Annotated in this window: 105 protein-coding genes and 2 pseudogenes (1 of these 107 running past the window's edge); 50 read left to right on the top strand and 57 right to left on the bottom strand. The window is 67.2% G+C overall.

Annotation, left to right across the window (positions count from 1 at the left end):
- Window positions 1–31: 31 nt before the first annotated feature.
- Window positions 32–916, top strand: coding sequence for an MBL fold metallo-hydrolase (locus V7S63_RS08640; protein ID WP_336529928.1), 885 nt, complete (start codon window positions 32–34; stop codon window positions 914–916).
- A 2-nt stretch (window positions 917–918) separates the two neighbouring features.
- Here the strand turns inward: V7S63_RS08640 and V7S63_RS08635 are convergent, their stop codons facing one another.
- On the bottom strand, window positions 919–2835 hold the full coding sequence (locus tag V7S63_RS08635) for a propionyl-CoA synthetase (RefSeq protein WP_336529927.1): 1917 nt from the start codon (window positions 2833–2835) through the stop codon (window positions 919–921).
- 205 nt (window positions 2836–3040) lie between these two features.
- Between V7S63_RS08635 and V7S63_RS08630 the strand changes: the two genes are divergently transcribed.
- The 3 genes from V7S63_RS08630 (at window position 3041) to V7S63_RS08620 (ending at window position 6537) form a co-directional block, all read left to right on the top strand.
- Window positions 3041–3799, top strand: a complete 759-nt coding sequence (locus tag V7S63_RS08630) for a sulfite exporter TauE/SafE family protein (RefSeq protein ID WP_091838836.1) — start codon at window positions 3041–3043, stop codon at window positions 3797–3799.
- A 62-nt stretch (window positions 3800–3861) separates the two neighbouring features.
- Window positions 3862–5490 (top strand): acyl-CoA synthetase, encoded by a 1629-nt coding sequence (locus V7S63_RS08625; RefSeq protein WP_336529926.1) that lies wholly within the window; start codon window positions 3862–3864, stop codon window positions 5488–5490.
- 63 nt (window positions 5491–5553) lie between these two features.
- The gene (locus V7S63_RS08620; protein ID WP_336529925.1) at window positions 5554–6537 is read left to right on the top strand and encodes a Dyp-type peroxidase; all 984 of its coding nucleotides are present in this window, start codon (window positions 5554–5556) and stop codon (window positions 6535–6537) included.
- A gap of 61 nt (window positions 6538–6598) precedes the next feature.
- On the opposite strand, the gene V7S63_RS08615 is transcribed toward V7S63_RS08620, so the two are convergent.
- The 6 genes from V7S63_RS08615 to V7S63_RS08590 form a co-directional block, all read right to left on the bottom strand.
- A complete protein-coding gene (locus tag V7S63_RS08615) occupies window positions 6599–7501 on the bottom strand; it encodes a GGDEF domain-containing protein (protein ID WP_336529924.1) in 903 nt (300 codons plus the stop codon).
- 102 nt (window positions 7502–7603) lie between these two features.
- Entirely contained in the window at window positions 7604–8701 is a 1098-nt protein-coding gene (gene argE / locus V7S63_RS08610) for an acetylornithine deacetylase (protein WP_336529923.1), read from the bottom strand.
- A gap of 6 nt (window positions 8702–8707) precedes the next feature.
- A complete protein-coding gene (locus V7S63_RS08605) occupies window positions 8708–9646 on the bottom strand; it encodes a DMT family transporter (RefSeq protein ID WP_336529922.1) in 939 nt (312 codons plus the stop codon).
- An 8-nt stretch (window positions 9647–9654) separates the two neighbouring features.
- Window positions 9655–10374 carry an alanyl-tRNA editing protein gene (locus V7S63_RS08600; RefSeq protein ID WP_336529921.1) on the bottom strand — a complete coding sequence of 240 codons (720 nt, stop codon included), beginning with the start codon at window positions 10372–10374 and terminating at the stop codon, window positions 9655–9657.
- A 66-nt stretch (window positions 10375–10440) separates the two neighbouring features.
- Complete coding sequence (locus tag V7S63_RS08595) at window positions 10441–11286, bottom strand: helix-turn-helix domain-containing protein (RefSeq protein WP_336529920.1); 846 nt, start codon at window positions 11284–11286, stop codon at window positions 10441–10443.
- Window positions 11287–11469: 183 nt separating this feature from the next.
- Entirely contained in the window at window positions 11470–11658 is a 189-nt protein-coding gene (locus V7S63_RS08590; RefSeq protein ID WP_091838802.1) for a YdcH family protein, read from the bottom strand.
- Window positions 11659–11886: 228 nt separating this feature from the next.
- On the opposite strand from V7S63_RS08590, the gene V7S63_RS08585 reads away from it, so the two are divergent.
- From V7S63_RS08585 to V7S63_RS08565, 5 genes are all read left to right on the top strand, one after another.
- Window positions 11887–12105, top strand: a complete 219-nt coding sequence (locus V7S63_RS08585; RefSeq protein WP_091838796.1) for a YdcH family protein — start codon at window positions 11887–11889, stop codon at window positions 12103–12105.
- 101 nt (window positions 12106–12206) lie between these two features.
- Window positions 12207–12704, top strand: a complete 498-nt coding sequence (gene purE, locus V7S63_RS08580; RefSeq protein ID WP_336529919.1) for a 5-(carboxyamino)imidazole ribonucleotide mutase — start codon at window positions 12207–12209, stop codon at window positions 12702–12704.
- Complete coding sequence (locus tag V7S63_RS08575) at window positions 12701–13801, top strand: 5-(carboxyamino)imidazole ribonucleotide synthase (RefSeq protein ID WP_336529918.1); 1101 nt, start codon at window positions 12701–12703, stop codon at window positions 13799–13801. The genes purE and V7S63_RS08575 overlap by 4 nt, the downstream gene beginning before the upstream one ends.
- Before the next feature lie 168 nt (window positions 13802–13969).
- On the top strand, window positions 13970–14227 hold the full coding sequence (rpsU, locus tag V7S63_RS08570) for a 30S ribosomal protein S21 (RefSeq protein WP_091838783.1): 258 nt from the start codon (window positions 13970–13972) through the stop codon (window positions 14225–14227).
- Between the two features lie 311 nt (window positions 14228–14538).
- The gene (locus V7S63_RS08565) at window positions 14539–15384 is read left to right on the top strand and encodes a tetratricopeptide repeat protein (RefSeq protein WP_244543937.1); all 846 of its coding nucleotides are present in this window, start codon (window positions 14539–14541) and stop codon (window positions 15382–15384) included.
- A gap of 11 nt (window positions 15385–15395) precedes the next feature.
- On the opposite strand, the gene V7S63_RS08560 is transcribed toward V7S63_RS08565, so the two are convergent.
- The 4 genes from V7S63_RS08560 to V7S63_RS08545 form a co-directional block, all read right to left on the bottom strand.
- Entirely contained in the window at window positions 15396–16250 is an 855-nt protein-coding gene (locus V7S63_RS08560; RefSeq protein WP_336529917.1) for an alpha/beta hydrolase, read from the bottom strand.
- A 135-nt stretch (window positions 16251–16385) separates the two neighbouring features.
- Window positions 16386–16670, bottom strand: coding sequence for an aa3-type cytochrome c oxidase subunit IV (locus V7S63_RS08555; protein ID WP_091838771.1), 285 nt, complete (start codon window positions 16668–16670; stop codon window positions 16386–16388).
- A 177-nt stretch (window positions 16671–16847) separates the two neighbouring features.
- The gene (locus V7S63_RS08550) at window positions 16848–17456 is read right to left on the bottom strand and encodes a hypothetical protein (protein WP_336529916.1); all 609 of its coding nucleotides are present in this window, start codon (window positions 17454–17456) and stop codon (window positions 16848–16850) included.
- Between the two features lie 56 nt (window positions 17457–17512).
- Complete coding sequence (locus V7S63_RS08545) at window positions 17513–18877, bottom strand: ABC1 kinase family protein (protein WP_336529915.1); 1365 nt, start codon at window positions 18875–18877, stop codon at window positions 17513–17515.
- Between the two features lie 484 nt (window positions 18878–19361).
- Between V7S63_RS08545 and V7S63_RS08540 the strand changes: the two genes are divergently transcribed.
- Window positions 19362–20585, top strand: a complete 1224-nt coding sequence (locus V7S63_RS08540; protein WP_336529914.1) for an acyltransferase family protein — start codon at window positions 19362–19364, stop codon at window positions 20583–20585.
- A 54-nt stretch (window positions 20586–20639) separates the two neighbouring features.
- Here V7S63_RS08540 and V7S63_RS08535 read toward each other — a convergent pair whose 3' ends face one another.
- The 11 genes from V7S63_RS08535 to argH form a co-directional block, all read right to left on the bottom strand.
- Window positions 20640–21527 (bottom strand): beta-keto acid cleavage family enzyme, encoded by an 888-nt coding sequence (locus V7S63_RS08535; protein ID WP_336529913.1) that lies wholly within the window; start codon window positions 21525–21527, stop codon window positions 20640–20642.
- On the bottom strand, window positions 21524–21919 hold the full coding sequence (locus V7S63_RS08530; protein ID WP_336529912.1) for a type II toxin-antitoxin system death-on-curing family toxin: 396 nt from the start codon (window positions 21917–21919) through the stop codon (window positions 21524–21526). Before V7S63_RS08530 ends, V7S63_RS08535 begins: the two co-directional genes overlap by 4 nt.
- The gene (locus tag V7S63_RS08525) at window positions 21916–22176 is read right to left on the bottom strand and encodes an AbrB/MazE/SpoVT family DNA-binding domain-containing protein (RefSeq protein ID WP_442896439.1); all 261 of its coding nucleotides are present in this window, start codon (window positions 22174–22176) and stop codon (window positions 21916–21918) included. The genes V7S63_RS08530 and V7S63_RS08525 overlap by 4 nt, the downstream gene beginning before the upstream one ends.
- A gap of 78 nt (window positions 22177–22254) precedes the next feature.
- Window positions 22255–22872 carry a hypothetical protein gene (locus V7S63_RS08520; protein ID WP_336529911.1) on the bottom strand — a complete coding sequence of 206 codons (618 nt, stop codon included), beginning with the start codon at window positions 22870–22872 and terminating at the stop codon, window positions 22255–22257.
- Complete coding sequence (locus V7S63_RS08515; protein WP_336529910.1) at window positions 22869–23873, bottom strand: zinc-dependent alcohol dehydrogenase; 1005 nt, start codon at window positions 23871–23873, stop codon at window positions 22869–22871. The genes V7S63_RS08520 and V7S63_RS08515 overlap by 4 nt, the downstream gene beginning before the upstream one ends.
- Window positions 23874–23886: 13 nt before the next feature.
- A complete protein-coding gene (locus V7S63_RS08510; RefSeq protein ID WP_091838745.1) occupies window positions 23887–24864 on the bottom strand; it encodes a Bug family tripartite tricarboxylate transporter substrate binding protein in 978 nt (325 codons plus the stop codon).
- 86 nt (window positions 24865–24950) lie between these two features.
- A complete protein-coding gene (locus V7S63_RS08505) occupies window positions 24951–25841 on the bottom strand; it encodes a LysR family transcriptional regulator (RefSeq protein ID WP_336529909.1) in 891 nt (296 codons plus the stop codon).
- An 81-nt stretch (window positions 25842–25922) separates the two neighbouring features.
- A complete protein-coding gene (locus V7S63_RS08500) occupies window positions 25923–26753 on the bottom strand; it encodes an ABC transporter substrate-binding protein (protein WP_100959464.1) in 831 nt (276 codons plus the stop codon).
- Between the two features lie 44 nt (window positions 26754–26797).
- Window positions 26798–27562: an amino acid ABC transporter ATP-binding protein gene (locus V7S63_RS08495; protein ID WP_091839411.1), complete on the bottom strand. Its 765-nt coding sequence runs from the start codon at window positions 27560–27562 to the stop codon at window positions 26798–26800.
- A 5-nt stretch (window positions 27563–27567) separates the two neighbouring features.
- On the bottom strand, window positions 27568–28461 hold the full coding sequence (locus V7S63_RS08490; RefSeq protein ID WP_091838735.1) for an amino acid ABC transporter permease: 894 nt from the start codon (window positions 28459–28461) through the stop codon (window positions 27568–27570).
- Complete coding sequence (gene argH / locus V7S63_RS08485; protein WP_336529908.1) at window positions 28458–29873, bottom strand: argininosuccinate lyase; 1416 nt, start codon at window positions 29871–29873, stop codon at window positions 28458–28460. The genes V7S63_RS08490 and argH overlap by 4 nt, the downstream gene beginning before the upstream one ends.
- A 97-nt stretch (window positions 29874–29970) precedes the next feature.
- Between argH and V7S63_RS08480 the strand changes: the two genes are divergently transcribed.
- The 5 genes and pseudogenes from V7S63_RS08480 to V7S63_RS28740 form a co-directional block, all read left to right on the top strand.
- Window positions 29971–30876 carry a LysR family transcriptional regulator gene (locus tag V7S63_RS08480; RefSeq protein ID WP_336529907.1) on the top strand — a complete coding sequence of 302 codons (906 nt, stop codon included), beginning with the start codon at window positions 29971–29973 and terminating at the stop codon, window positions 30874–30876.
- Between the two features lie 55 nt (window positions 30877–30931).
- Window positions 30932–31825, top strand: coding sequence for a dTDP-4-dehydrorhamnose reductase (gene rfbD, locus V7S63_RS08475; RefSeq protein ID WP_336529906.1), 894 nt, complete (start codon window positions 30932–30934; stop codon window positions 31823–31825).
- Between the two features lie 10 nt (window positions 31826–31835).
- Window positions 31836–32714 carry a glucose-1-phosphate thymidylyltransferase RfbA gene (gene rfbA, locus V7S63_RS08470; protein WP_336529905.1) on the top strand — a complete coding sequence of 293 codons (879 nt, stop codon included), beginning with the start codon at window positions 31836–31838 and terminating at the stop codon, window positions 32712–32714.
- 120 nt (window positions 32715–32834) lie between these two features.
- The gene (locus V7S63_RS08465; RefSeq protein ID WP_336529904.1) at window positions 32835–34247 is read left to right on the top strand and encodes an FAD-binding oxidoreductase; all 1413 of its coding nucleotides are present in this window, start codon (window positions 32835–32837) and stop codon (window positions 34245–34247) included.
- 157 nt (window positions 34248–34404) lie between these two features.
- Window positions 34405–34500, top strand: a pseudogene (locus V7S63_RS28740) (helix-turn-helix domain-containing protein); the annotation flags it as partial.
- A gap of 26 nt (window positions 34501–34526) precedes the next feature.
- On the opposite strand, the gene V7S63_RS08460 reads toward V7S63_RS28740, so the two are convergent.
- Complete coding sequence (locus tag V7S63_RS08460) at window positions 34527–35210, bottom strand: beta-keto acid cleavage family enzyme (protein ID WP_336529903.1); 684 nt, start codon at window positions 35208–35210, stop codon at window positions 34527–34529.
- Window positions 35211–35242: 32 nt separating this feature from the next.
- Here V7S63_RS08460 and V7S63_RS08455 point away from each other — a divergent pair.
- A pseudogene (locus V7S63_RS08455) lies at window positions 35243–35674 on the top strand (dioxygenase family protein); the annotation flags it as partial.
- A gap of 10 nt (window positions 35675–35684) precedes the next feature.
- On the opposite strand, the gene V7S63_RS08450 reads toward V7S63_RS08455, so the two are convergent.
- Window positions 35685–36599, bottom strand: coding sequence for a DMT family transporter (locus V7S63_RS08450; protein WP_336529902.1), 915 nt, complete (start codon window positions 36597–36599; stop codon window positions 35685–35687).
- Between the two features lie 43 nt (window positions 36600–36642).
- Here V7S63_RS08450 and gcvA point away from each other — a divergent pair, with 43 nt between their 5' ends.
- Complete coding sequence (gene gcvA, locus V7S63_RS08445; protein WP_336529901.1) at window positions 36643–37656, top strand: transcriptional regulator GcvA; 1014 nt, start codon at window positions 36643–36645, stop codon at window positions 37654–37656.
- Between the two features lie 31 nt (window positions 37657–37687).
- On the opposite strand, the gene V7S63_RS08440 is transcribed toward gcvA, so the two are convergent.
- The gene (locus V7S63_RS08440) at window positions 37688–39013 is read right to left on the bottom strand and encodes an MFS transporter (protein WP_091838694.1); all 1326 of its coding nucleotides are present in this window, start codon (window positions 39011–39013) and stop codon (window positions 37688–37690) included.
- A gap of 184 nt (window positions 39014–39197) precedes the next feature.
- Here V7S63_RS08440 and cyoA point away from each other — a divergent pair, with 184 nt between their 5' ends.
- The 5 genes from cyoA to V7S63_RS08415 are packed head-to-tail and all read left to right on the top strand — an operon-like array spanning window position 39198 to window position 44076.
- Window positions 39198–40280, top strand: coding sequence for a ubiquinol oxidase subunit II (gene cyoA, locus V7S63_RS08435; protein ID WP_100959473.1), 1083 nt, complete (start codon window positions 39198–39200; stop codon window positions 40278–40280).
- Between the two features lie 14 nt (window positions 40281–40294).
- Entirely contained in the window at window positions 40295–42295 is a 2001-nt protein-coding gene (cyoB, locus tag V7S63_RS08430; protein ID WP_100959474.1) for a cytochrome o ubiquinol oxidase subunit I, read from the top strand.
- Between the two features lie 7 nt (window positions 42296–42302).
- Window positions 42303–42935, top strand: coding sequence for a cytochrome o ubiquinol oxidase subunit III (cyoC, locus tag V7S63_RS08425; RefSeq protein ID WP_442896448.1), 633 nt, complete (start codon window positions 42303–42305; stop codon window positions 42933–42935).
- The gene (cyoD, locus tag V7S63_RS08420) at window positions 42932–43321 is read left to right on the top strand and encodes a cytochrome o ubiquinol oxidase subunit IV (protein WP_100959475.1); all 390 of its coding nucleotides are present in this window, start codon (window positions 42932–42934) and stop codon (window positions 43319–43321) included. Before cyoC ends, cyoD begins: the two co-directional genes overlap by 4 nt.
- Window positions 43322–43332: 11 nt before the next feature.
- Window positions 43333–44076: an SURF1 family protein gene (locus V7S63_RS08415; RefSeq protein WP_336529899.1), complete on the top strand. Its 744-nt coding sequence runs from the start codon at window positions 43333–43335 to the stop codon at window positions 44074–44076.
- A gap of 32 nt (window positions 44077–44108) precedes the next feature.
- Here V7S63_RS08415 and V7S63_RS08410 read toward each other — a convergent pair whose 3' ends face one another.
- The 9 genes from V7S63_RS08410 to V7S63_RS08370 all read right to left on the bottom strand — a co-directional run bounded on the left by V7S63_RS08410 (window position 44109) and on the right by V7S63_RS08370 (window position 52603).
- Entirely contained in the window at window positions 44109–44414 is a 306-nt protein-coding gene (locus tag V7S63_RS08410) for a hypothetical protein (protein ID WP_336529898.1), read from the bottom strand.
- A 50-nt stretch (window positions 44415–44464) separates the two neighbouring features.
- Window positions 44465–45145 (bottom strand): orotate phosphoribosyltransferase, encoded by a 681-nt coding sequence (locus V7S63_RS08405; RefSeq protein ID WP_336529897.1) that lies wholly within the window; start codon window positions 45143–45145, stop codon window positions 44465–44467.
- Window positions 45142–46437, bottom strand: coding sequence for a Zn-dependent hydrolase (locus V7S63_RS08400; RefSeq protein ID WP_336529896.1), 1296 nt, complete (start codon window positions 46435–46437; stop codon window positions 45142–45144). Before V7S63_RS08400 ends, V7S63_RS08405 begins: the two co-directional genes overlap by 4 nt.
- Window positions 46434–47396, bottom strand: a complete 963-nt coding sequence (locus tag V7S63_RS08395; RefSeq protein ID WP_336529895.1) for a dihydroorotate dehydrogenase — start codon at window positions 47394–47396, stop codon at window positions 46434–46436. The genes V7S63_RS08400 and V7S63_RS08395 overlap by 4 nt, the downstream gene beginning before the upstream one ends.
- Window positions 47393–48265 carry a dihydroorotate dehydrogenase electron transfer subunit gene (locus V7S63_RS08390; protein ID WP_336529894.1) on the bottom strand — a complete coding sequence of 291 codons (873 nt, stop codon included), beginning with the start codon at window positions 48263–48265 and terminating at the stop codon, window positions 47393–47395. Before V7S63_RS08390 ends, V7S63_RS08395 begins: the two co-directional genes overlap by 4 nt.
- Before the next feature lie 16 nt (window positions 48266–48281).
- Complete coding sequence (locus V7S63_RS08385) at window positions 48282–49529, bottom strand: MFS transporter (RefSeq protein WP_336529893.1); 1248 nt, start codon at window positions 49527–49529, stop codon at window positions 48282–48284.
- 291 nt (window positions 49530–49820) lie between these two features.
- Window positions 49821–50744: a helix-turn-helix domain-containing protein gene (locus tag V7S63_RS08380; RefSeq protein ID WP_336529892.1), complete on the bottom strand. Its 924-nt coding sequence runs from the start codon at window positions 50742–50744 to the stop codon at window positions 49821–49823.
- 151 nt (window positions 50745–50895) lie between these two features.
- Complete coding sequence (locus V7S63_RS08375; RefSeq protein WP_336529891.1) at window positions 50896–51855, bottom strand: Bug family tripartite tricarboxylate transporter substrate binding protein; 960 nt, start codon at window positions 51853–51855, stop codon at window positions 50896–50898.
- 271 nt (window positions 51856–52126) lie between these two features.
- The gene (locus V7S63_RS08370; RefSeq protein WP_442896438.1) at window positions 52127–52603 is read right to left on the bottom strand and encodes a MarR family winged helix-turn-helix transcriptional regulator; all 477 of its coding nucleotides are present in this window, start codon (window positions 52601–52603) and stop codon (window positions 52127–52129) included.
- Between the two features lie 448 nt (window positions 52604–53051).
- On the opposite strand from V7S63_RS08370, the gene V7S63_RS08365 reads away from it, so the two are divergent.
- Together V7S63_RS08365 and V7S63_RS08360 are read left to right on the top strand one after the other, a co-directional pair.
- Window positions 53052–53834: a class II aldolase/adducin family protein gene (locus tag V7S63_RS08365; protein WP_336529889.1), complete on the top strand. Its 783-nt coding sequence runs from the start codon at window positions 53052–53054 to the stop codon at window positions 53832–53834.
- A 55-nt stretch (window positions 53835–53889) separates the two neighbouring features.
- Complete coding sequence (locus V7S63_RS08360; RefSeq protein WP_336529888.1) at window positions 53890–55821, top strand: FAD-binding monooxygenase; 1932 nt, start codon at window positions 53890–53892, stop codon at window positions 55819–55821.
- Between the two features lie 13 nt (window positions 55822–55834).
- Here the strand turns inward: V7S63_RS08360 and V7S63_RS08355 are convergent, their stop codons facing one another.
- The 8 genes from V7S63_RS08355 to V7S63_RS08320 are packed head-to-tail and all read right to left on the bottom strand — an operon-like array spanning window position 55835 to window position 65342.
- Complete coding sequence (locus tag V7S63_RS08355; protein WP_336529887.1) at window positions 55835–57178, bottom strand: acyltransferase family protein; 1344 nt, start codon at window positions 57176–57178, stop codon at window positions 55835–55837.
- Window positions 57175–58410 (bottom strand): glycoside hydrolase family 5 protein, encoded by a 1236-nt coding sequence (locus V7S63_RS08350; RefSeq protein ID WP_336529886.1) that lies wholly within the window; start codon window positions 58408–58410, stop codon window positions 57175–57177. The genes V7S63_RS08355 and V7S63_RS08350 overlap by 4 nt, the downstream gene beginning before the upstream one ends.
- Window positions 58407–59312: a methyltransferase domain-containing protein gene (locus V7S63_RS08345; protein WP_336529885.1), complete on the bottom strand. Its 906-nt coding sequence runs from the start codon at window positions 59310–59312 to the stop codon at window positions 58407–58409. Before V7S63_RS08345 ends, V7S63_RS08350 begins: the two co-directional genes overlap by 4 nt.
- A complete protein-coding gene (locus V7S63_RS08340) occupies window positions 59312–60526 on the bottom strand; it encodes a glycosyltransferase family 4 protein (protein WP_336529884.1) in 1215 nt (404 codons plus the stop codon). Before V7S63_RS08340 ends, V7S63_RS08345 begins: the two co-directional genes overlap by 1 nt.
- Window positions 60526–61752 carry a glycosyltransferase family 4 protein gene (locus tag V7S63_RS08335; protein ID WP_336529883.1) on the bottom strand — a complete coding sequence of 409 codons (1227 nt, stop codon included), beginning with the start codon at window positions 61750–61752 and terminating at the stop codon, window positions 60526–60528. Before V7S63_RS08335 ends, V7S63_RS08340 begins: the two co-directional genes overlap by 1 nt.
- Window positions 61749–62564, bottom strand: a complete 816-nt coding sequence (locus V7S63_RS08330; RefSeq protein ID WP_336529882.1) for a polysaccharide deacetylase family protein — start codon at window positions 62562–62564, stop codon at window positions 61749–61751. Before V7S63_RS08330 ends, V7S63_RS08335 begins: the two co-directional genes overlap by 4 nt.
- Window positions 62557–63882 carry an O-antigen ligase family protein gene (locus V7S63_RS08325; protein ID WP_336529881.1) on the bottom strand — a complete coding sequence of 442 codons (1326 nt, stop codon included), beginning with the start codon at window positions 63880–63882 and terminating at the stop codon, window positions 62557–62559. The genes V7S63_RS08330 and V7S63_RS08325 overlap by 8 nt, the downstream gene beginning before the upstream one ends.
- Window positions 63879–65342, bottom strand: a complete 1464-nt coding sequence (locus V7S63_RS08320; protein ID WP_336529880.1) for a GumC family protein — start codon at window positions 65340–65342, stop codon at window positions 63879–63881. Before V7S63_RS08320 ends, V7S63_RS08325 begins: the two co-directional genes overlap by 4 nt.
- A gap of 322 nt (window positions 65343–65664) precedes the next feature.
- On the opposite strand from V7S63_RS08320, the gene V7S63_RS08315 reads away from it, so the two are divergent.
- Window positions 65665–66981, top strand: a complete 1317-nt coding sequence (locus tag V7S63_RS08315) for a lipopolysaccharide biosynthesis protein (protein ID WP_336529879.1) — start codon at window positions 65665–65667, stop codon at window positions 66979–66981.
- Here V7S63_RS08315 and V7S63_RS08310 read toward each other — a convergent pair.
- Window positions 66976–67974 (bottom strand): glycosyltransferase family 2 protein, encoded by a 999-nt coding sequence (locus V7S63_RS08310; protein ID WP_336529878.1) that lies wholly within the window; start codon window positions 67972–67974, stop codon window positions 66976–66978. The two genes, V7S63_RS08315 and V7S63_RS08310, sit on opposite strands and share 6 nt — an antisense overlap.
- Window positions 67975–67984: 10 nt before the next feature.
- Window positions 67985–69124: a GNAT family N-acetyltransferase gene (locus V7S63_RS08305; RefSeq protein WP_336529877.1), complete on the bottom strand. Its 1140-nt coding sequence runs from the start codon at window positions 69122–69124 to the stop codon at window positions 67985–67987.
- 218 nt (window positions 69125–69342) lie between these two features.
- Here V7S63_RS08305 and V7S63_RS08300 point away from each other — a divergent pair, with 218 nt between their 5' ends.
- From V7S63_RS08300 to V7S63_RS08285, 4 genes are all read left to right on the top strand, one after another.
- Window positions 69343–70113, top strand: coding sequence for a DeoR/GlpR family DNA-binding transcription regulator (locus tag V7S63_RS08300; RefSeq protein WP_100959496.1), 771 nt, complete (start codon window positions 69343–69345; stop codon window positions 70111–70113).
- A 74-nt stretch (window positions 70114–70187) separates the two neighbouring features.
- Complete coding sequence (locus V7S63_RS08295) at window positions 70188–72617, top strand: GcvT family protein (RefSeq protein WP_336529876.1); 2430 nt, start codon at window positions 70188–70190, stop codon at window positions 72615–72617.
- Window positions 72618–72620: 3 nt separating this feature from the next.
- Entirely contained in the window at window positions 72621–73526 is a 906-nt protein-coding gene (purU, locus tag V7S63_RS08290) for a formyltetrahydrofolate deformylase (protein WP_336529875.1), read from the top strand.
- A gap of 10 nt (window positions 73527–73536) precedes the next feature.
- Window positions 73537–74430 carry a bifunctional 5,10-methylenetetrahydrofolate dehydrogenase/5,10-methenyltetrahydrofolate cyclohydrolase gene (locus tag V7S63_RS08285; protein ID WP_336529874.1) on the top strand — a complete coding sequence of 298 codons (894 nt, stop codon included), beginning with the start codon at window positions 73537–73539 and terminating at the stop codon, window positions 74428–74430.
- Between the two features lie 32 nt (window positions 74431–74462).
- Here V7S63_RS08285 and V7S63_RS08280 read toward each other — a convergent pair whose 3' ends face one another.
- Together V7S63_RS08280 and pbfA are read right to left on the bottom strand one after the other, a co-directional pair.
- Window positions 74463–75476: a 2-hydroxyacid dehydrogenase gene (locus V7S63_RS08280; RefSeq protein ID WP_336529873.1), complete on the bottom strand. Its 1014-nt coding sequence runs from the start codon at window positions 75474–75476 to the stop codon at window positions 74463–74465.
- Between the two features lie 7 nt (window positions 75477–75483).
- Window positions 75484–76845, bottom strand: coding sequence for a (R)-1-hydroxy-2-aminoethylphosphonate ammonia-lyase (gene pbfA / locus V7S63_RS08275; RefSeq protein ID WP_336529872.1), 1362 nt, complete (start codon window positions 76843–76845; stop codon window positions 75484–75486).
- A gap of 142 nt (window positions 76846–76987) precedes the next feature.
- Between pbfA and V7S63_RS08270 the strand changes: the two genes are divergently transcribed.
- A complete protein-coding gene (locus V7S63_RS08270; protein ID WP_336529871.1) occupies window positions 76988–77887 on the top strand; it encodes a LysR substrate-binding domain-containing protein in 900 nt (299 codons plus the stop codon).
- A gap of 10 nt (window positions 77888–77897) precedes the next feature.
- Here the strand turns inward: V7S63_RS08270 and V7S63_RS08265 are convergent, their stop codons facing one another.
- From V7S63_RS08265 to V7S63_RS08235, 7 genes are all read right to left on the bottom strand, one after another.
- Window positions 77898–79562, bottom strand: coding sequence for a Na/Pi cotransporter family protein (locus V7S63_RS08265; RefSeq protein ID WP_336529870.1), 1665 nt, complete (start codon window positions 79560–79562; stop codon window positions 77898–77900).
- A gap of 19 nt (window positions 79563–79581) precedes the next feature.
- The gene (locus V7S63_RS08260) at window positions 79582–81270 is read right to left on the bottom strand and encodes a putative 2-aminoethylphosphonate ABC transporter permease subunit (RefSeq protein WP_336529869.1); all 1689 of its coding nucleotides are present in this window, start codon (window positions 81268–81270) and stop codon (window positions 79582–79584) included.
- A gap of 23 nt (window positions 81271–81293) precedes the next feature.
- Window positions 81294–82436 (bottom strand): putative 2-aminoethylphosphonate ABC transporter ATP-binding protein, encoded by a 1143-nt coding sequence (locus V7S63_RS08255; RefSeq protein ID WP_336529868.1) that lies wholly within the window; start codon window positions 82434–82436, stop codon window positions 81294–81296.
- A gap of 62 nt (window positions 82437–82498) precedes the next feature.
- The gene (locus V7S63_RS08250) at window positions 82499–83518 is read right to left on the bottom strand and encodes a putative 2-aminoethylphosphonate ABC transporter substrate-binding protein (protein WP_336529867.1); all 1020 of its coding nucleotides are present in this window, start codon (window positions 83516–83518) and stop codon (window positions 82499–82501) included.
- Between the two features lie 104 nt (window positions 83519–83622).
- Window positions 83623–85074, bottom strand: coding sequence for a phosphonoacetaldehyde dehydrogenase (phnY, locus tag V7S63_RS08245; protein ID WP_336529866.1), 1452 nt, complete (start codon window positions 85072–85074; stop codon window positions 83623–83625).
- 2 nt (window positions 85075–85076) lie between these two features.
- Window positions 85077–86330, bottom strand: coding sequence for a phosphonoacetate hydrolase (gene phnA / locus V7S63_RS08240; RefSeq protein ID WP_336529865.1), 1254 nt, complete (start codon window positions 86328–86330; stop codon window positions 85077–85079).
- 10 nt (window positions 86331–86340) lie between these two features.
- A complete protein-coding gene (locus V7S63_RS08235; RefSeq protein ID WP_336529864.1) occupies window positions 86341–87486 on the bottom strand; it encodes a 2-aminoethylphosphonate--pyruvate transaminase in 1146 nt (381 codons plus the stop codon).
- A 104-nt stretch (window positions 87487–87590) separates the two neighbouring features.
- Here V7S63_RS08235 and V7S63_RS08230 point away from each other — a divergent pair, with 104 nt between their 5' ends.
- Window positions 87591–88457 carry a LysR substrate-binding domain-containing protein gene (locus V7S63_RS08230; RefSeq protein ID WP_091838566.1) on the top strand — a complete coding sequence of 289 codons (867 nt, stop codon included), beginning with the start codon at window positions 87591–87593 and terminating at the stop codon, window positions 88455–88457.
- 187 nt (window positions 88458–88644) lie between these two features.
- Here the strand turns inward: V7S63_RS08230 and V7S63_RS08225 are convergent, their stop codons facing one another.
- Together V7S63_RS08225 and V7S63_RS08220 are read right to left on the bottom strand one after the other, a co-directional pair.
- Window positions 88645–90018 carry an FAD/NAD(P)-binding protein gene (locus V7S63_RS08225; protein WP_336529863.1) on the bottom strand — a complete coding sequence of 458 codons (1374 nt, stop codon included), beginning with the start codon at window positions 90016–90018 and terminating at the stop codon, window positions 88645–88647.
- 328 nt (window positions 90019–90346) lie between these two features.
- Window positions 90347–91741 carry an MFS transporter gene (locus V7S63_RS08220; protein ID WP_100959509.1) on the bottom strand — a complete coding sequence of 465 codons (1395 nt, stop codon included), beginning with the start codon at window positions 91739–91741 and terminating at the stop codon, window positions 90347–90349.
- A gap of 646 nt (window positions 91742–92387) precedes the next feature.
- Here V7S63_RS08220 and V7S63_RS08215 point away from each other — a divergent pair.
- The gene (locus V7S63_RS08215) at window positions 92388–94265 is read left to right on the top strand and encodes a bifunctional sugar phosphate isomerase/epimerase/4-hydroxyphenylpyruvate dioxygenase family protein (RefSeq protein ID WP_336529862.1); all 1878 of its coding nucleotides are present in this window, start codon (window positions 92388–92390) and stop codon (window positions 94263–94265) included.
- Here V7S63_RS08215 and V7S63_RS08210 read toward each other — a convergent pair.
- Window positions 94262–95170, bottom strand: a complete 909-nt coding sequence (locus V7S63_RS08210) for a LysR substrate-binding domain-containing protein (RefSeq protein ID WP_336529861.1) — start codon at window positions 95168–95170, stop codon at window positions 94262–94264. The genes V7S63_RS08215 and V7S63_RS08210 overlap by 4 nt on opposite strands.
- A 77-nt stretch (window positions 95171–95247) precedes the next feature.
- On the opposite strand from V7S63_RS08210, the gene pcaD reads away from it, so the two are divergent.
- Genes pcaD through V7S63_RS08175 form a run of 7 tightly spaced genes read left to right on the top strand, consistent with a single transcriptional unit; the run spans window position 95248 to window position 100102 of the window.
- Window positions 95248–96033, top strand: a complete 786-nt coding sequence (gene pcaD, locus V7S63_RS08205) for a 3-oxoadipate enol-lactonase (protein WP_336529860.1) — start codon at window positions 95248–95250, stop codon at window positions 96031–96033.
- 16 nt (window positions 96034–96049) lie between these two features.
- On the top strand, window positions 96050–96412 hold the full coding sequence (gene pcaC, locus V7S63_RS08200) for a 4-carboxymuconolactone decarboxylase (protein ID WP_336529859.1): 363 nt from the start codon (window positions 96050–96052) through the stop codon (window positions 96410–96412).
- 28 nt (window positions 96413–96440) lie between these two features.
- Entirely contained in the window at window positions 96441–97163 is a 723-nt protein-coding gene (gene pcaH, locus V7S63_RS08195) for a protocatechuate 3,4-dioxygenase subunit beta (RefSeq protein WP_100959515.1), read from the top strand.
- A gap of 2 nt (window positions 97164–97165) precedes the next feature.
- Window positions 97166–97777, top strand: a complete 612-nt coding sequence (pcaG, locus tag V7S63_RS08190; RefSeq protein ID WP_336529858.1) for a protocatechuate 3,4-dioxygenase subunit alpha — start codon at window positions 97166–97168, stop codon at window positions 97775–97777.
- Window positions 97778–97780: 3 nt separating this feature from the next.
- A complete protein-coding gene (locus tag V7S63_RS08185) occupies window positions 97781–98629 on the top strand; it encodes a 3-oxoadipate:acetyl-CoA acetyltransferase (protein WP_336529857.1) in 849 nt (282 codons plus the stop codon).
- A gap of 43 nt (window positions 98630–98672) precedes the next feature.
- A complete protein-coding gene (locus V7S63_RS08180) occupies window positions 98673–99503 on the top strand; it encodes a shikimate dehydrogenase family protein (RefSeq protein WP_336529856.1) in 831 nt (276 codons plus the stop codon).
- A gap of 59 nt (window positions 99504–99562) precedes the next feature.
- Entirely contained in the window at window positions 99563–100102 is a 540-nt protein-coding gene (locus tag V7S63_RS08175; protein ID WP_336529855.1) for a hypothetical protein, read from the top strand.
- A gap of 12 nt (window positions 100103–100114) precedes the next feature.
- On the opposite strand, the gene V7S63_RS08170 is transcribed toward V7S63_RS08175, so the two are convergent.
- A complete protein-coding gene (locus V7S63_RS08170; RefSeq protein WP_336529854.1) occupies window positions 100115–100753 on the bottom strand; it encodes an alpha/beta hydrolase family protein in 639 nt (212 codons plus the stop codon).
- Between the two features lie 230 nt (window positions 100754–100983).
- On the opposite strand from V7S63_RS08170, the gene V7S63_RS08165 reads away from it, so the two are divergent.
- From V7S63_RS08165 to V7S63_RS08115, 11 genes are all read left to right on the top strand, one after another.
- Window positions 100984–102234 carry an ABC transporter substrate-binding protein gene (locus tag V7S63_RS08165; protein WP_100959520.1) on the top strand — a complete coding sequence of 417 codons (1251 nt, stop codon included), beginning with the start codon at window positions 100984–100986 and terminating at the stop codon, window positions 102232–102234.
- Between the two features lie 167 nt (window positions 102235–102401).
- A complete protein-coding gene (locus V7S63_RS08160; protein ID WP_336529853.1) occupies window positions 102402–103256 on the top strand; it encodes a helix-turn-helix transcriptional regulator in 855 nt (284 codons plus the stop codon).
- A complete protein-coding gene (locus V7S63_RS08155; protein WP_336529852.1) occupies window positions 103249–104262 on the top strand; it encodes a branched-chain amino acid ABC transporter permease in 1014 nt (337 codons plus the stop codon). Before V7S63_RS08160 ends, V7S63_RS08155 begins: the two co-directional genes overlap by 8 nt.
- Before the next feature lie 2 nt (window positions 104263–104264).
- A complete protein-coding gene (locus V7S63_RS08150) occupies window positions 104265–105353 on the top strand; it encodes a branched-chain amino acid ABC transporter permease (protein ID WP_091838510.1) in 1089 nt (362 codons plus the stop codon).
- Window positions 105350–106138 carry an ABC transporter ATP-binding protein gene (locus V7S63_RS08145; protein WP_336529851.1) on the top strand — a complete coding sequence of 263 codons (789 nt, stop codon included), beginning with the start codon at window positions 105350–105352 and terminating at the stop codon, window positions 106136–106138. The genes V7S63_RS08150 and V7S63_RS08145 overlap by 4 nt, the downstream gene beginning before the upstream one ends.
- Window positions 106131–108374, top strand: coding sequence for an ABC transporter permease (locus tag V7S63_RS08140; RefSeq protein WP_336529850.1), 2244 nt, complete (start codon window positions 106131–106133; stop codon window positions 108372–108374). The genes V7S63_RS08145 and V7S63_RS08140 overlap by 8 nt, the downstream gene beginning before the upstream one ends.
- Window positions 108371–109252 carry a phosphoenolpyruvate hydrolase family protein gene (locus V7S63_RS08135; protein WP_336529849.1) on the top strand — a complete coding sequence of 294 codons (882 nt, stop codon included), beginning with the start codon at window positions 108371–108373 and terminating at the stop codon, window positions 109250–109252. Before V7S63_RS08140 ends, V7S63_RS08135 begins: the two co-directional genes overlap by 4 nt.
- A 172-nt stretch (window positions 109253–109424) precedes the next feature.
- A complete protein-coding gene (locus tag V7S63_RS08130; protein WP_336529848.1) occupies window positions 109425–112322 on the top strand; it encodes a flotillin family protein in 2898 nt (965 codons plus the stop codon).
- A gap of 11 nt (window positions 112323–112333) precedes the next feature.
- On the top strand, window positions 112334–112771 hold the full coding sequence (locus tag V7S63_RS08125) for an SRPBCC family protein (RefSeq protein ID WP_091838493.1): 438 nt from the start codon (window positions 112334–112336) through the stop codon (window positions 112769–112771).
- Window positions 112772–112773: 2 nt separating this feature from the next.
- The gene (locus V7S63_RS08120) at window positions 112774–113226 is read left to right on the top strand and encodes an SRPBCC family protein (RefSeq protein ID WP_091838489.1); all 453 of its coding nucleotides are present in this window, start codon (window positions 112774–112776) and stop codon (window positions 113224–113226) included.
- Between the two features lies 1 nt (window position 113227).
- Window positions 113228–113365, top strand: the start of a protein-coding gene (locus V7S63_RS08115; RefSeq protein WP_336529847.1) for an FAD binding domain-containing protein. It continues 684 nt past the right edge of the window; the window shows 138 of its 822 coding nt (coding positions 1–138); the start codon lies at window positions 113228–113230; its stop codon lies beyond the right edge, outside the window.

Here is a 113365-nt window from a genome sequence, read left to right as displayed (position 1 = left end):
CCAGCCGGATTAGGGTCGGAGGCGAGCGACGATGACGACGGACCTCGCCTTCACCTTTCTCGGCAGCGGCGCACCACCCGTCAGCCTGCGCCGCGCCGGCCCTGCCCATCTGGTCGAGGCGGGCGGCAGCAAGCTTCTGATCGATTGCGGCTCAGGCGTCAGCCAGCGCCTCGTCGCCGCCGGTCATGCCGGGGCACAGATCGACGCGCTGATCGTCACCCATGAGCATTCCGACCATCTGGTCGATTTCTACCAGCTGATCGTCTCGTCCTGGCATCAGGGCCGCAACCGGCCCTGGCGCGTGCTCGCGCCCGAGCCGGCGCTCGCCAATATGCGCGGCCAGTACGAGGCCTTCGCCCGCGAGCGCGCCTTGCGCATCGCCTTCGAGAAGCGCCCGGACGCGACCGGCCTGGAGGTCGTGTTCGAGGAGTTGCAGCAAGGCCCGGTCGCCGGGCTCGGCACCCTTGCGGTCGAAGCCTTCCTCGTCGACCACAAGCCGGTCGAGCCGGCCTTCGGGCTCAGCCTCTCGGCCAATGGCAGCCGCATCGTCTTCTCCGGCGACACCCGCCTGACGCCATCGCTCGAACAGGCCGCTGATGGCTGCGATCTCCTCGTCTGCGAGGTCTTCATCGACAGCCAGATGCCGGTGACCGCCGGTGTGCGTTCGGCCGAAACGGTTGCGTCGGTGCAGAGCTATCACATGACCCCGGCGGTCGTGGCCGGCCTCGCCCGGCGCGCCGGCGTAAAGGCGCTGGCGCTGACCCATCTCGTCCCGCCAGGGGCCGACACCGCGGCGCTCTTCGCCGAGGTCCGGGCCGGCGGCTATGCCGGACCGCTGATCGTCGGCGAGGATCTGATGCGGCTGGAATTGCCGGCGCGGCTGCTGCGCTGGAACGACGCCGCGATCGGGTTCTGAGCTTAGCCCAGCCCCCTGCCCTTCAGCGCGGTCCCGATCTCGCCCAGCACAGCCGGATCCTCGATCGTCGCCGGCATCGCATACTCCTCGCCATCGGCGATCTTCTTCATCGTCGCGCGCAGGATCTTGCCCGAGCGCGTCTTCGGCAGACGCGCCACGGTGATCGCCAGCTTGAAGGCGGCGACGGGACCGATCTTGTCACGCACCAGCCCGACCAGCTCCTTCTCGACCTCGGCCGGCGACTGCGTCACCCCGGCCTTCATCACGACGAAGCCGCAGGGCTGCTCGCCCTTGAGCGCGTCCTTGATCCCGACCACGGCGCATTCGGCCACGGCCGGATGCGAGGCCAATACCTCCTCCATGCCGCCGGTCGAGAGCCTGTGGCCGGCGACGTTGATGATGTCGTCGGTGCGGCCCATGATGAAGACATAGCCGTCCTCGTCGATGAAGCCGGCATCCGACGTATTGTAGAAGCCGGGATAGGTCTCGAGATAGGCGCTGCGGAAGCGCTCGTCGTCCTGCCACAGCGTCGGCAATGCGCCGGGCGGCAGCGGCAGCTTCGCCACGATCGCACCCATCGTTCCCGCCGGCACCGGCCGGCCGCCCTCGTCAAGGCACTGGATGTCGTAGCCCGGCAACGGCACGCTCGGCGAGCCGTGCTTGATCGGCAGCAATCCCAGTCCCACCGGGTTGCCGACCATGCAGGCGCCGGTCTCGGTCTGCCACCAATGGTCGACCACGGGCACCCCGAGCACGTCCTCCGCCCATTTCAGCGTATCGGGATCGGCCCGCTCGCCGGCGAGGAAGAGGGTGCGGAACTGCGAAAAGTCGTAATTCTTGAGATAGGTCGCCTGCGGGTCCTCCTTGCGGATCGCCCTGAAGGCGGTCGGGGCGGTGAACATCGCCACCGCCTTATGCTCGGCGATCACCCGCCAGAACGCGCCGGGATCGGGCGTGCCGACCGGCTTGCCCTCGTAAAGGACCGAGGTCGCGCCCTGGATCAGCGGTCCGTAGACGATATAGCTGTGGCCGACGACCCAGCCGACATCGGAGGCGGTGAACATCACCTCGCCGGGCCTGACGTCGTAGAGCTGGGTCATGGTCGCGACCAGCATGACCATGTGCCCGCCATTGTCGCGCACCACGCCCTTGGGCCTGCCGGTGGTGCCGGAGGTGTAGAGCACATAGAGCGGGTCGGTCGCGGCGACTTCGACGCAGTCGGCCTTGCGGCCGTTTGCCCGCGCAGCGGCGACGAGCGTGCGCCAGTTCTTGTCGCGGCTGACATGCATGGAGGCGTCGACCTGCGGCCGCTGCAAGACGATGCAGGCATTTGGCTTATGCGTCGCGAGATCGATCGCCGCATCGAGCAGCGGCTTGTATTCGACCACGCGCGTCGGCTCGATGCCGCAGGTCGCGGTCATGATTAGCTTCGGCGTCGCGTCGTCGATGCGGGTCGCCAGCTCCTTGGCGGCGAAGCCGCCGAACACCACCGAATGCACCGCGCCGATCCGGGCGCAGGCCAGCATGGCGAAGGCCGCCTCCGGGATCATCGGCATGTAGAGGATGACGCGGTCGCCCTTGCCGACGCCCAAGTCCTGCAGCACGGCGGCAAGCGTTGAAACCTCGTCGAGCATCTGGGCGTAGGTGAAACGCTGCTTGGTGCCAGTGACCGGGCTGTCGTAGATCAGCGCCGTCTGCTCGGCCCGGCCGTCGCGGACATGCCTGTCGAGCGCGTTGAAGCAGGTGTTGCAGCTCGCATCGGGGAACCAGCGGCCATAGATGCCGGCGCTCGCATCGAAGATCTGCTGCGGCGGCTTGATCCATTCGATGCCCTTGGCGATCTGCGCCCAATAGCCCTCAGGGTCCCGCTGCCAGGCGGCGTAGGTCTCAGCATAGCGGCTTGCATGGCTGGCAGTCATGAAAAGCGTTCCTCTTTGCCGGGTATTGAGCCTAGAGCTGAGCTCCGGGCTGGCCGTCTGCGGGCCGGATTTGGCGCGGGATCGTGACCATGTCCGCCGCTTGCGTGCAAGCACCGCGATCTCAGACTTTCAGCGCAACCGCATGGGCTGCGTTGCACATCCCGCGCATCCCCGCCTTTGCCGAGGCCATGGCCTTCGACCCGACATGACCTTCGACCTCACCTTCTTCGCCGTCATGGTGCCGGCCGTCATCCTGATGGGGCTGTCCAAGGGCGGCTTTGCGGGCCTCAGCCTGCTCTCGCTGCCGCTGATGGCGCTGATCGTCTCGCCTGTGCAGGCGGCGGCGATCATGCTGCCGATCCTGATCATCCAGGACGTCGTCACCGTCTGGTCCTATCGCCGGGACTTCGATCGCCGCAACCTCGCGACGCTGATCCCCGGCATGCTGCTCGGCGTGCTCGCCGGCTATCTCCTGGCGGCCAAGGTCTCCGACGCCGTCGTCGGCCTCGCTGTCGGGGTGATCTCGATCGGCTTTGCGCTGCGCCGTCTCCTCGCCGGCAAGACCGCGGCCCTCCCGGTGACGAGGGCGAACTATGCGGCCGGCACGCTCTGGGGCGCGATCTGCGGCTTCACCAGCATGATCGCCCATGCCGGCGGGCCGCCCTTCCAGATTTATGTGATGCCGCAGCGCCTGCCGCCGGCGGTTTTCGTCGGCACCGGCGCGCTGTTCTTCGCGCTGATGAACTGGATCAAGGTGCTGCCCTATTTCGTCCTCGGCCAGTTCAGCCACCAGAACCTGATGGCTTCGGCAGCGCTCGCGCCTGTCGCGATCCTCTCGACCATCGCCGGCGTCTGGCTGGTCCGGCGCGTCCCGGCCGAGCGCTTCTACACCATCATCTACTGGCTGCTGATCGCCGTCGGCGTGAAACTGGTCTTCGACGGCCTGCGTCCGCTCTTCGGCTGATTGCCGGAGGCGAAGCGCGCTTCTAGGCTGTCCGGCAACAACCGCCGGGAACGCCGAACGCCATGCCGCTCTCACCTTACGACACCGATCTCGATCGCAACCCGGCGAACTTCCAGCCGCTCTCGCCGCTGCCCTTCCTCGAGCGCGCCGCCAGCGTCTTCCCTGACCATGTCGCCGTCATCCACGGGCCGCTGAGGCGGACTTATGCCGAGCTCTATGCCCGCACCCGCCGGCTCGCCTCGGCGCTGAAGCAGCACGGCATCGGCAAGAACGACACGGTCGCGGCGATGCTGCCCAATACTCCGGCCATGCTCGAATGCCATTACGGCGTGCCGATGTGCGGCGCCGTCCTCAACACGCTCAACACCCGCCTCGACGCCGCGATCATCGCCTTCTCGCTCGACCATGGCGAGGCCAAGGTGCTGATCGCCGACCGCGAGTTCTCTGGGACGGTCAAGGAGGCGCTCTCCCTCTGCAAGGCGAAGCCGCTGGTCATCGACTATGACGACCCGGTCTATGCCGGCCCGGGCGAGCGCCTCGGCAGCGTCGAATACGAGGATTTCCTCGCGCAGGGCGATCCCGATTTCGACTGGGTCATGCCGTCGGACGAGTGGGATGCGATCGCGCTGAACTACACCTCCGGCACCACCGGCGATCCCAAGGGCGTGGTCTACCACCATCGCGGCGCCAACCTGCTCGCGACCTCGAACGTGCTCACCGGCGGCATGGGTCGGCACCCGGTCTATCTCTGGACCCTGCCGATGTTCCACTGCAACGGCTGGTGCTTCCCCTGGACGATCTCGCTGCTCGCCGGCACCCATGTCTGCCTGCGCCAGGTCCGGGCCAAGGCGATGTACGATGCGTTGGCCGACCATGGCGTCACCCATATGTGCGGCGCGCCGATCGTGATGTCGACGCTGCTCAACGCGCCCGATGCCGAGCGCCGCAGCTTTCCCCAGAAGGTCAACTTCTTCACAGCCGCCGCGCCGCCGCCCGAGGCCGTGCTCGCCGGCATGGCGCAGGCCGGCTTCAACGTCGTCCATCTCTATGGACTGACGGAAGTCTACGGTCCCGCCGTGGTCAACGAATGGAACGGCGCCTGGGACGCGCTGCCGGGCGGCGAGCAGGCGGCGCTGAAGGCGCGCCAGGGCGTGCGCTATCCGGCGCTGGAAGGGCTCGACGTGCTCGATCCCGAGACGATGCAACGCGTGCCGCATGACGGCGAGACGCTGGGCGAGGTCATGTTCCGCGGCAATGTCGTGATGAAGGGCTATCTCAAGAACCCTAAATCAACCAAGGCCGCCTTCAAGGGCGGCTGGTTCCATTCCGGGGATCTCGGCGTGATGCATCCCGACGGCTACATCCAGCTCAAGGACCGCTCCAAGGACATCATCATCTCCGGCGGCGAGAACATCTCCTCCATCGAGGTCGAGGATGCGCTCTACAAGCACCCCGCCGTGCAAGCCGCCGCCGTCGTCGCCCGTCCCGACGAGAAATGGGGCGAAACCCCCTGCGCCTTCGTCGAGCTGAAGCCGGGGCAGGCAGCCACGCAGGACGAGATCATCGCCTGGTGCAAGACCCTGCTCGCCTCGTTCAAATGCCCGCGGACCGTGGTCTTCGTGGAAGTCCCGAAGACCTCGACCGGCAAGATCCAGAAATTCAAGCTGCGCGAGATGGCGCGGGCTCTGTGAACGGGCGGTAACACAGCCGTCGGATGTCCGCAGTTCTTTCTGAAGCGATTTGGAGCAGCCGCGATGACGGGCAGGAGCTGGGACAGGGTGCCGATCGAGGCGCAGAGCATCGACGCGCCCCTGTCGCGCGCCGCCGTCTTTCTCGTGGTCACCGTCGCAGGCGAGCAAGCCGCGCTGACAAAGGCATGCGCGGCGCTCGACGGCCTGGACGATCTCGTCAAGACCGTCGGATTTCGCGACCTTGGTGCTCGCCTGTCCTGTATCGTCGGCATCGGCCACGGCCTTTGGAACCGTCTCGACCCTGGCAGGTTGCCGCGGGAGCTCAAGCCCTTCACACCGATCGCGGGCGCGGTCCACGACGCCCCTTCGACGCCGGGCGACCTGCTCTTCCATATCCGCTCGGAACGCCCCGACCTCTGCTTCGAGTTCGAGCGCCTGCTGCTCGACAGCCTCGGCGACTGCGTCACGGTCGTCGACGAGGTCTCGGGCTTTCGCTATTTCGATGCGCGCGATCTTCTGGGCTTCGTCGACGGCACCGCCAATCCCACCGGTCTCGACCTGCCGGCATCGGCGCTGGTCGGCGACGAGGATGCCGATTTTGCCGGCGGCAGCTACGTCGTCATCCAGAAATACCTGCACGATCTCAAGGCTTGGGCGCAGGTTCCGACGCCGCTCCAGGAAGCGATCATCGGGCGCACCAAGATCGACAATGTCGAGATCGACGACGACGACGCGCCGCGCAAATCGCACAAGTCGCTGGCCACGATCGTCGACGCCGACGGCAACGAGCACGACATCCTGCGCGACAACATGCCGTTCGGCCGGCCTGGCCAGCGCGAGTTCGGCACCTATTTCATCGGCTACTCGCGCTATCTCTGGGTGATCGAGACGATGCTGCAGCGCATGTATGTCGGCGCCCCGCCGGGCGCCTATGACCGGCTGCTGGATTTCTCGACGCCGCACACCGGCACGACCTTCTTCGCTCCGACGCGCCCGACGCTGGAAGCGCTGGTGCAGGCCACACAGGCGAAGCTTGACGCATCCTGACCGAGCTCGATGATACGGCGTCGTGTTCGCCCGAGACCCGCTTCGCTGGAAAATGCTCCGATCAAGCTGACATCTGTCGGCCGCGCCCACCCATCTTGGCTTCGTAAAGCGCAGCGTCGGCCCTGCGGTAGACTTCCGCCGGCGTATCGCCGGGCCTGATCTGCGTAAGGCCCGCAGAGAACGAATAGTGGAAATTGGGCTGCGACGGCAGGCAGCCAGGCCGTCCGACCTGCTTGAACAGGCGCTCGATCAGGAGTTCGGCAGCTGCGGGCCCGAGTTGCGGCAGCACCAGCATGAACTCTTCCCCACCAACGCGCCCGAAGCTGTCGGCGGGGCGCAGATTCCTCTGCACGCTGGTGGCGAAGTCGATCAGGACCGCGTCACCGAACTGGTGTCCGAAACTGTCGTTGATCTGCTTGAATCGATCAATGTCGAGCAGCACCGCGCAAGCCTCGCCAGCCCAATTCTTGTTCGCCTTTGCGACCGTCTCCTGCAGCACGCTCATGCATTGACGCCGGTTCGAGATGCCGGTCAGCTCGTCCGTCTGCGAAGCCTTGCGCGCACTGTCCCGGTCCTGCCGCAAGCTGCGCTCGCCGGTTCGCAGCTCGGTGATGTCCGAAGCGATGCAGAGCATCCAGCCGGCGGGCGACACCGTCTCGGTCATCCACAGCCAGCGCCCATCGGTGATATCGGTCTCGAAGGCGCGGTACGGGATTTTCCCTCGGCGAGAGCGGGCCGAGGTCAGCCAGTGCTCGAAATCGTCGGTCGTGAAGGCGACGCCGCGGCGCTGCTCGAAATTGCGCCGGACGATCTGCGCCCAGCTGAGGGTCTCGTCCTCGGCTAGGCCATAGGCATCGCGAAAAGCCGCATTCGATCGCCGCAGGATGTCCTGCGGATCGAACAGCGCGACGAGCGTGCCGCTGGTCTCGAAGAGACTGTCGATGATGTCGTCGAACACCGCCATACGCACCGCGTTTCGGCCTCGAACGTTACGCTGGAGTCTTTAGCGGCAGGTAAAATCGGGTCGTCGAAAACGGCATGAACCTTCTGCCGACCGTTGTTCACCTCAAGGTGCGGCAGCCCAGGCGCCGACACGCGCGAGGAAGCGATCCGCGGCATCCAGCTCGGCGATCGCGATCCACTCGTTCGGCTGGTGTGCCTGCGCGATCGAGCCGGGACCGCAGACCAGGGCCGGGATGCCCGCCTGCTGGAAGAAGCCGGCTTCGGTCCCGAACGGCATCGCAAGCGGCGGCCACAGCCCGCCGAGCTCGCGCGCCACCGCTACAGCCGGACTGGCCACTGCGCAATCGAGCGGCAGCACCCGCGCCAGCGGCATCGTCTCGACACTGACACCCGGAGGCAGTCCCGCCACGAAACCCTCCATCTCGGCGAGGACGAAGCCCACGGCAGTTTCGTCGGGCGGCCGGAACTCCCAGACGACCTCGCAGCGTTCGGGAACGATGTTGATGGCGCTGCCGCCGGTAATCCTGCCGACATTGACGGTGGTCCGCGCCTGAGCATCTTGCTTCCCGAAGCCGGCGAGCGCTGCGACGAATGCCGCCGCCGGCTCGATCGCGCTAACGCCGCGGCGCGGATCGCTCGAATGGGCGGCGCGGCCATGGAAGACGCTGCGATAGCCGTAGAAGCCGCGATGGCTGAGCCCGATGCGCATCTGCGTCGGCTCGCCGATGATGGCGAGTGCCGGGCGCGGGCAATGCGCCAGCATGTCGGCGATCAGCGAGGGCACGCCAAGGCAGCCGACCTCCTCGTCATAGGACAGAGCCAGATGGATCGGCCGCCGCAGCTCCCTGACCCGCCAGCCCGGGACGGCTGCGAGACAGGCCGCGACGAAGCCTTTCATGTCGACGGCGCCGCAGCCGTGCAGTCGCCCGTCCCGGCTCGCGAGCGAGAACGGGTCGCTCACCCAGTCCTGATCGTCGACCGGAACGACATCGGTATGCCCGGAGAGGACGATGCCGCCCGATATTTCGGGACCGATCGTCGCCAGGATGTTGGCCTTCTCGCCCGACGCGTCGCTGGTCAGGCGTATCCGCGCGCCCGCACCTTCCAGATAATCCGCGACCCAATTGACCAGATCGAGATTCGAGCGCCGCGAGGTGGTGTCGAAGGCGACGAGCCTGCGCAGGATCTCGGCGGTATCCATGTCGGCCTAAGCGCCCCGCTGCCGTGCCGGCTGCAGCCGCGAGCCTGTCCATTTCCCTGTCGCGAGGAAGAAGCCGGCAAGGATCAGCGCCATGCCGGCGAGATGGAAGCCACGCACCGGCTCGCTCAGGACCGCGACCGCGAGCAGGGCCGTGAACAGCGCGACCAGATGGAACGAGACGCCGGTGACGCTCGGGCCCAGCGTCGCGACGCAGTGCCCCCAGAGGATGAAGGCGATCAGCGAGGCGAACACGCCGATATAGAGAACCGCCGCAACCGAGCCCGCATCGGTCGGGATGTGCGCGCCTTGCGCCAATTCGAACGCCCAGAACGGCGCGAGCACCAGCAGGCCCGCCGCCATCGTCGCGGCCAGGAAGACGAGCGGGCTCAAGCTTGCCGGCTTGCGCCGCAGCAGGACGGAATAGATCGCGTAGTTGGCGACGGCGATGAGCACCAGGAGCTCGCCGCCATCGGCCCGCAATCTCCCGAGCTGTTGCAGGTCGCCGCGCGCGACGATCCAGACGACGCCGGCGAAGGACAGCGCGATGCCGGCGAGGGTCCGGCCGGAGACACGCTCGACACCGAGCGCGAAAGCCGCGAGCGGCACCATCAGCGGCAGGGTCGAGTTCAGGAAAGCGACGCTGGCGGCCGGCGTCGTCCGCAAGGCGAGATAGCCGAGCGCATTGTAACCGGCGATGCCGAAGGCGCCGCAGGCGGCGATCAGGGCAAGGTGCCGCCGCAGCAACGCCCGCTCCCGCCAGGCTTGCCGGCCGATGAACGGAGCAAGGCAGGCCAGCGCCACGAGCCAGCGCCCGACGGCGAGCGAAACCGGCGGAAAGCTCGGCCCCAATGCGCGCCCGAGCACGAGATTGCCGGCCCAGAACAATGGCGGCAGCCAGAGCAGCAGGAGCGGACGCCCCCAGAGCCCTTTCAGCAGCGTCGACATGGCCGGCCTCACACGCCGTCGAGGCCGATGCGCAGGCGCCGATTGTGCCGGCCCTTGTTGTCGATCTTCAGGATGCGCAGCGGGCGCGACGCTCCCGTAGACGCCAGATGCGTACCGCCGCAGGCCTGGCGATCGAGCCCGGCGATCTCGACGACCCTGATCCGGCCATCGGCCGTCGGCGGCGGCGTGACCGAGCGCGAACGGATCAGGCCGGGCTCGTCGAAGGCCTCGCCCTCGCCGACATGGGTCTCACGGACCGGCAGGTCCTGCCTGATCACATCGTTGATGGCGCCTTCCAGACCGCGCAGGCGCTCATTGTCGGCCTCCGGCAGGTCGAAATCGATCCGCGCCGTGCCGTCCTCATTCATCTGGACGCCGGTGACGAGCGCGCCGTCGAAGCCCTGATAGACCAGCGCATTGACGATGTGCAGATCGGTATGGAGCTCGCGCATGAGCTGCCGGAACGGGCGGTCGACCTCGGCGACCACCGCCCCCGAGAGCAAGATCGGCTCGGCCAGAAGATGCCAGATGCCATCGCCTGCGTCCTCGAAGCCGGCGATCGCGACATCGCCGCCTGACCATTGCAATGTGCCCTTGTCGGGAAGCTGTCCGCCGCCGCCGGGATAGAACGGCGATCGATCGAGCCGGATACGGCCCGGCTCGGCGGCCGTCACGACGGTTTCGAGGGCGAACACCTCCGGCTCGTCCAGGCAGAAATAGCGCGTCACACGAAGACTCCTTTTCGAAGAAGTCTGGGGACGCGGCTTGGAACCGTATTGGCGGAAATTGAAAGATCAGCGGGCGCGGCCGGCAGCGCCCGCCCGCTGATACTGCAAGGGCGTGATGCCGAAGGAGCGCTTGAAGTGCCGCGTCAGGGCGCTCTGGTCATAGAAGCCGCTGGCCAGTGCCGCGTCGGCAATCGGCACGCCGGCCTTCAGCTCTCGGATCGCCGCCTTCAGCCGGAGCTGTGTCAGATAGGCATGGGGCGTCAGGCCGGCCGTGCGTTTGAACAGGCTGATGAGTTGGAACGGGGTCATATCGACCCAAAGCCCCATCTCGGTCAGGCTCAGCCCGCTTTCCGCATGCTGCGAGGCCATCCGCCTGGCCACGAGCGAAAGCGCGGCCTCGTCGCGCGGCACAGTCGGGATCGCGTGGGCGCCGTCGCCATGACGCGCGAAGAGCTGGCCGAAGCTGGCGACGAGGAGTTCGCGCTCTTCGAGCGGATCATGGCCGTCATCCAGGCTGCGATGCAGCCGGCCGAAAGCCGCGATCAGATCGGCGTCACCAATGACATTGCGCATGAAATAGGCCGGGCGATCGATGCCGAGATCGGCCGTGACCTGATCGATGGCGGGTTGCGTCAGATAGAACGAGCGATAGCGCCAGCTTCTGCTCCAGCCCATGCGGCCGGAATGGGGCTCGGCGGGGTTAAAGACGAGCAGCACGCTCTCGCGAGCCTCGTCGCTGCGGCCGCGGCTCTTGAACTCGGAGCCGCCGCTCTCCGTCACTGCGACGACGAAGGCCTCGTGCTGGTGCGGCGCGTAGTCATGCGTGGTGAAATCGGCGTGGAGGCAGCTGAGTCCGTCGACGCCGGTCGCGTTCCAGTAGCGTGCGGTATTGTGCCTATCGACACGGGCCAACGGCGCATTCCTCTCATCTCGGCGCAGTCTCGCACGATCCCTCGATCGCGTCCAAGCCCGGCGTCCGTCAGGGCCGGCCGCAGGTCGCAGCGCTTGTGGTCACAAAAAACCGGCCCCTTTCGGGACCGGTGAAGCGCGTCTTGCGCGAATTCGTCACGGACCGCCGCGGTCCGCTCTGGCATGTCAGTGTAGTGTCGGTGCCGGCATGGTCAGCCGCACGCGCTCGATCTCATCCTTCAGCAGCAGCTTCTTCCGCTTGAGCTCTGCCACGCCGAGATCGCTGGACGAGGGGCTGGCGACCGCCTGGGCGATGGCTTCCTCGAGCTGGCGATGCTTGCGTTCGAGCTCGGCGAGATGTGTCTGCAGCGACATCTGGATCCTCCTGATGAGCGTTCTAGCAAGAGAAGTCTGACACAGAGCCGGCTTCGCGTCTGCGGGGCAGACGTGCACTGCACCATGAGTTTCTGTGATCCCTTCCGGGACCTTTCCCGAGGCGCATGAATGCGAGCGAGCCGGCCCGCATCACGCCAGCGACACCTTGCCGGGCCGCCCGCGCCTGCGCATAGTCGGACGCGATCGCGGCGATGATGAGACGGCTTCATGGGATTCGAATTGAGCGCGGAGGAGATCGAGGTTCTGCAGGCGGAACTCGCGCGGTTGCGTGAGGAACATCGCGATCTCGACAGCGCCATCGATGCGCTCGAACGCCTCGGCCCGATCAACCAGATCCAGATCCAGCGCCTGAAGAAGCGCAAGCTCTATCTGCGCGACCGCATCTCCCATCTCGAAGATCAGCTGACGCCCGACATCATCGCTTAGCCACGGAAAATCCGCAGGAATCCCGATTCGCCGCTTGCCTATGACGCAGCGGCCAGTCTAGATCGCGCGCTTCCTCCCTCCTGCCGGGAAGCGCCGATTTCATGGCCGAGCCGACCCCACCCGTCGCCATCATCATGGGCAGCCAGTCCGACTGGGCGACGATGCGCCATGCCGCAGACACGCTTGCCGAACTCGGCATCGCCTTCGATGCGCGCATCATGTCGGCCCATCGCACGCCGGACCGGATGTATGCCTTCGCCAAGGGCGCCAGGGCAGAAGGCTTCAAGGTCATCATCGCCGGTGCCGGCGGCGCCGCGCATCTGCCGGGCATGACCGCTTCGCTGACGCCTCTGCCCGTGTTCGGCGTGCCCGTCGAATCCAAGGTGCTCTCCGGCCAGGACAGCCTGCTCTCGATCGTGCAGATGCCAGGCGGCATCCCGGTCGGCACGCTCGCCATCGGCAAGGCCGGTGCGATCAACGCCGCCTTGCTCGCTGCTGCCGTCCTCGCCCTCTCCGATGAGGCTCTCGCCGAGCGCCTCGACGCCTGGCGCGCCAAGCTCAGCGCCGCCGTCGCCGAGCGCCCGAAGGACGACGCATGAGCCCGCCCGATCCGCGCGGTCTCGGCCCCGGCGCCGTCCTCGGCATCCTGGGCGGCGGCCAGCTCGCCCGCATGCTGGCGCTGGCCGCCGCCGATCTCGGCGTGCGCGTGCATATCTTCGCGCCCGACGCCGACAGCCCCGCCTATGAGGTCGCCGCGCGCCACACCATCGGCGCCTATGAGGACGAGGCGGCGCTCGCCAGCTTCGCAGATGCCGTCGACGTCGTAACGTACGAGTTCGAGAACGTCCCGGCCGCGACCGCCGCCTTCCTCGCCGCCCGCACCCCGCTGCATCCCGGCGCCCGCGCGCTCGCGGTGACGCAGGATCGCCTCACCGAGAAGCGCTTCGTCGCCGATCTCGGCCTAGCGGTCGCCCCGTTCGAGTCCGTCGACTCGCTCGCCTATCTCGAAAAGGCCGTCGCAAAGCTCGGCCGCCCGGCCGTCCTGAAGACGCGGCGCTTCGGCTATGACGGCAAGGGCCAGGTCAAGATTGCGGACGGCGTCGATCTCGCGCAGGCCTGGGACGAGATCGGCCACTTCCCGGCGATCCTCGAAGGCTTCGTGAAGTTTTCCCGCGAAGTCTCGGTCGTCGCCGCCCGCGCCGCCGACGGCTCCTTCGCCGCCTTCGACGTCTGCGAGAACGAGCATCGCGACCATATCCTGGCGCTGACGCAGGTGCCCGCCCGCATCGGCGCAGCCGCGGCGGACGCCGCGATCGAGGCTGCCCGTCGCATCGGCGAGGCGCTCGGCTATGTCGGTGTCTTCGCCGTCGAGTTCTTCCTGGTCGAGGGCGAAGGCGGCGAGCAGGTCGTCGTCAACGAGATTGCCCCGCGCGTCCATAATTCCGGACACTGGACCAGCGAGGGGGCGCAGACCTCGCAGTTCCACCAGCATGTCCGCGCCGTCTGCGGCTTCCCGCTGGGCGCGACGGCGCGACGCGGGCGCGTCACCATGCAGAACCTGATCGGCGACCAGGCCAACGACTGGCGTGCCATCCTGGCCGAGCCCGGCACGCATCTGCATCTCTACGGCAAGCGCGAGGCGCGGCCGGGCCGCAAGATGGGCCACGTCACCCGCGTCCTCCCCGACAGGGACTGAACGCCGGACCGCTCCGGCCTCCGAAACTCGCGTGTTTTCACGCGTTTTGCGGCGTTGCAGCGTGGACAGCCCCAGGGAATTCTGGTATCCGCACGACCCTCGCGGCGATCTTCCGGACGGGAGGTCGCCGCCCCGATTCCGGACCACCGACAACGACGGACCAAAGACGTGCAGGTTCTTGTTCGCGACAACAATGTCGACCAGGCGCTGCGGGCGCTGAAGAAGAAGATGCAGCGCGAGGGCATCTTCCGCGAGATGAAGCTCCGCGGCCATTACGAGAAGCCGTCCGAGAAGAAGGCGCGCGAGAAGGCCGAGGCCGTCCGCCGCGCCCGCAAGCTGATCCGCAAGAAGCTGCAGCGCGAAGGCCTGCTGCCGGCCCCGGTCAAGCCGAAGCGCCCTGAGCGCCCCGCCCGGCCGGCAATCTGACCACGCGAGAGGCTAGGCCGCTAGCTAGTGCCACTGATATCTACGGGCGCCTGGAGCTTCTCCAGGCGTTGTCGTTTTTGAGAGCAGGATGCGAAGAAGCGGGACCCGATATTTCGCATTAATCCCGCTCTAACTCTTTGATACGAGACGGATTCGGACCTCGATGAAAACGCCTTGCGTTTACATCGAACTCATCCGGCGCTAACTCGTTAACCAAACTTTGTCAGGGCTTGGGCGTTGTGGAGGATGGCGGCGCACCGGGGCGGTGGCGCCGCATGGCAGGCGAGAGTTGTAAGGCGATGGATAAGAGCATGCTCACAGGCAGGAACTGGCTGATCGCGACGGGCCTGGCGCTCGCGCTCGCAGGCTGCGACACGGTGAGCATGAGCTCCGGCGCCGGCGTCGCCGAGCTCCAGACCGAAAACACCGAGGCAGCCAGCGTCAACATCGGCTCGCTCAGCGAGGTGATCAACCGAAACCCGAACGATCCGCAGGCCTACAATACGCGCGGCGCGGCTTACGCCCGCATCGGCCGCTATTCCGACGCCATCTCCGATTTCACCAAGGCGGTGCAGATCGACGCCAATTTCGCGCCGGCCTATACCAATCGCGGCCTGGCGCTGCGCCAGAGCGGGCGTAACGACGCCGCGCTCCAGGATTTCAACCGCGCCACCACCGCCAATCCGAACTACGCCCCGGCCTTTGTCGCACGCGCCAACCTGCTGCGCCTGCAGGGCAACAGCCAGCAGGCGCTGGCAGACCTCAACACCGCGATCCGCCTCAACCCGGAATCGCCCGAAGCCTTCCATGCGCGCGGGCTGGTCTACCAGAAGGAAGGCCAGCATCAGCAGGCCGTCACCGATTTCGACTCGGTGATCGACCGCAATCCCTATACCGCCCCGCCCTATATCGCCCGGGGCGAGAGCCTGAACGCGCTCGGCAAATACGATTCCGCGCTGGAGGACTTCACCGCCGCGCTCAATGTCGACAACCGCAATGCCGCCGCCTGGGCCGGCCGCGGCTTCGCCTTTGAGAAGCAGGGCAAGAAGACCGAAGCGAGCGAGGCCTATCAGCGCGCCCTCGGGCTCGACGGCAACAACCAGATCGCCCGCGCCGGCTCCGCCCGCCTCGGCGGCGGCGGCATGTTCCGCCTCTAAGACAGTCGAGCCTACTGCGCCGCAGCGGTCACCGTCTCGCTGCCCGCCAGCCGGCTGGTGCCGAGATCGGCGAGGAAGCGCCTGATCTCCTGCACCGAGCCATGGGTCGGCAGGTTCCCGTGATTGCCTTCCGGAAAGCGGATGAAGCGTTTAGGCAGATTGGCGAGCGCAAACAGCGCCTCGCCCTGGCTGAACGGGATGACACCGTCACGTTGTCCGTGCAGAACGAGCACAGGAGCTTTGACCTTGCCGATGGCCTCGTCCGAGCGGAACTGGTCATGCATGAACAGCCCGACCGGAACATAAGGGTAGAGTTGCTGCGCCACTGCAGCGGTCGAGAGATAGGGTGCTTCGAGGATCACCGCCTTGAGCGGAACCTCGGCCGCCAGCTTCACCACCACGCCGGTGCCAAGCGACTCGCCGTAGCCGACCAATCGCTCCGCGCCGAAGCGCGTCACGGCCGAGGCATAGGCGGCGCGCGCATCCTGCGCCAAGCCGTCCTCGGTGGGTGAGCCGGTCGAGCCGCCATAGCCGCGATAATTGACCGCGAACAGGCCGGTGCCGTCCTGCGTCAGGGCGCGAAAACGCGCCTGCCGGCTCGGCCGGCCGAAGTTGCCGGCATTGCCGTGAAAGAACAGCAGCACCGGCTTGCCCTCGCGCGGCGGCACCACCCAGGCGACAAGCTTCTCGCCGTCGGCTGCCGTCAGCACCGTCTCCTCGACGCCCGGCAGGTCGGCGCTGGCGATCTCCACCCGGGCCGGATTGCGCGGATACATCATCTCGCGCTGCTTGACGTAGAGCAGCGCCAGCACGGCGCAATAGGCGCAGACCGCGCCGATGGCGAGAAGCTTCAGGATCCTGCGCATCGCCCGCTGGCCTCGGTCATCGCCCAAACGAAAGGGCCGGCATCGAGCCGGCCCTTTACGACGTTCCGATGACGGATGCGCCGGCTCAACTGCGCCGGCGCCTTGACGATTCCGTCAGTGCCAGGCCTCAGCCGCTCAGTAGAGCAGCAGCGCCAGCAGCATGAGGACGAAGGGAACCAGCGTGGCGCGCCAGCCGATCGACGGGGCGGCGATGCCGATGCCGGTGCCGACCAGGGTCAGCAGCGTGCCGATGATGGCCGTGCCCCAGGCGTGCTTGGTGCCGCCGACCGCGAGCGCCGCGACGATGGCGAGGCAGGCGACCGTACCGACCTCGGCGAAATGCACGAAGCCCACATAGGTGCGCTCATGCTCCGGATAGTCCATCTGCGGAATGTCGGAGGCGTGTCCGTGGTCGGCCATGAAGGAAATCCCGATTTCAAACCTTGTCCTGACGCCCTGTAGCGCACCTGAAAAGGGTCGGCAACGGGAGTGCCGGAACGCCGACAGCCATTTTCCGGACGCCGCAGTACAAAGCCACCTGAAAACGCGCAGCGTTGCTGGTTGCAGCGGTTCGGAGCGCCAACAAGGTGGCGCGACTTATGGCAGCAGTTCCGGCGGAACACGGCGCGGATCATAGCCGCGTGGCCGATTCTTCTCCGTCCAGCCATAGAGACCTGCAACAAGAATGCCGCCGGCCAGTGCTGCAGCCAGCATGCCGAGTTCGCCTGAGAGCAGGAGCAGCACCAGCGGCAGCGCCACGAAAAGCAGCCCGGCGATGATCAGCAGCACCTGCATGACCCTCAAGCGCCCCTCGCTAACCCCCGCCGAGAAACGCACCGTGCCGGCGGGCCTCTGTGCCAGCGAGGCATGCAGATCGCGGATGAACGCGGCGTAGACCGGGCTGCGCTGCTCATCGGGAAAGCCGAAGGCGCTGCTGGCGACCACTTGCAGCGGAGCCGATCCTTCGAAGCGGATTTCGCAGGAGCCGAAATCGCCATGCCGGGTGATGTGGGCGACCGTGAGATGCACGCCGCTGATATCGGAAAGCGGCCGCGTCTCCTCGCCGCCGCCATTCGCCCAGAACAAGCGTTCGTCGGTCAGCGCGACGCCTTCATCCGCCAGCTTGAGCGCGAGCCCGCGCGCACCGGGCCGCACGAACAGGCCATAGTCGCGCCGCCGTGCCTCGTCCTTGATCGCATCCGGCATCATGCCCTCCGGCGAGGGATTGTGCCGGACTGGGGTAGAATTGCCGATTCCGGCGATCAGGAGCTGGCGAGCCCGGCCGCAGCCAGCGCCGCGCCCTGCTCGCTCGCCACCCGCTCCACGCTGAAAGCCTCGATCTCCTCCTCGAACAGCCGGTGGAAGTTGAGCTCGGCATCGAGATGCAGGAAGACACCGCCAAGGCCGATCGCAGCGCGGTCCATGAAGACGAATTCGCGCGGCACCGTCACCGGCCCCCGCGCCTTCAGTGCCGAATGGACCTGGAACGCCTGCTTGCGGCCGTATTCAGCCGGGCTGACGCCCTCGGCGATGCGGCGCGTGCGATCCTCCAGCAGCGGGCCGTAGATGAACTTCGCCCAGATGTTGAGGGTGTCGATCAGCTCCTTGTTGAGCCCCTTGAAGCCCCAGACCTCATAGGCATGGACGACGCGGGCCTCTTCTCCTGTGAGCAGGCCGCGATAGAGGTCGACCACGCCGCCAACGAAGCTCGGCGGGAAAATGCGGATGCAGCCATAGTCGAGCAGATTGATGCCTGCCGGCGTGTCGTCCTCGGAGAACACTGTGTAATTCCCGAGATGCGGGTCCCCATGGATCACGCCGTGATGGCTGAACGGGCGCCACCAGGCCCGGAACATCGCGGTCGAGATCCGGTCGCGGACCTGCTGGCTCGCCTGCTTGTGGTTGAGGATCTTGTCGCCATCGAGCCAGCCCATGGTCAGGAGCCGGCGCGTCGACAATTCTGGCACGACATCCGGCACGCGCACCTCCGGCGTCGCCGCGAGCATGCGCTGATAGAGCGCGACATGCTTGGCCTCGCGGCGATAGTCGAGCTCCTCGCGGACGCGGGCGCTGATCTCCTTTGCGATCTCGCTGGTGTCGATGACGGCGCCCATGCGCCTGTGCAGCCCGAACAGGATTTCGAGCTGCGAGATATCGGCTTCGACGGCCGATTCCATGTCGGGATATTGCAGCTTGCAGGCGAGCGGGCTGCCTTCGAGCGACACCGCCCGGTGCACCTGCCCGAGCGAGGCCGCCGCAGCCGGCTTGAGATCGAACTCGGCGAAGCGCTCGCGCCAGCTCGCGCCGAGCTCGGCCTGCATGCGGCGCTTGACGAAGGCGGCACCCATCGGCGGCGCCTCCGATTGAAGCTTCTGCAATTCGGCGGCGTATTCCGGCGGCACCACGTCGGGGATGGTGGCGACGAGCTGCGCCACCTTCATCAGCGGACCCTTCAGCCCGCCCAGCGCCTTGGCCAGCGCCTCGGCATTGGTGGCATTGCGGCCCTCCAGCCCGAACAGCTTGGTGCCGGCGATCCGCGCCGCCACCCCGCCGACATTGGCGCCGACACGGGCATAGCGCGCCGCGCGGGCAGAGAATCGATTCGCTTCGCTGTCGCGTTCGGACATTAGGCACTCACTGACGTCGTGACAGGCAGCATGTAGGGGCTGCGGCGGCCGGTGCCAATGCGGCCATGACTGCAGCGACGCGCCGCCAGCCGCTTTCCGGGCCGCAATCGTGCGGAATCGTCGCCTTTTTCGAACGCCCTCTCTCTAAGGGCCCCGGCGTTCCAAAGTGGTACAATTATTGCTGTGATCGCCATGGCCAGAGAGGCCTGGCAGAATTCAGGCGCTCCCACCGCGGACACGTGAATGGGGCGGCGATCGATCGGAGAGGCTGGCGACAGGCGATACCGCTCGCGGGATCGTCATAGGCGGCGCATGCCAGGGTGTTCAGGCTGTCGCGAAAGCATCGGACCGGAAAGTGGCCTCCACCTTCCCGACAGTCCCGATGCCTCGACGAGGGAACGGGTCACGACCTCGCGTTCGATGGGACGCTTGGCGATCCGGTGTGTGCCGATGCGTTCCTTGCTCCGCTTTCGCTCGAGGATGAATGCGCTCGAACCGGATCGCCGGCTATTATGCGGTCGATGCCGTGCCAGGCTTCCTGGGACGGGCGTCGGACCTCACCCGCACGCATCTGCCGGAACTCACCGGACTGCGCGGCGTCGCGATCCTGATCGTCGTCATCGGCCATTTGCTGCAGCGCGTCGAACGCTTCTACGGTCGCGAAGCACTCAACGTGATCGAGACATCGCTACTCGGCATTCTGGCAACGCCGTTTTCCGGCTGCAGGTTGCTGTTCTGCATAACTGGCTTCACATTGATCTTATATATCGAGAAAGAGGCAAAAAATCATTCGAAAATCGATGACTTTAATCTTCTGAAAAATAGGCTTACGCGGCTATGGCCGCCCTATTTTATCGTTCTATTCGCAACTTTTACAGTGATTTCAATCACGGGATACAGACCTGCTGGTTCATATCAATTTTATGGAGCGCCGGAATCATTATTTCTGAGCTTCGTGACGAGCGCCTTGTACGTTCATGACCTGGCTTTTGATTCGTTTCCGCGTCTTTTCCCACCCGGATGGTTTTTGGAGGTCCACTTCCAATTCCTGATCATCGGGCCGGTCCTGTGGCGATGGTATCGCAGAGCCTCCGGGCGAAACGGCAGGGTGGTGACGAGCCTGCTGTTCCTGACGACGACGGTGCTCGTCGCCATCCTCGCGGAGACATATGGCTCGCGAGGCATCCGGTACTCGCTCCTCGCTTTTCTGCCCTATTTCGCCGTCGGCGCGCTGATGGCGGAATTCACGGCGAGCAGTCGCGGCCGGGCAGTGGATCTCGCCCCGGCGATGAAATGGCCCGTCGGATCGCTGGGGCTCCTGGCGCTCATCCTCCTCGGCACCCCGTGCGGCCCGATATGGTGGCAACTCCCTGCGCAACTCGCCGCTATCGCCGCGATAATGCTCGCCTGCCTGACCGGGCAGTCCGGTTTCCGACGCGCCATGAGCAACCGGGCACTGGCAAGAATCGGCACCGCGTCCTTCTCGATCTATCTGGTTCACCTGCAGGTTCTGCAGATCACCATGCCGATCGTCATCGACCACTACAGACACCTGCCGTTCCTGGCGCTGGTTCTGCTTTGCGCGATCGTCGGTCTGGCGCTCGTGCTGACACTGTCGTTGGGCTTCTATTGGCTCGTCGAACGGCCCTGCGTGGCATTGTCGCTGGGCTCGAAGCGCTGGCCCGGCAGGACGACACGCTTCTCATAGCTTGCGCACCCGCGGGCGCTTTGCGCGGGCAGGTTCGCCAGCATCATCGGCGCGCTATGCGACGCGCCTCGTGTGCAGATCCGTCCGAACCTCCGCCACGCTCGCCGGGCGCCCTCCCGCCGCCTCGATCTTGCGGACCATGTCGGCGATCAGCTCTGCATTGCTGCGCGTCTCGCCGAAGGGCGCATCCTCCAGCCCGGCGCGGACATGGACGCCGCGTGCGACTGCGGGCGCGACGATCTCGCTGAGGTCGACGCCGAGCCCGGCGATCATCACCGGGGCCTGCGGCGCACACTCCGCCAGCAGGGCAAGATGGGCGTCCAGCGCATAAGGCTTCGGCGGGAAGCCCCAGGCGAAGGCGTCCGAGAACATCAGCCGGTAGATCGGCGTCGGCATGCCGGGGTAGGCCTTGGCCAGCGCCGCGCCCAGGCGGGTGAAGCCGGGCTCGTAGATCGCATAGCTCGGATGGATCCTGTGCGCCTGCGCGACCGCCATCCCCTCGCGGATATGCTCGCCGGGGTTCTGGTAGATGAAGCCGGCCTCGCCGCCCGGGATGCCGGCGAAGGTCGTCCAGTTGCACGAGCCTGGATCGAGCACGCCCCATTCGACCAGGCCGCGCTTGGCCAGTTCCTCCAGATGCGTGTAGCGGCCCGAGCCGATCATGTCGCCGGCGTAACCGGAGCCGAGGATCGGGATCGTCGGGTAGACGATCGCATCGACCTTGGCCCTGATCCCTTCGATCGCCTGCGCATAGAGCTCCCAGTCGTCGCGCTGGCGGCCGGTCTCGAGATCGTAGACATGCAGGTGGACGATCGCGGCGCCGGCCTCGACCGCGGTGATCCCGTCGGCGACGATGTCGGGGATCGCGATCGGAATGCCGGGCTGGCGCTCCTTGCCCCACGGCCCGTTGATCGCGGCCTCGATCCAGATCGGGGTTTTCATGGGGGTGCGTCCTTCGGCCAGTTATCGCGGATCCAACGCGTCAGCCCCTCCTCCTCGACCTCGCCGGCGGCGAGTGCGAGGATGATGGCGGCGGCATCGGCCTCGCTCGGCGCGAACTCGATCCCGTTCAGCCGAAGGAAGATAATCAGCGCCAGCAGCGAGACACGCTTGTTGCCGTCGATCAAGGGATGGTTCTTGGCGATGCCGAATGCATAGGCTGCGGCCAGCGCCGCCATGTCGGTCTCGCCATAGGCAAAGCGGTTGATAGGCCGCGCCAGAGCGGATTCCAGCAAGCCCCGATCACGAACGCCGTCGGGGCCGCCGAAGAGTGCCAACTGCTCGGAGTGGATATCGGCTACGACGTCAGCTGTGAGCCAGAACGGCTCGGTCATTTCGCTAGCTCGCGCAGCGCATTGGCGTATTGCTTCATCGCCTTGCGGGCGATCGCCATGGTGCGCTCGTGCAGATCGTCACGGGGAGTTAGCTTGAAGGCGCCCTCCGGCTGCTCGACCACCGTCAGCTTGTCGCCTTCGGCCAGCTTCAATCGCGCCAGCAGCTCCTTGGGCAGGATGATGCCGACAGAATTTCCGATCTTGCGGACCTGCAGGACCATGGCCTGCTCGCCCGCGGGCTTTTCGGGCTTGTTCATGGCGTGCTCCTTGAGCGGCGTTATACAAACTGTATAACGCAAACGCCGCCGTCGCGCAGCTTGAACTAGCCGGCTGCATCAGGGAAAGCTTTCGATCCGCTCGTAGAGCAGACCCGAGCGGGAGGCCGACAGAGACTCCGACCGGATTGCATCCCGCATCCGCTCAGCCATGGTCTGCGCCATCTCGGATGTATCGGCAAAGACGAGCGCGACAGCCTCCTCCGACATCGCGGCCTGCCCCATGATCGGATGCCCGCCGGCATCGGGCGCGGTTCTGCCGAGCCTGATCGTTGGGGGCTTCTCCGCCTCCAGCCATGCAGCCACGCGCCCAGCGCTGGCATCAGCCATCCGCAGCATGACGAGACTGCCGCCATGCGGACAATCGGCGCCGACCATGGCATGGCAGGCGAGCCGCAACGGGTAGCGCAAGAAAGGGCGCATCGCCAGCGTGACCGCGTCCGGGTGCTCGGCGAGCCGACGATACTCCGGCGAATTCAGTACCGCGATGTCGGCGAGATCATAGACGGTGAGATAGTCGGGCGATCCGCCGCCAACAGCCTGATAGCGCGTGGCGCGCAGGATGCCCGGGACCGTGAAGCGCTGCGGAACATGATGGCCGCCATGCCAGCGTTCATAGGCCTCGCGCTGGGCCGGGTCGACATCATTGGCGAAGACGAGGAAGGCGCTGCTTTTCATGGCTGCAGCATCACCTTGATCGCGGTGCGGTTGCGCATCAATGCAAAGCCGTCCAGTGCGTCCTCCAGCGGCAAGCGGTGACTGATCAGCCTGCGAAAGCGCTCGGGTTCATCCGCTATCGCCGCGACCACCTCGCTCCAGCGCGCCACCGGCGCACGATAGGAGCCGATGACGCCCTGCTCCAGCCGCACCATCGCAGTCAGGTCGAAGCTGGCCGGCCGGGCATGGATGCCGCAGATCACAAGCACGCCGCCGGTCGCGAGGAGGCGCTGCGCCGCACTCGCGACCTCCGGCACGCCGGTCGCCTCGAAGATCACGTCATAGCCGAAGGGAGCCAGCGGCTCATCATCGGCGAGCGCATCCCTGGTATCGCCGAAACCAAGCGCGCGGGCGCAAGCCAGCCTCGCCGCGTCGTCGCGTCCGGCTATCGTCAAAGCCGCGGCTCCCGCCCGCTCGGCGAAGAGTGCGACGCCGAGCCCGATCGGTCCGGGGCCGAGCACGAGCACGCGCTTGCCCTCGACTGTACCAGCACGCGACACGGCCTGGGCCGCAACCGTCATCGGTTCTGTCAGAGCCGCGAGTTCTGCGTCCAGCCCTTCGGGCACGGCCACGCAGTTGCGCGATGGCACGCTCGCCAGGCTGGCGAAACCGCCATTGCGCCGGATGCCGATACCGCTCCGCGCCGTGCAGCCATCCTCGCCGCGCTGCCGACAGCCTTCGCAGTGTCCGCAGGTCACCGAGGGCCTGACCACCACGCGCTGGCCAATCCATTCTGACGGGCCGCGCTCGACCGTGCCGGCGAATTCATGACCGAGCGTGACGGGCATGGCGCTCGTCATCGCCTCATAACCCGCTGTCCAATCGGCGATGTGCAGATCGGTGCCGCAGATACCGGCAGCCTCGATGCGGATCAGCATCTCGTCGTCGCCCAAGAGAGCGGGCGCCTCGACTTCATGACAGATCAGCCCCGGTTCAGGCGCGGCCTTGCGGATGGCGAGCATTGCAGCAACCCGTCTAGTCGACCTTGACCCCGGCTTCCTTGACGACCTTGCTCCAGATTTCGCTCTCGCGCTTGAGGAAGCCGTCGAAGTCGAAGCCAACGGCCGCGGGGATCGAGCCGCTGGCCTCGAGCTTGCGCCTGAGCTCGGCGTCGCCCAGCGCCGTCGCCAATGCGGCGCGCAGCTTTTCGATCACCGCCGGCGGCGTTCCCTTCGGCGCCATCAGGCCGACCCAGGCGGAGACGTCGAAATCGGCATAGCCCTGCTCGGCGACGGTCGGCACCTTCGGCAGCAGGCCGGCGCGCTCGCTGGTGGTGACGGCGAGCGCCTTCAGCGAACCGCCCTCGACCTGCCCTGCGACCGCAGCCAGCGTCGCGAAGGTGACGTCGAGCGAGCCGCCCGCGACATCGGCGAGCGAAGGGCCTTCGCCACGATAGGGCACATGCTGCATCTTGCTGCCGGTGCGCATGGCGAAGAGCTCGCCGGCGAGGTGGGCGACGGTGCCGGTGCCGCCCGAAGCGAACAGGATGGGCTCGGGCCGCTGCTTCGCCAGCGCCTCCAGATCCTTCATCGTGTTCACGGGCGAGTTCGGCCGGGTCACCACGACGAAAGGCAGCTTGGCCATCAGCCCGACTGGAACGAGATCGTTGCGCCAGTCGAACGGCATGCTCGCCCGCAGCGCCGGGTTGATCACCATTGTCGTCGGGGCTGCGAGCAGCATGTAGCCATCGGGGTCGGCCTTGGTCACGGCCTGCGTGCCGGTCATCGTCGCGCCGCCGCCGCGATTGTCGATGATGACGCGCTGGCCGAGGATGCTGCTGAGAGACTCGGCGATCAGCCGCGCCGTGACGTCGACGCCGCCACCGGCCGCGAAGGTGACGATCAGGCTCACGGGCTTGCCCGGATAGGATTGAGCCAGTGCCGGGCAGGCCAGCGTCGCCGCCATGCCGGACAGGACAAAGCGACGGCTCACGGCCGGTTGACGCGTCTGCATGCTGCAATCCTCCCTGATTTTTCTGCGCGCACTCAAACGGAGCCGGCTCGCCGATTCAAGCGACGTTGCATGCAGCAGCTATAGCTTTAAGGCATAGATCTTACGCACAGCTCATCCTTCAGACACTGCTCGAACCGTTCGGTCACCTCGCCACGCGCGGCGAGCGGCCGGTGCAGATAGGCTTCGTAACGCCGGGTCGTCGGCACAGGCAGACATCGCAAGCGAGACATGTCGGCGGCGCGCGCCGAGAACTCGTCGACGATGCAGACGCCGACCCCAGCCTCGACCAACGCGACCGCCGTCTCGGCGAAGCGCACAAGATGCGTTCGGGCCGGCCGCAAGCCGTGATCGGACAGGATGCCAGCTGCCATGTCGCCATGGACGGAGCGCAGCTGGAAAACGATCCAGGCGCGATCGACCAGGCCTGCGAGACTTGTTTCGGCAGAGGGTATGTCCATGCCGGCCGGCACCAGCAGCATCGGCCGGCCATTGCCGACCGGCGTGCTGACCACCTCATGGTGCAGCACCGGAAACAGCGTCACCGCAGCATCGGCAGCACCGTCGAGCAGATAGGGCAGCACCTGGCTGACGGTCAGGATGTCGAGCTGCAGGGAGACGGCGGGCATGCGCTCGACCAGCCGCGCCAGCGCCGCAGGAACGAGGCCGCGGCCGATGCTGGGCGAAGCACCGCAGCGGAACACTGAGTGCTCCGGCAGCGCCGCCTGCGCCGCCCGCTCCACCGCCGAGCGCATCTGCTCGTAGGCGCGGTCGATCTCGGCGAGGAAACGTGCCGCTTCCTGGGTCGGCGTCAAACGGCCGCGGACCCGGTTGAACAGCCTGGCGCCGAGCTGATCCTCCATGCGCAGGATCATCCGCGTCACCGTCGGCTGCGCGATGCGCAATTCGCGCGCGGCGCCGGCGAGGCTGCCGGCCGCCATCACCGCCTTGAACACCTCGATCTGGCGGAAGGTCAGCACGCTTTCCTCGCGGGGCATGCCGGCGAGAAAACCGCCGGTCTCGACGGCAGCGAAGCCGCCGAGACCGGCAGGGTCAAGCGATCACTCGCCCTTGTTGACCGAGATCGGCTTCAGCGCGTTGCTCGGCTGAACATACTTGGCGATCAGCGCGTCATAGGTGCCGTTCGCCTGCAGCCGCTCGAGCGCACCCTTGACCGCGTCGCGCAGCTGGCCGCCCTCGGCCGTCTTCGGGAACGGGATGCCGGTCAACGAACGGGTGAAGGGCTCGCCGAGCGGGATATAGGTGTTGGGCTCTAGCTTCTGGAAATGCGTCATCGTCTCGCTGCCCTGGACGCCGCCCTGCAGGCGCTGCGTCTTGAGCTGGGTGCGAGCGTCGACCGACCCCTCGGTGCCGACCACGGTGATCGCCGGCTTGCCCTTGGCGACGCAGTTGGCATCGCTCCACTCGCCGATCTGCTTGGGCCAATTGGTCGAGCGGCTGGCACCGACGCTCTTGCCGCAGAGGTCCTCGACGCTCTTCACCGAATCCTTGAAGGCAGTAACGGTGTAGAACTGCGCGCCCGAGACCATATAGTCGACGAAGTCGACCGTCTCGCGCCGCGCCGGCAGGTCGCTCATCCCGGCCATCACCATGTCGACGCGGCCGGTCGTCAGCGAGGGCAGCATCTGGGCGAAGGCAGTGTCCTGCCATTCGGCCTTGACGCCGAGCTCCTTGGCGATGGCTTCGCCGAGCTCATAGTCGAAGCCGGCCATCTGGTTGGTCGCCGGGTCCTTGTAGACGATCGGCGCATAGTTCGGCTGGGTCGCGATGACGATCTTGCCGGCGGTCTTGATCCGGTCCGGCAGGGCCTGGGCCTGAGCGGCGAGCGCGGTGCCGGCGAGCAGCGCGGCGGCGAGCGAAAGGCGAAGCATGGTGGTCTCCCTCTTGTCTTTGCTTGGATTCACTGGGTTTTGGCTCACTTGAGGACGGCGGCGATGAAGTCGCGGGTGCGGGGCTGCTGAGGCGAAACCAGCACCTGCCGCGGCGGCCCCTGCTCGACGATCTCGCCCTTGTCCATGAAGACGACGTCGCTCGCGACCTCGCGGGCGAATCCGAGTTCGTGGGTCACGACGATCATGGTCATGCCGGAGGCGGCGAGGTCGCGCATCACGTTCAGCACTTCGCCGACGAGCTCCGGGTCGAGCGCCGAAGTCGGCTCGTCGAACAGCATCACCTGCGGCTTCATCGCCAGCGCGCGGGCGATGGCGATGCGCTGCTGCTGGCCGCCCGAAAGCTCGATCGGATAGGAATCGCGCTTCTCGGAAAGGCCGACGCGCTCGAGCAGCGCCATGCCCTCGGCGACGATCTCGCGCCGCGGCCGCTTCAGCACCGTGAGCGGCCCCTCGATGATGTTCTGCAGCACCGTCATGTGGTTGAACAGGTTGAAGCGCTGGAAGACCATGCCGGTCTTGAGGCGCTGGCGCGCGATCTCGGCATCGCTGAGTTCGTGCAGTTCGTTGCCAACGCGGCGATAGCCGATCAGCTCGCCGGCGACGGTGATCGCGCCGGCGTCGATCTTCTCGAGCTGGTTGATGCAGCGCAGCAGCGTCGACTTGCCCGAGCCGGACGGGCCGATGATGCATTGCACGGCGCCCGGCAAGACCGAGAGCGAGACATTGTTCAGCGCCTTCAGCGGGCCGAACTGCTTGGTGACGCTGGCGGCGACGACGATCGGAGACAGGGCGTTCACGCGGCGGCCTCCTCGGCGACCTGCGGCTTTGCGCGGCGCTCGCCCCGGCCCTTGGAGAAGGCGCGTTCGAGGAAGAACTGACCGATCTGCAGGAGCGTAACGACGAGCAGGTACCAGCCGGCCGCGACGATCAGGAGTTCGATGACGCGAGCATTGGCATAGTAGACGTTCTGCGCATTGCGCAGGATCTCGGAGAACTGGATCACGCTGGCGACCGAGGTCAGCTTGACCATGCTGATCACCTCGTTGCCGACCGGCGGGATGATCACCCGCATCGCCTGCGGCAGCACGATCCGGCGCAAGGTCGTCAGCCGGGTCATGCCGATCGCCTTGGCGGCTTCGGTCTGGCCGAGATCGACCGAGAGGATGCCGGAGCGGACCACTTCGGCGGTATAGGCGCCCTGGTTCATGCCGAGGCCGAGCAGCGTCGCCATGAACGGCCCGATGATGTCGATGGTGCGCCACTCGACGACGCCGGGAATGCCGATCGTCGGGAAAACCAGGGCCAGGTTGAACCAGAGCAGCAATTGCAGCAGCAGCGGCGTGCCGCGGAAGAACCAGATATAGAACAGCGCGACGCCGCGCAGCACCGGGTTCGGCGACATGTACATGATCGCGAAGACCACGCCGAGCACGATGCCGAGCCCCATGGCGCAGACGGTCATGATCAGCGTGTTGACGAGACCGGCGAGGATGGCCGGCGCGGTGAAGAACTGCGCCACCACCGGCCAGGCGATCTGCCCCTGCGCGAAAGCTTTCACGATCCAGGCGAGCACGAACAGGATCGCCGCCGCGGCGACCCAGCGCCCGTAGAAGCGCTTGGGCACGATGGTCAGGCCGGCGAGCTCGGCGAGGCCGCGATCCGGCATGGTCTGGGTTGCACTGCTCATGCCGCGCGCTCCCTCGTCCACTGCGAGAAGCCGGTGAGCCAGCCGCGGAAGCGGCCGATCTGCTCGGCGACCCGCGCCGGCGCTGTCCCGCCATGGCCGCTGCGCGCCGCCACCGCCGCATCGAGCGTCAGCACCGCGAGAACGCTCTCGTCGAGGCGTGGGTCGATCGCACGCAGTTCCACCGGCTCCAGCCCTTCGAGCTCGCGGCCCATCTCCTCGCAATAGCGCACCAGCGCGCCGCTGATCTCATGCGCCTCGGCGAAGGGCACGCCCTTGCGGGCGAGATGATCGGCGACTTCGGTTGCGAGCGCAAAACCGGCACCGGCCTGCGCCCGCATTGCGTCGGTGCGTGCCTCCATCGTCTCGATCAGCCCGGCGAACGCCGGCAGCACCTCGCCGAGCACGTCGACCGCATCGAAGGCGGCACGCTTGTCCTCGGCGAGGTCGCGGTTATAGGCGAGCGGCAGGCCCTTCAGCGCGCCCAGCATGGCGACGAGATCGCCGGTGAGGCGCGCCGCCCGGCCGCGCGAGATCTCGGCGATATCCGGGTTCTTCTTCTGCGGCATGATCGAGGATCCGGTCGCGAAGGCGTCGTCGAGCACGACCCAGCCGAACTGGCGCGAGGTCCAGAGCGTGACCTCTTCCGCCAGCCGCGACAGGTTGGTCGCCAGCATCGCCGCGACGAACAGGAATTCCGCGACATGGTCGCGCGCGCCGACGGCATCGACCGAATTCTCACAGGGGCCGTCATAGCCGAGCGCCCTGGCGCTGAGTTCGGGCGTCAGGGCGATCGCCGATCCCGCCAGCGCGGCGGCACCCAGCGGCGAGAGCGAGGAGCGCTTCTCCCAGTCCTGCAGGCGGGAGGCGTCGCGCGACAGAGCCTGGCCATGCGCCATCAGCCAGTGGCCGAAAGTCACGGGCTGGGCGCTCTGCAGATGGGTGAAGCCGGGGCAGACCGAGGCCGCATGCCGCTCGGCCTGGCCGGCGATGGCATCGAGCAGTTCGGCCAGCATTGCGCCGATCGAGCGCGCCTCGGCGCGCAGATAGAGCTTCAGGTTGTTGGCGGCCTGGTCGTTGCGCGAGCGCCCGGCCCTGAGCTTGGCCCCGGTCGCGCCGATGCGGGCGATCAGCACGCGCTCGATGAAGGTATGGACGTCCTCGTCGCTCTCGTCCGGCGCGAGCGCCCCGGCGGCGAGATCGGCGGCAATCGCCTCGAGCGCTGCCACGATGGTCCTGGCCTCGTCCTGGCTGAGCAGTCCGGCACGTTCGAGTTCGGCCGCATGGGCCTTGCCGCCGGCGATGTCCTGCGGGGCGAGACGGGCATGGGCACCGGCCGCGCTCGACAGCTTCATCATGCGCGGATCCGGCGACTTTCGGAAACGGCCGCCCCACAGGCGCGTGGTCTGGTTCATGATGTTCGTCTCCCCTTGACTGAAACACTGCCCTCTTGACCGCGCAACCGGCAAACGAAACGATCTCCTCCAGGGTAGTCGCTGAAGGAATATCTATTTGGCCGGTCGCAACCTCCCGCCGTCGACCACGGCGCTCCGGGTCTTTCTCGCTGTCGCCCGCCTCGGCTCGACGGCGAAGGCGGCCGGCGAGGTGCATCTGACCCAGAGCGCCGTTTCCAAGCAGATCCAGGCACTGGAAGACCATCTCGGTACGGAGCTGTTCGAGCGCAGTCACGCCGGGCTGAAGCCGACCGAGGCCGGCACGATCTATCGCCCTTATGCCGAGGCTGCGATCGAGCAGATGGAGCGCGGCGCCCGCCGCCTCGCCGAGCGTGCCGCGATCGGCCGGCCGATCCGGCTGCACATGATCGCCATCGCCGGCGAGCGCTGGCTGATGGAGCGCTTCCCCGAATTCGCCCAGGCCCATCCCGAGATCGACGTCCAGTTCACCAATTTTGTCAGCGAGAACGAGATCGAGGAGGCCGACCTCGAGATCGTCCACGGCTTCGGCCCCTGGCCGGATCGCGAGTCGCATTATCTCTTCGGCCGGCGGGTCGCACTGGTTGCAGCCCCTGCGGCGCTCGAACGCCTGGGCGGCTTTGCCCGCGCAGCCGACATCCAGAAGATGACGCTGCTGCAGCATTTCCAGATGCCGACCTTCTGGGCCGAGTTCACCGAGGCGCACGGCCTGCGCGGCGCGGTGCCGGCCCACACCGTGCGCTACGGCTATTATTCCGTGATCATCCGCGCCGCCGTCGCCGGGCTCGGCGTCGCGCTCGCGCCACGCTGCTATGTCGCCGAGGAACTGGCGTCCGGCGCGCTGGTCAATCCGCTCGGCCTCGATTTCGACAGCGCGACCGGCTGCTGGCTGACCGTCAATTCGCAGAGCGAGCGCAGCCCGGCCCTCGACACGCTGGTCGCCTGGCTCTGCGAGGAGGCTCGCCGCTTCGAGGCCGCGGGTTGAGCGCACAAGGCGCATGCTCTAGACCGACCGCCATGCTTCCGATGGCGAAGGCCCGATGCGCATAGCCGTGACCGGACGAACCGGGCAGGTCGTCCAATCCCTTCTCGCTCGCGCGCAGGCGGCAGGTGTGACCGTGATCCCGGTCGGCCGGCCCGAGCTCGACCTAGCGCAGCCGGACGGCGTTCGGCAGGCGCTCACCAACGCGCAGCCCGACTGCATCGTCAACGCCGCCGCCTATACCGCCGTCGACAGGGCCGAAACCGAACCGGAGCTCGCCCTGCGGATCAACGGCGCTGGCGCCGGTGCCGTGGCCGTGGCGGCTGTGGCCCTTGGCGTGCCGCTGATCCAGATCTCGACCGACTACGTCTTCGACGGCATGGCGCCGCATCCCTGGCGCGAAAGCGACGCCACCGCTCCGCTCTCGGCCTATGGCCGCTCCAAGCTCGCCGGCGAGGAAGCGGTCATGGCGTCCGGTGCGGACTGGACGATCCTGCGCACGGCATGGGTCTACAGCCCCTACGGCGCCAACTTCGTGAAGACGATGCTGCGCCTCGCAGAAACCAGAGACGAGATTGGCGTGGTCTCCGACCAGCTGGGCTCGCCGACCAGCGCACTCGATCTTGCCGAGACGATCATCGCGATGGCTAAGACGCTGGTCGCCCGCCCCAAAGATGCGACGCTCCGCGGCGTCTTCCATGCCGCCGGCACAGGCGAGGCAAGCTGGGCCGATCTGGCAGAGACTGTGTTCGCAGCCTCTGCGGCACTTGGCGGCCCGAGCGCCAGAGTCAGGCGCATCGCCACGATCGACTACCCTACCCCCGCGCGCCGGCCGAGCAATTCCAGGCTCGATTGCAGCCTGCTCGCGGCACGCCATGGCCTGTGCCTGCCGCCCTGGCAGGGTTCCGTGCAAAGCTGCGTCGCCACATTGCTCGCGCCATCGCGAAGCTGAAGGAGCCATCATGAAGGGGATCGTCCTCGCCGGCGGCAGCGGCACGCGGCTTCACCCGATGACCATGGTGACGTCGAAGCAGCTTCTGCCCGTCTACGACAAGCCGATGATCTACTATCCGCTCTCGACGCTGATGCTCGCCGGCATCCGCGAGATCCTGATCATCTCGACGCCGGAGGACGCGCCTCGCTTCGAGGCGCTGTTCGGCAGCGGCGAACGCTGGGGCCTCAAGCTCTCCTATGCGATCCAACCGAAGCCGGAAGGCCTGGCGCAGGCCTATCATATCGGTGCCGATTTCGTCGCCGGCGGCCGCTCCGCCCTGATCCTCGGCGACAATCTCTATTATGGCGACGGCCTCACCGGCGTGCTGCACCGCGCCGCCGCCCGTGACCAGGGCGCCACCGTCTTCGCCTACCGCGTCAGCGATCCCGAACGCTATGGCGTCGTCTCGTTCGACACCTCCGGCAAGGCCCTCTCGATCGAGGAGAAGCCCAAGCTGCCGCGCTCGCATTGGGCGGTGACCGGGCTCTATTTCTATGACGAGCAGGTGGTCGAGATCGCCCGCAAGCTGAAGCCCTCGGCCCGCGGCGAGCTCGAGATCACCGACATCAACCGTGCCTATCTCGAACGCGGCGCCCTCAACGTCGAGCGGCTCGGCCGCGGCTATGCCTGGCTCGATACCGGCACGCCCGAATCCCTGATCGAAGCCTCGGAATTCGTGCGCACGCTGGAGCGCCGCCAGGGCTTCCGCATCGCCTGCCCGGAGGAGATCGCCTTCGAAAACGGCTGGATCGATCGCGAGCAATTGCGCGCGCTCGGTGAGGCGCTGTCGAAGAGCAGCTACGGCCAGTACCTGCTTGCCGTCGCCAGGCGCGACCATTCGGCCTGACCCCGCACTTCCCATGCCGGTGCAGAGCGCTCATGCTGCATCGGCGCTGGCCGAAAACGCTGGGCTGGCCGAGATTGCACCAGAGCCGCGCCGATGACGTGCACGAGGATCGAAGACCCGATGAACGCCCCCGCCACCACGCCCGGCATCTCTCGGCACCCCGCCCTCGACGGCCTGACAGCGTCCCTGCGCGAGCTCCTCGGCCCGCGCTGCTCGACCTCGGACAGCGAGCGCGAGCATCACGGCCATGGCGAATCCTATCACCCGACCAAGGCACCCGACGTCGTCTGCTATCCGCTGACCACCGACGAGGTGAGCAGCATCGTCAAGCTCTGCCATCAGGCGAAGGTGCCGGTCATTCCGTTCGGCGCCGGCACCTCGCTCGAAGGCCATGTCGTCGCGGTGCATGGCGGCGTCTGCATCGACCTCTCGCGCATGAACGCGATCACCGCGGTCAATGCCGAGGATCTCGACTGCACGGTCGAGGCCGGCGTCACCCGCAAGCAACTCAACGAGCACCTGCGCGACACCGGCCTGTTCTTCCCGGTCGATCCCGGCGCCGACGCCACGCTCGGCGGCATGGCCGCGACGCGCGCCTCCGGCACCAATGCCGTGCGCTACGGCACGATGAAGGATAATGTCCTGGCGCTCACCGTCGTACTCGCCGACGGCACCATCCTGAAGACCGGCGGGCGCGCCCGCAAATCCTCGGCCGGCTACGACCTCACCCGCCTCTTCGTCGGTTCGGAGGGCACGCTCGGCGTCATCACCGAGATCACCTTGCGGCTCTACGGCATCCCCGAGGCGAGCTCGGTCGCGGTCTGCTCCTTCCCGGACATCGCCAGCGCCGTCAATTGCGCCATCGAGACGATCCAGTGCGGCATCCAGGTCGCCCGCGTCGAACTGCTCGACGAGACCTGCATGCGCGCCATCAACCGCCATAACAATCTGAGCTATCCCGAGACGGTCGCGCTCTTCCTCGAATTCCACGGCACGGAAGCAGCCGTCGTCTCGCAGGCCGAAATGGTGCAGATGATCGCCGAAGGCCATGGCGGCGAGGGCTGGCGCTTCGCGACCAGCGCCGAGGAGCGCAACAAGCTCTGGCAGGCAAGGCACAACATGCATTACGCGCTGCTCGCCTTGCGTCCCGGCGCCAGCAGCTGGGGCACCGACACCTGCGTGCCGATCTCCCAGCTCGCCGCCTGCATCACCGAAATCAAGGAGCATGCCAAGGACGCGCCTTTCCCGGTGACGGCGCTCGGCCATGTCGGCGACGGCAATTTCCACATGGGCTTCCTGATCAGGATGGATTCGCCCGAGGAGATCCGCGAGGCCGAGCGGCTGAACGGGCTCCTGGTCAACCGCGCCATCGAGCTCGGCGGGACCTGCACCGGCGAGCACGGTGTCGGCTACGGCAAGGCCAAGTTCCTGCGCAAGGAGCATGGCGATGCCGCCGTCGAGGTGATGCGCACTCTGAAGGCAAGCCTCGATCCCGACAACATCATGAACCCCGGCAAGGTGCTACCGGCCTGATGGCGGCAGCATACGCCCTTGCATGCCTCGCCCGCACATGACCGCAGCGCCCAACTGTTTGACATGCAAATGGAACGGTGACCCCTGAGGCGGATAGGCAACGCATGGACGACGCGGCGGTGCGGAAACGCAGCACAAGAACCACGCGGTCTATTTCGTGCCCGGTCTGCATCGCGGCCTGCGTGTCCTCGAAATCGTCGCGGCTGCGCGCCGGCCGCTGAGCATCACCGAGATCGCCTCGGAGCTCGGCCTGACGCGCTCCTCGGTCTTCCGCCTGATCTATACGCTCCGGCACATGGGCTTCCTCGAGGAGGAGCAGTCGAAGCAGTTCGCGCTCGGCCCGCGCGTTCTCAATATCGGCTTCGCCTTCCTGGCCTCGAAGGACATCATCGAGATCGCCCGCCCCGAACTGGAGGCGCTGCGCGATGAGACCCTGGTCTCGGCGCATCTGGCGATCCGCGACGAGCGCGACGTGCTCGATCTCAGCTGCGTGCAGACCCGCTCGGGCTTCCTCAGCAACATGAATGTCGGCTCGCGCGTGCCGATGATCGTGCCGGCCTTCTCGACCAGCTCGGCATTGTCCCGCGCCAGCACGCCCTTGCGGATATATACATTGTCCTCGAGCCCGACGCGGATATGGCCGCCGAGCAGGAAGGCCTGCGCCAGCAGCGGGAACTCGTGCCGGCCGATGCCGAAGGCCGCCCAGATACAGTCCGGCGGCAATTGCGAGGCGAAATAGACCAGCGTCTGCGGGTTCGGGATCGCGCCGTAGCGCACCCCGAGCACGATTTGGATCAATAGCGGATTGCGCAGCACGCCATCCGCCTGCAACGCCTTGGCGAGCTGGAGGTCGCCACCATCGAACAGCTCCAGCTCGGGCAGGACTCCGGCCGCATAGATACGCCGCGCCATCTCGGTGACGTTGCGCGGCGTGTTGATCACCACGGCGGTCCCTGAGAACATGGTGTTGAGGTCGAGCGTGCCTCGACGAGTTCAGCCGCCCTGTCCGCAATACCTTGGTCGAGATCTGGAACGCCAATAAATGGGGGCGCTACACCCGTGTGAAGGACCCGGTGCGCGAGCGGCTCGACCCTAACTTTCTCGGTTTCGGCCGGACCATGACCGACGAAACTGGCCGCTATCGCTTCCGCACCATCATGCCGGGCTCCTATCTGGCACGACCGGACATCGACCGCTGGCGCCCGGCCCATGTCCATGTCTCGATCCGCGGCGGCTCGGCGCGCCTCATCGCCCAGATGTATTTCCAAGGCGATCCGCATCTTGCCCGCGACCCGATGTTCATCCTGCTCGGCGAGGCGCAAGGGCGCCATTTCGGCAACCGCGTCGGACAGGGTGCGGAGGGCGAGACGCTCTATTCCTGGGACATCATGATCGGCGGGCGCAACACCGCCTATTTCGAGAGCTGACGCGGCCGAGCTAAGCCGCCGCCTTGCGCCGCTCGGTCACGGTGAGCGCAAGCCCCCCGAGCACCAGCAGCACGCCGAGCACGAAGAACAGTCCGAGCTCGTCGCCGAACATGACGGCCGCCGTGGCAACGCCGACGACCGGTTGCAGGTACTGGATGCCGGCGGCAATGCGCGCCGGCACCGTGCGCAGCAGATGCAGCCATAGGAACAGGCCGGCAACCGTCACGACGATGCCGAGATAGACCGCCGTCGCGAGGCCCGTGCTCGTCAGCTGGAACGGCACATGCCACATCTCCCAAGCAGCCCAAGGCAGCAGCGCCAAGAAGCCGAAGACGGTGCTCCAGGCGGCGACGGTGGCGGTGCCGTACTGCTCGGTCAGCTCGACGCTCCAGACATAGTAGAAGGCGATCGTCAGCGCCGAAAGCAGCACCAGCGCCGCGCCGGTGAGCGTGGTCTGCGATGTCGCGACAGCCGCGTCGCCGCGCCCGGACGCGACCAAGGCGATCCCGGCGAAGGCCGCCAGCAGCCCCAGCGCCTGCAGGCCGGACACCGATTGCCGCAGGCGCGCTGCGGCAAAGACGACGACGAAGATCGGGATGGTCGCGGAGATGATCGTCGCGACCGAGGCCGAGGTGCCGACGACGCCGAAGGTCTGCGCCACCTGTCCGATGCCGATGCCGAGCACGCCGAGAGCGGCGACGCGAGGCAACGCCCGGCGCGGCAGGCGCTGCTTGCCAATGACGAGCAGGAACAGCAGCGGCAGGGCGATCCCGAAGCGCAAAGCGGTCAGTGTCAGCGGCGGCAGCGTGAGCAGGCCGAGCTTGGTGATCGGGATCGAGACGCCCCACATCAGCGCAAGCAGCAGCATCGCCGCGAAGCTGCCGACGGAGGGGCTGTAGCGGGTGGCCAGCGCCGTTTGGCTCATGGGGCGGTCTTCATGCGTCCGGGCCACGCTGCGGAAGCGTCGCGTGAGCGCAGGCTCTAGGTCTTCCGACCTCGCGCGACAAATCATTTGTCGTCACGTCATGAGTGAGCAACACTCACGCATGGTATCGTTGTTCGCCCGCCTTCCGCCGCTGCAGACGCTCCGCGCTTTCGAAGCGGCCGGGCGGCTGTCGAGCATGACCCTGGCGGCGCAGGAGCTGAACCTCACCCACGGAGCGGTGAGCCGTCACGTCAAGACGCTCGAAGCGCATCTGGGCGTTCCCCTGTTCGAGCGCCTGACCCGGCGGATCGTGCTGACCGAGGCGGGTGCCACGTTTCTCGCCATCGTCGCCCGCAGCCTCGCGGAGCTGACGCGGGAGGCCGAACGCCTGCGCAGCCTGAACACGGGGACGCACCTGACTCTGAGCACGAGCGTGTCGCTAGCCAGCAAATGGCTGGCGCCGCGCCTGCACCGGCTGATGGTCCGCCTCCCGGATTATGACGTCCATCTCGACGTGACCGACATCAATGTCGATCTCTCCGACGGGCGCATCGACGCCGCCGTGCGCTACGGCGCCGGGCAGTATCCGAACGCGGTGGCGGAACGCATCCTCGACGAGATGGTCACGCCGGTGTGCAGTCCTGCTTACGCGAGCAAGATCGGCGCCGGAGCCTCGCCGGCAGAGCTGGCGCGAGGCACCTTGCTGCATGAGGATCGCATGCTGGCGAACTGGGAGCAGTGGTTTGCGCTGGCAGGCCTGGCACAGCTCCGCAGCCGCGGTCCGGCCTACAGCCATGGCAGCCTCGCGATCGAAGCCGCACTACGCGGCGAAGGCGTGGCGCTCGGGCGCAGCATGCTCGTCGCGGAAGACCTTGCGGCCGGGCGCCTCGTCGCGCCCTTCCCCAAGCTGACGCTCAAAGCCGAACGTGGCTACGATCTGGTCTATCGTCCGGGCAATCAGGATCACCCGAAGGTCCGCGCGGTGCGCGACTGGCTCGCCGACGAAATCCGGCTTTTCCTGAGCAATGTCGGCCGACAAGCCGGCGCCCTCGACTGAACGAGGGCAACTGCTCCTCGTGGCGCGCCACTCACCCGTAGCGCGCTTCCATCCGCCGATCGATCGCCAGCGCCGCCAGCGTGCAGAGCGCGCCGGACAACAGATAGACACCGACCCAGGCGAGGCCGAAGGCGCTCGAGACCGTGAGTGCGACCAGCGGCGCGAAGCCCGCGCCGAGCAGCCAGGCGAGATCGGAGGTCAGGGCCGCGCCGGTGTAGCGGTATTGCTGGCCGAAACTCGAGGCGACCGCGCCTGCCGTCTGGCCGTAGGAGAGGCCGAGCAGCCCGAAGCCGATGATCACGTAGATCGTCTGCCCGGCCTGGCTGTCGCCGAAGAGCAGGGGCGCTATGATGCTGGACAGGCTGAACAGCCCGATCATCGCGCCGGACAGCAGCAGCGTTTTGCGGCGGCCGATCTGGTCGGCGACCAGGCCGGAGGTGACGATCGCCCCGGCGCCGACGACGCCGCCGGCGGCCTGCACCAGCAGGAACTCCGAGACCGAGCGGCTGGTAAAGAGGTTGATCCAGCTCACCGGGAAGATCGTGACGAGATGGAAGAGCGCAAAGCTCGCCAGCGGCACGAAAGCGCCGAGGATGAGCGTGCGGCCATGGACGCGGATCAGCTCCGAAACCGGCATCGGCATGAGCTCGCGCGTTGTCATCAGCTCCGCGAACTCATGGGTCGCCACCATGCGCAGGCGGGCGAACAGGGCGACGACGTTGATCGTCAGGGCGACGAAGAAGGGGTAGCGCCAGCCCCAGCCGAGGAAATCCTCCTTCGAGAGCGCGCCCTCGAAATAGGCGAAGAGCCCGGCGGCGAGGATGAAGCCGAAGGGCGCCCCGAGCTGCGGCAGCATGGTGTACCAGCCACGCCGGTTGGCCGGCGCGTTCAGCGCCAGCAGCGAGGACAGGCCATCCCAGGCGCCGCCGAGCGCGATGCCCTGCAGCAGGCGGAAGGCGGCGAGGATGACGCAGGACCAGATGCCGATCGTCTGATAGCCCGGCAGGAAGGCGATGGCGGCGGTCGAGCCGCCGAGCAGGAAGAGCGCCGCGGTGAGCTTGGTCGTGCGGCCGTAATTGCGGTCGATCGCGAAGAACAGCACCGAGCCGAGCGGGCGCGTCACGAAGGCGAGCGCGAAGATGCCGAACGCGTAGAGCGTGCCGGTGAGTCGGTCGACGAACGGGAAGACGAGCTCGGGGAAGACCAGCACGCAGCCGAGGCCGAAGACGAAGAAGTCGAAATATTCCGAGGTTCGCCCGATGATGACGCCGAGCGCGATATCGGCCGGGCTGACGTGGTCCTTCCCGTGATCTTCCGCCGGAAGGGCCGATGGCTGGATCGTCGCGTCAGCGCTCATGACCGCGAATTCCTAAGCTGGCGGCCGCCCGGAGAGACCGGACTTGCCCGCACCTCTGACAAATGGATACGGTGGATAGAAGCAACACGTCAAACTGCCGCAATGGGACAGATTGTCTTATGTGCGGCGCGAAAGAATGGACCTAGAGAACGTCAGTTCCCGGAACGGGGAGGCTTCGACTCTCTTGCGGATCTTTCGAATCTTAGCGGTTCTGCCGCTTTTCGCGCTGCTCGGCGGCTGCCAATGGGTGCTGCTGGCCCCGTCAGGCGATATTGCACTGCAGCAGAGAAACTTGCTGCTGGCCTCCACCGCGCTGATGCTGCTCGTCATCGTCCCGGTGATGGCGCTGACGATCTTCTTTGCCTGGCGCTACCGCGCCTCGGCCAAGGCAAGCTACGATCCCGACTGGAACCATTCGCTGCCGCTCGAGGTGGTGATCTGGTCGGTGCCTCTGCTGATCATCATCGTCATCGGCGCAATGACCTGGATGGGCACGCATCTGCTCGATCCCTACCGGCCGCTCAATCGCATCGCCGCCGGCAAGCCGATCGCCGAGGCGCGCGCAGGCAGCGCCGCGGTCAGGAAGCAGCCGCTGGTGATCCAGGTCGTCGCGCTCGACTGGAAATGGCTGTTCATCTACCCGGCGCAGGGCATCGCCTCGCTCAACGAGGTGGTAGCGCCGGTCGACCAGCCGATCGAGTTCCGCATCACCTCCTCCGCGGTGATGAACTCGCTGTTCATCCCCGCGCTCGCCGGCCAGATCTACGCCATGCCCGGCATGCAGACCAAGCTCAACGCCGTGATCAACCATCCCGGCGAGTTCGAGGGCTTCTCGGCCAATTACAGCGGCGCCGGCTTCTCCGACATGCGCTTCCGCTTCCGCGGCGTCGACGATGCGGCTTTCGGCGAGTGGGTGCAGGGCGCGATCCGGGGCGGCAGTACGCTCGGGCGCGAGGAATATCTCGTGCTGGAACGGCCGAGCGAGCGTGAGCCCGTCCGCTATTTCCGCGACATCCCGTCCGATCTCTTCACGGCCATCCTCAACATGTGCGTCGATCGCGCCAAGATGTGCACGCGCGACATGATGGCGATGGACGCCAAGGGCGGCGGCGGCAAGGAGGGCATCCATACCGTCGCGGCGCTCGAATACGACAAGAGCGTGCGCCGCGGCGGCCAGCCGCTGCCGCCGCGCCCGTTCGTGATGGCGATCTGCACGCCGACCGATGTCTACGGCGCCGCGGGCGTGACCGCCCGCGCCGTCAACTGAGCCGCGAGGCGAGCATGACCTCCTATCCCGACTGGTGGAAGTTCCTCTTCGGACGCTTCACCCTCGAGGCGATCCCCTATCACGAGCCGATCCTGATCGGGACCTTCGCCGTCGTCCTGCTCGGCGGGCTCGTGCTGCTGGCGCTGATTACGCGCTACAAGCTCTGGGGCTATCTCTGGCACGACTGGTTCACCAGCGTGGACCACAAGAAGATCGGGATCATGTACATGATCCTCGGCGTCGTCATGCTGCTGCGGGGCTTTGCCGACGCGCTGATGATGCGCGGCCAGCAGGCGATCGCCTTCGCCGGCAACGAGGGCTACCTGCCGCCGCACCATTACGACCAGATCTTCACCGCCCATGGCGTGATCATGATCTTCTTCGTGGCGATGCCGTTCGTGACCGGCCTGATGAACTACGTCGTGCCGCTGCAGATCGGCGCGCGTGACGTCGCCTTTCCCTTCCTCAACAATTTCAGCTTCTGGATGACGGTCGGCGGCGCCGTACTGATCATGGCCTCGCTCTTCATCGGCGAGTTCGCCAAGGTCGGCTGGCTCGCCTATCCGCCGCTGTCGGGGGCAGCCTACTCGCCCGGGGTAGGCATGGACTATTATCTCTGGGGCCTGCAGATCGCAGGCATCGGTACGACCTTGTCCGGCGTCAACCTGATCGCGACCATCGTCAAGATGCGCGCGCCCGGCATGGACATGATGAAGATGCCGGTCTTCACCTGGACGTCGCTGTGCACCAACGTGCTGATCGTCGCGACTTTCCCGATCCTGGCGGCGACCCTCGCCCTGCTGACGCTCGACCGCTATGTCGGCACCAACTTCTTCACGAACGATCTCGGCGGCAACCCGATGATGTACGTGAACCTGATCTGGATCTGGGGCCACCCGGAGGTCTACATCCTGATCCTGCCGATCTTCGGCGTCTATTCCGAGGTGGCCTCGACCTTCTGCGGCAAGCGCCTCTTCGGCTACGCCTCGATGGTCTATGCGACGGTGGTGATCACCATCCTGTCCTACCTGGTCTGGCTGCATCACTTCTTCACGATGGGCTCGGGCGCCAGCGTGAACTCCTTCTTCGGCATCACCACGATGATCATCTCGATCCCGACGGGCGCGAAGATCTTCAACTGGCTCTTCACGATGTATCGTGGCCGCATCCGCTTCGAGCTGCCGATGATGTGGCTGCTCGCCTTCATGATCACCTTCGTCATCGGCGGCATGACCGGCGTCATGCTCGCGGTGCCGCCGGCCGATTTCGTGCTGCACAACAGCCTCTTCCTGATCGCCCATTTCCACAACGTCATCATCGGCGGCGTGGTCTTCGGCGTCTTCGCCGGCATCGCCTACTGGTTCCCCAAGGCCTTCGGCTTCAAGCTCGACCGGTTCTGGGGTGTCCTCTCCTTCTGGTTCTGGGTGATCGGCTTCTACGTCGCCTTCATGCCGCTCTACATCCTCGGCCTGATGGGCGTGACGCGCCGTCTCAGCCGCTTCGAGGACCCCTCGCTGCAGATCTGGTTCGTGATCGCGGCGCTCGGCGCGGTGCTGATCGCTCTCGGCATCGCCTGCTTCCTGATCCAGATCGGCGTCAGCATCCTGCGCCGCGAGCAGCTGCGCGATACGACCGGCGATCCCTGGGACGGGCGCACGCTGGAATGGTCGACCTCCTCGCCGCCGCCGGCCTACAATTTCGCCTTCACGCCGATCGTGTACGACCTCGACGCTTGGGCCGACATGAAGAAGCGCGGCTATACCCGCCCGCTCGCCGGCTTCCGGCCGATCCACATGCCCAGGAACACCGGCGCCGGCGTGATCATCGCCGGGCTGGCGACGATCTGCGGCTTCGCCCTGATCTGGTACATCTGGTGGCTGGCGGCGCTCTCCTTCGTCGCCGTGCTCGCCGCCGTGATCATCCATACCTTCAACTACGACCGCGACTTCCACATTCCCGCCGACGAGGTGGTGCAGGCGGAAGATGCGCGGACCCAGCTTCTGGCCCGGGCCTGAGGGGCGGATGATGGCTAAGGCGACAGCGCAGGCCGCAGGCACCGCCCCGGCATTCTACGTCACCGAGGAAGAGCACGCGCATCCGGGCGGCTCGACCATGCTGGGCTTCTGGCTCTACCTGATGAGCGACTGCCTGATCTTCGCGGTCCTCTTCGCGACCTATGGCGTGCTCGGGCGCAATTACGCGGCGGGACCATCCGGCGCCGACCTGTTCGACCTGAAGCTGGTCGCGGTCAACACCGCCATGCTGCTGTTCTCCTCGATCACCTATGGCTTTGCCATGCTGGCGATGGACAAGGGCCGGCAAGCGGCGGTGCAGGGCTGGCTCGCGGTCACCGCCGTCTTCGGCCTCGCCTTCCTTGGCATCGAGCTCTACGAGTTCGCCCACCTGATCCACGAAGGCGCGACGCCGATGCGCAGCGCCTTCCTCTCCTCCTTCTTCACGCTGGTCGGCACGCACGGCCTGCATGTCACCTTCGGCCTGATCTGGCTGGCCGTGCTGATGACGCAGGTCTCCAAGCACGGGCTGATCGAGGCCAATCGGCGCCGGCTGATGTGCCTTTCCATGTTCTGGCACTTCCTCGACGTCGTCTGGATCGGCGTCTTCACCTTCGTCTACCTGATGGGCGTGCTGAAATGAGCCAGAACCAGGCAGAGGCGCAGGGCGGCCATCACGACGCCCATCATGACGGGCACGATGCCCATGGCGCGGCGCATGGCAGCATGCGCGGCTACGTGACCGGCTTCCTGCTCTCGGTCGTCCTGACCGCGATCCCGTTCTGGCTCGTCATGAACGACGTGCTCGGCAACTCGACCCTGACGGCGATCGTGATCATGCTCTTCGCCGCCGCGCAGATTGTCGTGCACATGGTCTACTTCCTGCACATGAACGGCCGCTCGGAGGGCGGGTGGACCATGCTGGCGTTGATCTTCACGATCATCGTCGTCGCGATCGCGCTGGCCGGCTCGCTCTGGGTGATGTTCCACCTCAACGCCAACATGATGCCGGACATGCACCGGATGTGAGGCTAAGGCATATGTCTGCCGGCGCTGAGCGACGGCGCGGCGGCGCCTTTCGGGCGATCTTCATCGCCGGGCTCTGCCTGATCGCCCTCGTCTGCGCCGGGCTCGGCGCCTGGCAGATCCAGCGGCGGAGCTGGAAGCTCGACCTTATCGCCCGCGTCGAGGAACGCCTGCGGGCGGCGCCGGTAGCAGCACCCGGCCCGGCGGACTGGCCCGCGATCTCAGCCCAGGCGGACGAATATCGCCGCGTCGCCCTGCAGGGCCGCTATCTCGACGCAGCCGAAACGCTGACCATGGCGGTGACCGAGCGCGGCCCCGGCTTCTGGGTGCTGGCGCCGTTCCGGGCCGATGCAGGCTTCACCGTCCTCGTCAATCGCGGCTTTGTGCCGGAGGACAGGCGTGCCCCCGAGGCACGGCGCAAGACGCCCGGAGGCGAGACCAGACTGACCGGGCTTCTCAGGCTGAGCGAGCCCGGCGGCGGCTTCCTGCGCAGCAACGATCCCACGGCCGGCCGCTGGTATTCGCGGGACGCAGCGGCGATCGCGTCGGCGCGGCAGCTCGGCCCGGTCGCTCCCTACTTCGTCGATGCCGACGCCAGCGCCGAGCCCGGCCCGCTGCCGCAGGGCGGCATGACCCAGGTCAGCTTCCGCAACAGCCATCTCGTCTATGCGCTGACCTGGTTCTGCCTCGCCTTGATGAGCGCCGGAGCCGTGACCTATCTGGTCAGGGCCGGATCGGAAGACGTCCAGGTGGACTGACAGGCAGAGCGACGAGGGGTCGCGCCCCGCGATCAGGCGAGCTCGCCGGTCCCGATCTCGTTGAGCAATGCGAGCTGGCTCGCCGGGTCGCCAGCGCTTCCGCCGACGGCCCTGCCGAGAAAGTCGGTGAGCCGGTCCAGCGCCTGGGCCGCGATCCCGGCAGACAGCGGCTGACGATCATAGGCCTCGACGAAGCGATCGGCGAGATCGGCGAGCAGGCGCAGCAGCGCAGCCTGCTCGGGCGCGTTCGCGCGCAGGGCCAGTGCCCGGTCCTGGAACTCGATATAGGTGCGAAGGCTGCCCTTCTGCTGCTGCAGCCAGTTCAGAAGCTCGTTCATGTCATCTCCGCCAGATCGCGGCCTCGTGGTGGGGTGGAGCGGATTGCGGCTCAGCTGCGCGGCGCGAGGCGGGCGCGGCCGCCATGGCGGGTCGACCAGGCGACGGGGTCGGCGAGGAACCGCTCGATCTCGGCACGATCCTCCGGCGAAAGGCCGTTATCGGCCCAGGCCCGAAGGACATCGCCCCAGTTCGCCAGGGCATGCAGCGTCAGGCCGGCCTCTCTCAACCGCTCGCCGGCGCCGGGGAAGGCGTCGTGGTAGAAAATCGTCAGGACGTGCTCGACCTCAGCCCCCGCAGCGCGCAGGCCGCGCACGAAATTGAGCTTGCTGCCGCCATCGGTCGTCAGGTCGTCCATCAGAAGGACGCGCAGGCCCTCGACCGGCCCGCCCTCGACCTGGGCGTTGCGGCCGATGCCGAGCGGGCGCTTGCGGACATAACGCAGCCTCAAGGCCAGCCGGTCGGCAAGCCAGGCCGCGAACGGAATGCCGGCTGTCTCGGCGCCGGCGATCACGTCGAAGCTGCCCGGCGGAAAAGTCGCGGCCGCATAGCGGGCAGCGAGCTCGCTGACCGCCCGGCGTAAGCCAGGATCGCCGAGCAGCAGGCGGACATCGACATAGACCGGGCTCGCCCAGCCGGCGGCCAGGATGAAGGGCTGCTGGCGGCTGACATGGATGGCGCCGGCCCTGAACAGGAGCTCGGCGACCTCGCGGCCGATCTCGTTCGCGCTCATCGCACCGCCTCCCTGATGGCGTCCCGCATCACCGCGATCCCGGCGAGGAAATCGTCGATCGCCATCGCCTCATCCGGATTATGCGAACCGTTCTGGTTGCGCACGAAGATCATCGCGCTGGGGATACCGGCATTGGCGAAGACCGCAGCATCATGGCCCGCGCCGCTGGGGATATCCTCGTCGGGCAGGCCGAGATCGCGGGCGGCCGCCTTGAGCCTTGTGATCCAGCCCCCATCCATCACGGCAGGGGCGGATTCGAGCCGGCGGTCGACGCGGAACTCGACCCCCCTTTCCTCGCCGATCAGGGCGCACTCCGAGAGGAAGAGGTCGTAGAAGGCCTCAAGCGTCTCGCGGTTCTGGCTGCGCACCTCGAAGGAGAAGCGCACCGTGCCGGGAATGCGCGCGATGGCGTGCTCCTGCGGATCGGTGCCGAGCACGCCGGCGGTCACGACCACGTCGCGGCCGCGTTCCAGCAAGGTGCGCCAGTGCCGGTCGAGATGGGTTATCAGTTCGGCGGTGGCGAAGACCGCGTCGCGCCGGAGCCAGCGCGGCACCGCGCCGGAATGGCCGGCCTCGCCCAGGCATTCGACCTCGCGATGGCGGATGTTGCCGCGGATGCCGGTGACGATTCCAACAGGCAGATCCCGTGCGACCAGCACCGGCCCCTGCTCGATATGCAGTTCGATCCAGGCCGCGACGGTGGCAGGATCGAGCAGCGGCTCGCCCTTTTCGACGCGGGCGATGTCGACGCCGACGGAGGCCATGCACTCCGCAAGAGTGCGCCCGCTCGCATGGTCGCGCACGGCAAGATCGGCGGCGGAGAGTGCCCCAAACAGGGCACTGGAGCCCATATAGGCCCGGCCGAAGCGGGAGCTTTCCTCTCCGCGCAGGCCGTAGACCTTGATCGTCCGGCGCGGGACGAACCCCTCCTCCTTGAAGCGGGCGATGATGGCGAGCCCGGCGATGACGCCGGCCGCACCGTCGAAATTGCCGCCCTGCGGCACGGAATCGAGATGCGAGCCGCAGGCGAGGAAGGGCAGCTCCGGCTCGCGGCCCGGCAGCGTGACGACGAGATTGGCGCCGGCATCGCGTTCTGTCGCGAAGCCGAGCTCGCACGCCTTCGCCTCGACGAGGTCGAGTGCCAGCGACTCGCGCTCGCTATAGGCCTCGCGCGTGATGCCGACCCCGTCGCCCGTCGCTTCGCGCAAGGCATCGAACAGCGCTTCAGCAAGGGCCTGGTCGCCCGCGTCGCCGCTGAAGACGTTGCGCATCTCGCCCGCTTGCGCGCTCACGAGACCGGGTCCAGCCAGGCGAGATCGGGCTCGTCGGCCTCCTCGATCACGACGCCGCGGATCAGGTCGGCGACGCGCGGGATCTCGCGGCGCAGGCAAAAAGCCGCGAGCCCGTCGATGATCGTCGTCATCGCCGCCGGCTGCAGGAAGGTCGCGGTGCCGACCTGCACGGCGCTGGCCCCGGCGAGCATGTATTCGGCCGCGTCCTCGGCGGTGGCGATGCCGCCGCAGCCGATCACCGGGATTGTCACCGCCTTGGCGCATTGGAAGACCTGGCGCAGCACGATCGGCTTGATCGCCGGCCCCGACAGACCTCCCATGATGTTGCCGAGGCAGGGCTTGAAGCTCTTCAGGTCGATCGCCATCGACAGGATGGTGTTGGCAACCACGACCGCATCGGCGCCCGCCGCCTCGGCGGCGCGCGCAACCTCCGGCACGTCGCCGGTATTGGGCGTCAGCTTGACCCAGAGCGGCAGCTTTGTCGCCCTACGGAGTTCGCGCGTGACCTTCTCAGTCGATTCCGCCCGCATCGCAAAGGCCTTGCCGTCCTCCTCGATGTTCGGACAGGAGATGTTGGCCTCGATCGCGGCGATGCCGGGGATCGAGAGCTCGGCGGCGAGGCTGGCGAAGCCTTCCGCCGTCGGGGCCGAGATCGAGACGACCAGCGGCGTGTCATAGGCCGCGTAATGCGGCATGGTCGTCTCGATGAAATAGGGTACGCCCTTCGAGGGGATGCCGATGGCGTTGATCAGCCCGCCCGGTCGCTCGACCACGCGCGGCAGCGGATTGCCGGCGCGCAGTTCGCGCGTGATCGTCTTGGTGACGAAGGCGCCGAGCCGGTTGAAGTCCATCACCTTCTCCAGCCCCTCGGCGAAGGTGCCCGAGGCCGGCATCACCGGATTGCGCAGGGTCAGCCCACCGATCCTGACGGAGAGGTCGATCGTTCCGGCCGCGCTCATGGCAGCGCCTCCATCAGGTCGAAGACCGGGCCGTCCCAGCAGACGCGCCGGTTGACGATCTCGCCGTTGACGTTGAAGTCGCGCACGCAGCAGTAGCAAAGCCCGATTCCGCATGCCATCTGCTGCTCCATCGCGACCTGGCCGGGCAGCCCGAACTCGCGCGCCAGGCGCTGCTGCACCCGCATCAGCCGGCTCGAACCGCAGGTGAAGAAGGCGTCGCAGCGACCCTCGGCAATCTGACGGCGCAGAATGCGCTCGACATTGGCGGGCCCGCTGGTCTGCTCGGCGTCGGTGACGGCGATGACGTCGGCGCCATGGCGCTGGAAGAGCTCGACCGAGACGAGCAGCTCCGGGCGCCTCGCGCTGAAGACCGCCGTCACCTGCGTGCCGTTTGCCCTCGCCGCCTTGGCGAGCGGGGCTAGCGTCGCCAGGCCCGCGCCGCGCCCGACGGCGACGATGTGGCGCCAGCTCGGATCAAGCGTGAAGCCGACGCCGAGAGGTCCCATGATGTCGAGCCGGTCGCCCGGCTTCAGCGTGTCGAGCCCGCGCGTGCCGGCGCCGGTCACCTTGTAGAGGAACTCGACCTGCCGCTTGTCGGGATCGGCGCCGTAGAGACTCATCGGCCGGCGCAGGAAGGGCTGCTCGCCGGCCGGCTGTGGGCAGAGCAGTTGGAAGAACTGTCCCGGCTGGGCCGCCGCGGCCTCCTCGCTGCAGTTCACCACGAGATGTCGATATTCGGCGTTCACAGCCTCGTTGCGGACGACCTCGGCGAGCTCCGCGACGATGGTCGCCTTCCACGGCGCCGGAGAGCTCCCGCCGCCGATGGCGGCGACGGGTGTCGCCAGCGACTGATCGCGTTGGATCGACATTACGAAATCCCTGCGCTCAGGCGAGTTCGGCGCCACGCCGCTCCGGAATCAGGAACCACATGGCGAGGATGTCGAGCACGTAGAGCGTCGCCAGCAAGGCGATCGCCATCTCGAAGCTGTAGGCCGCCGCGATCGTCCCGACCACGAGCGGACCGAAGCCGCCGACGCCGCGCCCGATATTGAACAGCACGTTCTGGGCCGTCGCGCGGGCGGCGGTAGGGAACAGCTCGCTGATCAGCGCGCCATAGCCGCCGAGCATGCCGTTGACGAAGAAGCCCATCACCGCACCGGCGACAAGGAGCTGGAACGGGTCGGTCAGCCGCGAATAGACGATGACCATCACGGCGGCGCCGAGCATGTAGCCGAAGAAGGCCGGGCGGCGCCCGATCCGGTCGGCGATATGGCCGAAGGCGTAGATGCCGACCGCCATGCCGGCGATGGTCACCGAGGTCCAGACGGCCGACTGCGTCAGGGCGAAGCCGAAGCGGGTCGCCAGGTAGTTCGGCAACCAGATCATCACGCCGTAATAGCCGAAGTTCTGGACCGAGCAGAGCACGACCATGCCTAGGCTCAGCTTCGTCGTGTCCCAGTCCTTGACCAGAAGGCGCAGCGCCGACTCCTTGGGGCGGTCCTTGCTGCGGGCGACGAAGACCTCCGGCTCATGCAGCGAATGGCGGATGAAATAGGCGGCGACCGCCGGCAGGATGCCGATGGCGAACATGCCGCGCCAGCCGATCGTCGGCAGCAGGATCGGGGTCGCGATCGCCGCGGCGAGCACGCCGACCTGCCAGCCGAGGCCGACATAGGAGGAGGCGCGCGCCCGCTTCGAGGCCGGCCAGGCTTCGGCGACCAGGGCCATGCCGATGCCGAATTCGCCACCAAGGCCAAGGCCGGCAATGGTGCGGTAGATCAGCAGGTCCCAATAGCCCTGTGCCAGCGCGCACATGCCGGTGAAGACGGCGAAGAGGACAATCGTCCAGGTCAGGACTCGGACGCGGCCGATGCGGTCCGACAGCATGCCGAAGCCGATGCCGCCCAACACCGCGCCGATCAGCGTGGCGGTAACGAGCGAGGCGGCCTGGCCCTGGGTCAGCTGCAGGTCGGCGGAGATCGTCCGCAGCATGAAGCCGAGGATCAGCAGGTCGAAGCCGTCCATGGCATAGCCGATCGCGGCGCCCCAAAGCGCCTTGCGGGCCTTGCCGTCGACTTCGGTCGGAGAGGATAGGGCGATGGAGCCGCTCATGGCGGCCTGGTTGTCACTCACGGTGAAGTTCCCCGGTCTGTTCTTCTTTGCGATGCGCACCAAAACGCCAAAGCACCAGCGCGCGCTCCCGCGCGCGGCTGCCGGCCGGTCTCAAGACGGTTGGAGTTTGGGCCCTCGCCCGCTTTCCCGGGGCGCTTGGCTGCGCCGCTTGGCAGTCGAGACATCAAGGTCGACCGCGGGAAATCCGCCATGGCACCGGAAGGCCGGCGCCATCGTGTCATTCCCCTATGTCACGCGAAAATCTCAATTGCAAGAACAATCTCAATTTTGCGACAGATCGCTCTATCGGCCTCAGATCAGCTCCGATGACGCTTCCTTTGGCGGCACCTGCGCGATCGCCGAGCGATCGAGCGTCGCCCGCAGCACCGCCCCGGCCTCGCTGCCCTTGAGGGCCCGGCGCCAGAGCCCGTCGGCGATGTCCTCGTAGAGGCGTACCGGCTCCTCATCCGCCGTCAGCATGGCGATGCCGGACCGCAGATTCGGCAACTCGCCGCCGAGGCGGAACGGGCTCAGCCCCAGCAGCGTCTTTTCCGCCGTCCGGAAAAGCTGGAAGGTGATGTTCGGCACCGTCTCCTCGATCAGGCCGATCTGCACGCCCATCGGCTCGCTCTCGATCAGCCCGATCAGATGCTCGACCTCAACGCGCGCCGCGAGGCGTCGCCGGGCCTGCTCGGCAACGGGCAGGTTGAAGCGTCCGACGACACCGAGCTTTAGCCAGCGCTCGATCTCGAGGACGTTGACGAAATTGACGACGCTCAGCCGGCGGCGCTTGCGGGCATTCTTGCGCTCGTCGAGGATCGCGATGATCGCGTCGATCTCGGCCACAGCCTGATCGCGGACGACATGGGGCGGCAGCGCCTCCACCAGGGTCTGCCGCAAATGTGCAGAATAGCCATCCGAGGTCAGCAGATAGGACAGCGGCGGGAAATGCGCGACGACCTGGTCCGCCTGCTCCTCGATCTGCCGCATGCGCTCGAAATAGCTAAGCGGGCTTGAATAGTACTCGACCCCTGCCCCGAGCAGCGAGGCGACGGTCGTCTCCAGCAGCGTCGCCAACCGCTCCAGGGTCTCGATCTTGACCACGCCGCCGGCCTCGATCCGGTAGACCGCCGCCCGCGAGATCCCGAGACGTTCGGCAACGTCCTCGGCCAGCAGCCCGCGCCCCAGGCGGTAGGCTTTCAGCCGCTCACCGATGTCCTCGAACCGGATTGCCATCGAGCCGCCTCACCTGCCGCATCATCTGAATCTCAGATTTTAGACAACGTAATCGATCCAGGAGGCGATGCGAAGCGTGATCGGCTGTTTTCAATGCCCTGTATCGCGCCCAGGCGAGCGGGGGCGCGCCAGAGCTGCGGGGCTCGCTCGATCAGCTCGGCTTGATGCCGGCTTCCTCGACCACGCGGTTGGCGCGCTGGATCTCGGCCTCGATGAACTTGGCGAAGCTCGCCGGGTCCTCGGTCACGGCCTCCGCGCCGAGCGCCGTCAGCTTCTCGACGATCTCGCGATCCTTCGAGGCGGCCTGCACTGTGGCGTTGACGCGCTGCACCGTCTCGGCCGGCAGGCCCTTCGGCCCCCAGAGACCGTACCAGAGCGTGAAGTTGAGATCGGCAAGCCCCTGCTCGCCGGCGGTCGGCACGTTCGGCAGCAGCTTGCTGCGCTGCGCCCCCATGATCGCGAAGGCCCGCACTTTTCCGTCGGTGATGAAGGACAGGGCCGAGCCGAGCGGGGCGACCATCAGCGGCACCTGGCCGGCGACGACATCGGTGATGGCCGGGGCCGTGCCGCGATAGTTGACCAGCTCGGCGCTCGTGCCGGTACGGAGTTTGAAGCTCTCGGTGGCGAGGTGGCCCATGCTGCCCAGCCCCGAATTGGCGAAGGTATACTCGGTCGGCTTCGCCTTCATCTGCGCGATCAGCGCCGGCAAGGTCTCTGGCGTCTTCGTCGAGCCGATCAGCACCATAGGCGACATCGCGAAGCGCGAGATCGGCGTGAAATCGGCAAGCGGGTCATAGGACACGCTGCGCATCACATGCCTGGCCATGATGTGGATGTCGGCATTGGTCAGATAGGTCGTACCATCGGGCGCAGCGCGCGCGACCTCGGCCGCGCCCAGCGTGTTGCTGGCGCCGGCCTTGTTCTCGACCACCCAGGACTCGTCGAGTGCCGGCGCAACGCGCTGGGCGTAGAGCCGGCCGATCACGTCGATCGCGCCGCCCGCCGCAGCGGGCACGATCAGCCTGACGATCTTGCGTTGGGCGAAGGCGGCACGGGGCGCGAGCGCGGCGCCAGCGAGCCCCGTCAGGGCGGCACGTCGTGTGATGATCACTTGGTTTCCTCCGGATTGGGCCGCGTTGCTCGCGGTTCTCGGGTTCGGTTCGAAAAGCAGTCTGTGGTCCTCAATCTCGACTTGCAGCAGCACCCGGCACGGCAAGGCTGTGCCGGCAGGTGCTCTTGCCGCTCGCTTCGCGAAACAAGGACGCATACTTATTATCAGTATGCATCGTATCTTGATGCTGTCAAACAGCGAGCCGCCTGACCCCGGCGAAGCGGAGTCGCGCGGTCGCTTCGGCCCAATCGCAATGTTGGAAGCCGCGCCCTCAGGCGGCGTCGGATGAGCGAACCGCGTCCAGGCGCAGTGGCACGCGGGAGGCTTCGTTATTGAGTTCGACGAGTTGCCCGAGCATGCGCATGAAGATCTCGCGATCCTCCGGCGCTAGCGGGGCGAGGATGCGCTCCTGCGCCCGCTGCGCCAGCGGCCCGGCTTCCTGGAGGATGCGCTCGCCCTTCGGTGACAGGTGCAGAACCTTGATCCGCTTGTCGTCCTTGCTGCCCGAACGCTGGATCAGCTCCTTGGCCTCCATGCGTTCCAGCACATTGCCGAGCGTCGAGCGGTCGAAGGCGACGAGCGCCGACAGGCGGGTAGCGTCGATGCCGGGATTGTCGCGCACCGTGACCAGCGCCGCGAACTGGACAGGAGTCAGGTCGACCGGCGCGCATTCCTCCAGAAAGAGCGAGACGGCGATCTGCTGCGCGCGCCGGATGAGATGGCCGGGCATATGATAGATATCGTCCATCGCCATCGTCGCTTTGCCTTGGTGGGGCAACGGTTGGATTCCGCCGCTCGAATATTCGTGCCGCCGGCTCTTCGTCAGGCGAAGCCTGCTCGGCTCGATCGCTGCCTCTCCGCTATAGATCGTATGCTTTCAATCCGTAAGCGGTCAAAGCGCCCAGCCTCAGCTTGTCCGAACCGAACACTACGCACTCACCCTTCGGCCCCGGTTGACACCGGAAAATCTGCGCGTATCCTGTTAATCAGTATACGGACGATTTTCAGAGATCGCCGGATGGGAGGTTGGTTCCAGTGCCTTCAAAGGCGCTGGCAAGCTGGCGCCGCTGGTGCAGCGGCTGGTAGCCCCTGCATTCCTTCAGCCTCTCTGACCGTCACCCCGACCAGGCGGCCACCGCCTGATTGGCGGGCCCGGCTGGTCGTTTCGATCAAGTCGATTTCGGAGAAAGCCAGCAATGTGCACGTCTGACCATGGCAACCAGCCCATCGCCGTCGACCTGGCCGACACGGCCACCGCCTCGGTCGCGCCCTCGCCTGAGATTGTCGAGGAGCTCGTTTCGGCCAACCATATCCTGTTCGACCAAGGCGTCGTCGACGCGTTCGGCCATATCAGCGTGCGCCACGACAAGCGCCCCGACCGCTTCCTGCTGGCGCGCAACATGGCGCCGAGCCGGGTCGCCACCGAGGACATCGTCGAGTTCACGCTCGACGGTGAGGCGGTGAATGCCAATGGCCGCAAGGTCTATCTCGAGCGCTTCATCCACGCCGAGATCTTCCGCAGGCGCCCGGATGTCATGGCGGTGATCCACAGTCACTCGCATTCGATCGTGCCGCTCAGCGTCGTCAAGGGAACCCGGCTCCGGGCGATGTTCCACATGGCCGGCTTCGTCGGCCAAGGCGCGCCGGTCTTCGAGATTCGCGAGGCCGGGGGCGATGCCACCGACCTGCTGATCAGCAACAACCAGCTCGGCCGGGCGCTGGCGGAGCATTTCGACGGGCACGACATCGTCCTGATGCGCGGCCATGGCTCGACCGTGGTCGGCGGCTCGATCAAGCAGGCGGTCTACCGCGCCGTCTATGCCGAGCTCAATGCGCGCTACCAGCTCCAGGCGATGCAGCTCGGCGAAGTCACCTATCTCACCGAGGGCGAGAGCCGCGCCTGCGTCGCCAGCATCGAGGCGCAGGTCCACCGCCCCTGGGAGATGTGGCTCGAACAGGCCCGCGCCCGCCGGCGCTGAGACGCCGGTCGCGTTCGGTCCTCCCAATCGTCCTGCATCACCGAAGGTCGCCGCCATGCAGTTCCATCTCAACGGCTTCCGGACCGGCGATCCTTCCGTCTCCGAGCCTGCCACCAATCTTGCGTCCTCTGCCCGGGACGCCCTGCCGCAGGAGGTCGATGTCCTGATCGTCGGCTGCGGCCCGGCCGGCTTGACCCTGGCAGCCCAGCTCTCGGCCTTTCCCGAGATCACCACCCGGATCATCGAGCAGAAGCCGGGTCCCCTGGAGCTGGGCCAGGCGGATGGCATCGCCTGCCGCACCATCGAGATGTTCGATGCCTTCGGCTTCGCCGAGCAGGTTCTGAAGGAGAGCTATTGGGTCAACGAGACCGTGTTCTGGAAGCCGGACGCAGGCAGGCCGGGCGCGATCACCCGCAGCGGCCGGATCCAGGACGTCGAGGACGGGCTCTCCGAATTCCCGCATGTCATCCTCAATCAGGCGCGGATCCACGACTTCTTCCTCGACGCGATGAGGCGCTCGCCAAGCCGGCTGGAACCCGATTATTCGCGCCGCCTGATCGACCTCGAGATCGACCACGCCGCGTCGCATCCGGTGACAGTGCGGCTGGAGCGCGTCGATCCCGCGCATGAGGGTGAGATCGAGACCGTCCGGGCGCGCTATGTCGTCGGCTGCGACGGCGCGCGCAGCGCCGTACGCAAATCGATCGGCCGCACCCTCGAAGGCGATTCCGCCAACCAGGCCTGGGGCGTCATGGACGTCCTCGCCGTCACCGATTTCCCGGATGTGCGGCTGAAGGCGCTGATCCAGTCGGCCGGCGAAGGCACGATCATCATCATTCCCCGCGAGGGCGGCTATCTGATCCGGATCTATGTCGAGCTCGACAAGCTCGCCGCAAACGAGCGGGTCGCGAGCCGCAACATCGGCGTCGAGCACCTGATCTCCGCAGCGCAGCGCATCCTGCGTCCCTACAGCTTCGAGGTGAAGGAGGTCGCCTGGTGGTCGGTCTACGAGATCGGCCAGCGCCTCTGCGACAAGTTCGACGACGTGCCGGCAGGCGAGCTGGACCAACGCCTGCCAGCCGTCTTCATCGCCGGCGATGCCTGCCATACCCACAGCCCCAAGGCCGGCCAAGGCATGAACGTCTCGATGCAGGACGCCTTCAACCTCGGCTGGAAGCTGGCCGCGGTGCTGCGCGGGCAATGCCCGCCGGAATTGCTGCACAGCTACTCGGCCGAGCGCCAGGCCATCGCCAAGGAGCTGATCGACTTCGACCGCGAATGGGCGAAGATGCTGAGCGCCCCCCTCAAGACTTCGGAGACCGGCGACGGCGTCGACCCCAAGGAGGTCGAGGCCTATTTCGTCAGGCACGGCCGCTACACCGCGGGAACCGCGACCCGCTACGCGCCCTCCGTCCTGACGCGCCAGTCCACTCATGCGCATCTGGCGACGGGGTTGCCTATCGGAGCGCGCTTCCAGTCCGCGCCGGTGATTCGGCTCGGCGACGCCAAGCCGGTCGAGCTCGGCCATGTCGCGCAGGCCGATGGCCGCTGGCGCCTCTACGCCTTCGCCGACAGGGCTGATCCTTCCGCGCCGACGTCACGCCTGCGCACGCTGTGCGAGGCCCTGGCAACCTCGCCGGCATTGCCCCTGCGTCGCTACACCCAACCAGGGCAGGATATCGACGCGATCATCGACCTGCGCGCGATCCTGCAGCAGCCTCATCGCGAGGTCGCCGTCGAGGCGCTGCCGAGCCTGCTCTTGCCGCGCAAGGGCCGCCTCGGCCTGATCGACTACGAAAAGGTGTTCTGCCCCGACTTCAAAAGCGGCTGGGACATCTTCGACCTGCGCGGGATCGACCGCGAGCGCGGCTGCTTGGTGATCGTACGGCCGGATCAGTATGTCTCGAACATCCTGCCGCTGGACGATCACGCCGCCCTGGCTGCGTTCTTCGCTGCTTTCATGCTGCCGCAGACCTCGGCCGGTTGACCGCTCCGCGCGCTCACAACGACTCCGCGATCTTCCAACCGACATAGCCGAGCAGTGCAAACCAGCTCAGCGTGACGGCGGCGATCGCCGAGCCGAGCACTGCACGGACCAGCCCGTCGCCGACCCGATGTTCGGGAGCGACCGCGACGGCGATCTCGGACAGCGATGGGACGGCGCGGTAGTCTGACCCTGGCAACACCGATGCTCCGCCCCCCGCGGGCGAAACGGCGAGCCGGCAGCTCCGGCTTGCTCGTTCATGGCCGGCAGCCGCAGCCTGCGAGGATGAGACGCTCCGTGGCGACGCGATCCGGCGCCCGAGCGCGATCATCGGACGCTCGACCGTCCGATAGACCAGCCAGGAGATTGCCAGGGTCAGGCCCGCGCAAACCAGGATCGTGGCGATGTCACCGAGTTCGCCGGTCAGGGGCCGGACACGATAGACGAGCGCGTTCACCGCCCCATGGAACAGATACATCGAATAGCTGGTCAGCCCGATCCGCGCGAGCAGCACGCAACGCAGCCACTCCAGCCTGATCGTGGCGAGGAAGACAACCAGGGCGAGCAAGTAGGCGGCCAGGACCGGCCTCAGCCCCTCCATCACGAAATTGTCGCCGCGCGTCAGCGAGAACGGCGCGATCGAGAGTACCCCGGCGAGTTGCGCGAGCACGAGAACCAGCGCTGCGAGCCCCGCTCCCCGCCTTCTCTCCACCAGCCACAGCCGCAGCAGCAGGCCGAGCAGCAGGAAGGACAGATGCAGACCGAGATACTGGACCGGCAGGTTGGCGAAGCCGTGCACGCGCAATTGCACCGGCAGGACCGTCGCGGCGATCAGGGCAAGACTAAGGGCGAGCAGGATGCCGACCTGGCGCAGCGCTCCTGCCGCGAACAGCAGCGCGACGAGGCAGTAGAACAAGAGCTCGACGAACAGCGTCCAGTGGATCGGCGAAAGCCAGGGCTGGCGAAAGAGCGGCGGCGCCATGGTCAGGTTCGCCAGCACCGGCGCGGTCCCCGGCATTTCGCCGGAGAGCCAGCCCGTCGCCACGAGCACCGCCACCGCCAGCCAGAACGCCGGATAGAGCCGGAACAGCCGCGAGATCGCGAAATGCCGGAGCGGGCGCTCGCCGTCGATGCTGAACGGCACGACGAAACCGCTGACGAGGAAGAACAGCGCCACGCCGAAGCGGCCGAGGCTGAGAGTGTCGACAAGCGAACGAGCGAGCGTGCTCATCGGGCCCGCCGCGGACGGGACCTGCCTGATGAGGTCGCCGAACATGTGCTCGACCATCACGGCGAGCGCCGCAATCGCGCGCAAGGCGTCGAGATTGGCATAGCGCTGCCGCGGCATGGCGGCGCTCATGGGGATCGGAGCCCCAGTGCGCGGCGCGTCGCCACATCGAAGCCCGGCCCCGTCTCATCCTCCGCGAGCGCGAAACCGCCCGCCCCCGCATAGGTCCAGCAGGCCCAGGCGAAGCCATGCGCCTCGGCCAGCTCGCGCATGTCGCGCAGCCAGCGCTCGCGCGCCACCGCCCCGTCGGGCCCATCCATATAGGGCGTCCGGTGCACCCCGAACTCGCCGAGCAGGATGGCATGGGCCGGCAGGCGCTGGGCGCTGCGCCAAGCGCTCACCTGCCTGAAGGTTCGCTCGAGAGCCAGGCGATCGAAGCCGGCGTAACGCGCGAGCGTGCGCTTCGCCTGCTCTGCCTGCGCCAAGGCCGAGCCGTCGAGGGCAAGCTCTTTCATGCGCCGCCGGCTCGCAGTGATCATCGCCGCTGCCGAGGGCGACGCCGGATAGGCGATCGCATCCAGCGCATAGGCCGGATTGCCGCGCACGCCCTGATGGGTGAACTGCCATGGCGAATAGTCGTGATAGGTGTAGATCAGCCGGGTATCCTCGGCGAACGGACGCATATCGAGCGCAGTCAGCGCTTCCGCCGCGTTCATCGAGCCGCCGCCCAGCACAAGCGGCAATTTCGCCGAGCCGCTGCGGGCGGCCCGGTAGGCGGCTTCCAGCATCGGTTGCCAGGCCGCCTGCGGCAGTTCGGGCTCATTCATCAGTTCAAGCGCGAGCCGGGCCGCCCTGCCCTGCGCAAGCCGTTCCAGCTGTCCGGCCAGGCGCTGCAGCACGACGAGAACGGCCTGGAAGGTCGCCGTCTGGACGCCTGCGGTCAGCGCGGCAGGCCGATAGGCCGGGTTCATCGCGCTCGGATGCAGGTCGACGATCACGCCGAGGTCGGCATCGATGAGGTCGCGGACCGTGCCGAGCAGGAGCTCGTCGAGCTTGTCGCGTGCCACTCCCGTAAACGCCAGGAAAGGTCCGACGTCGACCGCCAGCCGCACGAAATCGAATCCCGCGGCCCGGATCGCCTGCCGCTGGGCTTGGTCGAAGCGGAAGCGCGGGCCCGAGAACGGCGCCACGCCATAGGAGCCGTCGGCCTCGACCTGCGCCCAGCCCAGCGCATGCGAGACGCCGATGCCGCGACGGAACAGCGGGATGTCGCTGCCGGTGCCGGCCGCCCCTGGCCGTGTCCCAATGGAGGCGAGTGCCGCGATACCGGCGAGCCCGCCGAGCACGGAGCGGCGGCTGGTCATGACGCCGTCCCCCGATCGCCACCCGGGCCGGGATAAAGCGCCGTCAGGGCGCCATCGAGGATGCTCATGTCGTCCCGGCTGGCGAAGGGCGCGGCGAGGCCCAGCAGCGATAACTCACGCAGCGCGGGATCGATGACGCGAGACGGCGCGAAGCGGACATCGCTCCAGCCCTGCGCCGCGAAACAGCCGACATAGTCGGCTGGACGAAGGCGGTTCGGCTGGCCGGGAAACCGGAAGAGCCGGTAGAGCCGCTCGGGATAGCGATAGATGTTGTTCGGGTCGTGCTCGCGGATCCAGCGCGAATGCGTCTGCAGATCGATGATGTGGACGGTTCTGCAGCCGGGCCGGGCGACCTGCGTCAGGCTGACGATCGCCTCCGCAGGATCGTCGTAGTGCTCGAATGCGGCGCAGCTGACGATCAGGTCGAAGCTCCGGCCCTCGGCCAGGCGCCGGATGTCGAAATCCCGCCCGACGGCATAGCCGAACTCGCGCGGCCCGGAGGTGCCGACGAGAACCCGGGCCCGCTCCCGGTCGGCCTCGCGGCCTTCGGGAAAGCGGTCGAGCAGCCTGCCATAGAAGGCCGGGTCCTCGCCCCCGGCGAGATCAAAGACGTCGATCGCGTGATAGGAGCGCGCGCCCAGCGCAAGGAAGAGCACGCCATTGCCGCGTGAGGAGCCGGGGCTCAGCTCCAGCACGTCGCGCCCGCGCAGGTCGAATCCGGGAGGCAGGAAGCGGCGCAGCGAGGCGAAGATGTCGAGGAGATAGGCGATCTTGCCCTGCTCATCCGCTTTCGCCACGCCGTTGGGTGTGCTGTAGCCGCCAAGCCTGCTCTTGCCCCAGGCCAGGCCGAGGAAGCCGAGGCCCAGGATCATCATTTCGAGGTTGCGCAGGGATGGCGGCATCATCGGCCTCCGAACTCGACACGTGAACGGAAGCCGGCTCTGCCATGGCGCGCCTTGCCCGCCCGCCAGCCGAGAAGCGCACTCTCGTAGACCTCGGTGGTGCGGTCGACGATCGCGCCCCAACCGAAGGAATCGAGCACCCGGGCGGCGCGCTGCGCGCCCTCGGCCGGGTTGGGCGCAGCGAGCTTTACCCGCATCGCTCGCGCGAGCGCATCGACATCGCCGAGAGGAAAATAGCTGTCCTGCCCGAGGGCGAGTGCGAGATTGGCATCGATGTCGCTGGCGAGGCAGGGCGCGCCGTAACTCAGGGCCTCCAGCAGCACCATCGGCATGCCCTCATGGCTCGAGGGGAGGACGAACAGCCCAGCATGCCGGTAGAGCTGGGACAGCGCCTCGCCACGCTGGAACCCGGCCATCACCACGCCAGGCGTCGCCGCGGCCGCCGCCTCGACGGCGTGCTGATAGCGCCCGGCATGGTCGGCCGTGCCGGCGATGACGAGCTTGAGACTGGGATCGCCGAGGCGCTCGAAAGCCTGGATCAGGTCGAGATGCCGCTTCTCCTCGACGATCCTGCCGACGCTCAGGACATAGCGGCGCGGCGCGACGGCGAGCCGCTCGAGACAGGACATGTCCTGCTGCGGGAACGGATTCTCGACGCCGTTCGGGATGAAGGTCGCGCCGACGCCGAACCTATGGCGGACGCTGTCGACGATCCCCTTCGACACGCCAATATTGGCGTGGGAGAACAGCATGCCCATCGCTTCGCCCGCCCGCAGGACGGCTTTGGCCAGGCGCCCCCATTTCTGGCGCTCATAGTCGAAGCCGTGATGGGTCACCACGACATGGAGGCCGAGCAGGCGCGCAAGCGGGGTCAGCAAAGCCGGCCCGATCGCATGGATGTGGACGAGGTCCGGATTGCGCCCGGCCGCGACGATCAGGCCGAGCGCCGTATGCGCCAGCGCCTCGAAACTGCGCGAGCGTGGCGCCCAGACCGGTGTGACGGTGACGCCCTTCCAGCCATAGGGCCGCCGCGAGCGCAGATAGGGCGCGCGGCCGAGCACCTCGACCCGCCAGCCGCGCTCCGCCAGCCGCGCCGAGATCGCGGCGACATGGGTTTCGACCCCGCCCTGAATCTCGGGGACGCCGCGCAGGCCGACGAAGATCACGCTGCGTTCGGGCGGCCTTGCGCCAAGGGGCGGTATCAGCGTGTACATCAGCGCAGCGCCTCGTAGAGAGCCATGGTGCGGTCGCGGTAGCGGTCAGGCGAGAACTCCCGGGCGACCCAGTCGCGGCCGGTCGCGCCCATCGCGGCACGAGCGGAGGATGGAAGGCTCGCCAGCCCGGCGAGCGCCTCGGCCAGCATCGCGGCGTTGCCGGGCTCCACGAGGGAGCCGGTCTCACCATCCGCGATCAGCTCGGGAATGCCACCGATCCGCGTGCCGATAACCGGACGGCCGAGCGCATAGGCTTCGAGGACGCTGATCGGCGCGTTCTCGTACCACTCGGACGGAAGCACCAGCGCCCGCGCCTCGCCGATCACCCGCTTCAGCTCCGGCCTGTCGAGATGGCCGGTGAAGGCGACATCGGCGCCGAGCTCCCCCGCGAGTTTGCGCAAGGTCTGCTCTTCGGGGCCACTACCAGCCAGCACCAGTCGCTGATGCGAAAGCGCTGCGGCGCGCAGCAGCGTCGCCAGCCCCTTTTCCGGAGCGAGCCGGCCGGCATAGACGACGTAGTCTCCTTCATGCGTGGCCGGGGAATAAGCCTTCGCGTCGATGCTGTTGGGAATGTAGGCGACGCGGCCCGCGTCCCAGCCCCATTCAGCGAGCTTGTCGCGATAGAAGCGGCTCGGCGCGATCAGGCGGTCGATCGTGTTGCGGTAGAGGCCGAAGCTGCGATGGACCAGCGTCTCGAGCAGGACGAGCCCGCTCACCACGATAGACTCCTTGACGCAGCGACGGAGCAGGACGTTGTGGATGCGCCCGCCCAGGCAGCGTTCGCAGACGCGGCCCTGGCTCAGCATCTTGTAGGCCGGGCAGGCGAGCTTCAGGTCATGTGCCGTCATCACCAGCGGCACGCCCTGCGCCTTGAGGGCGCCGAAGATCGACGGTGAGATGTGGTGGTAGACATTGTGGGCATGCGCGATTGTCGGCGGCGCCCGCCCGATCAGGGCCCGGATTTTCCGGCGCGCTTCCAGCGAATAGATCACCTTGGTCGCCTGCCTGACCTTGGTGAGCGGGCCGCCCGCCCCGCCATATTCGATCTCGGAGACGAAGTACTCCGACCAGGCACTCGGCAGATTGGCCGGGTGCTGCATCGCGAACGGCACGACCTCCCAGCCTGCCGCTTCGAACAGGTCGATATGGTCGAGGAAGACGCTTTCGGCGCCGCCGCGGCGATAGAAGTAGTTGTTGATGGCCAGGAGCCGCCGGGCGCGCGTCATGGCATCTGCTCCCGCAAGCCCATGTGGTCGAGCGCTGCATCGACCGTCAGCACCCGGCAGCCGCGCGCCAGCGCATAGCCGACCAGCAGCCGGAAGCCGGGAGCCGTGCAGCCATAGGGTGTGGGCCGCGGCGCGATGTCGTGCGTGAAAAAGATCAGCCAGCCGGGTTTGGCGACCACGGCGTCGATCCAGCGCGCCAGCCCGAGCACATGCCGCTGCGGCTGCCGGATCTCGACGGCGCGCAGGAAGCTCGGGTCCGTCGGGCCGCGATTGATCCCCTCCCCTCCGGACCGGCAGGTGCGGAAGGTATCGGCGAGGATCGCCCGCGCTCCAAACGAGCCGCTGTTGTAGGGATAGGCGAAGTTGCGCCGGCCGGACCTGGGGTCGATCGCGTCGAGATAACGCGCATTGCGCGCGAGGTCCTCGACCAGGGCCTCGCCGTCGACATGGCGCAGGTCGCGATGCGCATGGGTATGGCAGCCGATCTCGTGGCCGCGGGCGGCGAGTTCCCGGCAGCCCGCCTGGTCGATCAGGGTGCGGCCCGGCTCGATGCGCCCGGCGAGGCCGCCCGAGATGTAGAAGGTGCCGCGCACGCCGTCCGCTTCGAGGATTGCAGCGCCCTCATCGAGGGCGGAGGCGGGCACGTCGTCGAAAGTGAAGGAGACGATCGGCTCCCGGGTCGGGACCTGCATGACCTGCCAGGGCGCGGCCTGCAGCAGCCGGTTCTCGAGGCGGCCGGCAAAGCGGTCGATCAGGGCCGGCAGACGGGCAATGCGCTCCGGCTGGAATGGCAGCGTGAAGGCGCTACGCATGGATTGGCTCCACGCGGTGGCGATGCTGGGCCGGCTCGCGGATCTCGTGCGCATTGGCCTGCAGATGCAGGCCGAAGATCGCGACGACCAGCATGAACCAGATCAGGCTTCCCGACTGGAAGAACAGGCTTTCGACGCAGGCGACCAGGATCCCGTAGAGCCAGATCCGCACGAAGAGGCGCGTCAAAGCGGGGTCGTTCGCTGTCGCCTCGGCCCGGGCGATGTCGCGCAGCGGCAGCCAGACCAGCAGCACCAGCGTCAGCGCGAGGCCGGGCAGCCCCGTGGTGATCGCCATGTCGAGATAGGCGTTGTGGCCGTTGAAGGCGGCGAAGGCCCAGCTCGCCGCGGCGCCGCCCTTGTGGACCATCGCATCGGTCTGCCAGAACAGCTGGAAGCCATAGCCGGTCAGCGGATTATCCACCGCGGCGCCGGCGCCGATCTTCCAGATGTCGGTGCGGTTGGTGAAGCTCGGATCGATGCCGAGCCGCGCGACGAGCTCGCGCATGGTTGGGGACACCGAGCAGCCGATCGTCAGGATGTTGACCGCAGCGATGCCCAGCACGACCATCGGGATGCGGACGGCGCGCCAGCGCTCGAAGACCCAGGCGATGGCGAGGATGCCGGGCAGCGCCATGGCTGCGGATTTTCCGCCGGTACGGGTCAGGAAGACGAGCGCCAGCAGCACCACCAGCCCGCCGAGGGCCCGCCGGCCGGTGCTGAACAGATAGAGCCCGGCGAAGCTGATGATCACCATGGCCGCGGCCGCCACGTTCTTGTGGGCGAAATGGCCGCGCCAGAATCCGGCATTCATCGACTCGCGGACCTCGCTGGCCTGGTGGATCGCCAGCTGCGGCATCAGAGCGACGCCGGCATAGGCGAGCCCGAGCGCGCCGAGGCAGCAGAACGCGAGAATGCCGGCGAACTGCCGTTCGGAGCGGGGCAGGAGCAGCAGGATGCTGCCGTTCACGATCGTCAGCATCGCCAGGAAGACGCGCTTGAGCGCGAGATCCGGCTGGGCCGAGAACGCAGACACCACCGCGAACCAGACCAGCAGCACGATCAGGAGACCGCGCGGCCGCGCCACCAGACGGCGCGAGGGCGAGGCGAAGACGGTCAGCCACAGCGCCATGGTCAGGCAAAGATAGATGAGCTGGTTGATCGTATTCGACTTCGCGGTCGCGGCGGCGTTCGCGTCGGCTGCCGACAGATCGATGAACGGCGTCAGCGTGACCAGATAGAACAGCAGCGTCGCCGTGAAGAGCAGCGGCCCCAGAGTGCCGACGCTCGACGTCGCGCGCCTCTCGATGGCCTGTGTCATGGCGCTGCACTCCTGCCGGACCGGACTTCACCGAGATAGCCGCGCCCCAGGAGCACCCCCGCCGAGAGCAGCAGGCCGAGCAGCAGGCCGGCCGCCGCCGCGACGATCGGACGGGGCGGCCAGGTCGCGCGCGACGGGGCGGCCGCGGCGGTGATCACGCGGACATCCGTGGCGTCGATCTGCTGGCGCTGGGCCGCCTCGCCCGCCCGGGTCAGAAAGGTCTGGTAGAGCGCGGTCCTGGCGGCAGCCTCGCGCTCCAGCTCGCGGAGCTTCACCTGGGCCTGATCGTCGACCGAGACGCTCCCGCGCAGCAGGCGCGTCTCGCCGGTCAGCGCATCGAGCGCCTTCCTCGCCTGGTCGACCTCGATGCGCGCCGTGCGCCGCAGCCGCTCGGTCTCCGACCTGATCGCCTTGGCCAGCGCATCGGCCTCGGTCAGCACACTCATCAACGAGGGATGGCGCGGACCCAGTGTCTTGGAGAGCACCGCCACCTGCCGGCGCAGGGCCGCCTCGTCGGCGAGCAGCCCGGCGAGGGTCTGCGACTGGACGCCGCCGCCCTGCACGCCGTGCTGCGAGAGCGCGCGCGAGACCTCGGCATAGCGCGCCTCCGCCTCGGCGAGCCGCGCTTTGGCGTCGGTCAGCTTGCCGCTCATCCGCTCCAGCGCCTCCGCGCTGAGCGGCTGCTTGGAGGCGTTCTGTTGCAGGCCATGGTCGCGGCGGAAGGCTTCGACCCGGTCCTCCGCCTCGGCCGCTGCGGTCTTGATCTCGCCGAGCCGGGCGGTCAGCCCCTGCGCCGCACGCCCGACCCGCTCCGCATCGGCACGCACGACCTCGTCGCGAAAGGTCTCGGCGATGGCGTTTGCGAGCCGGGCCGCCAGCACCGCATCGCTCGCCCAAACCGACAGGGAGACGACATAGGAGCGTTCCTGCCGAGCGACGGTGATGCGCCGCGCCAGCATGGCGGCGAGATCGGACCCATCGGCGCGCTGGCGGTCGGATACGCCTAGAAGACCGAACAGCAGCGGCTTGCCGGCAAATTCGGGGTCGGTCCTCAGCTGGAGCTGGTCGACGACGCGGCGCAGGACGTTGCCCGAGGCGATCATCCGCATCTTGCTCTCGACATCCAGGATCTGGCTGTCGCTCTGCGCATTCGCCGCATAGAGGTCGTTCGGGGCGATCAGCAGGTTGGACGGCGCGATCGTCAGCTCCGTCGTCGCGGTGAAGCGTGGCGTCAGCAGGCGCGTGGCGCCGAGGCCCGCGACGGCGCCGATGAGCGCGGCGACCAGCAACCAGGGCCAGCCGCGCAGCAGCCAGCCCAACACCTGGAGGGCCGACATCGTGAGGACGGGCGAAGAGACCGGTTCGGTGGCCGGGCGATAAGGGACGTCGTCTCCGTGGCGCATCCTGTTGCTGTCGGTCGTGAGGTACATGGCGACCTGCGTCAGCGAGAGGGCGCGCATGCCTTGGACGTCGCGGAGCTATGCATCAGCTCCGCCGGCCCGGTCCTGAGAAAGACGTGCCGCTGCAGCGCGACGTGACCAGAGCGCAGCAAGACAGGCATTGCCCACGCAGACCCTGCCTGGCCAGCAATGGCGAAGACCGGAACAGGGCCAATGGCCGCGATCGTGATCATGGAACTCCCCATCTTCGCGATGTCTTCACGCATGCACTTATAGGTTGCAGTAATTCGAAATCGATGATCAAAATACAACCTTAGATAGATATCTTAATTAAACGTTTACCTTAACGGGCAGGCCGCCAAGCTGGCTTCAGAGGGATGCATTGGGGAAAGGCAGGAAGGACATCGGCCGGATCATCCGCTCCCACCGCCCCACCCTCGTCGGCTACGTCCTGTCGGGTGGATCGCTGGCATCGGCCGCTCTCTCGCAGCTCGTGACCTTCGCCATTCTGGCGCGCGCCCTCGGCCCGGCCGAGTTCGGTCTGTTCGTGCAGATTTCGGCCGTGACCGCGATTGCGGTTCAGATCTGCGGCCTGGGCGCGTCCGATTGCCTGCTGCGCCGGGTCTCGCGCGACCCCGCGAGCTATCCGGGTCTGCTCGGCCACAATCTTCTGTTGATCGGCTTGAGCGGAGCTGCCCTCGTCGCCGGCGGTGTCGCGGGGATGTCGTCCTGGGCCCGCCTGGGCTCAGGCCCTTCGGTCGACATGCCGACCCTGGCGCTGCTGTTCCTCGGCAATGTCGTTCTCGTGCGGCTGATCCTGCTGGTGGAGACCGTCTTCCTCGGCCTCGGACAGATTCAGGCCGCCAACCGCGCGGTCATCGGCTTCGCTGCCGCGCGCATGGTCACGGCCGCCCTCGCCTGCCTGCTGTTCAAGGTGTCGAGCCTGTCGGACTGGGCGCTCTGGCAGTGCGGCGGAAACCTGCTCTACGCTTTAGTTGGGGCCATCTGGCTCTCGCCCCTCGGCCGGCCACGGCTCGCGATCCTGCGCGAGGAACTGCGCGCCGGCCTGCTGTTCGCATCGCAATTCGCCGCGCGGGCCATTCGCTCCAATGTCGACCTGCTGATCATCGGCCTGTTCACCCCGATCGAGACGGTCGGCAGCTATGGCGTCGCGAGACGGATCATGGATGCAAGCTACCTCGCGATCGACGCGCTCAACCGGCTGCTCTATCCGCGCCTGGCGCGCGAAAGCCGCGACGGTCTGCATCTCGCCTTGCCCACGGCCAGGCGGGCCCTGCTTGCGGCGCTCGCCCTCGGCGTTACGACAGCGCTCACGCTGTTCGTGCTGGCACCCTGGCTTCCTGCCCTATTCGGCCGCGACTATCGTGATCTCCCGTTTTTCCTCCGCTGCCTCTGCGGCACCATCATCCTCGTCGGCGCATGGGCTGCCGCTGTCGACCTGCTGGGCGCCTCAGGGCGTCAGGATGCGCGGGCCTGGATCCTGAACAGCGCAAATCTTGCGGGCAGTGTCGTCATCGCGGTTGCGACCTGGCTGGCGGCGCCGATCGGCACCTTCGTCGCGCTCTATGTCATCGAGGTCGCCATCGTCATCGCCGCCTGGCTGGTCCTGCTCCGCCTCGCTCGGAAGAACCGCCTGCAAGCGGCGGGACCCGTTGAGGCAAGCCCCCTGCCCTCATGACCCCTCGTTGACGACCCGGCTCTCGATCCAGGCCCCCGGCGCCTTGCGCGCCTGGATGAACCCGAGCGGCAAGGCGGCGGCATGGAACAGCCAGGCGACGACCGCATAGAGGCCGAGCGACAAGCTCTTCTGTCGCAGGCTCATGACACCGACGATGCCGACGATCAGGGCGAGGTCGATGGCGAGCGCGATGACCGGGCTCGGCAGCACGAAGGGTAATGCGACCATCGCAGCCAGCCAGAGATAGACCACGCCCCAAAGCTTCAGCTCCGGAAGCTCTTCGACGAGACGCGGCCATTGCGGCTTGCCGAGCGCGGCACGCAGCACTTCGCCGATCCCACGCAGATAGCCCGATTTCCAGCGCCGCAGCAGCAGCGCATAGGCGTTGATCGCATGGCCGAAATGGCGGACGAAGCGGCGGTCGAGACGATGCAGCGTCCAGCCCTGCGCCCGCAGGCGCAGGCCGAGGTCGAACTCCTCGTAGCCGTGCAGGTTGCGATCCGAGAGATAGCCGGCCTGCTCGACCGCCTCCCGGCGATAGAGGCCGCCGCCATTCATCCGGTCGATCGTGCCGATCCGGTTCTCCGGCGAGACCCGGCGCCCGCGCCTGAGATATTCGAGGCTGGTGTCGTTCATCTCCTCGACATGGCCGCTCACGCCGGCGGCACGCGGATGGGTCGAGAGATAGGCGAGCGCTTCGGGCAGGAAGCCGGGATCGAGCAGCATGTCGCCGTCCATCAGGCAGATGAACGGCTCGCGGCTATACTGGAAGCCGAGCTGGGGGCCGATGCCGCAGCTCGGGCGAATGGTCGGCTCGAGCTGGACGACCTGGATGGGATAGCTGGTGGCAACGGCCAGCGTGCGGTCCCGCGAACCGCCATCGGCGACGATGACTTCGCCGCCGATCCCATCGAGTGCCGCCAGAACGCTCTCGATCGCGGCGCCGATCCTTGCTTCCTCGTTGAGCGTCTTGAGGATGACCGAGACCGCCATCGCACCAGCCTCAGTGGAAATCGCCGAGGAGCCGGCTCCAGTCCTCGCCGGCGAGGCCGCCGACATAGACATCGCCGCGCGCGATTGCGTCGTTGATCTCCGGAACGCGTGTCAGCGCGACCACGAAGGCCCGGTGGCGGAAGACGAGCCAGCGTTGCAAGGAGAGCCCGGCCATTAGAGCGGGCTGAGCGCGCCCCCGCGCCTCGACATGGCCGGTCTGGTCGAGATGGCGGAACATCGCGTCGAGGACGGCGGGCTCGCGGCCCGGCAGCGACAGCACGTTGAGGACATGCGCACAGCGCCCGGGCGCCGCGTAGTAGACGAAGCTGCCGATCACCGCTCCGGCGCGATCGACGACGCCGCGGATCGTGAAGATGCCTAGCCTTGTATTCTGCGCCGCCAGCGCGATCAGCCAGGAGAGCTCCTCCTCGCTCCAGAGCGGGCGCACCGCGTAATGGGCGACGAGCCGGGGCGCCTGCACGAGGAAATCCGGAACGGACATCTCGACGACCTCGGCGGCGCCCGCTTCCGCGGCGTCCTGCGCCGGCAATCTGCGCCGCAACAGGCTGTCGAGAGGGCGTATGAGGATGGATAGTCCGAAGCGCCTGCCACCCAGGAAGCGCTCGGCAACGCGCCAGGCAAGGGCCCCTGCGGGACGAAAGCTGCGCACCCATTCCAGGTTCTGCACCGGGATCGACCTGCCGCCGATCGCGAGGAGATGGTCGCGGCTCGTCGGCGAGGCGCTGTCGCAGAAGGCGAAATCGGCTCGCTTCGGCCGCAGGGCGAGGATGAGCTGCGCCGCTCCGGCGGCCTCCTTATCGGCATCGGTCATGAAGACGCCGAGAAGCCTACCCGGCAGCACTGTTCCGCAGGCGACGAACCGCATCGGCACGGCCAGCAGCGCGCTGCGGATACGCCCGTCCTGCTGCTCGTAGACGTGCGTGCCCAGCGTCTCGTCATGGGACGGAGAGGCCAGGGCCAGGGTACAGAGATAGTGCTGAAGCTCCTGATCCGCCGGCTTGTCCGCCCCCCTGAAGACCTTCAGGAACAACCGGGCGACTGCGGGCACATCCGCCCCGGTCATCGGCCTGACTGTGCCCTTGCGCGGGGAGCGCATTTGCGCGGCTGTTAGCGGTTCAAGCAGCGACATCGAAGCTCCTGGCATCGGGCGAGACCACGGATGCATATGCTCGGTTGGATAGGCTCGTTTTATGCAACTTATACGTTTAAATCGTAATCGATGCGTAAAATTGAGATAGGCAGCGCGCATCTGCCGCCCGGCGCCGCTTCGATTGCCAAGCGCCGATCAACTCCATATGTCCGATCGGGTCTATTCCCTCGCTGGCTAGGATTTCCGGTCTCGCCTCCATGACACGCGACATCGCTGCGCGGCGGCACCAGGCCATCCTCGCAACTCTCGACAAGCAGGGCTCGGTGACGGTCGAGGAGCTCGCCCAGTCGCTCGATGTCTCGCGCGAGACGGTTCGGCGCGATCTCAAGGCCCTCTCCGCAGACGGCCTGCTCTCGGTCGTCCATGGCGGCGCGGTCCGGCACGAGCGTTCGGAGGCCTCCTTCGCCAGCCGCCGGACGGTGAACCGCACGGGCAAGGAGAAGATCGCCGATCTCGCGGTCTCGCTGCTCGGTGACGGCATGACCGTCCTGCTCGATTCCGGCACGACGACCGAAGCCCTGGCACGCGCTTTGGCGCGGTCGGACCGCAAGCGGCTGGTCGTCCATACCACCTCGCTCGAGAATGCACGGCTGGCCAGCCGGCTGGCCGACGCCCGCGTCTTCCTGATCGGCGGCGAGTTCGACCGCAACGAGGATGCGACCAGCGGCGCGGAGACCTTGCGGGCGATCGCGCGCCTCTCTGCCGACATCGCTTTCGTCAGCGTCGGCGGCGTCGGTCCGGACGGCCACCTCACCGACTACACCCGCGCCGGGGCATCGATCCGCGGCGCGCTGCTGGGCGCGGCCGAGCAGGGCTTCCTGATGGCCGACGCCAGCAAGTTCGGGCTCGTCCTGCCCAGCCGCATCGGCGGCGACGCGCCGTTCGCCGGCCTCCTCGTCGACCAGGCTTTACCTGCGCCCATCGCCACGAAACTGGCGGAAAGGGGGGTCGCAGTACGCATTTCCTAATTTGACCGTTTTTGTGGTTTTTTGTTGTTTTATGAAACAAGCTCGCTAGACTGCCTCCATCGCGGAGGCATCCCATGTCCATTCCCACCCAGTCCCGTGTCGTCATCATCGGCGGCGGCATCATCGGCTGCTCGCTCGCCTATCACCTGACCAAGCTCGGCTGGCGCGACGTGCTGCTGCTGGAGCAGGGGCGCCTGTCCTGCGGCACGACCTGGCATGCGGCCGGCCTGGTGGGCCAGTTGCGCAGCCAGTCCAGCATGACGCGGCTGATCCGCTATTCGACAGAGCTCTATGCCTCGCTCGAGAGCGAAACCGAACTCGCCACCGGCTGGAAGCGCTGCGGCTCGGTCTCGGTCGCCCGCACGCCCGAACGCATGACGCAGCTGCGCCGGACGATCTCGGCGGCCCGCGCCCAGGGCGTCGAGATCGAGGAGCTCAGCCCGAAGGAGGCCGGCGACAAATGGCCGGTGATGCGCACCGACGACCTCGTCGGCGGCGTCTGGCTGCCCGGCGACGGCAAGGCCAATCCCGCCGACATCACACAGGCGCTGGCGCGCGGTGCCCGCAATGGCGGCGCGATCGTGCGCGAGGGCATCCGCGTCACCGGCGTCGAGACCGACAAGGGCCGGGTGAAGGCCGTGCTTACCGACCAGGGCCGGGTCGAATGCGAGGTGCTGGCGATCTGCGCCGGGCAGTGGTCGCGCGAGGTCGGGCGCATGTGCGGCGTCTCGGTGCCGCTGCATTCGGCCGAGCACATGTACATCGTCACCGGCAAGATCGAGGGCGTGACGCCCGATCTGCCGGTGATGCGCGATCCCGACGGCTACACCTACTACAAGGAGGAGGTCGGCGGCCTCGTCATGGGCGGCTTCGAGCCGGACGCCAAGCCCTGGGGCATGGACGGCATCCCCTACCCGTTCGAGTTCCAGCTCCTGCCCGACGACTGGGACCAGTTCGCGATCTTGATGGAGAACGCGCTGCAGCGCGTGCCGGCTCTCGAGACCGCGCAGATCAAGACCTTCCTCAACGGTCCCGAGAGCTTCACGCCCGACAACAACTTCCTGCTTGGCGAGGCCCCGGAGGTCGCCGGCGTCTATGTCGGCGCGGGCTTCAACTCGATGGGCATCGCCTCGGCCGGCGGCGCCGGCCGGGCGCTGGCCGAATGGATCGTCGCCGGCGAGGCGACCAGCGATCTCTGGCCGGTCGACATCCGCCGCTTCGCCGATTTCAACAACAACCCGGCCTGGCTGAAGGATCGGATCAAGGAAACGCTCGGCCTGCACTACGCCATGCCCTGGCCGAACCGCGAGCTCGATACCGCCAGGCCGTTCCGGCGCTCGCCGCTCTATGACCGCCTCGCCGCCAAGGGCGCCGTCTTCGGCTCGAAGATGGGCTGGGAGCGCGCCAACTACTTCGCCCGGAGCGAAGACGAGCGCACGATCGGCTACTCCTTCGGCCCGCAGAACTGGTTCAAGACGGTCGCCGCCGAGCATCGCGCCTGCCGCGAGGCCGCCGGCCTCGTCGACATGAGCAGCTTCGCCAAGTTCCTGCTGCAGGGGCCGCAGGCCGAGGCCGCGCTGCAGCACCTTGCGGCCAACGACGTCGCCGTGCCGGTCGGCACCTCCGTCTACACCGCCTTGCTCAATACGCGCGGCACCTTCGAGAGCGATCTCACCGCCGCCCGCATCGCGCCCGATACCTATCTGCTCCTGACCGGCACTGCACAGGCGACCCGCGACGCCCATTGGATCAGGCGCCAGCTTCCCGTCGGCGTGACGCTGACGGACGTGACCTCGGCCTATGCCGTGCTCTCGCTCTGCGGCCCGAAGGTGCCGGAGATCCTGGCTCGCGTCTCGCCGACCTCGTTCGATCCCACCGACTTCCCGGCCAACGCCATCCGCCAAATCACGATCGGCTACGCCACGACATGGGCCTGCCGCCGCTCCTATCTCGGCGATGGATTCGAGCTCTATGTCCCCGCCGAGTTCGCAGCCGCGATCTACGACGCCCTGCACGAGGCCGGCGCCGATCTCGGTCTCGTCGATGTCGGCTACTACGCCGTCGACTCGCTGCGCATCGAGAAGGGCTTCCGGGCCTGGGGCCGCGAGCTTACGCCCGACGTCAACCCCTATGAGGCCGGGCTCGGCTTCGCGGTGAAGCTGAACAAGGGCGAATTTCTCGGGCGCGAGGCGCTGGTCGCGGCCAAGTCGGCTCCCCGCACGAAACGCCTCATCGCACTGGTCGGGCCGCGTCCGAGCGGGCAGATGGCCTGGGGCGGCGAGGCGATCCTGGCGAACGGCAAGCCGGTCGGCGAGATCACCTCGGCTGCGTTCGGAGCGACCATGGACGGAATCGTGGCACTCGGCTGGGCCGAAAGCCACGAGCCGATCGACCAGGCCTGGCTCGATGCGCGCGAATGGACGATCGACCTCGCCGGCACGACGGTCCCCGTCACGGCCAGCCTTGCCGCGCCGCTCGACCGCAAGCCAGGCCAGAGGACGTAGACCATGGCCGACGCTCATTCCGCGCATGTCCCGACCCAGGTGCGGGACTTCAAGGTGCAGAAGCCTGACCGTATCCTGACGCTGTCCTGCGAGGATCGCCCGGGCATCGTCCATGCCGTCAGCGGCGTGCTCTACCGCCATGGCTGCAATATTCTGGAGAGCGCACAGTTCAGCGATCCGCGCGACGGCCGCTTTTTCATGCGCGTCGCCTTCGCGACGGGCGAGGGCTTCGACAAGGCCGCGTTCAGACGCGAGTTCGACGGTGTCGCCGGCACCTTTCGCATGGAGTGGGACGCGATCGAAGCCGCCGCCCCCGCGCGCGTGCTCCTGATGGTTTCCCGCTTCGGACATTGCCTGAACGACCTGCTGTTCCGGCAGGCCACGGGCAATCTCAACATCGAAATCCCCGCCATCGTCTCCAACCATCGTGATTTCGCGGCATTGGCGCGCAGCTACGATATCCCTTTCCACCATCTGCCGGTCACGCCTGCAAACAAGGCCGAGCAGGAAGCACGGCTGCTCGAAATCGTCGCGGAGACCAGATCCTCACTGGTCGTGCTCGCCCGCTACATGCAGGTGCTTTCCAACGACCTCTGTCGCGCGCTCGACGGGCGGGCGATCAACATCCATCACTCGTTCCTGCCGAGCTTCAAAGGCGCGAAACCCTATCATCAGGCCTATGATCGCGGCGTGAAGCTGATTGGAGCGACCGCGCACTACGTCACCCCGGATCTCGACGAAGGCCCGATCATCGACCAGGACGTCGGGCGCGCCGATCATTCGCTCGCTCCGGACGATCTCGTCAGCGTGGGGCGCGATATCGAGGCGGTGGTATTGGCCCGCGCGCTGCGCCTGCATGTCGAACGGCGGGTGATGCTGGCCGGCCGCCGCACCGTGATCTTCCGCTAGGAGCACCGGCGTGGGAGCCCTCATCCTCGACGGCCGCGAGATCGCGCGCGACATCCGTACCGAGACCTCTTTGCGGGTCGCCGATCTGGCCGCAAGTGCCGGTGTCGTTCCGCATCTGGTCGTGATCCTCGTCGGTGAGAACACGGCCTCGCGCGTCTATGTCGACAACAAGGTACGTGCCTGCGCCGAGGTCGGCATCAGGTCCACGCTCCTAGGCTTCGGCACGGACATCCCGGCAGATGGCCTCATCCATGAGATCGAGCAGCTGAACCGATCTCCCGACATCCACGGAATCCTCGTCCAGCTGCCGCTGCCACCTCACCATGACATCCAGGCCGTGCTGCGGACGATATCGGTCGACAAGGATGTCGACGGCTTCCACCTCTACAATGTCGGCGGGCTGGTCGTCGGCCGAACGATCTTCTCTCCCTGCACGCCCTATGGCGTCATGCGCATGCTCGATCACGCCGCGATTCCGGTCGAGGGACGAAATGTCACGATCGTCGGGGCCAGCAACATCGTGGGCAAGCCGATGGCCCTGATGATGATGGCGCGCGATGCGACCGTTTCGGTGTGCCATGCCAAGACGCGGGACCTCGCACAGTACACCATCCTTGCCGACATACTGGTCGTCGCCGCCGGCGCGCCCAGGCTGATCGGAGCGCAAATGGTCCGCACCGGTGCGGTGGTGATCGATGTCGGCATCAACCGCGACCCGCAGGGCAAACTGTTCGGCGACGTCGACTTCGACGCAGTCAGGGCCAAGGCATCCTATATAACGCCAGTGCCGGGCGGCGTCGGTCCGATGACGGTCACCATGTTGCTGGTGAACACGGTCTCCGCTGCGGAGCGGATCGCCGGCAAGGTGGCGAGAGTACCGATATCAGCGCAAGCTGACGGCTGATCGCCACAGCCGGCTTGCCCGGAGCCTCTATCTCAGGCGAACACGACGTTGCGCGTCTGCGCCCGCAGGCGCGGATCGTGCGAGCGGATCTGCACCGGTTTGCCGTCCAGGACCTCGAAGCAGCGCGCCAGCGTATCGTCGGAAAGGCGCCGCATCGCCTCGGCGGTGAAGAAGGTCAGGTGCGGGAACAGGATGACGTCGTCGCGCCCGAAGAGCGGGCTGAGCGGATGGTCCTGCCGGGTGAGCGGCTCCTGGCTGTAGACATCGAGGCCGACCCCGCCGAGCCTCCCGGCCAGCACCGCCTCGACCAGTGCCGCCTCGTCGATCAGCGCACCGCGCGAGACATTGACGAGGATCGCGCCGGGCTTGAGGCAGGCGAGTTCCGCCTGGCCGATGACATGGCGGGTCGCATCGTTCAGGACGCAATGCAGCGAGAGGAAGTCGCATTGCCGCAACATCGCGTGGAGATCATCGATTTTCTCGATACCCGCGGCGGCCATGGTCTGGGTGTCGACATGCGGATCGTAGCCGAGGACGCGGGTGCGGAAGCCCTGCCCGGCCATCCGCGCCATGCTTCGCCCGATCTTGCCGGCACCGACGAGCCCAAGCGTCGCGCCGGCGATGTCACGGCCGAGCCAGCGCTGCGCCGGCCAGACCCAGCCCTCGCTCTGGATGGCGCGGCCGATCTCGGGCATGCGCCGGGCGAGCGCGATCATCAGGGCGAAGGCGCCTTCCGCGACCGTCTCCTCGGCATATTCGGGCACGTTGACGACCGGAATGCCGCGCGCCATCGCCGCCGGAATGTCGATCGCGTCGATGCCGACGCCGTATTTGACGATGCCCCTCAGCCTGGTGGCCGCCGCGATCACCGGCTCGGTGATCGGCGTGTAGCACATCATCAGGAGGTCGGCCTCAGCGACCTCCAGCGCCAGCGCCTCCTCGGAAATGCCGTCGGGCAGCGTGACGAGCTCGACGCCGCGGGCGCGCAGGCCGGCGTCGATCTCAGGGCATTCCAGCTCGCGGTCGGTGCGGACAGCCTTCATCATCGCCCCCTCAGCCTGCGAGAATCGCCTGCTCGACGATGTCGAGCGCGCGGTCGAGTTCGGCGCGGGCGATCACCATCGGCGGCGACAGGGTGAGGATGTTGCCCTGGCTGATCTTGAAGCTCAGCCCGCCTTCGAGGCAGCGATAATAGACGCGCTCGGCCAGAGCATTGTCGGGGGTGAAGTCAGCGCGGTCCTTGACCAGTTCGACCCCGAACAGCAGGCCGCGCCCCCGGACATCGCCGATTGAGGGGCAACGCTCGCTGAAACTCCGCAGGCGGTCCATCGCATGGGCGCCGAGCTCGGCCGCCCGCTCGGTCAGGCCCTCTTCGCGGATGATCGCGATCGTCGTTAGCGCCGCGCGCGTGGTGACCGGGTTCTTCTCGTGGGTGTAATGGCCTATCGCGTAGCCGCCGGCGACGTCGAGATCGCGACGGGCGATGACCGCGGCGATCGGCAGGATGCCGCCGCCCAGCGCCTTGCCGAGCACGACCATGTCCGGCTGCACCCCGTCATGCTCATGGGCGAAGAAGCGCCCGGTCTTGCCGAGCCCGGTCGGGATCTCGTCGAAGATCAGCAGCGTGCCGTGCCGGTCGCAGGCCTCGCGCACGCTCTTCCAGAAGCCCGCTGCCGGCGGATAGGGCGTCGCCCGCATCGGCTCGGCGACGACGGCAGCGACATCCCCCTCCCTCGCCAGCACATAGGAGATCATCTTGGCGCAGGCGCGGGCGGAATCTTCGAGATTGTCGTGGCCATAGGCGCAGTTGCGGGTGCCCCAGGGCGCGACGTGCTCGGCGCCGGGGAGAAGCGGGCCGGCGATGCCGGAGCGGAAGGTCGCTTCGCCGCCGACGCTGGAGGCGCCGAAACCGGCGCCGTGGAAAGCGTCCCAGAAGGACAGGGTTTTGAACCGGCCGGTGGCGGCGCGAGCGAGCCGTAGCGCCACCTCGATCGCATCCGAACCGCCGGTGGTGAAGAGCACCTTGCCGAGATCGCCCGGCGCCAGCCGCCCGAGCGTCTCGGCAAGCTCGACCGCCGGCTCACAGGTGAAGCGGCGCGGCGAAAAGCAGAGATCGTCGAGCTGCTTCTTGATCGCCTCCTTGAGGCGGGGGTGCCCGTAGCCGATATGGTGGACGCTGTTGCCATGGAAATCCATGTAGCGCCGCCCCATCGTGTCCTCGATCCAGATGCCTTCCGCCTTGGCCATGGCGGTGAGGCAGGGGCTCGACAGGCTCTGGTGCAGGAAGGCGGCGGAATCGCGCGCCAGCAGCTCGCGCGTCGCCTCGTCGCCGATGCCGGCATTCCAGCCGCTGCGGGCCGCAGAGGTGTTGGATTCGCCCTCGGTGTGGATGATCGCGGAAGCTTCGGCGCGCATGAGCGGTTCCCGTTTCACGCCCCGGCACGGTGCGACGGGATGCAGAATGGCGGCAACCGAACGATCTGAAAAATCGTTAATTTATATCCATCGATAAATTTCAGCGATATCGTGCGGCACCCTCCGCACAGGTCCCAGTCGCATGCGCTATGTCCAGCTCCGTGCCTTCCACCAGGTCGCGCTGTCGGGCGGCTTCTCGAAGGCGGCGCAGGCGCTGCACCTCACCCAGCCGGCCATCTCCGACCAGGTCCGGCGGCTGGAGGAGGAGTACGACGTCGCCCTGTTCAGCCGGCGCCATCGCCAGATCGTCCTGACCCCGGCGGGCCACCGGCTGCTCGCCGTCACCCACCGCCTGTTCGGCGCCGAAGGCGAGGCGCTGGAACTGCTGCTGGAAGAGCGCTCGCTGCGGACGGGCTCGCTGCGGATCGTCGCCGATTCCGTCCAGCACGTGCTCGACGTGCTCACCGCCTTCCGCAAGCGCCATCCCGGCATCCAGGTCAGCGTCGCGCGCGGCAATACCGGCAGCATCGTCGAGATGCTGACCGGCTACGAAGCCGATATCGGCGTACTCGGCGAACTCGGTGATGAGCGCCCTTTCGAGGTGCTGCCGCTTAACGTCTCGCCGATCATCGCCTTCGCCGCCCGCAGCCATCCGGTCGCGGCTAGGGCGAGCCTTTCGCTGGCTGAACTGAGCGACTGGCCGCTGATCATGCGCGAGGCCGGCTCGCGCACCCGCCAGATGCTGGAGCAGCGGGCGGCGGAGAGCGGCATCGCGCTCAGTTACGCAGTGGAAGCGGAAGGACGCGAGGCTGTCGGGGCGATCGTGGCCGCGGGCGGCGGGATCGGCTTCGTCTCGGCGGCGGAATTCGGCGAGGACGATCCGCGCCTTGCTCGCATCGCCCTCGACGGCCCGCCGCTCCTGATGCGCGAGACGCTGATCTGCCTGCATGAGCGCCGCAACAGCAAGGCGATCCAGGCCTTCTTCGCAACCGCGCAGGGGCTGCGCAGCCGGCCTGAACAGGCCGGAGACAGAGTCGCTTAGGCGTTCTCCTTCACTCCGCCGCGCGCAGCAGCCGGCTGCCGATCAGGGCGCCCTTCTGCTCCAGCAGCCCGTGCACGGTCGCGGCGATGTGGGCGTCGATCCGCTTGAGGTCGCGGGTGATGTCGAGCTGCAGTGCGCTGACGACGACGGCCTCGCGCTGGCCGGTGCGCATCTCGGCGAGATGGGACTCGATCGCCTCGCGTTCCAGCTCGCGAAAAGTCTCCTTCTCGCGGATGATGCGGCGCGCCGTCATCTCGTCCTCGGAGATGAAGACGGTGATCGCAAGGCGCAGGTGATCGCGCAGCCGTTGGTGCATGTCGGCGATGCGCTCGAGCGCCTCGGGCGGCAGCCGGCGCTGGTCGTGGATGCGCTGCCCGGCAATCTGCATCAGGTTCTTTTCGACGATATCGCCGATATGCTCGAGGTTGATCGCCAGCACCAGCACCGCCGAGAGCCGGCGTTCATCGGCTTCCGACAGGGCCGTCCGGGGGATCGCGCCGACATAGAGCTGGATATGGTTGAACAGGCTGTCGAGCACGTCGTCGGCGCGGCTCACTGCAGTGACGCGCGCGAGATCATCGCCTTCGAAGGCCGAGAGCGAGGACTTCAGCATGTCGTCGACGACATCAACCATGCGCAGCACCTCGCGCGTCCCATTGGAGAGTGCGATCGTCGGCGTCGCCAGAGCGGCCTTGTCGAGATAGCGCGAGCGCGACGGATCGGCCTCCGGGGCAGGCTCGGGCATGACGCGCATCAGCAGCCGCGCGATCGCCGGCAGCGGCACGAGGAAGAGCGCCGCCATCGCCAGGTTGAAGGCGAGATGGAACAAGGCCGCCGCCTGCGCAGGCGCAAGAGCAAGCTGCTCGACGAGCCGGGTCAGCAAGGGCAGCAGAACCAATCCGAGCAGGCAGCCGAGGGCCCTGTTGGCGATGTTGCCGAGCGGCACCCGACGCGCCGCGGCATTGCCCTTGAGCGCCTGGACGAGCGGGTTCATCGCCGTACCGAGATTGCAGCCCAGCACCATCGCGAGCATGGTCGGCGTGCCGATCACGCCGGTGGCGGCAAGGCTCATCACGATCAGGATCGCGGCGAGCGAGGAATGGGCGGCGAAGCTCAGCGCCGCCGCCAGCAGCAGGGCGATCAGCGGATCGCCGGAGAGCGAGCCGAGCACCGTGCGCAGCACCTGCGAATGCTCGACCGGCCCCATCGTGCCCTGCATCAGCCGCAGCGACAAAAGCATCAGGCCGAGGGCGAAGAGCGCCTTCGCGGTTTCCCGGGCCGGCAACCGCCCGAAGCGCCGCATGCCGGCATAGCCCGCCAGGATCAGTAGCGGCACGAGCGTGCCGGTGTCGAAGCTGACGAACTGGACGATCAGCGTCGTGCCGACATTGGCGCCGAGCATCATCGCCAGCGCCGGCGCGAGCGCGATCAGCCCCGCCCCTGAAAAGGAGGCGATCATCATCGCCGTGGCGGTGCTGGACTGCAGGCCGGCGGTCACCAGTACGCCGGCCCCGAAGGCGCGCCAGCGGCTGTCGAGGCCGGTCGCCAGCACGGCGCGCAGGCGGCTGCCGAAGGCGGCGGAGATGCCCGCCGTTACCATCTGCACGCTCCAGAGCAGCAGCGCGACCTCGCCGGCGAGCGCGAGCAGGATCTGGGTCGGCGTCTGTCCTGTCATGGCGACGCGTCCGGCGGAGCTAGCGCTGGCGCCAGCGTTGCAGGCGGCCGAATACCAACCGGTCGAGCCCGACATGGGCGAGCTTCACGGCGATGGCGGTCAGCATGATCACGCTCGCCATGCCGGCGGCCGAGGCGATGGCGCCGGCTTCGTCCATGTGGACGATGGCGATCGAGGCGAGCTTGGTGTCGGCACCATAGAGGAAGATCACGGCCGAGACCGTGGTCAGCGCGTTGACGAAGACATAGACGGCGATGTCGAGGATCGCCGGCAGGCAGATCGGTGCGGTGACACGCCGGAAGGTCGACCAGAACGGCACCTTGAGCGAAGCGGAGACCGATTCGAACTCGCTGTCGATCTGCTTCAGGCTGGTCAGGGCGGTGATGTGCCCGACCGTGTAGAAATGGGCGATGGTGTTGATCACCAGGATGGTCAGGGTGCCGTAGAGAGCGTTGAGCGGATTCCAGCCGGCGTTGAAGAAGAAGACATAGCCGAGGCCGAGCACCAGCCCGGGCACCGCCATCGGCAGCATCGCCAGGAACTGGGCGAAGGCGCGCAGGCGCGGGAACAGCTTCAGCTTCTCGATCAGATAGGCGCCGGTGAAGATCAGCGCCGTGCCGATCACCGCCGTCAGCGAGGCCAGCAGCAGCGAATTGCCATAGGTCGACCAGCCCTCGGGATCGACGGCGGCAAAGTCGTAATTGTTCAACGTCAGCGAGAGGTTATAGGGCCAGTATTTGACGAAGGAGCCCCAGATCGCGATGCCGTAGGGGCCGACGATGGCGAGCGCCGTCAGGCTGACGAAGCCGAGGAGCGCGAGGTCGCGGCGCCTGTCGGGCCGCGGCGCATAGGGCACGGCGCGGGCCGAGAGCATGGCGCTCTGGCGGCGCTGGACGGCGCGGTCGACGAAGAAGGCGAGCACGGCCGGCACCAGGAGGATGATGCCGACAACGGCGCCCATCGGGAAGTTCTGCTGCCCGACGACCTGGCGATAGGCGTCGGTCGCCAGCACGCTGAACTGCCCGCCGATCACCTTGGGAATGCCGAAATCGGTGATCACCAGCGTGAAGACCACGAAGGCCGCGCTGATCACGCCGTAGCGCGCGCCCGGCAGCGTGATCGTGTGGAAGATGCGCCAGCGCGTCGTACCCATCGCCTCGGCCGCCTCGCGCAGGCGGCCGTCCGAGAGGCCGAGCGCCGTCACCAGGATCAGCACGGCATGGGGGAAGCTGTAGAGCGCCTCGGCGGCGATGATACCGACCGGCCCGTAGAGCGAAGCGCCCATCATCCAGGATTTGAGCAGGCCCTGATTGCCGAAGATGTAGATCAGCGCGAGGCCCGACAGCAGCGAGGGTGCGAAGACCGGCACCATCGCCGCGGCATAGAACAGCCCGCGGCCGGGAATGCAGCTGCGGCGCAGGGCGTAGGCGTAGAGAAAGGCGAGCGGCAGCACGATTCCCGTGGTGACGCTGGCGACGAGCAGGCTGTTGGTCAGGGAGGAGAGCAGCGTCGGCGTCGTGGCATAGCTGACGAAGTTCGCCAGCCCGACGAAGCGGCCCTCCCCGTCCTCAAGGCTCTTGGACAGCAGCGCCCAGAGCGGCAAGGCGATGATCAGGATGAGCACCGCGCAGAGCGCCAGGATCAGCACGCCGGCGACATGGCGTTCGCTGAGCCGCGGCGGCGAGAGCTTCACGGTGGCATTTGTCATCGTGAGCGGTGTCGCGGCATGGCTCATCGACTGCCCCCGGCAAAGACATGCAGCGCCTCCGGCGGAAAGGCGACCGTGCGCACCTGTCCCGGCTGGATGCCGAGATCGCGCATCGCATTGGTCGAGAAATCGGCGGCGATCCGCGTCGAGCGCGAATGCGTCGGCTCCAGATGCGCCCGGCAATAGGATCCGAGGAAGGAGAGATCGCCGATCGTCGCATCGAAGCGGTTCGGGGTCTCGGCCGTGATCGAGCGGGTGCGGACCTCCTCGGGACGCATGGCGAGCCGCACCGACGTGCCCACTGCAAAGGGCGCGGCATTGGCGACGAGCAGGTCGAGCTCACCGACGCGCACCTGGCCCGGCCCGGTGACGACGGCATCGAGGAAGGTCATGTGGCCGACGAAATCGGCGACGAAGGGCGTGCCTGGGCGGCGATAGATTTCCTCGGGCGTGCCCACCTGCTCGACGGCGCCATTGCTCATCACGACGATGCGGTCGGCCATGGCGAGGGCCTCCTCCTGGTCGTGGGTGACCATGATCGTGGTCACGCCGAGCCGCTGCTGGAGAGAGCGCATCTCGTCGCGCAGCCTGATCCTGACCTTGGCGTCGAGCGCCGAGAGCGGCTCGTCGAGCAGCAGCAGTTCCGGCGCGGTCGCCAGCGCGCGGGCCAGGGCGACGCGCTGCTGCTGCCCGCCCGAGAGCTGGATCGGGTACTTCTTGCTCTGTTCGGGCAGGCCGACGAGCGCGAGCAGTTCGTCGACGCGCCTGGTGATCTCCGCCGACGGCCGACGGCGGTTGACCAGTCCGTAGCCGACATTGTCGGCGACCGTTAGGTTCGGGAACAGCGCATAGGACTGGAAGACGATGCCGAAATCGCGCTCGGCAGGGCTCGCACGGGAGACGTCGCGCCCGCCCATCAGGATGCTGCCGCTGTCCTGCGGGTCGAGGCCGGCGATGGCGCGCAGCAGAGTGGTCTTGCCGCAGCCCGACGGGCCGAGAAAGCAGACGAATTCGCCGCGGTGGATGTCGAGATCGATGCTGCGCAGGGCCTGGAAGGCGCCGAAGCTCTTGGCGAGCTTGCGGATCGAGATAAACGGAGCCGTATTCGTGCTCATATTGCCGACCTTCATCTGGACGCGCAGCTGGCTTCGGGCGTGATCTGTCATCTCGCCCTGCATGAAACGCGCCGGCTCGGCCCGCCGCGGCGAGCCGGGCCGGCGCGCTGGCGTCAGTTCTTCGGCGCCGCCTTCGACTCGTAGCGCTTCGACCATTCGGCGAGGACGCGGTCGCGATTATCGGCCATCCAGGCCAGGTCGTTCTTGATCATCCCGGCTTCGGCATTGGCGGGATAGTTGGCGGGCTTGTTCTCGATGCCCGGCGCCGCCACGATCGCATAGGTCTTCGAGTAGAGCTCGTTGGCCTCCTTGGTGGTCGACCAGTCGGCGACCTTCTTGGCCAGGCTGAGGTTCTTGCTGCCCTTGACGATGGCGCTGGCTTCCATCTCCCAGCCGACGCCTTCCTTCGGGATCACCACCTCGATCGGCGCGCCCTTGCTCTTCTCGGAGGCGCCGCGCATGTCGAGCGCCAGGCCGACCGTCCGCTCGCCGCGCGCCGCCTGGACGCAAGGCGCCGAGCCGGAATGCAGATAGGCGGCGATGTTCTCGTGCAGGCCGTCCATGAACTTCCAGCCCTCGGCCTCGCCCATGCTCTGCAGCCAGCCCGCGACCATCAGATAGCCGGTGCCGGACGAGGCCGGATGCGGCATCACGATCTTGCCCTTGAGGGCCGGGTTGAGCAGGTCCTTCCAGGAGGTCGGCACCGGGACGCCCTTGGCCTCGGCGGTGTTGAAGCAGACGACGCCGAGATAGGCGTCCATGCCGGTCCAGGTGTAGGGCTCGCTGCCGTCGCGGAAGACCGGCTTCAGCGCATCGGCGCCGGCGGGCTTGTAGGCTTCGAGCAGCCCCGCCTTCTCGAACATCAGGAGGCTCGACGCGGCCAGGCCCATCACCATGTCGGCCCGCGGATTGTCCTTCTCGGCCAGGAAGCGGGCGGTGATGACGCCGGTGGAATCGCGGACCCAGACCACCTCGGCCTCGGGCACGGCCTTCTCGATCGAGGCCTTGAACGGGCCGAGCTGATCGTTCTCCAGAGCGGTATAGACCGTCACTTTCGTCTTCTGCGCCAGGGCGGCGCCAGGAAGCGCGAGTGCAAAGGCGCCGACGAGGCAGGTAGCAAGCCAATTCTTCATGATCTCATCCCCTCTTATTGATCGGTTTGAACGCTCTTTCGACGTTTCTTCCCCTGACATGCAAAACGCAGGCGGATTGCTCCGCCTGCGTTGGTCTTCTGAGGTCACGCGCTCCAGGGCATCGACCATGTCTTGACGTTGGTGAAGGACTTCATGGCCTCGACGACGCCCTCCTTGTAGCCGAGGCCGGAATCCTTGATGCCACCGAAGGGCGACATCTCGATCCGGTAGCCCGGAACTTCCCAGAGATTGACCGTACCGACCTCCAGCTCGGCGACGAAGCGCTGGATGTAGTCGAAGCGGTTGGTGCAGATGCCGGAGGACAGGCCATAGGCAGTCGAGTTCGAGATCGCGATGACCTTGGCGATGTCGTCGGGCACCCTGATGATCGGGATGACCGGGCCGAAGGTCTCCTCATGCACAAGCTCGCAGGTGTAGGGGATCTTGTCGACCACGGTCGGGTGGAACAGCGCCCCTTCCGCCCGCTTGCCGTAGAGGACCGCGGCACCCTTCGTCACGGCATCGTCGACGCGGGCCTGGAATAGCGCGGCCGAGCGGGCATTGATGACGGTGCCGACATCGGTCGCCGGGTCCATCGGATCGCCGCATGTGAGCTTCTTCGCCTTCTCGACGACGAGCTTGGAGAAGGCCTCGGCGACGCTCTCGACCACCAGGATGCGCTTCACCGCCGTGCAGCGCTGGCCGGAGTTCTTGGTCGCGCCGGTGACCGCGAGTTCGGCCGCCTTGTCGAGATCGGCGTCCTCCATGACGATCAGCGGATCGTTGCCGCCGAGCTCGAGCACGATGCGCTTGTAGCCGGCAGTGTTGGCGATGTGCTTGCCGACCCGGACCGAGCCGGTGAAGGTCACCAGATCCGCATCGGGATCGGTGATCATCGCATCGCCCATGGTCGAGGGATTGCCGGTGACCACCGACAGCATCTCCGGCGGCAGGCCGGCTTCGTAGAGCACGTCGGCCAGCGCCAGCGCCGTCAGCGGCGTCAGCTCGGTCGGCTTGAGGACGAGGCGGTTGTTGGTCGCGATCGCCGGTGCCAGCTTGTGGCTGACCATGTTGAGCGGGTGGTTGAACGGCGTGATCGCCGAGATCACCCCGAGCAGCGGCTGGCGCGTCGTGAAGATCTTGCGGGCCTTGCCGTTCGGCGAGATGTCGCAGGAGAACATCTCGCCATCGTCCTTGATGGTGAGCTGGGCCGCGAAGGACCAGACGTCATAGGCGCGGCTGGCCTCGTAGAGCGAGTCCTTCCAGCACAGGCCGGCCTCGGCGGTGATCAGCCGGGCGAAGTCTTCCTTGCGGGCGAACAGGAGTTCGGCCGTCTTCTGCAGGATACGCTGGCGCTCATAGCGGGTCAGCACCGGCTTGAACGCCTTGGCCTTGGCGAAGGCCTCGCGGACATGCTCGGGCCTTGCCGCCGGGATCAGCCCGACGACGCTGTCGTCATAGGGGTTCCTGACTTCGACCATGTCCTCGGTCGAGACCAGCTTGCCGGCGATCCGCATCGCCTCGCGCCGCACCGGCGGCTTCACGGTCGCGTTCATCGTCAGTGCACCAGGTTGAGGGCGACGTCGAAGACGTCGAAATTGCGTAAGGTCCGCCCGTCCGGGACGGTGATCGGCCGGTTGGCGATCATCGGCACGCGCTGCTCGGTGATGCCGCCATGCGAGCGTAAGGGTTCCGTCAGGCCGGAGAGGTCGTGCCTGTCGGGCGAGGTGCCGATCACCTTCTGCCTCGTCGAGATCGCGACGACGTCCCCGATCCGGTCGGCCGGCAATTCGAAGCGCTCGCAGGCCTCGGCCGCGGTCACCGCGAGCGCGATGCCGTCGAGGCCTGAGATGCGGGCCGCGACCTCTTCCTGGCTGGCGCCGTCAGGCAGGTAGACCGTGGCGAAGGAGCCGAGCGCGCCATGGTGGACGACATAGGGGTCGGTGATCGGCAGGATCACGCGCATCGTGCCCTTGCCGTACCACTCGTCCATCAGGCTCTGCAGGTAGACGACATCCGGCTCGCCATTGGCGAGGTGCTTGTCGTTCATGCCGTGGTCGGCGGTGATGACGAGCGTGCAGCCGAGCGCATCGAGCTTGCCGACATAACCGTCGAACATCGCGTAGAAGCTGTCGGCCATCTCCGAGCCGGGTGCCGCCTTGTGCTGCACATAGTCGGTGGTCGAGAGGTACATCAGGTCCGGCTTGAAGCTCTCGAGCAGCTTGACGCCGGCGGCGAAGACGAATTCGGAGAGATCGGCCGAATAGACCGATGGCACCGGCATGCCGACGAAGTCGAGCACCTTCTCGATGCCGTTCTCGGCCTTGTTGGCCTTGTCGGCCTTCTCCGAGGAGAAGGCGATCGCCGAGCCGCTGCTGAAGTCGAGGCCCTTGCCGAGCAGGGTGCGCAGCTTGTCCTTGGCGGTGACCATCGCGACCTTGAGGCCGGCCTTCTGGAACTCGGCGAGGATGGTCGGGGCGCGCAGGAAGCGCGCATCGTTCATCATCACCTCTTCCTTGGCCTCGCGGTCGTAGAAGAAGTTGCCGGCGATGCCGTGGACAGCCGGCGGGCGCCCGGTGATGATCGAGAGGTTGTTCGGGTTGGTGAAGCTCGGGATCACCGAATAGGCGTAGGTGCTGGCGCCGGCCCGCATGATCCGGTCGAGGTTCGGCGTCAGCCCCTTGGCGCTGGCCGCCTCGATATAGGCCGGCTCCGAACCGTCCATGCAGATCACCACCGTCGGACGAGCCGGGCGGGCATAGCCCCGGCCGTTGGCGATGACCGCGCCGTCGATTTTCGTATGGACCGTCATGATCTGCTCCTCAGGCGGCCGACTTCAGGCCGACGCCCATCTCGTCGAGAACCGACGACACGGTGGCGACGAAATTGCGCATATCCTGCGCGCCCAGCGCTCCGATGCAGCCGATCCGGAAACTGTCGGCGACCGTGAGCTTGCCGGGATAGATGACGTAGCCGGCGTCCTTCAGCGCGTCGTAGAAGCGCTGGAAGACGAAGTTCTCGTCCTGCGGCATGTGGAAGGTGACGATGATCGGCGCCTGCCGGGCCGCCGGCAGCAACGTCCGGAAGCCGAGCTCCTGCATGCCCTCGATCAGGATGCGGGCATTGTCGGCATAGCGCTCGCCGCGCCCGGCGACGCCGCCCTCTGCCCAGAACTCCTGCAGCGCCGCGTGGAAGGCGACGATGACGTGGATCGGCGGGGTGAAGCGGTACTGGCCGGTGCGCTCGAAGCCGGCGTTCTGGTCGTAGAGGTCGAGCACCAGCGTGGTGGCATTGCCCTTGGTCTGCGCCAGCGCGCTCTTGCGGGCGATGACGAAGCCGAGGCCGGGAACGCCCTGGATGCACTTGTTCGACGAGGCCGCGACCGCGTCGAAATGGACCTCGCGGCTGTCGAGCGGCAGGGCGCCGAAGGCGCTCATCGAATCGACCAGCAACCGGCGGCCATGGCGCTTGACCAGCGCCGCGATCGCCTCGACCGGGTTGCGGATGCCGCTGGTGGTTTCGCAATGGACGGTGAAGACGTGAGTGATGCCGGCATCCGCCACCAGTATGCGGTCGACCTCGGCAAGATCGGGCGGTGTGTCCTCGGCGGTCTCGTGGACGACGACGCCGCGCCCCGCGATCTCCAGGATGCGCTTGGCGCGCTGGCCATAGGCGCCGTTGATCAGGACCAGAATCTTGCCGTCGCGCGGCACGAAGGTGGTCAGCATGGCCTCGACCGCGAAGGTGCCGGAGCCCTGCATCGGCACCGTGACGAAGTCCTCGCCGCCATGGATGATCTTCGGCAGCTCATCGAGGACGGCCTTGTTGATCCCCACGAAGGTGGCGTCGCGCGAACCCCAGTCGTGAACCATCGCTTCCTTGATGGCCTTGCTCGTCGTCAGCGGGCCAGGGGTCAGGAGAAGAGGATCACCGGTTTCGGAGGAGGCAGGGCGGCGGGCCTGGGCCATGAGGGTCTCGCGATGTCGTTGCGGCGGTGATCTCGACGCTAGGATCGCGATTGACATAGGTCCAATACATCGTTTCCATATCGTCCATAGATAGGATCTATGGCATGGCCATCAGCTATTCCGGGCTCTCCGCCTTCCATGCCGTGGCCGAGGCCCAGAGCTTCACCGGCGCCGCCAGGACGCGCAATGTCAGCCAGCCGACCCTGTCCGCCCAGGTCCGCGGGCTGGAGGACGCCTATGGCGTCAGGCTGTTCGATCGTGCCGGCAGGCAGGTGAAGCTGACCCCGCTCGGGCAGAGCCTGTTCGTCATCACGGCCCGGCTGTTCGCGGCGGAGGACGAGGCCCAGTCGCTGCTCGCCGGCAGCCGCACCTTGCAGCGGGGCCATCTGCGGATCGCGGCCGACAGCGCCACTCATGTCATGTCCACCCTCGCCCGCATGCGCGAGCGCTATCCGGGCCTGACCTTCTCGCTGACGATCGGCAATTCCTCGGAGGTCGTCGACCAGATCATGGACTTCGCCGCCGACGTGGCGATCACGGCGCGCGCCAACTCCGACCCGCGCATCCACAGCATCAAGCTGCGCTCCGACGATCTCATCGCCTTCGTCTCGGATCAGCACGAACTGGCAAGGCACGAGCATTTGCCGATCGAGGCCTTCGCCGGCCAGGATATCGTCCTGCGGGAGCGGGGCTCGATCACCCGGGAGGTCTTCGAGAACCGGCTCTCGGTCGCCGGGATCAAACCGGCGAACCTGCTGGAGGTGCAGTCGCGCGAGGCGGTCCGCGAGGCCGTCGCCTTCGGTTTCGGCATCGGCGTGGTCTTTGCCTCCGAGTTCAGGCCGGAAGCCGGCCTGAAGCGCATCGTCATCACCGGCGCCGAGTTCGATGTCGGCGAATACGTCGTCTGCCGGGCGGAACGCCAGCGCCTGCCGCTGGTGCGCAGCTTCTTCGAGACGGTCCAGGATCTCTGAAGTGACCATCGGCATCCCGTGCCGGCTCATCCTGCCCGCGCCAGGCGCGGCCGAGCAGGGCATTGGGTCCAGCTGACAATGCTCGGCGTGGCATTCGTCGTCGTCGCGGCGCTCGCAGTGTTTAACCTTGTCTGAAACGCTGCGGGGCGCGGGCGTGATCGAAGCTCAGCAGGCCCACACTCTCACGTCAGGCCGCCACCGACAGCAATCCGATCTGGCGCGCGAGCCTTGTGCACTGCTCGCGGATGTCGGGAATGGCGACGGTCTCCCAGAACGCTGCCCGTGTCAGTGGTCCGATCGCGAAAAGCCGGCGCGAGGCCGCCCCTGAGGCATCGAGCACTGCATGATCGGCCGAGACATCGATGCCGATGCGCAATGCGTCGACCCGCGCCAATCCCTGCCGGAGCAACGACTGCAAGACTGGATTGGTCGAGAGGAAGGGATCGCCGGTGATCCCCCTGCAATCGATGATGCTGCCGACCGACAACATCTCGGGAGCGGGCTGCCCGCGCGGGCGATAGGAGACGCTTAAGCCGTGCTCGCCGGCTTCGCAGGATAGCATCCTGCCCGAGAGAATGCGCAGCTGCCCGCTGGCCATCGCGTCCTGCAGCTGCCTGTCGGCCTGCGGCGCCATGCGATGGCGATGAACGTCCCAATGTGCCCGCGCATGCTCGAGCAGGCGCGCTTTCGACCGGCTCGACAGCTTCCACCAGATTTCCTGGCTGAAGGGCCGCACGCCGTCGACGACGCCGCGCCAGTCGCCGTCCTGGCGCTCGTGATCGGCGAGCCTGGCGCGGAACCAGCGCAGGAGCGACGCGCCGCTGGCGCCGAAGGGGATGTCCTCCTTGTCGAAGCGAACAGGCGAGGCATCGCGGTGGACCCTCGGCAGAAGGCCGCGCCGCGACAGCGCATGGATCGGCCCGGCAAAGCCTTTCTGCAGCAGGGTCAGAACATAGTCGACCATCGACAGGCCGGTCCCGAGGATGAGGATCGGCTTTCCGATCTCCGCCGCTCGCGTCGCCTCTGCCGTCCATGGGCTGACATGGCGATCGGCCTGCTGCCAGTCATAGGCTTCGTTGCCGGTCGCGAGGATGGCGACCTGGCCGAGATGCGTCGTCCCGTCGTCGAGCGTCGCGACGACCCTGCCCGCCCTCTCCTCGATGGTCCGACATTCGCCTCGGACGATGGTCAGCCGATCCTGCCCATCCGGCCCGGCACGCTCCTGGGCGATCAGTTGGGACATGTACTCGCCGTACAGATGCCGCGGCGCGAAGCAGTAGGGATCCGGGCAGGGCTCGAACCGGCTCGCGGCAGCCTCGCTCAGCCAGTGCCAGAAGTGCAGCGGATCGTCCGGAAAGGCGCTCATGTTCGCGGCCCGGACGTTCAGCAAATGCTCGGGACGATCGGTCGAGAAGGCCAGGCCGGGCCCGACCCGCTCGCGGCGCTCGATCAGCGTCACCACGCAGTTGTCGCGCGGATCGCGCAGCAGGTGGCACGCCATCAACACGCCGCTGGCACCGCCGCCGACAATGATGATGCGCTTTCCCGGCGCGGCAGTCACAGGCGAGATTTCCGCTGCATTCGGTCTCCGCGGCTAAGGTCACGGCGCGGCCGGAACGATGCGGCAGCGCGATCCATCTCGTTGTTATCGCGCCCGATCTTCTCAAAAGAAGGCTTCGACCATTCGGTCCGATGCGATGGCGCCGACGACATGGCTACCTCACGGCCGATCGAATGGGCAAGCCCGGCGCCGGCGCCGGACGGATCTACGGCGTCGCAAAGCCGTCTCGACCCTCGGAATCGATCACGCTGCATCAGGACGCTTCCGCCCGGATGCAGCGTGACCGCGAGCCGCCCTGCCGGTCAAACCAGGCCGGCCCGATCCTGCTCTAGCTCCGCGAGGCCGCGATGCTCTCGTCCCGCAGGCGCTCATAGCTCGCCTGGTCGACCGGAGCCGCCTCGGGATTGCCGAGGTCGTTCATCCGGACGCGGTAGGTCTCGCGGGTCGACCAGGCCGCCGCCGCCGCGACGGCACAGATGGCGAAGGTGATCGCGCCGACCACCAGCGGCACGTTCTGCGAGCCAGGAGGTGCGACGGTGGCGAACAGCGCCGGCAGCAGCGCGGTGACGGCGGTGCCGAGATTCTGCGAGATCGCCATCGAGGACACGCGGGTCCGGGTCGGGAACAGCTCCGGAAAGAAACTCGGGAAGACCGCGTTGTAGCCCTGATAGACCACGCCCCACATCAGCAGCGACATCACGATCGCCAGCGGCACGCTGTGGATCGAGATCGCATAGAGATAGCCGAAGGCGAGCAGACCGGAACCGAGGGCGCCGACGATGATGGGCGGACGACGTCCGATCTTGTCGGACAGGTTTCCGACATAGGGGATGATCAGGCAGGCGACGATGTTCCCCATCACCGGGATCCAGAGATAGACATCCTTGTGGAAGCCGATGCCATAGGCGGCCTGGACCGCATAGGCGGCGCCGAAGATGGTGGCGACGACCGGGATGACGTTCATCAGCGCCATCAGGATGACCCGGATCATGTCCGGCCAGCTGGTCTGGATCGCCTCGATTACGGGCGAGCGCGGCGTCGCGTTCTGGCTGTCCTCCTCCTTGAAGGCCGGGGTTTCGTCGACCTCGCGACGGATGATCCAGCCCGCGATGATGACGATGAAGCTCAGCAGGAAGGGAATGCGCCAGCCCCAGCTGTTGAACGCCGCCTCCGGCATGAAATGGGCCAGCGGCAGGAAGACGGCCGCGGCCAGGATCTGCCCCGCCTGCACGCCCTGCAGCGTGAAGCTGGCGTAATAGCCGCGGCGGCCGAAGGGCGCGTGCTCGAGGATCATCGAGCTCGCGCCCGAGATCTCGCCGGCGACGGCGAAGCCCTGGATCAGGCGCATGAGGACGAGGAGAATCGGCGCCAGGATGCCGACCTGCTCATAGGTCGGGAGCAGGCCGACCGCGATGGTCGAGAAGCCCATCAGGAACATGCACAGGACAAGCACATTCTTGCGTCCGTGCGTGTCGCCCCAGTGCCCGAGCACGAAGGCGCCGATCGGGCGGGCGACATAGCCGACGCCATAGGTCGCCAGCGAGGCGACGATCGCCACGGTCGGATTGCTCGACGGAAAGAAGATCTGCGGGAAGATCAGCGCTGCTGCGGTCGCGTAGATGAAGAAGTCATAATACTCCAGCGCCGAGCCGATCCAGCCGCTTGCTGCCGCCTTCGTCGATTGCTGCGTGTGCTGGATGTCAGCATGCAAAGCTGCCGTCATGCTCCACTCCCGATGACTAGTTTCTGTTTATTGCGCCGCAGCTTTTCGTGCGGCGCTTATGCGAGGCAGGCACAATCTGCGGCGATCCGGACGCCGCTCTCGTCAGACACTCAAACCCGCCAGCGCGATCGATATTCGGCCGTACCGGCGGCCTATCTCGCGCGCAGGGAAAATTCGGATGAGAAGCAGGCGGTGGCGGCTCGCAAGTCCTGCCTCGCCGCCAGAACGGGGCTCACCCAAGCCGCCGCGAGGCCGTCCGCGCAAGCGCCGAGCAGTCCATCGCAGGGCTGAATCTTGTGCAATCTCTCCTTCTGCTCATAACCTACCAAGACGAAATCGCGACGAATAATGCAAAATGCGCTGAAATCCATAATCTAGACATTATGTATTGTTGCAGGAAGCGCTCAAACGAGCAGCCCGCTCGGCGTGCCGCTTCCGCCGCGCCCAGCTCTCGACAGAGGATCGACGTGCTGAACCTCCCGCACCGTCGAGGCAACTCGCCTGGGCAGTGGCCTCAATCGTTTCAGATGACCTTCGGGCTACACTTCCGCCGCCAGCCGGGTATCGTGGCCCCGCGAATCCGCGCCGGCCTCTGGCCAGGCGAGTTTCGGGCATGCAGGCGCGCGCCGTCGCGAAAGGGCAGAGAATGAAGACGTCGATCGCAACGGTCTCGCTGTCCGGCAATCTTTCGCAGAAACTCGAAGCCATCGCGGGTGCCGGCTTCGACGGCATCGAGATCTTCGAGCAGGACTTTCTCGCCTCGGATTTCACGCCCGGCGAGGTCGGCCAGATGGTGCGCGACGCCGGGCTCGAGATCACGCTGTTCCAGCCTTTCCGCGACTTCGAGAGCCTGCCCGAGCCCTATCGCAGCCGGGCCTTCGCCCGCGCAGCCCGCAAATTCGAGCTGATGAACCAGCTCGGCACCGATCTCGTGCTGGTCTGCTCGACGACGCATCCGGCCGCCCTCGGCGGCATCGACCGCATGGCCCAGGATTTTCACGATCTCGGCGATCTGGCGAAGCGGCACGGCGTGCGCGTCGGCTTCGAGGCGCTGTGTTGGGGCCGCTTCGTCAACGACCATCGCGACGCCTGGGAGGTGGTGCGGCGCGCCGATCATCCGAATGTCGGCCTGATCCTCGACAGCTTCCACACGCTCGCCCGGCGCATCGATCCGGATTCGATCCGTGCGATCCCCGGCGACCGGATCTTCTTCGTGCAGCTCGCCGATGCGCCGGCGATCGACATGGACCTGCTCTACTGGTCGCGCCACTTCCGCAACATGCCGGGCGAAGGCGATCTCGACGTCGCCGGCTTCATGCGCGCCGTGACCGCGACGGGTTATGCCGGGCCCCTCAGCCTCGAGATCTTCAACGACCAGTTCCGCTCGGGCCTGCCGCGCCTGGTGGCGCAGGACGGCCATCGCAGCCTGATCGCGGTGATGGACCGAGTGCGCCGGGCCGAGCCGGCGCTGCCCGCGGACCTGCCCGCCTTCCCCCCGCCGGCCCCGGTTGCGGGGGTCGAGTTCCTCGAATTCGCCACCAGTGCGGAGGAAGCGCCGGGCATCGAGGCGCTGCTGCGCTCCTGCGGTTTCGAGAACACCGGCAACCATGTCTCGAAGCCGGTGGGCCTGTGGCGACAGGGCGGCGTCAACGTACTGGTCAACACCGACGCCAGCGGCTTCGCCAACAGCTCCTATCTCGTCCACGGCACGGCGGTGTCGGAGATCGCGCTGATGCTGCCCGATGCGCGCGCCGCCTTCGAACGCGCGAGCGCACTGCTCGCCCAGCCGCATGCGCAGGCTGCGGGCGAGGGCGAGCTGAGCATCCCCGCCATTCGCGGCGTCGGCGGCAGCGTCCTGCGCTTCCTGGATGCGACATCCGATCTCGGCCGCATCTGGGACATCGACTTCAGGACGAGCCCGGCCGCCGCAGGCGCCGGGCTCACGCGGATCGACCATGTCGGCCAGACCATGCCCTATGACGAGATGCTGAGCTGGTCGCTGTTCTACACCAGCATCTTCGACGCCCATAAGTCGCCGGTCGTCGACGTCGTCGATCCCGACGGGCTGGTGCGTTCGCAGGCGGTACAGTCCGGCGGCCTGCGCGTCACCCTGAACGGGGCCAGCGCGCGCGGGACCCTGGCCGGGCGCTTCATCGAGGACAGCTTCGGCTCCTCGGTCCAGCACATCGCCTTCGCCAGCGACGACATCTTCGCCACCGCGGCGGCGATGGCCGCGCACGGTTTCCCGGTGCTGCAGATCGGCGCGAACTACTATCACGACGTCGAGGCGCGCTTCGGCCTGCCGCCGGCACTGATCGAGCGGATGCGCCTCGCCAACATCCTCTACGACGAGGACGCCGGTGGGCAGTTCTTCCAGTTCTATTCGGCGCCGCGACCCGATGGCTTCTTCTTCGAGATCGTGCAGCGGCAGGGCAATTATCAGGGCTATGGCGCCCCGAATGCCCCTTTCCGCATCGCCGCGCAGAAGCGCGCGGCGCGTCCTGCGGGGATGCCCAAACGCTAACCTTGCCGGTCGGCGCTCTCCTTGGTCAATCGCTCCAGCAGGTCGAGGCCGGGGACCGCCGGCCCGCCCTGGCGCTTGGTCAGGCCGACCGCCCCCGACAGGAAGCGCGCGCCGGTCGAGATCTCGCAGAGATCGCCGCGATCGAGGTCGTCGGCGACGACACCGCGCGAAATGAACCAGACGGCATCCGAGCCGAGCAGGATCGCCCGTCCAACCGGCAGCGCCACCGTCTCGAAGGCGGGCTGCAACCCCGCCAGGTTGAAGGTCATCAGATAGTCGTCGACCGCACGGCGGATGATCGCCGTGGCGGGCGGCAGCAGCACCGGCGACCGTGCCAGCACTTGCGCCACCGGCTCGTCGCGCAGCGGATGGTCGCCGCGCGCGACCAGCGTGATCTCCTCCTCGTAGAGATGGGCGAAGACCAGGCCGGCCATCTCGCTGGCCACCGGCATGCGCCCGAGCATGAGGTCGATCGCACCCTCGCGCAGCAGCCCGACCAGATAGGAATGCGGCCCGGTCTCGATCGCCAGCACGGTCTCGGGCGCGATCTCGCGGAAGCGCAGCGCCACGCGCGGGAACAGGCGCGTCGCCGCCGTCGGCAGCACGCCGACCCTGATCGTGCTGCCCGGCGCGCCCGGATGCAGCGCCGCCGCGCCGGCCTCGAAGGCCTGCAAGCCAATGCTGGCATGGCGGCGGAAGAGCGCGCCCTGCTCGGTCAGCGCGAGGCGCCGCTTCTCGCGCCGGAACAGCGGCGTCGCCAGCAAAGTCTCCAATTCCGCGAGGGTGCGGCTGAGCGCCGGCTGCGTGATGCCCTGGCGACGCGCGACCGCCGACAGGCTACCCTCGGCCGCAATATCCAGGAAGGCCCGGATATGGCGCAGCTTGACGGCAGGGTGCATAATCATTTGATTATGTATCCTAGCGATCTTTGCATTGTTCGGGCCTGTTTCACCCTGATAGGTTATGGCCAGGAGGAGAGATCGTGCAAGCCTTTACCCGCCCTTATGGCGCTCTCCACTATCGCACGGACGGCCCGGCGGACGCTCCGACGGTCATCTTCGCCAACTCGCTCGGCACGGATCTGCGGCTCTGGGATGCGGTCCTGCCGCTTCTGCCCCAGGATTTGCGCTATATCCGCTACGACAAGCAGGGCCACGGCCTCTCGACGCTGGGCGGCGGTACCGACATCGCTGATCATGCCGACGACGCCATCGCGCTGATCGAGGCGCTGGCGGGCAAGCCGGTCGTCTTCGTCGGCCTCTCGATCGGTGGCCTGATCGGCCAGACCGTGGCGAGCCGGCGTCCCGAGCTTGTCCGCGCTCTCGTCCTCTCGAACACCGCAGCAAAGCTCGGCACGGTCGAGAGCTGGCAGGCCCGCATCGATGCCATCGCCGGCCATGGGCTGGAGCATATCGCCGACGCCGTCATGGAGCGCTGGTTCGCCCCCGCCTTCCGCGCCACGCCGGAGCTCGCGCTCTGGCGCGCCATGCTGACCCGGACGCCGGCGGACGGTTACATCGCCGCCTGCAAGGCGCTCTCGCGGGCCGACCAGACTGCCGCGACCGCTGCCTTGCGCCTGCCCACTCTGGCGATCGCCGGCGATGCCGACGGCGCCTCTCCGGCCGAGCTGGTCGAAGCGACGGCCGCACTGATCCCCGGCTCCGCCTTCCACGTCATTCCCGGCGCGGGCCACCTGCCCTGCGTCGAGAAGCCCGCGGCCTATGCTGCGATCCTGTCGCCATTCCTGAGGGTCAACGCCCATGACTGAACTTGCCGAGAAAGGCATGTCGACCCGCCGCCGCGTGCTGGGCGCAGCCTATGTCGACCGCGCCGAGGCCAACAAATCCGCGTTCGACGCGCCCTTCCAGGCCCTGATCACCGATGCCGCCTGGGGCCATGTCTGGGGCCGAGACACGCTGCCGGCGCGCGAACGCTCGATGATGACGATCGCGCTCCTGGCCGGGCTCGGCAATTACGAGGAGCTCGCCCTGCATCTGCGCGCCACGCGCAACACCGGGGCGAGCAAGGAGGATGTGATGGAGGCCCTCCTCCACGTCGCAATCTATGCCGGCGTCCCGCGCGCCAACCACGCCATCAAGATCGCGAAGGACATCTTCGCAGCCATGGCTCAGGAAGAGCAGGCATAAGATCATAAGAACAAGGAGAGGAAACGTCATGAAACCAGCGGAGTTCTACCAGCGTGACCGGACCTTGCAGCCGCCGGCGCTGACGCCGGACTACAAGACCTCGGTCGCGCGCAGTCCGCGCCTGGCGATGCTCTCGCTCCAGGGCTCGCTGTCGGAAATCACCGGCCCGACCTTCGGCCACAGCGACATCGACCCGATCGACAACGACCTGATCAAGAACTACGCCAAGTCGGGCGACCCGGTCGGCGAGCGCATCATCGTCCATGGCCGTGTCCTCGACGAGAACGGCCGCGGCGTGCCGAACACGCTGGTCGAGATCTGGCAGGCCAATGCCGGCGGGCGCTACCGACACAAGAAGGACACCTATCTCGCGCCGATCGACCCGAATTTCGGCGGCTGCGGCCGCACGCTGACCGACGAGAACGGCTACTACTTCTTCCGCACGATCAAGCCCGGCGCCTATCCCTGGCGCAACTGGGTCAACAACTGGCGCCCGGCCCATATCCACGTCTCGGTCTTCGGCACGGCCTTCAGCCAGCGCCTGATCACCCAGATGTATTTCGAGGGCGACCCGCTGATCGCGAAATGCCCGATCGTCGCGACGATTCCCGACCAGCGCGCCATCGACCAGCTGATCGCGCCACTCGACCTGAACGCCGGCGTGCCGCTCGACTGCCTCGCCTACAAGTTCGACATCGTGCTGCGCGGCCGCCGCTCGACCCTGTTCGAGAACCGCCTGGAGGGCAACTGATCATGGTCCAGGCTCTGCCCTATCTGAAGGAATCCGCCTCCCAGACCGCCGGCCCTTATGTCCATATCGGCCTGGCACCGGGTGCGGCGGGCTTCGACATCTATCGCCAGGAGCTCGGCCAGATCATCGCCGGCCCGGACGTGCCCGGGGAGCGCATCCGCGTCGAGGGCCTGGTCTATGACGGCACCGGCGCGCCGGTGAAGGACATACTGCTGGAAGCCTGGCAGGCCGACGCCAATGGCATCTACCCTCATCCCGAGGACCCGCGCCACGCCGAGGTCGCAGCCGGTTTCCGCGGCTGGGGCCGGATCATCACCGATTTCGACAGCGGCCTCTGGAGCTTCGAGACGATCAAGCCCGGGCCCGTTCGGGGCCGCAACAACCGCGTGATGGCGCCGCATATCAGCCTCTGGCTCGTCTCGCGCGGCATCAACATCGGTCTCAACACGCGGATGTATTTCGACGACGAGGACAACAGCGCCGATCCCGTGCTCGGCCTCGTCGAGCAGGAGAATCGCCGCCGGACCCTGATCGCAAAGCGCACCGCGCCTGGCGTCTACCGGTTCGACATTCGCCTCCAGGGCGAAGGCGAGACCGTGTTCCTGGACGTCTGAGCCATGACGCAGCCCTGCATCATCTGCGTCGCCATCACCGGCTCGCTGCCGACCAAGGCCAACAACCCGGCGGTGCCGATCACCATCGCCGAGCAGATCGAGAGCACGCAGGAGGCCTTCGAGGCCGGCGCCAGCATCGCGCACTGTCATGTGCGCGACGACGAAGGCAAGCCGAGCTCGGACCCCGAGCGCTATGGCCGCCTCAAGGAAGGCCTGGAGAAGCATTGCCCCGGCATGATCGTCCAGCTCTCGACCGGCGGCCGCTCGGGCGCCGGCCAGGCCCGCGGCGCCATGCTGTCGCTGCGGCCGGACATGGCCTCGCTCGCCGTCGGCTCGAACAACTTCCCGACCCGCGTCTACGAGAATGCGCCTGACCTGGTCGACTGGCTCGCCGCCGAGATGGTGACCCATGGCGTCAAGCCGGAGATCGAGGCCTTCGACCTCTCGCACATCCTCAAGGCGCATGAGATGTGGCAGCGCGGCCAGATCGTCGAGCGCCCTTACGTCCAGTTCGTCATGGGTGTGAAGAACGCGATGCCGGTCGATCGCGACGTGTTCGACTACTACATCCGAACCGTGAAGCGCCTGTTCGGCGAGAACGCGCCCTGGTGCGCGGCCGGCATCGGCTCGAACCAGATCGTGCTGAACGAATGGGCGATCGCCGCCGGCGGCCATGCCCGCACCGGCCTTGAAGACAATGTCCGCCTCGACCGCGAGCGGCTCGCGCCCTCGAACGCGGCGCTGGTCGCGCAGGCAGCCGAACTCTGCCGGAAATACGGCCGGCCCGTCGCGACCTGGCAGCAGGCGCGCGAGATTCTCGGCATTCCGATGAGGGCAGGCAGCGCCGGCTGAGCCACGCCGCCTTCCTCCGGTCCGAAACAGGACAGAACGAACCATGATCAGCGGAAAGACAAAGCTCATCGGCCATCTCGGCTTCCCGACCGAGAGCTTCAAGGCGCCGCTGATCTACAATCCCTATTTCGAGCGCGACGGCATCGACGCGGTGGTCGTCCCCATGGGCAGCCGCGCCGAGGACTATCCCGATTTCCTCAGGCTGTTCTTCCGGCTCTCCAATGCCCATGGCGCGCTCGTCACCATGCCGCACAAGGTGGTGACGACCGGCCTGGTCGACGATCTCATGCCGACGGCCGCCATCGCCGGGGCCTGCAATGCCGTACGCCGCGAATCCGACGGCCGGCTGACCGGCGACATGTTCGACGGCGAGGGCTTCGTGCGCGGCGTCCTGCGCAAGGGCCGCCAGGTCGCCGGCACCCGCGCGCTCGTGGTCGGCGCGGGCGGCGTCGGCTCGGCGATCTCCGCTTCGCTCGCCAAGGCTGGAGTGGCCGAGCTCGGCCTGTTCGACATGAATGGCGGGGCGGCAGAGGCACTGGGAGGACGGCTCACCCGCTATTATCCCGCGCTCAAGGTGTCGACGGGATCGAACGATCCGGCCGGCTTCGACATCGTCGTCAATGCGACCCCGCTCGGGATGAAGCCGAGCGATCCGCTCCCGCTCTACATCGAGCGCCTGCCCGCCTCCGCCTTCGTCGGCGAAGTGGTGATGGCGCAGACCATCACACCCTTCCTGGCGGCGGCGCAGCAGCGCGGCTGCCAGATCCAGGTCGGCACCGACATGCTGTTCGAGCAGATCCCGGCCTATCTGGAATTCTTCGGCCTGCCCACGACCACGGCGGAGGATCTGCGCTCCGTGGCGCGGCTTGGCTGAGGACGGGCGCTAGCCGGCACGCATCATACCGCGCCGCGGTGAACGGAAGATCGCATCCAATGAAGTGGAATGGAGAGCCGGGCGCTCGACGGCCCGCAGGAACCCCGCCGGCCAGGTTCCTCAAGGCCGGCCTGCTCGCGCTGCTGACCGCCATTGTCCTGCCCGCTGCAGCTTCTGACTGGCAGCGCTATGGCAATGCCCGCTTCCAATACTGGATCGACATCCCGCCGGGCTTCTCCAAGATAGAGGAGGCCGACAATGGCGACGGTGGTGTCTCGGCGTCTCCGGACGGCACTGGCGAGTTGCGGGTCTGGGGCAGCTATCCGACCGCAAGCAGTCTTGCAGCCGAGGCCAAGCAGCGCCAGGCATTCGACGAGCGCGACGGCTGGGCCATCAGCTACCAGACGCAGAACAAGAGCGGAGCCGCCTGGTCCGGAGCCAGGGAAAACCGCATCCTCTATGCGCGCGCCATCCCAGCTTGCGACCGGGCGGTTGCCTATTTTCGTATCGAGTACGATCGGGAACGGCAGAAGGCCTTCGACCCGGTAATCTCCCGGCTGGTCAAGTCGTTCCGAAGCGGCGACTGCCGGGCGCGCTGAACGCCCTCGCCCTCACCTCTGGCCCGGCCTCGCCTCCGCCCAGGCCGCGACGGTCTTGGCCATTGTCGCCAGATGCCCGCTCGCCGAAAAGCCCGACGCCTTGCGCGGGCGCAGGTCGTGATCGCCATCCTCCAGCCAGAGCATCTCGATCGCCGGCGACAGGGCATAGCCATCGACCTCCTCGCGCGTGCCGAATTCGTCGCGCGTGCCCTGGACGATGAGCGTCGGCGTCCTGAGATCGGCCAGATGCTGCGTCCGTAGCTGCTCCGGCTTTGCCGGCGGATGGAACGGGTAGCCGAGACAGAGCAGGCCCCCGATCCGGCCGGCCGCGAACAGGTCGTCGGCGACCATGCTGGCGACACGCCCGCCCATCGACTTGCCGCCGATGATCAGCGATCGCGACGGGCCGAGCGCCTCGATCGCAGCCAGGTATTCCGGCTTGAGCGTCTCGGCCCGCGGTGGCGGCTTGCGGCCGGCCTCGCTGCGGCGGCTGGCCATATAGGCGAACTCGAAGCGGGCGACGCGAAACCCCTGCCCAGCCAGGCTTTCCGTCGCAGCGGTCATCGACGCGGAATCCATCTGAGCCCCTGCGCCATGGGCCAGGAGAATTGTGTACCTGGCCTCTTCCGGGCCGTCGAAGAGGAAATGCAAATCCGTCCCTCCATCCGTCACGAGCGCAAATCTGAGGGCGCCCGGGGTCTCGCAATGTCCTGCATCGCCTTGTCCGCTCCGGCAGCGAAAAGCAGACCCTCGGCAATATCTACGACCTTGGCAGTAGAACCGCCTGTGCTAGCCTAGATTTAGAGCGGGATAAAAAATCCGCCATCGGCTCCGCCGTTGGAAACCTTCGGCGCGGCCGTCCACGCAGGGAGGTAAATGCAATGCGGAAGGCACTCATGGCCGCCGTCGCGGCGTGCGCTTTGATTGCGGCTGGAACGACCGGCCAGGCTCAGGAAAAACTCAAGATCGGCGTGCTGGCAACGCTTTCGGGCGCGCTGACCTCGGGCGGCGAAGACGGTGTCCGCGGCGCGCAGATCGCGCTGAAGCAGCGTGGCGGCAAGATCGCCGGCCGCGAGGTCGAGTTCATCATCGCGGCGACCGACGCCAGCCCGGACTCGGCGCTGCGGGCCGCGCGCAAGCTCGTCGAGCAGGACAAGGTCCAGCTCATCCTCGGCCCGCTTTCGGGCTCCGAGGGCATCGCGATGCGCGACTACTCGAAGACGGTGCCCAACGTCACCGTGGTCGATGCGTCTTCCGGCGCGCTCGAGACCACCTATGTCAACCCATCGCCGAACTACTTCCGCTTCAACAGCAACGGCGCGATGTGGATGGCCGGTCTCGGCGAGTATGTCTTCAAGGACAAGGGCTACAAGAAGCTCGCCGTCATCGGCGAGGATTACTCCTTCCCCTATACGCAGGTCTTCGGCTTCGCCCTCGGCTATTGCAAGGCCGGCGGCCAGATCGTGCAGCGCCAGTGGGTCCCGCTCGGGACCAAGGACTTCGGCTCGGTCATCGCCAATATCCCCGATGACGTCGACGCCGTCTTCCTCGGTCTCGGCGGCGGCGACTCCGTGAACTTCCTCAACCAGTATGGTCAGACCGGCGGCAAGGCGAAGTTCGTCGGCGGGTCGATCATGGTCGACCAGACCGTGCTGTCCTCGCGCGGGAACGCCAAGCGTCTGCTCGTCGGCACGCCCTCCTCCGGCGGCGTGGCGGATGCCTGGGACGATCCGAAATGGAAGGCCTGGGTCAAGGCCTATCAGGACGCCTTCCCGGCGGATAAGCGCTTCGCGAGCCCGTCGCTGTTCGCGACCAACTACTACAACGCCTTCAACGGCATGGCGACGGGGCTGGAAAAGGTGAACGCCGACCTCTCCGACGGCGGCGCGAAGTTCCGGGCGGAACTCGCCAAGGTCGAGCTCGATGCCCCGAACGGGCCGATCAAGCTCGACGACGACCGGCAGGCGATCGCGACGACCTTCATCACCGAAGTCGTCGAGGGGCCGAACGGCGACCTCACCAACAAATTCGTCCGCACCGTCCCGAATGTCTCGAAGACGATGGGGCTGTCGGCGGAAGCCTTCAAGGCGGTGGGGCTGCCCTCCCGGACCAATCCGGAATGCAAGCCTTAGTCGTTCGTACCGACTGACTCCCCGGGCAGGACACGATCGATCTTGTCCTGCCCGGCCAGCCGTCCCGCTCCGGTCAACGACGTCGCGCGCATCCTTTGTGCGCCGTCGGGCGAAGGCTCACCTGATGAGGCAGCCGCGCGCCACCGGGCATTGCTACGCGAGGAGCCATGAGTCGCGCAGTCGCGGTCTGCCACGGTCCCTTCGGACGGGTGTCGATCTATAATCTCGATCGCCCGATGGTGGTGCATGCCCACCGCGAAGCGCATTTGATCTTCTTTCTCGAGGGCTCGCGGGGACTTGTGACCGTCAATGACCACACGGTCCGTGTCGATCCCTTCATGGGCGTTGCGGTCAATCCCTGGGAACCGCATAATTTCCAGCCGGAGCAGCCGGGTGCCTTCGGGCTCTTCCTCGTCATCTATCTCAAGCCCGAATGGCTCGCGGCGCAGGCCATGCCGTCGGCCGGTTCGCTGGTCTTCCCGTCATCCGAACTGGTCATAACCCGCGAGCTCGCCGCCTGGCGTGACCAGGCGGTCGAGATGCTGCTGTCGCAGCACCGCGAGCTCAATCTCGCCCCGGTGCTGATGGCGCTGGCGCAGGCCTCCAGCGAACCGATCGGACCCGAGCTGGTCTCCTCGCTGCTACATGACACCTCGGCAGGCGCGCTCGATCGGCGCGTGCTGCGCGCCTGCCGGCTGCTGGAGCAGCATACCTCGTCCGAAGGCGCGCTCGCCCGGATCGCGCGCGAGGCCGGATTGTCGCGCGCCCATTTCTTCAAGCTCTTCCGGCAACAGGTCGGCGTGACCCCGACCATCTTCGCCAATACCGCCCGAATTGACGCGGCGCTCGAGCGGATCGTGCTGTCGAGCGACCCGGTGACCAGCATCAGCCACCGCCTCGGCTTCTCCGGCCAGAGCGTGTTCACCCGCTTCTTCACCGCCCATGTCGGCATGGCGCCGCGCGACTATCGGCGAGTGCTGCGCACCGTCGGCCTCCCGCCCTCGCAGGCGAGCCATGTCTGATTTCATCGGCCGCCGCCCGATCTGGTCGCTGGTGATCCTGATCGCCGTCGCTCTCCTTGCCTTCCTGATCTTCGCGGTCTGGACGCCGTGGATGGAGCTGACCTTCGGCAGGAAGCGCGTATTCCTGAGCGCGCTGTTCAACGGCATCACGCTCGGCGGCCTGTATTTCCTCGTCGCCAGCGGCTTCACGCTGATCTTCGGCCTGATGCGCAACGTCAACCTGGCGCATGGCTCGCTCTATCTGTTCGGTGGTTATGTCGGCTACAGCATCGGCAACCTGACCGGATCCTGGTTCGCCGCGCTGATCGGCGCGTTCGTGATCGTCGCCCTCGCCGGCATGCTGATGCAGGTGCTGCTCTTCCGCTGGATGGAGGGCCAGGACCTGCGCCAGACGCTGGTCACGATCGGCCTCTCGATCATCGTCGCCGACCTGCTGCTCTGGGGCTATGGCGGCGACACCTTCCAGGTCACGACGCCGGACTGGCTGTCCGGGCCGATCCAACTGCCCTTCGTCGTCGCGCTGCGTGGCAATGGCGAGGCGGTGATGATGACCTATCCGCTGGTCCGCATCGCCATCCTGATCGGCGCGATCATCCTGGGCATCGCGATGTGGCTCGCGCTCAACCGCACCCGCATCGGCATGCTGGTGCGCGCCGGCGTCGACGATCGCGACATGCTCTCGGCGACCGGCGTACGCGTGCAGCTCGTCTTCATCATGGTCTTCGCCTTCGGTGCCGGGCTCGCGGGCCTCGCCGGCGTCGTCGGCGGCACGTTCCAGTCGCTGCAGCCGGGCGAGGACACCAAGATCCTCCTGTCCTCGCTTGTCGTCGTCATCGTCGGCGGCATGGGCTCGATCCCCGGCGCGGCGATGGGCGCGCTGATCGTCGGCCTCGCCGAGCAGTTCGGCTCGGTCTACATGCCGACCTATGCGGTGATGCTGACCTTCGTCATCATGGTCGTGGTGCTGGCGATCCGGCCGCAGGGCCTTGCGGCGGTGAGGCGCTGACGATGGCGCTGGCCGAACCCCGCCTCGCGATCGCCACCCCGCGGCCCCGCGAGGGCCTCGCCGAGGTGATCGCCCGGCAGGGCACCGCCTTCTGGATCGTCGCGGCGCTGCTTCTGGTGATGCCGCTGATCGCAAGCCCGTTCTGGCTCGTCCAGATCCTCGCCTACGCGATGATCCTCGGCATGATCGCGCTCAGCCTGATGTTCCTCGCCGGCTATGGCGGCATCGTCAGCCTGATCCAGATGACGGTAGCGGCCTTCGCCGCCTATCTCGTCGCGATCTTTGGCGAGAGCGCCATCACTCAGATCAGCCTGAAATGGCCGTGGTGGACGGCAGTGCCGGTCGCGATCCTGCTCGCCACCTTGTTCGGCACGCTGGGCGGTGCGCTCTCGGTCCGGACCGAGGGCATCTATACGATCATGATCACGCTCGCGATCGGCTCGGCCTTCTACTACCTGACGCTGCAGAACTACACGATCTTCAACGGCTTCAGCGGCTTCAACGGGGTGATGCCACCCGTCTTCCTCGGTATCGACTGGGGCGGCACCGTGCCGTTCTATTACCTGACGCTCGGCTTTGCCGCCCTGGCCTATGCCGTGGTCGTCTATGTCTCGCGGGCGCCCTTCGGCCTCGCTCTGCAGGGCACCCGCGACAATCCGAGGCGCATGGCGGCGCTCGGCTTCGATGTCGTCGCCCATCGCATCGCCGCCTATGCCTTCGCTGCGGTGATCGCCGCCTTCGCCGGCGTGCTGCTGGTCTGGTACCAGCGCCAAGTCTCGCCGGGAACGGGCGGCGTCGGCCCGGTGGTCGACATGCTGATCATCGCCGTGGTCGGGGGCTTGAGCCGGCCGATCGGCCCCTTCATCGGCGCGCTGGTCTATGTTCTGCTGCGGACTTTCGCCCTCGATTTGCTCGACTGGGTCGGGCTCGAAGGCAAGCGCTATCAATTGCTGATCGGCTTCGGCTTCCTCGTCATCGTGCTGTTCTCGCCGGACGGACTGATCGGCATCTGGCAGCGGCTGCGCGAGCGCTATCGCAAGAGCCGCGAGGCGCAGGATGCACAAATGCGGACCGGCGGAGGCGCGCCATGAGCGCCGTGCCGAGCCTGGAGCGGCTGAATACGGGCAGCTCGGGCAATGCGCTCGAACTGCGCGGCGTCTCGCGCCTGTTCGGGGCGCTCGCGGCCCTGTCAGACGTCACGCTCTCGGTCCGCCCCGGCGAGCGGCGCGCCGTGCTCGGCTCGAACGGCGCCGGCAAGACCACGCTGTTCAACTGCGTCACCGGCGATTTTTCGCCCAGCTCCGGCGTCATCCGCTTCTTCGGCGAAGATGTGACGGCCTTCCCGCCGCATGAACGCATCCGCCGCGGCCTCAGGCGTACCTACCAGATTTCCTCGCTCTTCACCGGCCTGACGGTGATCGACAATGTCTATCTCGCCTGTCGCGGGGTCTCGCGGAACCGCTTCTCGTTGCGCCGGCCGCGGCGCGACGACACGCTCCAGCACACGGCCGAGAGCCTGGTCGACGCCGTCCATCTCACTGCGGTCAAGGATCGTCTGGTCGGCGAACTCGCCTATGGCCAGCAGCGCCAGCTCGAGATCGCCCTTGCTCTGTCGGGCGCACCGCGCTTCATCCTGTTCGACGAGCCGGCGGCCGGCCTGTCGCCGACCGAGCGGGCCGACCTCGTCCAGATCCTGACCTCGCTGCCGGCCCATATCGGCTACATCATCATCGAGCACGACATGGACGTGGCGCTGCGCGTCGTCGAGAGCGTGACGATGATGCACAATGGCCGCATCTTCAAGGAAGGGCGGCCGGACGAGATCGAATCCGATCCCGAGGTGCAGGAACTCTATCTCGGGGGCGGCCATGGCTGAGCGCCTTAAAGCCCCGCCCCCGGCCGGCATCCCGATCCTGCAGATCGCAGGCTTGAACGTCTTCTATGGCCGCTCGCACGCCGTCCAGGGCGTCGATCTCACGCTGCAGCACGGTGTCCTCTCCGTCGTAGGCCGCAACGGCATGGGCAAGACCACCATGTGCAAGGCGATCATGGGGTTGGTGCCGATCGCGTCGGGCTCGATCCGCTTCTTCGGCGAGGAGATCGCCGGCCGCTCGCCGGCCGAGGTGGCGCGGCTCGGCATCGGCTATGTGCCGCAGGGCCGCCGGCTCTGGCGCTCGCTGACGGTCGACGAGCATCTGCGGCTGATGCAGCGCGGCAAGCGCGGCGCCTGGACGCCGGAGCGCATCTACGAAGTCTTCCCGCGCCTGGCCGAGCGCCGCAACAATGGCGGCGGACAGCTCTCCGGCGGCGAGCAGCAGATGCTGGCGATCAGCCGCGCGCTCCTGCTCAACCCGCGCCTCCTCGTCATGGACGAGCCGACCGAGGGGCTGGCACCGGTCATCGTCGCCCATGTCGAGGAGATGCTGGTCCGCCTCGCCGAGCAGGGCGACGTCGCAATCCTGGTGATCGAGCAGAACATCGGCGTCGCCACGCAGATGTCCGATCCCGTCGCGATCATGGTCAACGGCCGGATCAACCGCATCATTCCCTCGGCGACGCTGGCCGGCGACCGCGACCTGCAGCAGCGCCTGCTCGGCGTCGGCCGCCATGGCCATGACGAAACCGATGCGGCGGCGGACGCGGCCCCGGCAGCCGGAACCTCACGGTCTGCCGCTCCGGTGCCGGCCGGACCGATCCGTGTCTACGTTTCGAACCCGGCCATCCCGAACCGCTGGTCGCAAGCCGTGCCGGCGGCGCGGATCGAGGCGCAGGCCCGCACCATCTCGCGCCCGACATTGGCAACGCGCGATGGCCAGCCTGTCGGTGCGATCCGGCCGCTCGCCGCCGCGGCGAGCAGCGAGCCTTATGTCGTCGTCGCCGGCACGCTCGACACCAAGGGCGAGGAACTGCGCTTCATCCGCGACCTGATCCGCGCCGAGGGCTTGCGCACCCGTCTCGTCGATCTTTCTACCTCCGGCCGCAGTGCCGGCGGCGACGTCACTCCACAGGAGATCGCACTCGCCTCGCCGAAAGGTTCGGCCGGCATCTCCTCCGGCGATCGCGGCACGGCGGTGGCGGCGATGACCGAGGCCTTCAAGGCCTGGCTGCCGCGCCAGCAAGGGCTGCTCGGCATCATCTCGGCCGGCGGCTCGGGCGCAACGGCGATGGTGACGCCGGCGATGCAGGCGCTGCCGGTCGGCCTGCCCAAGCTGATGATCTCGACCATGGCCTCCGGCGACGTCCGCGCCTATGTCGGCGCCACCGACATCGCCATGCTGCACGCCGTCACCGACGTGCAAGGCGTCAACCGTGTCTCCCGCCTCGTGCTCGGCAATGGCGCGCACGCCATCGCCGCCATGGCCAAGGCCCGCCTCGCCGAGCTGAAGCCTGAGCCCTCGCGCCGCCGCGAGGTGGAGAAGCCGCTGGTCGGGCTCACCATGTTCGGCGTCACCACGGCTTGCGTGCAGCAGGTCTCCAAGCTCCTCGCCGACGACTGGGAGCCGCTCGTCTTCCACGCCACCGGCACCGGCGGGCGCGCAATGGAGAAGCTGGTCGAGTCCGGCCTCGTCGGCGCGGTGATCGACGTCACGACCACCGAGATCTGCGACCTGCTGATGGGCGGCCTGCTGCCGGCGACCGAGGACCGCTTCGGCGCGATCATCCGCACCCGCGTCCCCTATGTCGGCTCGGTCGGCGCGCTCGACATGGTCAACTTCTTCGCGCCCGAGACGGTGCCGGAGCGCTATCGCGGCCGGCTGCTCTATCCGCACAACCCGCAGATCACCCTGATGCGGACGACGGCGGAGGAGAACGCCCGGATGGGCCGCTGGATCGGCGAACGGCTGAACCAGATGGAAGGGCCGGTCCGCTTCCTGATCCCCGAGCTCGGCGTCTCCGCGCTGGATGCGCCCGGCCAGGCCTTCCACGATCCGGCCGCCGACGCCGCCCTGTTCCAGGCGCTGGAGCAGACCGTGCGCACCGGCCCCCAACGGCAGCTGATCCGCCTGCCGCTCCACATCAACGACCCCGCCTTCGCCGCCGCTCTGGTGCAGCAGTTCCGCACACTGCATGCCGGCCGGCGCCGCGAGCGGGCCGGCGGAGGCAGATCATGACGAGCTTCGACAAGAAGGCCCTGCTGAAGCGCTTCCGGGCGATGATCGCCAAAGGCGAGCCGATCGTGGGTGGCGGCGCCGGCACCGGCCTTTCGGCAAAGTGCGAGGAAGCCGGTGGGATCGACCTGATCGTCATCTACAATTCCGGCCGCTACCGCATGGCCGGCCGCGGCTCTCTCTCCGGTTTGATGCCCTATGGCGACGCCAATGCGATCGTCATGGAGATGGCGGCCGAGGTGCTGCCGGTGGTGAGGAACACGCCGGTGATCGCCGGCGTCTGCGGCACCGACCCGTTCCGGCGCATGGACGTCTTTCTCGACGAGGTGAAGCGCCTCGGTTTCGCCGGCGTGCAGAACTTCCCGACCGTCGGGCTGATCGACGGCACCTTCCGCGCCAATCTCGAAGAGACCGGCATGGGCTTCGGGCTCGAGGTCGAAATGATCGCCCTCGCCAATGCCAAGGGCCTGCTGACCACCCCTTACGTCTTCTGCGAGGAGGATGCCCGCGCCATGGCGAAAGCCGGCGCCGACATCATCGTCTGCCATCTCGGGTTGACCACCGGCGGCTCGATCGGCGCCGAAACCGCGCTCAAGCTGAAGGACTGCCCGGCGCTGGTCGAGCGCTGGGCCAAGGCTGCGCTCGCGGTGAAGAAGGACGCGATCATCCTCGTCCATGGCGGGCCGGTCGCGGAACCGGCGGATGCCGACTTCATCATGAAGAACACGACGCATTGCCACGGCTTCTACGGCGCGTCCTCGATGGAGCGCCTGCCGGTCGAGGTCGCGATCCGCGACCAGACCAGCGCCTTCAAGCGGATCGGCCGCTCGGCGGCGACGGGAAAGCCGGCGCGCAAGGCCGGCGGGAGCAGGAAACCATGAGCATTCGGCTCTTCCTCAGCCCTCATCCTGAGGAGCCGCGGAGCGGCGTCTCGAAGGATGGTCCAGATGTCTTCGGATCGCGCTGGAGCATCCTTCGAGACGCGCCTGCGGCGCTCCTCAGGATGAGGGCTGAGAAAAAAGAGAACGCGACGCTGGCGGGGAGAACGTCACCATGACCGGGCAACTGATCGGATCGCTGATCCTCTGGCTGATCGCGGCGGTGATCGTCATCGCCATCGTCGTCTATCTGGTGAACTGGCTCTATCGCCGGTCCTCGAAGGAGGTCTCCTTCGTCCGCACCGGCCTGTTCGGCGAAAAGGTGGTGATCAATGGCGGCGCCTTCGTGCTGCCGATCATCCACGACGTCACGCCGGTCAACATGAACGTGCTGCAGCTTGCGGTCACGCGGGCGAACAACGACGCACTGATCACCCGAGACCGCATGCGGGTCGACATCGACGCCGAATTCTACGTCCGGGTGAAGCCGGAGCGGCAGTCGGTCTCGGTCGCCGCCGCCACGCTCGGCCGGCGCACCTTGCAGCCGGACCAGCTCAATGCGCTGCTCTCCGGCAAGTTCATCTCGGCGCTGCGCACCGTCGCCTCCGAGATGACCATGGAGGAGATGCACGAGCAGCGCGGTTCCTACGTCCAGCGCGTCAAGGACGCTGCCGCCGAGGCGCTGGACCAGAACGGCCTCGTACTGGAATCGGTCGCGCTCACCGATCTCGACCAGACCGACCTGCAATATTTCAACCCGTCCAACCGCTTCGACGCCGCCGGTCTGACCCGGATTATCGAGGAGATCGAGGACAAGCGGAAGCTGCGCAACGACATCGAGCAGGACTCGATGATCCGCATCCGCACCCGCAATCTCGAAGCCGAGCGCCAGGCGCTCGACATCGAGCGCGAGAGCGAGGCGGCACGGCTGGACCAGCAGCGCGAGATCGAGATCAAGCGCGCCATGCAGCGCGCCGAGGTCGCCCGCGAGCGCGCCGTCCGCGACACCGAGGCCGAGCAGGCGCAGATCACGTCGCGCGAGGAGATCGAGAAGTCGCGCATCGCCAATGAGCGCGCGATCAGCGAGGCGCGCATCGCCTCGGAGCGGGACATCCGCCAGCAGGAGATCGCCCGGACACAAGCCGTCGAGGAGGCCGAGATCGCCGCGCGCGAGCAGGTCGAGAAGGCGCGCATCGCCAACGAGCAGGCAGTCAACGCCGCCCGCATCGCCTCCGAGCGCGAGATCCGGCAGAAGGAAATCGAGCGCACCAGGGTGCTGGAAGCGGCCGAGATCGAGGCACGCGAATCCACCGAGAAGGCCCGCATACAGCAGGAGACCGCGGTCAACTCCGAGCGCATCACCCGCGAGCAGGAGGTCCGCAACCGCGAGATCGAGCGTACCCGCGCGCTGGAGCAGGACGACATCGCGGCGCGTGAATCGGTCGAGACCGCCCGCATCTCGCAGGAGGAGCGTGTCCGCGCGCTCCAGATCGCGCGCAACCGGGCGCTCGACGAGGCCGAGATCGCTGCCCGCGAAGCGATCGAGAAGGCCCGCATCGCCCAGGAGAACGCGGTCGCGGCCGACCGCATCGCGCTCGACCAGCGCACCCGCCTGCTCGAGATCGGGCGCACCGAAGCGATCGAGACGGCGGAGATCGCCTCGCGCGAGGCGACCGAGAAGGCCCGCATCACGCAGGAGCAGACCATTTCGAGCGCACGCATCCGCCGCGACGAGGATGTGCGCAGCCTCGAAATCGCCCGCAACCAGGCGATCGACACCGCCGAGATTTCCGCGCGCGAGGCGACCGAAGCCGCCAGGATCGCGCAGGAGAAGGCCGTCGCCGCCGAGCGCATCGCCGCGGAACTCGCAACAAAGGAGCTGGAGATCAAGCGCGCGGCCGAACTCGATGGTGCCGAGCTCAAGCGCCGCGACGCGGTCGAGCGTCAGCGCATTGCGATCGAGCTGAAGCTCGACCAGGAGCGCATCACCTCGACCAGGACGCGCGAGATCGCGCAGATCGCCCAGAAGGAAGCAATCGAGGTCGCCGAAGAGCAGCGCGCGATCGTGCTCGCGACCAAGAAGGTCGAGCGCACCGACGCCGACAAGGCGCTGCGCCAGGCCGAGATCACGGCGCGCCAGCAGGTCGAGACCGTCGACATCGCCCGCGAGCAGGCGCTGGAAGCGGTCAGGATCGAGCGCCGCCGCGCGCTGGAGCAACTGGAAATCGCCCGCAACCAGGCGCTGCAGGAGGCGCAGATCGTCGCGAACGAGGAGGTCGAGCGCGCCCGCATCTCGTCCGATCGCGGCCTCGACGAAGCCCGTATCGGCCGCCAGCGCGAGCTGCGCAAGCTCGAGATCGGGCGCGAGCGCGAGGTCGAGACGGCCGCCATGGACAAGGCGATCGCACTCTACGCCAAGTCGCTGGAGGAATCGGCGGCGCAGGCCAATGCCGAGATCGCGCGCGCCAAGGCCGTCGAGGCCGAGGAGAAGGTCAAGACCGTCCGCGAGAGCGAGAGCGCCCAGCGGCGCAAGACCGTCGAGATCCTGCTCGCCGAGAAGGCCGCAGCGGAGGCGCGCATCGCGGCCGAGGCCGAGAAGGTGCGCCGTGCTGTCGAGGCCGAGGCGCAGAAGCTGCTCTACGAGGCCGAGAACGTGCTCAGCGACGGCGCCCGCTACGGGCTGTTCCGGCGCCGCTTGCTCGACAAGATCGAGGGCATCGTGCGCGAGAGCGTCAAGCCGATGGAGAAGATCGAGGGCATCCGCATCCTACATGTCGACGGGCTCGCCGGCGGGGCGGGAGCGAGCGGCGCCGGCGGCGCAGCGCGCTCGCCGACCGACGAGGTGATCGAATCGGCGCTGCGCTACCGGGTCCAGGCGCCGATGATCGACCAGGTGCTGAAGGAGATCGGCATCGAGGGCGGCAATCTCGCCAAGATGGGCGGGCTGATGCGCGAGGCCTCGGACATGCAGCGCGTCGCCAAGGAGGCGCAGCCGGCCAAACCGAAGGAGGCTGGCGAGCCCCCTCCCGCTCCTGAAGGCGGCGGCCGTTCCGGCTCCGGCAAGAAGTCGTGAGGCGCTGAGCGATGGCCCGCGTCTACGTCTCCAGCGTCATCGCCGCCCCGGCCGCCAAGGTCTGGGCCAGGGTGCGCGACTTCAACGGGCTGCCGAACTGGCATCCGCGCATCGCCGAGAGCCGGATCGAGAATGGCGAGCCGGCCGACAAGGTCGGCTGCATCCGCGCCTTCTCGCTGCGCAGCGGCGACCGTTTGCGCGAGCAGCTGCTCGGCCTCTCCGACTACGACATGTTCTGCACCTATTCGATCCTGGACTCGCCGATGCCGCTGACCAACTACGTCGCGACGCTCAGGCTGACGCCGATCACCGACCAGGAGCGCACCTTCATCGAATGGTCGGCCGATTTCGACTGTGCGCCTGACAAGGAGGCCGAGCTCGTCGCCGGCATCGGCACCAATGTCTTCCAGGGCGGCTTCGACGCCCTCAAGCGCGCCTTCGGGGGATAGCCATGCCCCATGTGGTCCGCAGCACGATCATCGATGCGCCGGTGGACCGGCTCTGGTCGGTCCTGCGCGACTTCAACGGGCATGACCGCTGGCATCCGATCGTGGCGAGGAGCGAGATCGAGCGCGCCTATCCGCCGGACCGGGTCGGCTGCATCAGGCGCTTCCAGCTGCGCGACGGCAGCGAATTGCGCGAGCAATTGCTGACCCTCTCAGACCTCGAGATGACCTTCAGCTATTGCCTGCTCGATACGCCGATCCCGCTGTTCAACTATGTTGCCCATGTCCGTTTGCTGCCGGTGACGGACGGCAATCGCAGCTTCTGGCACTGGGAGAGCCGCTTCACCACGCCGCCGGGACGCGAGGCCGAGCTCGCCAGGCTGGTCGGCGACGAGGTCTACACCAACGGCATCGAGGCGGTGCGCCGCCTGCCGGCGATCGTCGGCGAGGAGGCCTGACATGCTCGATCTGCGAACCTGCGCCAGCCTGTCGGAAGCCGCCGGCATCCTCTCCGGCGACCGCCAGGCGCTCTTGATCGGCGGCGGCACGCTGGTGATGCGCGACGTCAACGAGGGCCGTTTGACCGAGGGCACGCTG

This window comes from Allobosea sp. CCNWLY174 (assembly GCF_037120455.1).
In the GTDB taxonomy this organism is placed as follows: domain Bacteria; phylum Pseudomonadota; class Alphaproteobacteria; order Rhizobiales; family Beijerinckiaceae; genus Allobosea; species Allobosea lupini.
This window is presented reverse-complemented; position numbering and strand designations above follow the sequence as displayed.

Bases quoted from the DNA above. Each gene is read 5' to 3' on its own strand.
- V7S63_RS08640 (WP_336529928.1), top strand. From the start codon at position 32: ATGACGACGGACCTCGCCTTCACCTTTCTCGGCAGCGGCGCACCACCC.
- V7S63_RS08635 (WP_336529927.1), bottom strand. From the start codon at position 2,835: ATGACTGCCAGCCATGCAAGCCGCTATGCTGAGACCTACGCCGCCTGG.
- V7S63_RS08630 (WP_091838836.1), top strand. From the start codon at position 3,041: ATGACCTTCGACCTCACCTTCTTCGCCGTCATGGTGCCGGCCGTCATC.
- V7S63_RS08625 (WP_336529926.1), top strand. From the start codon at position 3,862: ATGCCGCTCTCACCTTACGACACCGATCTCGATCGCAACCCGGCGAAC.
- V7S63_RS08620 (WP_336529925.1), top strand. From the start codon at position 5,554: ATGACGGGCAGGAGCTGGGACAGGGTGCCGATCGAGGCGCAGAGCATC.
- V7S63_RS08615 (WP_336529924.1), bottom strand. From the start codon at position 7,501: ATGGCGGTGTTCGACGACATCATCGACAGTCTCTTCGAGACCAGCGGC.
- argE (WP_336529923.1), bottom strand. From the start codon at position 8,701: ATGGATACCGCCGAGATCCTGCGCAGGCTCGTCGCCTTCGACACCACC.
- V7S63_RS08605 (WP_336529922.1), bottom strand. From the start codon at position 9,646: ATGTCGACGCTGCTGAAAGGGCTCTGGGGGCGTCCGCTCCTGCTGCTC.
- V7S63_RS08590 (WP_091838802.1), bottom strand. From the start codon at position 11,658: ATGTCGCTGCAGACACATCTCGCCGAGCTCGAACGCAAGCATCGCCAG.
- V7S63_RS08585 (WP_091838796.1), top strand. From the start codon at position 11,887: ATGGGATTCGAATTGAGCGCGGAGGAGATCGAGGTTCTGCAGGCGGAA.
- purE (WP_336529919.1), top strand. From the start codon at position 12,207: ATGGCCGAGCCGACCCCACCCGTCGCCATCATCATGGGCAGCCAGTCC.
- V7S63_RS08575 (WP_336529918.1), top strand. From the start codon at position 12,701: ATGAGCCCGCCCGATCCGCGCGGTCTCGGCCCCGGCGCCGTCCTCGGC.
- V7S63_RS08565 (WP_244543937.1), top strand. From the start codon at position 14,539: ATGCTCACAGGCAGGAACTGGCTGATCGCGACGGGCCTGGCGCTCGCG.
- V7S63_RS08560 (WP_336529917.1), bottom strand. From the start codon at position 16,250: ATGCGCAGGATCCTGAAGCTTCTCGCCATCGGCGCGGTCTGCGCCTAT.
- V7S63_RS08555 (WP_091838771.1), bottom strand. From the start codon at position 16,670: ATGGCCGACCACGGACACGCCTCCGACATTCCGCAGATGGACTATCCG.
- V7S63_RS08550 (WP_336529916.1), bottom strand. From the start codon at position 17,456: ATGCCGGATGCGATCAAGGACGAGGCACGGCGGCGCGACTATGGCCTG.
- V7S63_RS08545 (WP_336529915.1), bottom strand. From the start codon at position 18,877: ATGTCCGAACGCGACAGCGAAGCGAATCGATTCTCTGCCCGCGCGGCG.
- V7S63_RS08540 (WP_336529914.1), top strand. From the start codon at position 19,362: ATGCGCTCGAACCGGATCGCCGGCTATTATGCGGTCGATGCCGTGCCA.
- V7S63_RS08535 (WP_336529913.1), bottom strand. From the start codon at position 21,527: ATGAAAACCCCGATCTGGATCGAGGCCGCGATCAACGGGCCGTGGGGC.
- V7S63_RS08530 (WP_336529912.1), bottom strand. From the start codon at position 21,919: ATGACCGAGCCGTTCTGGCTCACAGCTGACGTCGTAGCCGATATCCAC.
- V7S63_RS08525 (WP_442896439.1), bottom strand. From the start codon at position 22,176: ATGAACAAGCCCGAAAAGCCCGCGGGCGAGCAGGCCATGGTCCTGCAG.
- V7S63_RS08520 (WP_336529911.1), bottom strand. From the start codon at position 22,872: ATGAAAAGCAGCGCCTTCCTCGTCTTCGCCAATGATGTCGACCCGGCC.
- V7S63_RS08515 (WP_336529910.1), bottom strand. From the start codon at position 23,873: ATGCTCGCCATCCGCAAGGCCGCGCCTGAACCGGGGCTGATCTGTCAT.
- V7S63_RS08510 (WP_091838745.1), bottom strand. From the start codon at position 24,864: ATGCAGACGCGTCAACCGGCCGTGAGCCGTCGCTTTGTCCTGTCCGGC.
- V7S63_RS08500 (WP_100959464.1), bottom strand. From the start codon at position 26,753: ATGCTTCGCCTTTCGCTCGCCGCCGCGCTGCTCGCCGGCACCGCGCTC.
- V7S63_RS08490 (WP_091838735.1), bottom strand. From the start codon at position 28,461: ATGAGCAGTGCAACCCAGACCATGCCGGATCGCGGCCTCGCCGAGCTC.
- argH (WP_336529908.1), bottom strand. From the start codon at position 29,873: ATGAACCAGACCACGCGCCTGTGGGGCGGCCGTTTCCGAAAGTCGCCG.
- rfbD (WP_336529906.1), top strand. From the start codon at position 30,932: ATGCGCATAGCCGTGACCGGACGAACCGGGCAGGTCGTCCAATCCCTT.
- rfbA (WP_336529905.1), top strand. From the start codon at position 31,836: ATGAAGGGGATCGTCCTCGCCGGCGGCAGCGGCACGCGGCTTCACCCG.
- V7S63_RS08465 (WP_336529904.1), top strand. From the start codon at position 32,835: ATGAACGCCCCCGCCACCACGCCCGGCATCTCTCGGCACCCCGCCCTC.
- V7S63_RS08460 (WP_336529903.1), bottom strand. From the start codon at position 35,210: ATGTTCTCAGGGACCGCCGTGGTGATCAACACGCCGCGCAACGTCACC.
- V7S63_RS08450 (WP_336529902.1), bottom strand. From the start codon at position 36,599: ATGAGCCAAACGGCGCTGGCCACCCGCTACAGCCCCTCCGTCGGCAGC.
- V7S63_RS08440 (WP_091838694.1), bottom strand. From the start codon at position 39,013: ATGAGCGCTGACGCGACGATCCAGCCATCGGCCCTTCCGGCGGAAGAT.
- cyoB (WP_100959474.1), top strand. From the start codon at position 40,295: ATGACCTCCTATCCCGACTGGTGGAAGTTCCTCTTCGGACGCTTCACC.
- cyoC (WP_442896448.1), top strand. From the start codon at position 42,303: ATGATGGCTAAGGCGACAGCGCAGGCCGCAGGCACCGCCCCGGCATTC.
- cyoD (WP_100959475.1), top strand. From the start codon at position 42,932: ATGAGCCAGAACCAGGCAGAGGCGCAGGGCGGCCATCACGACGCCCAT.
- V7S63_RS08415 (WP_336529899.1), top strand. From the start codon at position 43,333: ATGTCTGCCGGCGCTGAGCGACGGCGCGGCGGCGCCTTTCGGGCGATC.
- V7S63_RS08410 (WP_336529898.1), bottom strand. From the start codon at position 44,414: ATGAACGAGCTTCTGAACTGGCTGCAGCAGCAGAAGGGCAGCCTTCGC.
- V7S63_RS08405 (WP_336529897.1), bottom strand. From the start codon at position 45,145: ATGAGCGCGAACGAGATCGGCCGCGAGGTCGCCGAGCTCCTGTTCAGG.
- V7S63_RS08395 (WP_336529895.1), bottom strand. From the start codon at position 47,396: ATGAGCGCGGCCGGAACGATCGACCTCTCCGTCAGGATCGGTGGGCTG.
- V7S63_RS08390 (WP_336529894.1), bottom strand. From the start codon at position 48,265: ATGTCGATCCAACGCGATCAGTCGCTGGCGACACCCGTCGCCGCCATC.
- V7S63_RS08380 (WP_336529892.1), bottom strand. From the start codon at position 50,744: ATGGCAATCCGGTTCGAGGACATCGGTGAGCGGCTGAAAGCCTACCGC.
- V7S63_RS08370 (WP_442896438.1), bottom strand. From the start codon at position 52,603: ATGGACGATATCTATCATATGCCCGGCCATCTCATCCGGCGCGCGCAG.
- V7S63_RS08365 (WP_336529889.1), top strand. From the start codon at position 53,052: ATGTGCACGTCTGACCATGGCAACCAGCCCATCGCCGTCGACCTGGCC.
- V7S63_RS08360 (WP_336529888.1), top strand. From the start codon at position 53,890: ATGCAGTTCCATCTCAACGGCTTCCGGACCGGCGATCCTTCCGTCTCC.
- V7S63_RS08355 (WP_336529887.1), bottom strand. From the start codon at position 57,178: ATGAGCGCCGCCATGCCGCGGCAGCGCTATGCCAATCTCGACGCCTTG.
- V7S63_RS08350 (WP_336529886.1), bottom strand. From the start codon at position 58,410: ATGACCAGCCGCCGCTCCGTGCTCGGCGGGCTCGCCGGTATCGCGGCA.
- V7S63_RS08345 (WP_336529885.1), bottom strand. From the start codon at position 59,312: ATGCCGCCATCCCTGCGCAACCTCGAAATGATGATCCTGGGCCTCGGC.
- V7S63_RS08340 (WP_336529884.1), bottom strand. From the start codon at position 60,526: ATGTACACGCTGATACCGCCCCTTGGCGCAAGGCCGCCCGAACGCAGC.
- V7S63_RS08335 (WP_336529883.1), bottom strand. From the start codon at position 61,752: ATGACGCGCGCCCGGCGGCTCCTGGCCATCAACAACTACTTCTATCGC.
- V7S63_RS08330 (WP_336529882.1), bottom strand. From the start codon at position 62,564: ATGCGTAGCGCCTTCACGCTGCCATTCCAGCCGGAGCGCATTGCCCGT.
- V7S63_RS08325 (WP_336529881.1), bottom strand. From the start codon at position 63,882: ATGACACAGGCCATCGAGAGGCGCGCGACGTCGAGCGTCGGCACTCTG.
- V7S63_RS08320 (WP_336529880.1), bottom strand. From the start codon at position 65,342: ATGCGCGCCCTCTCGCTGACGCAGGTCGCCATGTACCTCACGACCGAC.
- V7S63_RS08310 (WP_336529878.1), bottom strand. From the start codon at position 67,974: ATGGCGGTCTCGGTCATCCTCAAGACGCTCAACGAGGAAGCAAGGATC.
- V7S63_RS08305 (WP_336529877.1), bottom strand. From the start codon at position 69,124: ATGTCGCTGCTTGAACCGCTAACAGCCGCGCAAATGCGCTCCCCGCGC.
- V7S63_RS08300 (WP_100959496.1), top strand. From the start codon at position 69,343: ATGACACGCGACATCGCTGCGCGGCGGCACCAGGCCATCCTCGCAACT.
- V7S63_RS08295 (WP_336529876.1), top strand. From the start codon at position 70,188: ATGTCCATTCCCACCCAGTCCCGTGTCGTCATCATCGGCGGCGGCATC.
- purU (WP_336529875.1), top strand. From the start codon at position 72,621: ATGGCCGACGCTCATTCCGCGCATGTCCCGACCCAGGTGCGGGACTTC.
- V7S63_RS08280 (WP_336529873.1), bottom strand. From the start codon at position 75,476: ATGATGAAGGCTGTCCGCACCGACCGCGAGCTGGAATGCCCTGAGATC.
- pbfA (WP_336529872.1), bottom strand. From the start codon at position 76,845: ATGCGCGCCGAAGCTTCCGCGATCATCCACACCGAGGGCGAATCCAAC.
- V7S63_RS08270 (WP_336529871.1), top strand. From the start codon at position 76,988: ATGCGCTATGTCCAGCTCCGTGCCTTCCACCAGGTCGCGCTGTCGGGC.
- V7S63_RS08265 (WP_336529870.1), bottom strand. From the start codon at position 79,562: ATGACAGGACAGACGCCGACCCAGATCCTGCTCGCGCTCGCCGGCGAG.
- V7S63_RS08260 (WP_336529869.1), bottom strand. From the start codon at position 81,270: ATGACAAATGCCACCGTGAAGCTCTCGCCGCCGCGGCTCAGCGAACGC.
- V7S63_RS08255 (WP_336529868.1), bottom strand. From the start codon at position 82,436: ATGACAGATCACGCCCGAAGCCAGCTGCGCGTCCAGATGAAGGTCGGC.
- V7S63_RS08250 (WP_336529867.1), bottom strand. From the start codon at position 83,518: ATGAAGAATTGGCTTGCTACCTGCCTCGTCGGCGCCTTTGCACTCGCG.
- phnY (WP_336529866.1), bottom strand. From the start codon at position 85,074: ATGAACGCGACCGTGAAGCCGCCGGTGCGGCGCGAGGCGATGCGGATC.
- phnA (WP_336529865.1), bottom strand. From the start codon at position 86,330: ATGACGGTCCATACGAAAATCGACGGCGCGGTCATCGCCAACGGCCGG.
- V7S63_RS08235 (WP_336529864.1), bottom strand. From the start codon at position 87,486: ATGGCCCAGGCCCGCCGCCCTGCCTCCTCCGAAACCGGTGATCCTCTT.
- V7S63_RS08230 (WP_091838566.1), top strand. From the start codon at position 87,591: ATGGCCATCAGCTATTCCGGGCTCTCCGCCTTCCATGCCGTGGCCGAG.
- V7S63_RS08220 (WP_100959509.1), bottom strand. From the start codon at position 91,741: ATGACGGCAGCTTTGCATGCTGACATCCAGCACACGCAGCAATCGACG.
- V7S63_RS08215 (WP_336529862.1), top strand. From the start codon at position 92,388: ATGAAGACGTCGATCGCAACGGTCTCGCTGTCCGGCAATCTTTCGCAG.
- V7S63_RS08210 (WP_336529861.1), bottom strand. From the start codon at position 95,170: ATGATTATGCACCCTGCCGTCAAGCTGCGCCATATCCGGGCCTTCCTG.
- pcaC (WP_336529859.1), top strand. From the start codon at position 96,050: ATGTCGACCCGCCGCCGCGTGCTGGGCGCAGCCTATGTCGACCGCGCC.
- pcaH (WP_100959515.1), top strand. From the start codon at position 96,441: ATGAAACCAGCGGAGTTCTACCAGCGTGACCGGACCTTGCAGCCGCCG.
- pcaG (WP_336529858.1), top strand. From the start codon at position 97,166: ATGGTCCAGGCTCTGCCCTATCTGAAGGAATCCGCCTCCCAGACCGCC.
- V7S63_RS08185 (WP_336529857.1), top strand. From the start codon at position 97,781: ATGACGCAGCCCTGCATCATCTGCGTCGCCATCACCGGCTCGCTGCCG.
- V7S63_RS08180 (WP_336529856.1), top strand. From the start codon at position 98,673: ATGATCAGCGGAAAGACAAAGCTCATCGGCCATCTCGGCTTCCCGACC.
- V7S63_RS08175 (WP_336529855.1), top strand. From the start codon at position 99,563: ATGAAGTGGAATGGAGAGCCGGGCGCTCGACGGCCCGCAGGAACCCCG.
- V7S63_RS08165 (WP_100959520.1), top strand. From the start codon at position 100,984: ATGCGGAAGGCACTCATGGCCGCCGTCGCGGCGTGCGCTTTGATTGCG.
- V7S63_RS08160 (WP_336529853.1), top strand. From the start codon at position 102,402: ATGAGTCGCGCAGTCGCGGTCTGCCACGGTCCCTTCGGACGGGTGTCG.
- V7S63_RS08155 (WP_336529852.1), top strand. From the start codon at position 103,249: ATGTCTGATTTCATCGGCCGCCGCCCGATCTGGTCGCTGGTGATCCTG.
- V7S63_RS08150 (WP_091838510.1), top strand. From the start codon at position 104,265: ATGGCGCTGGCCGAACCCCGCCTCGCGATCGCCACCCCGCGGCCCCGC.
- V7S63_RS08145 (WP_336529851.1), top strand. From the start codon at position 105,350: ATGAGCGCCGTGCCGAGCCTGGAGCGGCTGAATACGGGCAGCTCGGGC.
- V7S63_RS08140 (WP_336529850.1), top strand. From the start codon at position 106,131: ATGGCTGAGCGCCTTAAAGCCCCGCCCCCGGCCGGCATCCCGATCCTG.
- V7S63_RS08135 (WP_336529849.1), top strand. From the start codon at position 108,371: ATGACGAGCTTCGACAAGAAGGCCCTGCTGAAGCGCTTCCGGGCGATG.
- V7S63_RS08130 (WP_336529848.1), top strand. From the start codon at position 109,425: ATGACCGGGCAACTGATCGGATCGCTGATCCTCTGGCTGATCGCGGCG.
- V7S63_RS08125 (WP_091838493.1), top strand. From the start codon at position 112,334: ATGGCCCGCGTCTACGTCTCCAGCGTCATCGCCGCCCCGGCCGCCAAG.
- V7S63_RS08120 (WP_091838489.1), top strand. From the start codon at position 112,774: ATGCCCCATGTGGTCCGCAGCACGATCATCGATGCGCCGGTGGACCGG.